This is a genomic window from Bradyrhizobium yuanmingense, assembly GCF_029167105.1.
GTDB classification, from domain to species: domain Bacteria; phylum Pseudomonadota; class Alphaproteobacteria; order Rhizobiales; family Xanthobacteraceae; genus Bradyrhizobium; species Bradyrhizobium yuanmingense_A.
In genome coordinates, this window is sequence record NZ_JARFML010000003.1 from 1 (window position 1) to 115,343 (window position 115,343).

Below are 115,343 nucleotides of genomic sequence, written 5' to 3' on the forward strand. Positions count from 1 at the left end.
CGAGACCCGGCTCGATGGTTCGGTTCTCGACCGCGAAAGAGCCGCCAGCGCTTCAATCTCATCGTCGGTCATCGCCAATTCGACCGCTTGCCGCCATCCTGCCATGAAACCGCTCCTCGTTGCGCCAACCGCAACCGAGGAATCCGCCAACACTCAATCAGTTCCAGCGCAGGCTTCTTGGAATCGATCGTCTAGTCTTACTGAGTCAGAGTGTCGCGGCCTTTGTCGACAGGAATCATATATTTGAGAAGACTCACTTTTCAGCGTGGGGAGGCTGAGATGGGTCTGACAAAATCGCGGGACGTAGCGTCGCGGTTTTCGGCATATTTTGAGGGCCTTGCGAGCGTGATCGGGCACGTGGGCCGAGCCAAACCGCTTCGCGATTATTGCATCGGTCTGTTGATGCCTTGCGATCACAAGAGCGTCGAGCCGATGGCGGCGATCACGGCTCCTGAGCGGACAGCGGCGCAGCATCAGTCGTTGTTGCATTTTGTCGGTCAAGGTGACTGGTCGGATCAGCAGGTGTTGGCCAAGGTCCGTGAGTTAGTGCTGCCGGGCATCGAACGCTGCGGGCCGATCGAAGCGTGGATCATTGATGATACGGGCTTTCCCAAGAAGGGGCGGCATTCGGTCGGCGTTGCGCGGCAATATTGCGGCCAGTTGGGCAAGCAAGACAATTGTCAGGTGGCCGTATCTCTTTCGTTTGCGAACCATCATGCGAGCTTGCCGGTGGCCTATCGGCTCTATCTCCCAAAGGAGTGGGTGACGGACCGTACACGTCGGCGCAAAGTCGGAGTTCCCCAGAAGATCACCTTCAAGACCAAGCCGGCAATTGCACTTGATCATTTGCGCTGGGCCTGTGCGGAGGGCTTGCCGCGCGGCGTGGTCCTGATGGACGCCGGCTACGGCACCGACACCGCTCTGCGTGAGAGTATTACCGAATTGGGCCTGAGCTATGTGGCCGGCATCTTGCCACAAACCTCGGTATGGGCGCCCGGAACTGGACCGCGGCCACCGAAGAAATGGTCGGGGAACGGACGACCTCCAAAACTGCTACGGCGTGATAGCAAACACCGACCGATTTCGGTCAAGAAGCTTGCGATCGGTCTGCCAGCGCATGCTTGGCACAAGATCACGTGGCGTGAGGGTACGGCAGAACCGTTGTGTTCGCGTTTTGCCCGTGTGCGCGTCCGTCCGGCGCATCGAGATTACTGGCTCGCCGAAAGCCGGCCCGAGGAATGGCTTCTGATCGAGTGGCCAGAGGGCGAAGCAGCACCAACCAAATATTGGTTTTCAACGCTTGCGGCCAACATTGGATTTCGTCAGCTCGTCGATATTGCCAAGCTGCGCTGGCGCATCGAGCGCGACTACCACGAACTCAAACAGGAGGTTGGCCTTGGTCACTTCGAGGGGCGAAGCTGGCGTGGCTTCCACCACCACGCAACATTGTGCATTGCCGCCTACGGGTTCCTGGTCTCCGAGCGAGAGACGATTTCCCCCTCAGAAACAGCCTCCACCAAGCTCTTCAAGGAAATTGCCATTCCCGAAAGCTATCGGCCGAGGGGATCCGCCATTGCGGCCTGAACGGCACGTTCCGAATTCGATTGCGACCGTCCGACGAAGATTGAGCGCGGCTCTCGTCGTCACACTATCTCGATGCCCTTGTTGCATCAGGGCAATCTCAAGTCAAAGTGGCTATCGAAATTTGTGACGCAGTAAGACTAGCAGGCTGTTGAATAACTCAGCCGCGTTCGCAGACGAAGGCTGAATCGTGGCCACCCCTGTGGATGTAGAGCTAGCCGGTGAGCCGACCGGCAGTGACGATCATAGCCCATCCGCGAATGCAGGCGGGGGCATTCTCGTCGTGCTTTTCCCATGAGAACTCCGCACAGGCCGAACCGTCTCTCGCGCCGTCGTGGATTTCGAGAAAGCCCTTCAGGGCCCAAGGCGATTTCGCCATCGGACTTGCCTTCGAAGGTGAGATGCGCCTCTTCGACAAGATCGAGGAAGTCGCTGTCCCTGTTGTCCATCACGAGGATGCGCCAGCGGCCGACAATGGCCCTGGCGAACCCGAGCACCCCTTGGCCATCAGCCGGTCTCTGCGATCAGTTTGGGCAATCACACCAGATTGTAGGCGGTAAAGGCCCATCCGACGCGCTCACGACCACGGCACCCGGTCCTCTCGTGCCCGGCGATCGTTTTGATCCAGCCAAATGCCTCCTCGATGTGCTTGCGGATGCGCTGGCTGACGGCATGGCCGGCCGTGCCGCGTCGTTCGCCCGTCAATCGCAGCGCTGCGGTGGCTCGCGTTCTGCGCAACATATGGCGTCACATTCATCGAGAGCAGCTCGTTGACAAATCTTCTGCGTCATAGCTTTGTCGGCGCCAAGTGTGATCGCTGTCGGCCGGCCGGCATAGGGCTCGACCATGTGCAGCGCGGCCAATCGCTCGGCAGGACCATCGGCCTGCGTCAGGCAGGCGTCGACCAACAGGCTGTGGCGGTTCTCCATCAGCCCATGACCGATGAAGCCCAGCCTCCTCTCGTTGCCTTTACCCTTGCGGTCGAGCCTGGCATCAGGATCGGTAGTCGAAGCAGGGGTGTCGTTCGAGCGGTTCTGCCGTGGAAGTCCGCCTCTCATTGCGCCCGCCGCCTTGCGCCGGCGGCTCGCCCCGAGCCGTCCTTGGGCTTAACGGCCTTCATCAAGGTCCAGGCGCTCGATCAGCGCGCCATCGTTTGAGAAGTGATCGCTCGACAGAAGTTCTTCACCTTGGCAGTGCCCGCACCGCCGCCCATAACTTCGCCGCGATGTCGCCATCCAGCAGCCGGTCGCGGTTCCTCGAGAACACCGAATGGTCGGACGCGGGTGTCGTCGATGCCAATTCCGCAAACCAGCGAAACAACGGGTCATATCTCAACCGCTCCATCAGAAGCCGCGCGGACCGGATCGAATGAAACGCCGGCAACAGCGATACCCGCAGCTTCTCAGGTGGGATCGACGGCCTCCCAATCGGCGAATAGAGCGCAGCAAACTGGCGCTCCAGCACCGCCGGCGCTTCGTTCACGATGGTCCGGATCGCTCGCAGCGGATGACCACGCCGCGCCCGCGCCTCCAGATCAACGTAGCTAAACAGCTCCCCTGTTCGATTGTCGCCGGCGCGCACGCACCATCTTCGAATCGCGTCTGAGGGGCAATGAATCATGGTCGCCGGTCGGCGGCGAGCGCCTTTTTCGAGCTAGAGCAGCCGCCCAGCTCAAGCGGCTGTCACCAACACTCTGAAACTTGCTTCGCAGCGTAGATCATCTACGAATCTGCGGCTGGGAAAATTCGCAGCACAGTTGCGCGAAAATTTGCGGGAGTGGCGCATGCGCAGTATGACGTTTCGATCTCGGTCTTACTCGCCCTCGCCAATGCGCCGATGCGATCGGCAGCGTCAAAGGCATCGATCAGCGGTTTGCCATCGAGGCGCGAGGTAGGCGAGCGCCACAACGAACGCAGTCGTCCGCTCATGCTGGCAAGAAGGCTTTCCGACGTCCGACAATCTGCAAAGATCTTCGGCCAGCGTTAAGGTCAGCAAAGCCGTTGTTTATCGCCTAGTCCGATGAGGCGGTCTGACCAGCGACTCCGAAGACGGGCGGTTGTTGCCGTGCACCCCTGCTGAGCGCAAGATCCGGCCGATAGCAATCGTCTCCACGACCGGGGTTTACAGGTTCCGATGAAGGAGGTTGCCGGGCTTCGCGCCTTGGTCCCCTCCACCCGGGATCAATGATGCCGATCCTCACGCTTGGCTTACTGGAGCTCTCGCCGGCTTAAAGACCACCCGCCAAGCGCCTCCCTCGCGTCTGATGTCTTTGTCCGCCGGCCTCTTCAATTGCTTTGATGGATTTTGATCAGCGCGGAACGCGATTGTAGGCCGCTGCTTCTGTATCACCAAGCTGGCGCTTTCGATCTTCGGCAGCGAGACGACTAAAAACAAGGAATGGGGAGGGCAGCGACAGACGCGGAATGCCGTGCGGGGCAGATCGATGTTCCAGCGAGGAGCCTTGCTCCCTATTCACCCAATTGACTGCTGCGAATAGCTGCGAGACGGCAGGTCTTGGAGCCGGGGAGGCGCTGTGCGCTCGCCGTGACCTGTCGCCCACAATGTCGCTTGATGGGCCTGCAAACCACCCATCACAAGATCTGGAGGAGGTCTAGCGATGAGTGTTGAGCTTACGATAAACACGAGATCATACACTGTCGACGTGCCCTCGGATACGCCGCTGCTATGGGTGCTTCGCGATCTGATCGGGCTCACCGGCACCAAATATGGCTGCGGAATTGCTCAGTGCGGCGCCTGCACGGTGCACGTGGGTGGCGTCGCAGTCCGGTCATGCATCACGGCCGTCGGTGACGTTACGAAACCGGTTACCACAATCGAAGGATTGGATGCCGAGGGCAATCACCCCGTTCAGAGGGCATGGCGAGAGGAGCGCGTCCCGCAATGCGGCTATTGCCAGGCAGGACAGATCATGCAGGCGGCCGCACTCCTCGCTGAGATCAAGAATCCTTCCGATCAGCAAATCAGCGATGCAATGGCGGGAAATATCTGCCGCTGTGGTTGCTACCAGCGCATCCTGTCTGGGGTGCGCGCAGCCTCGAGAGGGGTCTAGCGATGACCATGAATGCGCTGCGAACCTCATCCGCTCCTTGCGTCAAAATCGAGAACGTTAGCCGCCGTCAATTTCTTCGCTCGACGGCTGGATTGGCTGCCTTCGCTCTCGCCGTCGAGATCTCGAGCCTTGAGCCGAGTCTCGCTTACGAAACCGGCGCCGCCCAGATGCCGCACGGGGTTGTCACCGACCCGCATGTCTTCGTCTCGATTGATTCGTCGGGAATTGTTTCGATTACGGCCCATCGTTCCGAGATGGGTACGGGAATTCGAACGTCACTTCCGATGGTAGTGGCAGATGAATTAGAGGCTGACTGGTCGAGGGTTCGTATAGTCCAGGCGCTTGCCGACGAGCCGCGCTACGGCAATCAAGACACCGACGGGTCTCGTAGCATGCGTCACTTCTTCCAGCCGATGAGACAGGTCGGCGCGGCGATGCGTCAGATGCTCGAGCATGCAGCGGCAGAAAGATGGGGAGTTTACTTGTCGGAGGTTCAAGCCACAAATCACGAGGTGATACATCGACGGACCGGCCGCAAGCTTGGTTACGGCGAACTCGCAAGCGCAGCGATGGACTTGGCGACCCCGCCAATGGACTCCCTGAAGTTCAAATCCGACGACGCTTTCCGATATATCGGGTACGGCAACGTTCAAATCTATGACTTGTTCGACATCACCATCGGCAGGGCACAGTATGGATATGATGTTCGGTTGCCCGGCATGAAATACGCCGTGATTGCTCGCCCTCCCGTTGTTGGTGGGAGGATAAAATCCTTCGATGCAACCGACGCGCTCAAGATTCCAGGCGTCGAAAAGGTGCTTGAGCTTAAGGTTAGTTGGGAGCCGCCCGCCGCATTCTCACCTCTTGGTGGGATCGCTGTGGTGGCCACCAACACGTGGGCGGCCATAAAGGGTCGAGAGGCCCTGAAGCTCGATTGGGAGGCCGGCGAAAATAGCGGCTATGATTCCGCCGCATACAGACTGCAGATGGCGGAAGTTGCGAACAGGCCGGGGCGCGTCGAGCGCAATCAAGGAGATTTCGACCGGGCGTTCGCCGCAGCGTCAAAAATTCTATCGGCCGAATATTACGTGCCACACTTGGCTCAAGCATCGATGGAACCACTGGTTGCGACAGCGATCATTCGCAATGGTGAGTGCGAAGTCTGGGCACCGTTGCAATCCCCGTTTGGCGCGCGCGAAGCACTCGCCAAGCTGCTCGATTTTCCGATTGAAAGGGTCAAGGTGAATGTCACTCTTCTTGGTGGGGGCTTTGGCAGGAAGTGCCAATCAGACTTCGCGCAGGAAGCCGTACTGCTCGCGAAGGCACTCGATGGCGCGCCGGTTAAGGTGGCCTGGACGCGAGAGGACGACCTCCATCATAGCTTCTATCATACTGTCACCTATTCGCGTTTGGACGCAGGCGTTGACTCATCGGGAAACGTGATTGCGTGGCGGCACCGTTCTGTCGCGCCAACCTTGTTTGCAAATTTCAAGCCTGATCCAAAGCGCGAGCAGGCTGTTGAACTCGGGTTAGGGCTTGCAGATGTCGCGTTGGACATCCCGAATGTGCGTGTCGAGACCGGTGAAGCGGCAGCACTGACCCGGATCGGTTGGTTTCGGTCAGTCAACAACATACCTCATGCGTTTGCCGTGCAATCTTTCATTGCAGAGATCGCGCGAGCCCTGAGGAAAGATCCCAAAGACTTCCTCCTCGAGATCATCGGACCCCCACGAAGGCTTGAGCTAGAGAAACTCGGGGTGACGGATCCGCTTTGGAATTATGGCGATCCGTATTCGACCTACCCCATCGATACGGGACGTCTCGCGAACGTGGTGAACTTGGCGGCTTCGCGTGCGAACTGGGGAAGCCCGCTCCCTAAGGGCAGCGGGCTTGGAATTGCGGTGCACCGCAGCTTCCTCTCGTACGTGGCGACCGTTGTCGAAGTTAGCGTGGATGGCCGAGGAAAGCTTATCATCCCACGCGTGGAGACTGCGATCGACTGCGGTTTTGCCGTCAACCCCGAGCGGATCCGGTCCCAGATCGAGGGTGCAGCAGTCATGGGGCTCAGCAATTTCATCGGCGAGATCTCCTTCGCCAAGGGGCGTGCCGAGCAGAGTAATTTCGATAGCTATCCGGTCGCACGCATCGACAATGCACCGATAAATGTACGTGTTCATATCGTTCCGAATGGTTCTGACGTCCCCCCGGGCGGGGTCGGGGAGCCGGGAGTGCCGCCGTTTCTGCCGGCGCTCTGCAACGCGATCTTCGCCGCGACGGGCAAACGCATTCGTTCGCTTCCGGCAGGCGATCAGATCCGCGTCTAGCGACTATACGTCACTATCGTGCAGAGCGGCGATTGAGCTCGAGCACAGTCATCAAAAATAGTTGGCCACTAGAGGAGTGAAGGGATGTCCAAGGTTAGCAGGGCGCGCGCTGGAGTATGGGAGATCGTCAGCACGATCGTGGGGATTGGCCTGATGGGAGGAGGCCTCGGCAGTGCGGCGGCGGCTGCCGACAAGACGACCGAAAAGCGCCTTCTCAATGCGGCCCAGGAAACGAGCAACTGGCTGCATCACCACCGCGACTATACGGCACAGCGTTACTCACCGCTGAGCCAAATCAATCGCAATACCGTCAAGGGGCTGCGCGTTGCCTGGACAATGGCACTGGGTGGCATCGAAGGTGGCGGCATCTGGAGTCATGGCGGTCTCGAAGGAACTCCGATTGTCGAAAACGGATTCATGTATGTCACCGACGGATGGGGATCCGTCTACAAGATCGATCTGCACGGCGGAAACGGAAATCTGGTCTGGAAAATGGACCCGAAGACCGACCATGACTGGGCCGGGGCGATTGCTTGTTGCGGCGTCAACAATCGAGGCGCTGCGCTATGGGACAATTTTGTGATCTCCCATACCCTTGACGGGCGTTTGGTTGTAACGAACAAGGACGATGGCAAAGTCGCCTGGGAGCGTAGAGTGGCCGATCCCGACAAGGGCGAGGTGATCACTGGCGCCCCTTTAGTCGTCAAGAACATGGCCATCACCGGTGTAGCGGGTGCCGAGTACGGTATCCGAGGTTGGATTGCTGCCACCGACCTGAAGTCTCAAAAGGAGGTGTGGCGTACCTATACGATTCCAGCAAAGGGTGAACCGGGGAACGAAACTTGGAAGGATGGTCATGAGGCGTGGAAGACGGGTGGGGGATCGACTTGGGTAACCGGGTCGTATGATGCACAAGCTCACTTGATCTACTGGGGCGTCGGAAATCCCGGGCCGGATTTCGATTCCGAATACCGTCAAGGCGATAACCTTTATACCGATAGTACCCTTGCGTTGGATCCAGACACTGGCAAGGTCAGATGGCACTTTCAGCACACACCAAATGATCCATTTGACTATGATAGTGTTGCGGAGAGAGTTCTCGTCGACCTCCCGTTCAAGGGAAAGACGCGCCAGGTCGTACTTGAAGCGGACCGCAATGGCTTCGCTTATGCACTCGACCGCACCGACGGCTCATTCCTTTGGGCCACCCCGTTCGTGAAGAAGGTCACCTGGACCAAGGGCATCAACCCTGAAACGGGAAAGCCGATTGAGTATGATCCCGAAAAAGGCGTGCAGACCTACGATCCTCAGGCGACGCTGAACCGGAAAAACACGCACGTCACCATTTGTCCCGGACACAACGGCGGCAAGAACTGGCCGCCGACCGCATACCATCCGGACTTGAAGACCTGGTACATCCCGGTCATCGAGAGCTGTGACGAGTTAGATAACAAGGAGACCAAGCCTGGCGATTGGAAAGCTCGTGAATTTTTCACGGGAGGTGGTCCAGTCGTGAAGATGCCCATAACAGGAAGCGTGACCGCTATCGACGCGACAACAGGTAATGTCACGGGCAAATATGAGACCAAGTATCCAATGCTGGGCGGGCTTCTTGCAACACCAGAGCTGATATTCGCTGGCCATCCCTCCGGAGAGCTCTACGCTCTCGATGCCAAGACTCTCAACAAGCTGTGGGAGTTCAACACGGGCGGCGGCGTCAACGCGCCCCCCATGACGTTCTCGGTCGACGGCAAACAATACATCGCGATTCTCGTGGGGCTGGGCGGCGCCTGGGACAAGTGGAACCTCGATTCCACAAAGGGCTTGGAGAAGGTCCCCCCAGGCTCCACGCTGTACGTTTTCGCATTGTGATCCGCCCTGTGGCGAAGTGGGGCGCCCAGCGCGCCCTACTTCGTCGATAGTTCGAGGAACGAATGGAATTGACAGTTGTGCGCGTGAATCAAAGGGCTAATGGCGCGCTGCGCCTTGCCGTAATTGGCTTGATGGCAAGTGGCTGGGCGTTTCTCGCGCTACCAGAATTGGCGCTGGGCGAAGGTGGCACACCCGTACCGGGGCCCGTTATCAACGGAGTGCACCGTGCGCTCGATGAAGGGCAGCGCATCTACGAAAAGGCAAACTGCGTCGGCTGCCACAAATGGCACGGCGACGGAGGCGGCGGTTATGGTGGCGCAGCGCTCTCGTTGCGAGCAACACAGCTCACCCGCGATGAAATCGTCGAGGTCGTCCATTGTGGGCGGCCAGGAACGGGAATGCCGCATTTTGATCGTGAGGCCTACAAGGACTACCGGTGCTATTCGGGCATCTCGGCTCAAGATATCGGCAAGGATCTGCCTCCGGGTGCAGCTACGTTTCTCCGGCCGATGGAGATCGAAAAGGTCGTTGACTATGTTCTGAAGCATATCAAGGGCAAGGGGCCGACAAGCTATCAAGACTGCATTGACTTCTACGGGGACAGCTCGAGGGCCTGCGAAGTCTACAAGAACATCTCGATCAACTCGCAGGCGATCGAGGCGGAAAAGAAGCGATGACCCGAACATCATCGATCTGGCTGCTGCCACTGTTGCTTCTGTCATTCGCTAGCGGCGACGTTAAAGCGAACGAGGCGGCCGATTTGCGCGACCTCAGTCTTGGGATGTCGGTCGCCAGCATTCCCCCTGAAGAGTATATTAAGCTTAGGTGCGCCGACAAAGAAGGGGCCAAGCTGGCTGGCTGGAACGACTTCCAAGCGTGTCCCGCTGATCAAATGGGTCTGCACAATCTCTCGTTTCGCTTCAATGACGACCTCAATCCACTGGCGGCGCTGAGCGATAAGTATCAGGGTACGAAGCTCGGTGGTCATCCCGTGCTGCTGATGGGAATGGTGAACAATAGGGGCGCCTTGCAAGGTATTCGGATCGACACGGATCCGAACGCACGTCCCTTCTGGCGTAAGAAAGCATACCTGTTGGCACTCATAGTGAAAGCTCGATATGGGGAGGCCGGGTGGAGTTGCCGAGAGGCGGAGCCTCTCGAAGGAGAAGCTCCGGTGGGCGGTTTGCTTATCAAGGAGCACTGCGAGAAGCGCGCAGGCCGTCGTCGCCTGGTTTTAGATCGGGAAGTCTACCGCCGTGCCGGGCAGCCTCTGTCGGACTTTGTCAATGTCACCCGATTCATCATCGAACAGACGACAGACCCATGACCCAAGGATTCGAAGGGACGAGGTTAAACGTATCTGGCGATCTGCGGCACCTCCGTCAGACCAAGACTTTGCGGTGGAGTGATGAGGGGCATCGAGGTCGTGAGCCAGCATCGCTATGCGTGAGCTATTAACCGGTCGCTTATGAGGCGGCGACGCGGGAGCTATCGCGCGATCGCAACGATCCGCTGGCAGACCGGCCTCGTCTGCTTCCTCCCTGCACCTAGCCGCTGTTGGCCAGACCAGCAGCGGCCTCTTTATTGTCCTCCGGGCTGGGGTGTACGACGAGCGAGCCTTCGGGCCGCACGGCCGCCTTTCCTCTTGCGCGCGGAACGCGTCTTCGAAACGATCAGATGCTGATCGACAGATTCTGTGCGGTGATGGTGAGAAACTCAACAGGAGCATTGCTCACATCGACATCGATTAGCCCGAGACGGCGAAGCACCGTATCTAGCGAGCGGCGCGCCTGGGTCTCTGGCGCACCATCGATGCAGATATCCATCAAACCCGACCGGAGACATTTTGCGGTGCCCTGACTGAGAGCGTGGCCGATCCAAAATACCTTGGCAGGATGCGCATTCAAAGCCGCCGCAATTCCCTCTCTCCCGGCGCCAACAGTATATAGTCCGATAACGCGATTGTCCTCCCGCAACGCTTGCGTGAGCCTTTCTGCCGAGAGAAAATTGTCGTCGTGTCCAAAAATGACAAGGCGGAAATGGTGACCGTCATCCGTGTACTGGGTCAGATAGTCGGAGAAACCGCCTATTCGCTCCCTATGTGCCCGGTAGGCTCCGCTGTGGCACATGGCGAGGAAGGTGCCGCTACGCCCTTGTAGCATGTGAGACATATAGTAGGCGGCAGTCCTTCCCGCCGCATAATTGTCAATACCGATATAGGGCACATCCTCGCCGGCGCTTCCCGTCAGCAACTGCACAACTTCCACGCCCGACATGCGGACTTGGCGGATGCTCTCTGTAATTTTCGGATGGTCTGGAGCCAGAACGATGAGACCGGCTCGGCGAATTGGGGGCTTTGCAATATGTTGGGCAATGGCGGCGATATCATCCTCGCGAACAAACGTTCGGTGCACCAAAATTGTTGGGTCCAGCGAGGCAGAAATTCGCTGGAAAGTAGCGTTGAGATCCGCATAGAACATCTCGGCCTGCGGCTGAACCAGAAGCACCTCGATCCGAATGATGCCGCTGTGAGGCCTCAATCGCCGATCGCCATATTTTAGTTTCTTTGCGGCCTTGATGACTCTTTCAGCTAGCTCGGTCCTGACGCCGCCGCGGTCGTTGAGAACCCGCTCGACGGTTGCAGTCCCGACATTCGCTTCTCGCGCAATGTCTCTGATCGTCGGACTATTCAAATGCCTGCCTCCGGCCTGACTTTGGTCAACTCGGAAATGGGAACGTGCCGCTTAACTTGTTTACTCCTTCAGGTGTCCTTGTGAGTCTACGGACCGTTGCCCTCGAAAGTGTAGGCGGTCTTCACCGATGTATAGAATTCCTGCGCATAGCGGCCTTGCTCGCGGGATCCATAACTTGAGGCTTTGCGGCCGCCGAATGGCACGTGATAGTCCACGCCGGCCGTCGGTATATTGACCATCACCATGCCGGCCTCTGCGTTGCGCTTGAAGTGACTGGCGTATTTTAGGCTCGTGGTGCAGATCCCCGACGACAGACCGAACGGCGTGTCGTTAGCGAGTTCAAGCGCCTCGTCGTAGTCCTTGGCCCGGATCACGGTGGCAACAGGCCCGAAAATCTCCTCGCGCGCCACACGCATCTGGTTGCTCACTTCCGTGAGTAGCGCAGGCGCTAGATAGAATCCGGGCGCCTCGCGCTTCAGGAGCTTGCCCCCGGCAACAAGCTTGGCGCCTTCTGCCTGGCCAATGCTGATATACGTCAGGTCCTGGTCGAGCTGGCTTTGGTCCACGACCGGCCCGATATCCGTGCCGGCTTTCAAGGCATCGTCAATGACAAGCCCCCGCATTCGCTCCTGCATGGCGGCCACGAACTGGTCGTGAATGCCTTCTGTCACAATCAGCCGAGACGAAGCCGTGCAGCGCTGGCCAGTGGAGAAGAAGGCGCTGTTCACCGCACATCCAACCGCCAGCTTCAGATCGGCATCATCAAGGACCACCATAGGGTTTTTGCCGCCCATTTCCAGCTGAAGCTTCTTCATCGGCTCCGAAGTGATGCAGCTCTGGGCGATCTTGCGCCCCGTCGGCACTGAGCCCGTAAAGGAGATGGCAGAAACCTTCGAGCTGCTCAGCATCTTCTCGCCGACGATCGCGCCCCGGCCCATGACAAGGTTGAATACACCTGCCGGCACTCCGGCGCGCACGATGATCTCGGCGAGCGCATGAGCCGAACCCGGCACGAGCTCGGCAGGCTTGAGCACAATGGTGTTGCCGTAGGCAAGCGCTGGCGCGATCTTCCAGGCTGGAATTGCGATCGGAAAGTTCCACGGGGTGATGAGCCCGATGACTCCGACCGGCTCGCGGGTGATCTCCACATCCACAGACGGCCGTACCGATGACAGCTTCTCGCCCGCCACGCGGAGGCACTCGCCGGCGAAGAATTGGAAAATTTGTGCGGCGCGCGTGACCTCGCCGATGCCTTCCGGCAAGGTCTTTCCCTCCTCACGGGAGAGCAACCGGCCGAGCTCGTCCTTGCGAGCTTGGATCTCATCGCCAACTGCCTTTAGGATGTCGTGCCGAGCCTGAATGGTGGAGTGCGACCAAGCGGGAAAAGCATCAGAAGCGGCGGCAATTGCGTGCTCGGTCTCGGTGGCTGAGGCGAGGGCATACTCGCCTACAACGTCGTTGGTGTTCGACGGGTTGATGTTCGGACAGGCCTCGGCCGCAGCAAGCCACTCGCCGGCAATATAGTTCTTTGTCATCGATAAGCTTTAAACTCGGATTCAATAGTGTATGTGCATAAACGTCCGCCTTGCAGATCATGTCACAGAGTAAGTGACTTCAGCAGAGCGACTCAGCGTCCCCAGCAGAGGGCCAACGGGTTGACCCCGCGTGCATGCTCGATCAGCCCGGCTTTCGTTTTGGGATGAATTTGAGCCAAGGGATGCCGCACAGCGTCACATCTGATGACGTTCCCTTCCTTCATCACGCTCTTGGCCGCCCGAAGGCCACATTGACGGTTCTCGTAGTTAATCAACGGCAGCACTTTTGCATAAGCTGCAGCCGCGTCCGCGCTCCGACCCGCCTTATGATTATCGATAACTGGCCGCAACAAATCGGGACAGAGCGCGCTCGACATCGTCCCGGTGGCGCCAGCTTCGAGATCTGCCATCATGGTAATGGCTTCTTCTCCGTCAAATGGACCAGCTACGGCGGCGTCTCCAGCGTCAATTAAGTCTCGCAGCTTCGCTGCAGCAAAAGGAACTTCGATCTTGAAATAATTAACGAGCGGCACCTCTCGTGCTAGCCGCACGAGAAAAGGTACAGAAAGCGTTACCCCGCTGAGCGGCGCATCCTGAACCATGATCGGGATTCTAGCCGCATCAGCAACGCGAGCGAAATGCTCGGTCATGTGGGCTTCGTCAGCCCCGAGTCCTGAGCCGTGGTAAGGTGGCATCAGCATGAGAATGCTTGCGCCTCTTTCGGCTGCATAGCGCGCGCGCTCCACCGCGATACGAGTGCTGAAATGGCTACAGGTCACCATGACCGGCTTGCGGCCGGCCACATGTGATAGACAGAGGTCAACTAGCAATCTGCGTTCCTCGTCTGACAACAGGAACTGCTCGGAATAGTTGGCCAGGATACAGATTCCGTCGACCTTCTGATCGATCATGCATTCCAAAACGCGCCGTTGTCCCTCAACATCAAGATCGGCAGAGTCCGTGAATGGCGTTGGTGCGACGGGAAACAGCCCCTGATAGAGCTCCTTTTTTGGGGATTCCATGAGTCAAGATCTCTCTTTGCGAATGAGGAGCACTGGGACGAGCAGCTGGTGTAGGGCGCATCGATCCGGGATCGTGAATGTTCCTATGGCTCTCGAGCAGTATGTGAAAAATGGCGTTAAGCATTGGCCCCGAGCAATCCGCCACGCATTACTGTGGGCGATAGGGGGTTATGATATTTGGGCGAATACCGGTGTCAGCCCTGCTGTCCGGCCGCAATTGGCCGCGGGTGGTGCGAACACCGATAAGGAGCTTGCGAAGCGCCACGAACGACTGTCCTTCGAGCTGTGGGTTTAATGGCACGTAGTCTCCGTTTCTGCCGACCAGACGACATGCGCATGCGTCTTTTGTCATTGCCGACCTCGCGCGGGCGCAGTTGATTCTCGGACGATCAAGCGCGTTTCGAGCTCCACTCTGGAATGTATGTCGAGCGAATTTTGGTCTGCCAAAAAGTAATTAGCTGCCTGTTCGCCCATCACTCGAGCCGGAACGTCTACTGTCGTTAGACCGGGCGTGAGGTATTCGGCGATATCGAGATTATCAAAACCAATCATCGATATGTCTTGAGGTACGCGCAGTCCTGCATCCCTGCAGCCGCGCAAAGCTCCGACGGCAAGCACGTCGCTGCCGCAAAATATCGCCGATACATCTCTATTTTGATTGAGAATGATCTTAGCTGCGGCTCGGCCGCGGCTGAATTCGTACGGCGATTCCACTACGATAATGCTGGAGCGGTCTATCCCACGACGTTCAGCCATTGCGAGGAAGCCCTCAAGACGACCAGATGCACGATCGTTCTCGCGCGTTACACCAGCTATGACTGCAAGATTTTTGTGACCGAGGTCTGCAAGGTAGTTTGCTGCCAGAGCCCCGCCACTGCGATTGTCAAAACCCATGCTGGGAATCGAAGCATCTTCCGAGAGGGCATAGGTGACGGCAAATCTTACCTTATGTTCGCGCAGCAGCTTGAGGGTTTCCTTTCGATGACAAGTGCCCACGAGAACAATGCCATCCACGCCTTTTTCAATGAGATTGCGCACAACGCGAATTTCTCGGTCGAGATCGTAACCCGTTGCAGAGTAGACCAGCGACGCACCCGCGGGCGCTAGCCGGCTCTCCAGGCCTTCCAGCATTCGAGTGAAAATCGCACTGTCTAGTGTCGGAACTATCAAGCCGATCAGCCGGGAGCGCGAGGATCGCAGCGCGCGTGCTGATCCGTTGGGAACGTAGCCGAGCTCATCAACGATCCGCAGAATGCGCTCTCTTAAACCGATCGCGACGGTTTCGGGTCGATTCAACACTCGGGAAACTGTGGCGATAGAACAGCCGGCCCGCTTAGCTATCTCCACCACGGTCGGTGATTGCCTTTGCTCCACACGAGCGATTTTTTCCACAGCCATTGAGCCTATTTCTTCCTCGCGAGCCCTTGAACGCTGCGCGTGACACCATTTGTATGAAATCGTTACCATAATACGGCGAACGAGTGAACTGAAATAATGCGCGAGAATGCCGGTTAGTTGGGGCCAAACAGGCCAAGTTCGTCATTGTATCAATATTCCTCTTGCGCAACGAAAGTCGTTCATGTAAACCTTTTCATAAATTGAGCTCATCGGGGCGGGTGCGTTCGGCATCCGGCGTTGTGTGCGAGGCAAAGCTTGGGCGGTCAGACGTAATGAGTCTGCGTTCGGGCATTGGAGAAGGTATGCAAGCGAAGAACAGGCGGACGGGCGAGGTGCCAATTGTTACGGCTAGGCAAGCCGTATCACTGATCTCCGATGGCGATTGCGTCTATTTCGGCGGTTCAGCCGGGGTCGCTATCCCGGAGCTAATCATCGATGCGCTCCGTGACATTCATTCCGAGCAGGGTTCGCCTAAGAACTTGATGCTCGTTGGTACGGTGGCCATCGGTGATTGGGCCACGACCGGGTTCAACAAATTGGCGGCCCCCGGGCTGGTTCGCCGGGTTGTGGCGAGCGGTTTGAACAATTGCCCAGCGCTTGGACGCCGGGCGCTAGCCAACGAAATTGAAGCATACACTCTTCCCCAGGGAGTCCTGGCGCAGCTTGCTCGTGAAAACGCGGCTGGGCGCCCCGGTGTAATCACGAAAGTTGGGCTCCGGACATTCGCCGATCCTCGCATTGGCGGCTGCAGGCAGAGCGAGTGCAGCAAAGAGGACATGGTTGCTGTCGTCGATATCGAGGGAGAAGAGCACCTGCTCTATAAGACTTTCCCGATCCAAGTCGCGATCCTGAGGGGCAGCATTGCGGACGAGAAGGGAAATATCTCACTCGAGGACGAGGCATATGTCGGGGAAAGCATGTCGATCGCAGCTGCAACGCGGCGGTCGGGTGGAATAGTCATTGTGCAGGTCAAGCGGGTCGCCGCCTCCAATACGCTAAATCAACGAGAAGTAAGAATCCCTGGTGTCCTGGTCGACTACCTTGTCGTCGATCCCAAGCAGCGACAGACTTATGCGACGGAGTATAGTCCGGCCTATGCGGGAAAAATGCGCGTGCCGGACGGCAAAATCGCCGCTCTGCCGTTCGACGTGAGAAAGGTAATCGCGCGCCGGGCGGCGCTCGAGTTGACCCCCGGAGCGACCGTCAACATCGGCTATGGTATCTCGAACGGGATTGCGGTCATCGCCGCCGAAGAAGGCATTTACCGCTCAGTCACACTGACGGCAGAGCAGGGGGTGATCGGCGGCATCCCTGCCCCCGGACAGGATGCCGGAGCTGGCACGAACTACGACATGATAGCGCCGCAACCGGATCAGTTCGATTTTTATGACGGCGGCGGGCTCGACATCGCATTCCTGTCTTCTGCGGAGGTTGATCGGCACGGCAACGTCAATGTGAGCCGCTTCGGCGACAAGATCATAGGTCCTGGCGGGTTCATAAACATCAGTCAGGGCGCTCGAAAAGTCGTGTTCTCCGGTACCCTCACAGCGTCGGGATTGAAGGCGTTCCCGCAGAGCGGTTCTCTCGTTATTGGGAATGAGGGAAAGGTCAGAAAATGGGTGAAGGACGTCTACCAGATCACGTTCAGTGGCGCGTTTGCGAAAGAGCGACAGCAAGAGGTCGTATTCATTACCGAGCGAGCCGTGTTCAAGCTTACGGCCAGCGGCCTGATGCTAACCGAAGTCGCGCCTGGCATATCGGTGGAAAAGCATGTGCTGCCGAACATTGAATTCGAGATAGCCGTGTCGCCGCAACTAAAGCTGATGGATGCAAGGATTTTCAAGGATGAGCCAATGAATTTGGCCGCCGGATTCCACGGTCGCGCACCGGCGTAAAGGAGAGGCCGACGTGAAGTTCGTTACAAGAGATTACGTGGACAAGGTCGAGATTCTCGCAATGAATAGGCCAGAGCGGCGCAACGCTCTGGGTGAAGATATCCTCAAAGATCTGCATGAAACGGTAGATAGGGCGGCCAACGATAAAGACGTCAATGTGATAATGCTCGCCGGAAACGGCCCCGGTTTCTCAGCCGGTGCAGACCTAAAGGATTTTTCGGCCGGCGACATCAACGACACCTTTGACCTCAATCGCCGACTGGGCGCGTTTGTACGCTCTCTCGCTCTTGTCAGAAAGCCTGTCGTCTGTGCTGTTGATGGGTTTGCCTTGGGCGGCGGCTTCATGCTCGCAGCCTCGTGCGACGTTATCGTAACAGCTCCAGTAACGCGCTGGCATTTGCCGGAGGTTTCACTAGGCTGGTTGCCCGGCTTCGGGCTGGATACTTTAGCTGCGCGCGTTGGACCGTTTGCAGCTCGCTCCTTGAGCTGGAGCCCGACCGCGATCGACGGCGTGGAGGCTCACAGGTTGGGGCTGGCTGACATCCTGTCGCTTCCAACGGAAACTGCTCGCGAGGTGGCGCTTCGCTACGCCAAAAACCTGGCGGCAATGCCGGCTCACGCGGTGCTGACCACGAAACAATTCTTTTCAACATCGGTGACCGCGAGAGCAGAAGTGATGGATGACTTGGCCAATCGCTACTTCGCTCAGGACATCCTCCATGAGACCGCACGAACGAGTCTGCAACGCTTTCTCCCGAAGAAGACCGCCGGCGCCGAGGTTGTTCGCAAGGAATGATTTGAACCACGTTCCCGAGTTTCTCATCTTCGTCGAAGCGCCTGTTGCGAAACTTTGCTGTCAGGAGGCTTGGCGATCGAGCGGCTCGCAATCCGACCTGTGTTCACCACCGATGATCAAAAGGAGGGCATGGTTGCCTTCGTCGAATGGGCCGCCGCCATTCTCCAGAGGCTGACGCACGGGCAATACTCAGATCGCCCATGACTCAGCACTCGTCTTCGCGGCAGCACTTCACGGTGCTGCTTGTGCCGAAATGTAAACGTTTTCAACAAAAATGGAGGGAAGGAATGACCAGTATCGTTGAGCCCATCGCTTCAGCCGCGCAGCAAACCGTGCCGCCGGGTGCGTCACGTGAAAAACAGGTTGCTACTCGGAGCATGACCATTGCCCTGGGGGGTGGCGTAGCGCTGGAGTGGTACGACTGGACCGTCTACGGAATGATGGCGTCTTTTCTGTCGCCACTCTTCTTTCCTTCCAGCGATCCCACGACCTCGCTGCTCGCCGCACTTGCCGTATACGGCGCCGGCTTCTTCGCGCGACCTGTGGGAGCAGCGGTACTCGGTCCTATTGCCGACCGCGTCAGCCATAAGCGGGTGATGATGATCTCCATCACCGCAATGGCCTTGTGCTCGTTGCTAATTTCGGTCCTGCCTGGCTATAGCGAGCTTGGTGTGGCAGCGGCGGTGATATTGCTGCTCGTTCGGCTCATCCAAGGGCTCGCCACCGGCGCTGAAGCGGGCGTTGCGAACTCGATTGCGATCGAACTTGCCCCACCGGGCAAAGAGGGACAGTATCTTGGTCTGATCAGTGGCACATTTATCCAGCTCGGCGTCTTCGCATCCAGCTTGGTCGCCTTTCTCGTGAGTGCCTCTGTAGCTCCCGAAACAATGCACGGATGGGCTTGGCGGCTGCCCTTTGCCTTCGGCGGAGCACTCGGCTTGCTGATCATCTATTTGCGGAGCAAACTGCCGGAGACCTTGATCAAGCACGCCATGCATCGCGACGAACTGTCGCGAACTCAGGAGACCACAGGCGACGTGTGGAAGACGCTCTGGAGCGTACGGCTTTCGCTGCTCGCTGTCATCCTGGTCGTCGGAGCGGTGCAGATCGCGAATTATGCCTGGAATGCAGGTTTGCCAAACCTTGCCAACGGGGTGTTCAAGGAGAACAGCACCTGGGTGTACGGGATCACGACTCTCATGGGCCTGATCTGGATCGTCACAGCCCCCTTGGTGGGCGCCTTTGCAGACAAGATCAGACCCTCACGCGCATTCACGCTGCTGCGGCTGCTGCTCGTCGCGTGCTTCTTCCTCACGTTGGCCTATTCCGAGAAGAGCATTTCCACGTTCTTCTTCGTGATGGTGTTTGGCGGCGCAATCGTCGGCTTCAACATGGCGCTCTACAACTTCATCGCAACGACGCTGATGCCACGTGCGGTGCGTACGACCGGTATCGCCGTCGGGTATGCGCTCGGGGTGTCGCTGTTTGGCGGAACATCACCCTATTTGCTGGTGTGGTTGCAGCATGCGCAGATGGCCTGGATGTTTCCCGTCTACGGATCGGTGGTCGCGGTGCTGAGCGTTGCTATTTATCACGTCGCGAAAAAGCGAGGCCACGTCTACATCGGCGAGTGATGTGTTAGCTGCTCCGCGGAGCGCGAGAGCTTTCTTGGGAGAAACTATGTCGAGAAGCGACTTCTTATCCGCATGCGAGCGGATGTTGGTGCGCATAGCGCAAACGCGGGATGCTTCCACATCAGGCCTGCCGCATTGGGCCCGAAGCGGGGATGGAAAATGGACGTTCACGTCCGATGGTGATTGGACCGGCGGAGCGTTCGTCGGCCAACTTTGGCTCGCCCATTTGGCCGATCCGCTACGCTTCCCGATATCTGACGCGCATGCTGCGCTGGCCAGGATGCTGCCTCGCGCCGAGCGTCGGACGGCCTTCAAGGGCTTCGGCTTCTACCACGGTGCGGCGCTTGGAAGTATCCTTTTTGGTGATGAAACGGCCCGTGATGCCGCGCTCACGGTAGCTAGGTCTCTGGAGCAGATGTTCGACCCGAAACTGGGCTTGATCCCGCTAGGCGAGGATGCTGAGGAGGCCAGCGCGGTGGGTATCGCCGAAAGCAGCATCGACTCCCTTCAGGCCACCGGCCTGCTTTACTGGGCCGCGGACCAACTGAATGACTCGCGGATGGAAGAGGTGGCCAACGCACATATGCGGAAGGTATTGGAGCTCCATGTGCGCCCAGATAATTCGGTGATCCAATCCTCGACGCTAGACCCGCAAACAGGGAAGGTGCTGAGAACGCATACGCATAAGGGACATAGTGATGTTAGCACTTGGGGACGAGCGCAGGGATGGGCGATGCTCTATACCGCTCACGCTGCCATGGTTCGTCCAAAGCAGGCCTTGTGGCGCCAATATGCCGTGCGCGTACTGGACTGGTGGATCCACCACGTTCCCGCGGACCTCGTTGCGTACTGGGACTTCGATGACCCGGCGATTCCGGCTACCAGCAGGGATACTGCGGCGACCGCTATCGCAGCGGCAGCATCCTTGCGACTTGCGTCCGCACTCGGACCGGTTGATGGTGCCAAGTACCAGGACTTCGCGGAACGTACCGTGGCTGAGTTGGCGTCGCGATATCTGACGCCCATCGGCCCCGCCGACCAGCGGCCGCTTGGAATGCTCACTGGCGGATGCTTCACCCGAAATGCCTCCGCACGCGATATCGACACGGCGCCAGACGCAGAACTAATTTTCGGTAGCTACTTCCTGTTTGAGTCTCTTGGAACCCTTACCGGTCTCGTTCCTATGGGCCGGATCTAGTAGGACGGGCTGACTACGTAAAAAGCGGGTGAGGATGTGGCAGACCACGACCAGCCCAAGCGAAGAACTCAATTCTGACGCCGGTAAATGCCTTGTCGAGCACAAATTGCTTTGCGGCCTTGGTTCGCTGGCCTGGCGAGCCTCGAACCGATGCAAGGAAGCGGCATGCCCTTTCGCCTTTGGATAGAATTACAACGTTGCCGCAAGTCTTCTTTGTCAGTGTCTATGCGGTGGCTGGAGCGTCTCTGTCCACCGAGATCGCGAGTGCCGTGATCAAGCGAGGTGCGGTAAACCGACTTTTCAACTAATCAGGCTCACAAACAGCGGTCGTGGGAAAGGAGCTTCAGCGGCCGATTTAAACGATGACAGGCTACTCGACGCAAGCCGGCCGGGGCATGAACACGCGGTTCGAGCCGGCTCGCTAGATGTCGCCGGACCGTCAGTGCGCACATTGTGACCTGAGGACGTAGACCTCTAGAGGTGCTCGAGAGGAGGTTTGGAATTGCCAGAGTCGCACAACGAAACGGTCCTACGCGTGGACTAGACGGTTGCACTCCATGGTTCACAAAGCCGCAATGGAAATCGACAAAATCGATGCTCGTCTTCTCGATCTGGTTCAATGCAATAATCGTCTGAGCAGTGAAGAACTCGGCGCGAAGGTGGGCTTATCTGCATCCGGAGTTCAGCGCCGACTGAAGCGGCTACGGAAGGAAGGCGTCATAGAGTCTGACGTTTCGATCATTTCGCCGAAGGCGGTCGGCCGGAATGTGACTATGCTAGTAGCCATTTTCTTTGAGCACGATCGCGCAGACATCATCGACCGCTTTAAGCGGGGTGTCCGCAAGATGCCTGAGGTCATGAGCGGCTTCTACGTTACCGGCCAAGCCGATTTCATCCTTGTAGTAACTGCAAACAATATGGAGGAATACGAGCAGTTCACCCGGCGCTTGATAAGCGAAAATCCAGATATAAGGCGCCTTGAGACTGCCGTCGTCTTGGATCGCATCAAATCGGGCTTCACCTTACCAATGGGACGTCTGGCATGCTGGTAACCTATCTTATAGTGCCCGTGACGGACGTGACCTTGCATGAAGCAACATTTCTTTTGCGCGCTCTGGCAGCGGTTTAACAATGATTGCGGAAGCTTGGTCAGGTGTCCATGCGGACTGATTCGAATGAGGCCTTTTTTCCTGCATATGCTCGAGGCATGCTCCTCAATGCTAAAGCCGGGCTCTAACCCGCCAGGCCCTGGCGGACCTCAAAGGCCGCTCCACAATTGATCAGTGCCAAAAGAGTTGCTCTAATCAGCGACTGCTTTCAGTGCTTCCACCAAGAGCTTATTGTCTGCTTCAGTGCGACATGCGATGCGCAAGAACCGTCTGCCATTTTGGAGCGTCTTGCCGCCATTGTGCCTGATCAATATGCGTCTGTCGTTTAAAAGCCTTGAGGCGATCACGTCCCCATCCGGCCAGTAGGGCGGCAGTTCGCAGAACACAAAGTTCGCGTCAGGCTTTAGAACTCTCATTCCGTCGATGCTGCGCAGGTCTGCGTATAGTTTGTCTCTGTCGCTGCCTACCCTCATCCAACTCTGCTGTGCCGCGTGCGCGAGGTGAGGGAGCTTGCTCAGAAAAAACTCGCCAAACGTATTGACATTCCACGTGGGGAGCGCCGCTCTCATCTCCTTTATCATCTGTTCATTTGCGGATGCCGCATACCCGATCCTCAAACCGCATGTCCCGTAGATCTTTCCCAGGCTCTTGAGAACGATCACATTAGGAAATTCGAGCAAATGGTTTTCCAGGCTCGCACTTCGTCCGACCTCACTAAATTCAATGAATGACTCATCGATCAACAGGAGTTGCTGTTGAGCTCGAAGCGCGGAAGCGAGATATAGCAAATCGGGATAGGGAACCATCCGCGAAGTGGGGTTATTCGGCGATATCACGATGGCCGCGTCGACAGCATTTGTGCGCGCAAATGCTGCATAACGTTGCACATCGAGTTCAAAGTCTGGCGATGGCAGGAAAAAGCGTGATAACCGCCCAGGCAGAGCGGTCGTCTCATAGGGATTGAAGGTTGGGACCGGGACAGCAATCCTCATACCCAGTCGACCAAGGAGGATGGGAATCAGTTCAGCCACGCCGTTGCAAACGACAAGGTTATCCGCCGGAGTCTTCACCGCATCCGCAAGAAGTTGGACCATTTGCTCATTAGGAGAGGGATAGCAGGTAATAAGCCTCGGCAAAGCCTCCCGAAGTTCGTCAAGGAACCCTTGCGGCGGAAAATAAGGATTCACCAAAAGGACGAAGTCGGTGATGTCATATTTCCAATAGCCGCCCGGGAATCGGTTGACGAGATCAGGGACGCCATCAGGTTTGAGGGGTACGTCGACTTGTGCTGGGGTGTTCATGACTGTGCTGAACTGAAACGTCTCAGGGGCAAGGCAGATTCCGAAAAGGATCGCGAGCTCTCGGCGTCAAGCATCGAGCAGTGCCCATTCGTGCGGAAATGTGCCCGACAACAAGTCTGGTACACACTGCAGTCGGCAGATTCCACTCATCTATGACTTGCATGGTACTGAAGCTGGCAACACGGAGAAGGGCAGTCGCTGAATCATACTTCTATCCACACTCAAAAGGAGCGACTAGCTAAAGCCACCGATGATGCGACGGCGAAGATGCTTATTGCCGTATACATTGATGCGCTGAGTGGTGGCACACGAACAGGCGCGACATGCGCCAAAGCGAGCAGCAAGAAGCCGATGTTCACGACGTCGGAAAACGCTTCAGCAGGAATAAGAGGCTTAAGAAGAAATAGAAGCGCCAGGAGCGGCACGTCGTACGACAAGGGCAGGCCCAAGAACCGTCCATCGCGCGACCTGCCGAAGTTCGCAAAATAGCTAAGCCTCAATGCTCCAGCCAGCAATAGCGTGGTTGCGGTCGCAAGGGCGAGAAGTGAGCCTTGGCTGACTTGTACCACAATTACCGCAGGCAGAACGGCTCCATAGACGATATCCGCAAACCCGTCGAGGCTCGCTCCCATCTTTGCAACATTTGGATCGCGACCTGTCGTGCGACCTGCCACAAACCCGTCGAGATGGTCCGCTAGAACAGCCCAAAGCGCTACCGCCACAGATAGCTCGAGCCGCTCCGATAGCGCAAGAAACAGACTGGCGGAGGAAAAGAGTAGCCCCGTAACAGTTATGGCGTTCGCTGGATCCCATAGGTATTTTAGCATTGGACTCTCACCTCGTCTGCAAATCACGTCGCGGCGCGTACGCGTTCGTTCGGCCCCTGAAAATGCGTTCGGCAATTTGCAGATCCTCAGCATTGTCAATTTCGTACCAGCTGAGACCATCGCATCGCGCCGCTGAGAGACGCAGATCTCGTTTTTCTATCAGATACCCAAAAAGTTCTTCGGTATAGGTTTGCCTGGCTCCGGCGGAGATGATATCGTCCAGCGTGGGAACGATCGTAGCCTTGAGCGTCGGCGCTGAAAGACGCAGCAGGTTCATCGTCTTGAAAAGCCTTGGACCATTCGCAACCAGATCTGATGCGGTTTGCTTCAATCGAAAGCCTGTGATGAACCCGTTCTGCGACAGCAGAACGGCTGATCCTTCCATTGAATCATCGAAGGGAACGACTGCAGCCACGTCGGTCCCGCCGCAGCCTATCAAGTAGCGTAGCGCATCCTCTTCGAAAAAGACGTCGCCTTCGAGCAGGAAGCAGTCTCCGCAGAGAAGAGCGTCGCGCGCCAGCCACAAGGAATAGGCGCTACCGGTGCGCTCAAAGACGGTCGACTCGACATATTTGATGTTGATCTGGCCGAATCGGCTGCCGCAGGCATATTGAATGGCGTCTTTGCGGTAACCCACGACGATCGTGACCTCTTCCACGCCGACAGCTTCCAGATTGCGCAGAGCGTTGTGGAGAATCGAAGTGCCGTTGACCTCGACCAGCGGCTTCGGTCGCAGATCTGTCAGAGGACGCAGGCGAGAGCCGCAGCCAGCGGCGAGAATGACGGCGTTCTTGGGAGCAACGGTCACCATTTAGTTCCTTTTCATCGTGCCGCTAAGGTGAAAAACCGACCAGCTTTTCGCCGCGGCCTACGCTTGCTGAAGCGACTTCAGGTTCGCTACAGCCATTGGCCTGAAGCCCAAGCGTGAGAGCAGGCAAACGGTCCCGCGCCGGTCCTTCCAAGAAAGGGAGACCTCGGATCCGGCGCCTCAAGCTGCCCGAGATGCCAAATCCGCATTCCGGGTTGAGTGAGGCTTGCTACGTCATCTGAGAACATGTCAGGCAATGACCGACATTTGGGATCGCAGTAGGACCTTGCCAATTAAAAGGAAGTCAGGGACGTAAAGGCCTCGAAAATGAATCATGATCCTGTTTCGACGAGGCCCTGTTTGCGGTTCAACATTGGGCCGCAGTATTCCGCTTCCGCACGTGCGAGTTCGTCGTATTCGAACAATTCGAAGACTTCCTCGAGTGTGGCAATATTTGGTTCAATGCTCGCGGTGCTTTCCTCAGCCATAATGCGACGGCAGACTTCACGCATTGCCGCCATTGCCGCTCGCATGGTGTGGTTGGCCCAAATGACCGTGGAGACGCGAGCTTCACGGTATATAGAGATCGGTGTTCGGTAGTATTTCGTTGGAACGATCACGACCGGCAATCTGTTCTGCCAAGCGCGAGTGAACGAAAGGATTTCGTCCGCGGTGCTCCTTCGCGAATGAATGATGATCGCATCCGCTCCCGCGTCGGCATAGGCGTGAGCGCGCGAAAGTGCTTCGTCCATCCCATGCCCGGCGATCAACGCCTCGGTCCTTGCCACGAGCACCAAGTCGTCCGCGGCTGTATCCTTCACTGCCCGAAGGCGGCCAGAGAACTCGTCGATATCGGCGAGCGGATGCCGATCCCCAACAAACGAGTTCAGCTTTGGAAAACAACTGTCCTCGATCGCGACCCCGGCAGCTCCACGCTGACGGAGCTTGCGGGTCACCAGACGCGCATTGTTGAAGTTACCGAAGCCGCTATCTCCGTCAACGAGCACTGGCAATTCGCTAGAGTCCACGATCCGCTCGACCACGTCTACGATTTGGCTCCATGACGCTTCGTTGGCGTCGCGATAGCCCAGGGAGCAGGCAATGGACAGGCCCGATGCCCAGAGGCCTGTGAAGCGTGCGCGTTTAGCGATCGCGGCAGAGAGACCATCATGCGCTTCCATGAGAAACGATAGCTCTCTGCTGTCGCAGATTTCAGCACGCAAGATCTCAGCAAGAGAGGAGCGGGTAGATTGATGAATGGCGTCGGCGAGGACGCCTGAGGATTGATCTTGCATGCCGATTCCTTGGGATGACGGAGCGCCTTGTGTCGACGGACGATTTCATCAGTCGATACGTGACATGCTGCGTCGTCTAGATCAATTGCGAGGGTTGGTAGTTGACTTGCCTTGGACATATTTCGTCCCGGAGTGCCTCAGGAAAGTTGGCTGCGCTCGAGCATCGTTGGGAGGGCTCAACTCGATAAGCACCGACGGTGGATGCGGCGATAGAGCACATGCATAATCGATATGCATTCGGTTGCGCGCGCCGCGACGATGGCATGCCGACATGAGCGCTGTCTCGCTGTCGACTAGAAGCGAGCTATTCAGCAAACTATTGTTGTGGCGGCTGATATGCTCTCGGTCTCCATACAGACTCGCGACATATGACGGTCGCAACGGTCCGCATGAATGTCAGCACCCACCACAAGGCAACTACTGAGTCGAAAGATGGTACTTGATGTACCTCGACGCGTCGACGGATTGGGCCGATCAGACGGCAGCGTCATGCATCATGGTTTGCTCCTCTGGGTGGTAAGCTCGCGCGCACCCTTCAAAATCGCCAGCTCTGCGAGCCGGGCTGAGGCGATCTTGACCCATGAACTGAAATTGGCGGCACGCGACGCCCGCTAAGGGGCGACGTGAGGCGCTGGCGGTCACGCGCCGCCAATTTCACTGGCCAGCCTTACTGCCCTGATTGCAAAACTGACCAGCCCACTCCCGCTACAGTGAGAGAGCGAGCGTGGTGCTGAACTGTATCTTCGAAGCAGCCTGCGGAGTACCCACCAGAACTGGTTGTTAATCGACACTTGGATGCGAGGCCGGATGACAGCTCCGAGAAGCCACTGACGCAATTCGTCCAGAACGAATTGGACCGGTATCGCTCAAGGCATGCGTCTTGCCCGCAACGGCATAGATGTGCGCACTTGCTGGATTCGCGACTTTTACCCGTAAAATGATCATCGCTGAGGAGGCAATCTATGATCCACGCTCACCCAATGATCGGCTGTTGCTCAGTATGAAGCCACCATGAGAAAGTTGGAGTTGTCGATCTTCCGAGAACGGTCCGTCGAAGGCGGGCGGCCGAAAGCCGCGACGGGGCGAACTCCACTGATCGTCTCCGTCGGCTGCGTGAAGACGGATGACGACCATATCCAGAAGGGTTCTGGTCGACGCGTCCAGGACGGCTTCTTGTTCGTCTTGTGCAAATTAGCGGAGCTGCAGCATTCCAGCAAGGCGCTGCTTTGATGCCAGTGATCGTACAAGGTCGCGGTAAACGCCCGATCGGATGAACGTCACCCGCCTGTCACTGCGCGACAGGCTGACGTGCGGTGCGTGCGCTGGCTGTTACTCGCTTTTGGCTCAATATGCACGCGTTGATGGACGCCCTCCTTGTGACTGTTGCTGAACGTGCCGATCTCGGACGTGCAGCGACTTCATGGTGCGCTCGGCGATCCGACTTCCTGCTTGGGCCGAACGCATGGCAGCGCCGTCGTCGACTTGCGCCTTTCATGATTAGATCCGAAGGTGAACGCCGGAGTCTCCGCCCGCTGAAGCTAACGTGCGATCACCGTTCGCGGCGGCCAGCGCCACCTTCTTGAAAATCGGTGTGTGGTTCCGACGCGCTCTCCCGCTCATCTTCTCCCCAAAGTCGGATGTCAAGCATGCTCTCCGTCAGGTAGAACCCCGCTGATCGGGCTGTTCAGATTTGTGGCCGGCTCTGTTTAAACCATTTCCTCGGTAGTCCAATGTAGTAGCCGCGCCTGCGAAGCTCTGGCTCGGACCTGTTGAGCGTTTCGCAAATGGATTTCACAGACGCGCCTGCATCAACAAGCTCGCGCAGCAGGTCGTCCTCTCGTTTGGTCCAGCGAGAGGAGTGAGGAATCAAGTTCAAGCGAACTCCTTCTTTAGATTTGTAGTATTCTCGAGAACAGTTATCCTCCGGCCAGGCACTGGGGGGCCTCAGCCGTGCTAACCGCGTTGACAAGCGTTGTCTGCGATCTACGCTTTTGAGCTCTGGAAGTCACAGTGCAGTCTCAACTCGGATGGCGAGATTCGCGGCTCCCTCGTCCCTGATATGTGTGCCGGTTTGATTGACTCGCTGGGGCCGTGCGGCGATGGGAACGCACGTATCGTTGGGCCGCATCAGATTGGCGAGCAACGATTTGGGCCACAAGACAGCGCCGCGTTGGCCCTGATCGCGGCCACAATCGCATTTAGATCAGCCGACCGAGCCGGGAACGCCCATGGCTGAAAGCAGCTCGCCGACTCAACGATCTCGCCGTCAGCGCCTTCGATCCGCTTATGGGAAATAGCCAGTCTTCGTAGAGGCCAGCATGAGCCGCGCAATCCTCGCAATATCTTGTCCTGGCGGCGCTCAGGATCGCCAAGATGCTGTGGGAGTTGGGCTTCGGAAACGATGCTCGCGGGGAAGCAACAGCCGGTCCATGCCATTAACGGAAGTCCCAAAGCTGCTCCTCGCCTGTCCTGGTTATCGTCGACCAGAAAAAGAATACCAGGGGAGCGGTTCCGTGGATAGCTATACGTTGGCATAGCTGAAGCTCCGGCAGGTCTTCTGCCAAAGAGATTTTGAGCCGCTAGGAATCAGCCGCAGAAAGCCAGTTAGACGGACACTCGACTTGTTAACTGATACAATGAACTCCCGCGGTGAATGGCTCAAAGGCTTTCGCGGGCACGACAGTCGCTACTCCGCGCACCAGTGCTCGAAGCTCGCAGTTCTCCCCTCGAGGTCTTCAGAGTCTCGACCAGGTCCGTCGGAACGTCGCCTGAGGCCGCGCTGTCGGCGTCGGTCTTCTGGATCCAGTCGTGCTCGGACCTGACCTCCGGTGAAAACTTGTTTGTGGTTTTGCTTGTCATGGCTCCATTCTCGCAGGACCGAGCCTCTGACAGACCCAGGGCGGTTCGAAGCCGGATAAGTGATCGGACCGAGAAGCGAACCGTCCTGTATTGACGAAGAACCCCGACGTAGCTAGCACTTGCGCATTTTCGCCCGTACTAAGATCGCGCAATCACCTTGCGCAAGAACCGGACAGTCCGCCGACAGCGCAGGCGCACAACCGTATGTTGAGGCTTTATGTTCTGTTACGCCGCACGATCGACCAGGCAGCGCTCGCAGTCAGCCGAAGCAGACAGCCGAGACCTGAAGTTCGATTTTGCCAAGGGCATGCTCATCATCTTGGTGATTAGCGGACATCTAACACAGTACGTCATCTACGGAGATAACGGCTATTGGTATTCGCCGTATTTCAAGTCGATCTACATGTTTCATATGCCGCTCTTTATGGCGATAAGCGGATATCTATCGTCGAAAGCTCTCCTGCGAAAATCGCTCGCGCGCAGCGTCAGCGAGCGTGCGATGCAATTGTTGTTGCCAACGCTTTTTTGGTGCACGTTGATGGAGACTGCTAAGTTGGCCGCCCTCAAGTTGGCCGGAGCCTCGTCTTTGAACAGCGTAACTGGCGGGCTGTCGGACTTTGCCATGGATCTCACCGGCTCATATTGGTTCATATGGGCAACATTTGCTTCCTTCCTTGCTATCAGGCTTCTTCTGGCGGTTTGCGGTCGCTCATCGACGTGGGTCATATGCGTTTCAGCAATCGTGGTTGCACTGGTGCCCGTGACATTTTCGATAGTGCCTTTGCTAAGATACACTTATCCGTTCTTCTGCCTAGGATTCTTGTTCGCTCAATCGAGCGAATGGCGGACGCACATAATCTCACGTCACAAACTTCTCTTGAAGTTCTCACTCGCTGCAATTACTTGCGCGTGCTATCTTAGCTGGGGCAAAGAGACTTATGTCTACAACAATCTTGTTCTAATTCACGATACAGCGTCCGCTAAGCAAGTATTTCTCATGTTTCTCGGCTCTGCAGCGGCTTCTGCAATCGTGATGGAATTAGTGCTGCAGTTCTGGAGCTTTGGCTGTCCAAATCGAGTGGCTCGCTTTGTTGCCGTTGAGCTTGGCCAGGGCACGCTGCTTCTTTATCTGATCCAGGGAGCCGTTTTTCGTCTTATGGATTTGATCCCGTTAGGAGAGCCATGGGATTTGTCGATCAGAGTCGCCGTCGCCGGCATGCTCGGAATGGGGATTGTTGTGATCGCCACGACAATTCGGCGGATTGTGCAGGACCTTGGATGGGTGTCCTGGATTGTTCTCGGGGCGCCGCCTCGCTCGCGTTGCTCAAAGCTCAATCACTAACCAACTGAGCCCTCTAAGCCTCGTCATTGCAAATGAACAAGTCTCTATGCGAAGCCGCACGCGGAGTGGAGCAAACGCTATCATCGCCGATTAGACATTCCATTCCTGTCTCGCGAAAGAGCTTCCATCAAAACTTGCCCACCTGCACTTGGCCGGCACTTGCTGGTGCGAGGCTAGCGAACTGATCATTCACCGGCATCTGTCGATTCCTGACGGGAGGCGTCACATTTGGCGGTCATTTCATCGCATCCTCGTGCTGAGTCACCCACATGAGGGTCCGCTTCGGTAATCTTACGGCCGCTCATAGAGATGGCCCACGAGCCGGCCAGATCACGAAAGTGCTCGCCATCGCGCTTAAAGCGCTGCGTTTTATGTGGTCCTTCGGGCGCCAAGCCGGCACAGCCCAACACCGCTGAGCAGCAGCAACTCATTCGGTGATGCCAGTCCTCTCGTTGCAGGGTCCTAATTGATTGCGGTTCTCTGTCAGCTTCGGCGCTTTGGCATCGATCGCGCTATTAAAGTTTGAGTCGGAGAATGCGGACAGGGGGTGTCCGGATCGGCGTTGAACGTCGAGGCGGGGCACAGAGTTTTATGGGGCTGTCGGGATTTTGATCGAACACGTACGTGAGCGATGAAGCGTTTGATTCGGTCATGACCTTGAAGTATACGCCAGCCGACCGTGCCGAAGGAAGATTCATCGTTATTCCCGGGTACGAAGTGCTGTTGCCGTTCGCAACGCCAACGGCTTTGCGGTCTTATAAATGTCATCTTGCGCAAGCCAGTAGGCGACGGCCGATCTGGCCAAATTTCAGCTCGATACAAAGTAGCGTCAAAGATGCGCGCAGTAGGCACGAGATAGTCGATGATAGGGCGTTTTCGCGATTGGACACTGTTGTCCATAATTGGCTCCGTGGCGCTTTGTCCGTCCGCCCAAGCGCAAGACCGCCGCATTGTCGCCGAACCCGTTGCGCCTCGTACTGTCTGCGATCGTCCGGTGGCGTCGGGGAAAAACGATACGGCCAACTTACAAGACGCCATCGACCATTGCCCCGTCGGCGAAGCGGTCTATTTGACACGTGGCGACTTCCTGTCGGGGCCACTCGAGATGAAATCAGGCGTGACTTTATGGGTCGGACGCGGTGCCACGCTAATCGCGATCGCTGAACCAACGGCTTATGACAAGGGTTGGGGGCATTGTGGTCGTATCGCTGGCAAAGGCGACGGTTGCCGGCCGTTCATTAGCTTTTCCAAAACGCGGGGCGGCGGCATCTATGGCGCGGGCACTATCGATGGCCAGGGCGGCGCGCCTATGGCGGGCAGCGACCAATCTTGGTGGCAGCTGGCACGTCGCGCACAGGCTGAGGGAGGCAATCAGAACGCGCCGCGTTTGATCCAGATCGACCATGCGCAGGACGTTACCCTGTACGGTGTGACCTTGCGCAATGCGCCAAATTTCCATGTGGCGATGAACCAAGTCCAGGGAGCCACCTTTTGGGGCCTCACCATCGATGCACCAGCCGACGCCCGCAACACAGATGGAATTGATCCGGGGGCTAGCCAGGACGTCACCATCGCCCACTGCGTGATCCGGACTGGAGACGACAATGTCGCGATGAAGGCGGGCGACAATGGTTCTACCCGCAATATCTCCATTATCGATAACTATTTTGGCTGGGGACATGGGCTATCGATTGGCAGCGAGGTGAACTCCGGTGTCAGCGACATCCTGGTCCGCGGCCTTACCCTGGACGGCACCACTTCAGGCCTGCGCATCAAGAGCGATGTCAGCCGAGGCGGTCTGGTGGAGCGGGTGACCTATGAGGATGTTTGTCTGCGCAATAACCGATGGCCGATCATCTTTGACACAAAATACGATTCCCGCGCGCGGGGTGATCGCATTCCACTCTATCGCCAAATCGTTCTGCGTCATGTCCGCGGCAACACGGGGATGCTGCTGATGCGCGGGCTCGACCGGTCGCATGCTCTCGAGATTACTCTGGACGATGTGCGATTTGCCGATTCCGCGACCTGGTACATTGAGAATGCAAATGTGACGGTAGGACCGTCCGGGGTGTCGCCGCCGCTACCCCATGGTCGAGCCGAGGCTCCTTTGCCCGGCGGACGGGAGAGGTGTGCAAAAGCATTCCCCACCCGGTAGAGAGCAATTAGAACACAGTGGTACCGAGCACTATCTCGAAACTTCCGGAACCATGCGCATAGAAGCCCGAACTCGGCAGCACTGAAACTGAAACTGCTGCGCAGCAGGTCGACGGGGTTGCACGCTTGGTCGCTGCAGATCACGACGAGTCCGCGTAATCAGCTGCGCGTTCCATCACGTCGAAACTGCTTTGATGAAAATATGACCACGATGAAAGCTTACGTGTTTTCAGCTGCCGTAATGGCTGCGTGTTTCGGTCTTCCGAAAACACTCGCTCAGCCCTTATTGGTCTCACAATCGAACGATATGGCCTATCACTCCGTACAGGCAGCCATAGATGCACTACCCGCGCAAGGCGGCGGTATTCTGATTGCGCCGGGCATCTATCGGGAGAAAGTCAAGATCGTCAAACCTGGTGTTCATATCAAGGGCACCGGCAAGAGGCCCGATGATACGGTCGTCGTCTATGGCGACGGCGCGCTCTATGTGGGGGGAACATCTCGTTCCGCGACGTTGGAAGCGTCCGGAGACGATTTCCGGCTCGACAATCTAACGATTCAAAACGATTACTCGCTAGATCCGGCTCATCCGCCTTCGCAGGCTGTGGCACTGTCCATTACTGGAGACAGGGACGTTGTCACTCGAGTCCGCCTCCTTGGCGCACAGGACACACTGTTCGCCAATAAGGGGCCGAACGGCCGCTTGTCGCGACAATACTTCGCGGACTGCTACATTGAGGGACATGTCGATTTCATATTTGGCAATGCCAAAGCCTATTTCCGGCAATGTGAGTTGCATGGCATCGTTCATCAAACGGTTGTGTATACAGCACAAGGAAAAGCAGCGCCGGACGAGGACAGCGCCTTTGTGTTCGATCATTGCACTTTGACTGCCGATCCTGGAATAGGCGAAATTGCTCTTGGCCGTGCTTGGCGTTCCTTCGCTACAGTAGTTTTCTTGTCATCCAAGATGGATGCGCCGGTGATCGCGGAAGGGTGGCGCGAATGGAGCCCGGGCAAGACCGACACGCTGAGGACAGCCTACTATGCTGAGCACAAATCCACTGGGCGGGGAGCCGATTCCGCGCGGCGCGAGCCTTACTCCCATCAACTGTCCGACAGTGAGACCAGGCAGTGGTCACTGAAAATGTTCTTCGGAGACACGAGCTGGCTGCCGCATAGACATCAAAACTAATGAGAGCATTCGTGAAACGAAGATTGTGCCATCAAATGCGCTGTTCTTGATGATAATGGCTGCAAGGTAGATGATCGCGCCGGCTTTGATCGGACCCAATCTGTTACATCTCGGCGCAAATGTGAACTGCTGGAATCGAGCTCTGCTTGGCAACGATGAAAAAAGATCCAGCACTTGGTCCGCGAGCGGGAAGTTTGCAGATCACACGCATGTCTGTCCACGTTCGACCGCAGTGCTGGACGTGGTGTGCGCGACCCGCAAACGCGACAACCCGCTGTCGCCTAGGCTAATACGAAGAGGCGGCAGCGTTCTGACCGCGGGGCACTTTATTCGTGGACGAGAATACGGCCTTGGACGTGGGGTCTGCAAAGGCGCTCGTCGCTCGTACCCTCCACGCTGTGCACTGCCATTTAGATGCGGTAACTCCTGGGTTGCGCGCGGTATCTCACCCAGCAGGTTCTACACAGCACCCTCATTCCCTTGTCCCGCATGCGGAAGATCCATCTAGCCGCCGGATATCCCATGCTAGCCGGTTTGTATCGGCCACGGTCGCCGCATGCATGGCGAGCGGCTATGTTCCCGCACATCACGACATGAAGTTCGCCGATAGATACCGCGAATTGATTTAGGTCCTCGCCCTCTCTGCACTGGCGGGCGAACCTGCGCTCAATCATCCGCAGCGACGATCTATATCAAATCAGGTCGGCCCGTAGGGCTTAGAAAAATATGGACGTAGACACCAGTAAATTCAAAGCATGGTCTGTCTCCCGCGTGTGTGTGACGCTTGTTGGCTTGTTGATGTATGTTAGTCCCAGGCTTGCATAAACCCCAGGTGCCAGATGCGCGGTGTAGGTTCCCGAGATCGCTGTAGTATCGTGGTGCGCGAGATGTCCCTTCACCAGGGCAGCGTCTACCGCAAAGTTACTCCAGACTGCGTTAGTGGCAACGATAGCAATTTGGTCACTGGGCCGGCTATCGAACAAGCCTTTCGCATAAAGACGAAGCTCGTAATACTGACTGATTCTGTTCAAGTCAGGCGGCGCGTACATCACAGAGAAGCCGGCATAGACTCCACGAGATGCCGAGCCCTTAACGTCAGACTGCCAGAGTTGCCTGTCGGCAGCAACGTAGTAGACGCTGTTCTCATTAGCTCGCGGATAATTCGGATAAGCCAAGTTCGTAAAGCTGCTCGTGTTGAAACCGATGCCGGCTCGCAACCAAGTCTCGGGTGTGCCCGGAGCAGCTTTGTTCTTGTAGCCGGCCTCATCGAGCCAAAGGATGCGTGCGTTAGTCGTATCCCAATTTAGGCCGGTCGGGTTCTCGGTGATCTGCGCATACTGACCGTCTGGACTGAGCGAGCGCTGGATCGAGACCCGATTATACAGGTGATCATCAAAATTGTACTTTAGGTTAAGCGCTGGCGTGGGCGCAGCATTGTTGCTCATGCCTGCCTGATATAAGATGTTTGATGAGGGGCCCAAAACGCTTGCTGCTGCACTGCCGCCGACCACAGTCCCCGCGAACTCATTTTGATTTCTAAGGTAACCCATTTTGAGTTCGAGCTTACCGCCGAAAAGCGTCTGGTAGTAGGCAAGGATGTTGATTCCTAGCCTGTCCGGCCCGCCGGCTTCCCATGACCAGTATTGCTGCTCGGCTCCGACGATGATCTGACCATCGGGCACTCCAAAGCGGCTCAAATCGTATGTCACGATCATGAAATTCACAGTCCCAAATGTCGGATTCTGTCCCATATAGAGTTGATTAGCGACTCTGGTTCTGCTCGCATTTGGCAATTGATTGTTTATGAGGCTATTTACTGTTCCTCCCACATAACCAATCCCAACCTCTGCCAAGGCCGATCTAACGCCGCCTTTGTCTTGATCTATCGTATCGACAGGACCTGGTATAATGAGCCACATGCCTTTTTCACGAAGAGTTTCGAACTTTGCGAAGGGGGCCGCCTTTTTTTGAGTTCTCTTCCTAGCAACCTCATTCGGCTTGTCGCGCGTTGCTAGAGGCAAAGTGCTAGAAATCGTTGAGCTATCGTTGAAGCGCGGTGCTCGCGAAGCGACTTCTTGATGTATCCTCCTTCTGGTAAGCTCATTTAGGATGTCGTTTCCCTTAGGCACGTCGAGAGTTTGTGCCGACGCCGAATCCGGGATGAGGATCTTCGCGAGGAAGAGTGCGATTGGAAGCTCTCGTCTCATCGAACGTTGACGAAAGCTCGAAGCGAGGGCCGCAGTCGGCTGTGATCGAACCGACATCGCCACAGCAGTGCACGCCGGCATAGTGAACTCCGCATCTGTACCGCTGACCTCTGGATTGCGCTCCAGCCTGATAGGTCTAGAGTCAATCTGTCGTTTCGGCGTGTGTGAGGGGGCGGCGCGCCGCTGAGCGAAATGACTGATCCCCGCGAGGCACTTAGCTTGCTGGGCATCGGCCGAGCCGACCTAAAACGCGTCGGCGACCTGCGTGCCGTTCTCTTCTTTGCGGTCCTCGTTTCCTCAAGATGATGGCGGCGGGCGCTCCTTGCTATCTTCGCTACCAATACGCCGCGATGGACCCCATTCCCTTCCGCCATTCGAGCGAGGATTTCGGCTATGCCGAGCATCCTGGCCAGAGAAGGGCACTGGTTCGAGAAGGTGGTAACCTTCCCAAAAGAAGGGCACCTGTTCGAGAGGCTGGCAACCTTCAAAAAAATGCCATCGCCACGTATCTTGATCTGCTTTAGGCGTCTGCGGCGATTTCGTGGTTGGAGACCAAGCCCGAAACCAGCGACATTTAAGGCCCGCAACATCTGACAATTGGATGTCTGGCGATCGTGCCAGAACAAAAGCCATGGCCTTCCATGAGCAAGTCGAGATCGCACTTCGAGCGGATTTGATAGCGCTAAGTGCGGAGTTGGCAAATCCATGAGATCCGCTGGTGCGGCAAGATCTATATTGCATGTTGACTCCTCGACGTACGGTCCGCGCAACGTTTGTTTGGCATCCTGCCATTTGTCAGTCGCCGCCACCAATCGCCAAGGTAGGTAGTTGACTGGTTCGCGACGGCTATCTGCGGAGATCAAGCTATTGGGAGGCTCCACTAGGTCAGAGGAATGTTAGTGATATTACGATCACTCGATACAATCGCGGTGCGTGCTGCTGCTGCCCAGCTCCTCGGCGGTTGCATCTCCGCCCGGGCAACCCAATGATCTCAGGACGACAAATTTAATAGCGTTCGCGGCGCCTCAAAGTGCTAGAGGCAGACAGCTGCGGCTTAAGCTGTGCATCGGTTTCGCAAACCGAACCCTCTATCATTACTCTGAAAACTGTAGAGGTGGCGCTCGGCCCGCAACGTGACGCTCGGTCGGTATAAGGGGCACCACTGCCGCAGCCGCGTCCGCGGAAACTCTCGCCAATTTGCTGCCATAGAGCCTCAGCCTCAAGGAAACCAGGCACGCTGACGAGCGCAGGGGGGCGGCTCATGTCGGGCTGCCGCGTTTGACGGTCTTAAGCCAAAGCCCAGCGGAAAGAGTTGATCGAGGTCGCTGCAACTGTGAGCGGCTTTCTGAATTCGCCGTTCACGATCGGCTGTGCTAATACGGTGAGCGGTCAAGATAAGCGTCGAACGCGGCGGCAACAGCGCGCAATACATAACGATGCTCTCGCTTTACGCGGATTGTTCCGTGGTGGATGTCCACTATTCCGTCTTCGGCGAGCATCGGCAAGCGTCCAGCGGAACTAAGAAAAGGAACTGGATCAAATCCGTGGGCAGTGCAAATTGCCGAAACATCTACCTCCAAATAGCACATCAGGCGCTCAATTACTGCCGCTCGCAGGCGGTCTTCGTCGCTGAGACAATAACCCTTCGAGGTCGGCAGACGGCCGGCGCTGATATGGTCGCTGTAGACGCTCGTTGCGAGTTCGTTCTGGACGTAACCGTCACTGAGACGTCCGATGGCCGATGTGCCAAGACCAATCACGGTTCTACAGGTGTCAGCCGAGTAGCCCAAGGAATTGCGCCGCAAGCGACCAGCTTTCTGCGCCAGCGCGAGCTCGTCGTCCGGCAAGGCGAAGTGGTCGAGCCCGATTTGCAGGTAGCCTGCGGCGACCAGAGTATCGGCCATAGCCGAAGCCTGTTCAGCGCGAGCAGCATCGTCCGGCAGCGCCATCTCATCAAGCATGCGCTGACGCTTCATATACGAAGGAACGTGTGAGTAGCCGAAAACCGCAAGCCTGTTGGGGCGCATGGCCACCGCGGTCATAGCGCTCTGAACGCAGGACTGCACCGTCTGGTTCGGAAGGCCGAAGATGAGGTCGAAGTTGATGCGGCTTATTCCATGCTGGCGAAGGGTTTCAACAGCCCTGGTCGTCTGCGCCTCAGTCTGGGTTCGATTGATCGACCTTTGAACAACTGGATCGAAGCTTTGCACTCCGATGCTCGCGCGGTTGAATCCGGCTGCTCCTAAGGCTTCGGCCATTCGGATCGTGAACGTGCGTGGGTCGATTTCGATAGCGAGCGTCGCCGCTTTCTTGAACGCGAAGCAGCCGCGCAAGTGTGTCATCAGGGCCAGGAACTGCGCTGGCTCGATAAGGGTCGGCGTGCCGCCGCCGAAGTGTACGTCGCTCACAGGCATTGCTTGCGGCGTCTTTTTTGCAACTAAGTCGATCTCCTTGCGCAGCACCTCCAAGTAACCGAGAATAGGGGCGTCCCGCCGGGTGAGCGCTGTAGTGAAGCCGCAATACCAGCAGATCGATCGGCAGAACGGAATGTGAAGATAGAGCGAAACGGACTCGTCCGGCAGCCGGCTCAGCCATTTTTCACAAGTGTTCGCGCCGACTGTCTCCGAGAATTCAGGTACAGTTGGATATATGGTGTACCAAGGCAGCCGGCCATCGCAATACTTTTTCAGGAGTGAAGTCTGCAACGTTGCAGTCCCATGGTGCTGTAAGACTCATCTTAGTCGCGGCGCTCGCCAGCATCTTTGCGCTATGTCAATCGAACCGGCTTCAGCCCTGAGTTCCTTCGGCAGCGTGAGCGCAATCGGGCGGGAGAGAGCGAATGACTATTGAAACTAGTGGCGGGCGCACGAGCCGAGTCTTCGATGTCCGACTGGCAATCACGAGGGCTGTCTCACGGATTTGGTCGCCGGTCGCTGATGGCAGAAGCTCGACAGCGCGATCCGCAAAACTGACGGAGAAGGATGCAGGCATTTCTTTCTGAAGCCTGAAGCGCTGCGCGAGGAACGAGAGCACGTTGCCAACGTATGAGAGCTAGAGGACAACGTGGCCCATAGGTTGGCGGCCAGTAAATCAAGCTCAATCGATGAAAGCGAAGAACGCTCAGGAAGTTGCGGGAGTGATTGATATTCCAGACGGGGGTCAACGCTGTTCTGCATCGCGAACGCAAATCCCTCGCAGCCTCCGCCGCATCTGGCTGCCCCATGAAGGGCCAAGCGCATCATACAACCTGACGCAACGTTCGATTCAAGCCTCCTTGGTGCTGCGCGTGAAATACGTCAATGATAGTCCGATGAAGTGATGAGCCTCAATTCCGCCACGCTACTTGTTTCATTCTCGAGAGCGTCATCACGGATGTACTGATGATGTTGGGGTGGACCCGGCGCACTTTTTAACCCCCCGGTCGAGTGCGTCGGGGCGCCTTGGTCGGATGTCAGATCATGGACATTCAAACAATGATTGTCACTTGGGACACTCTCATGTGACGCCAGCCGGTGATCAAGCTGCACATCTTGCACAGAGCTCGGGTGTGCTTGCGTCTTGACGGCTTCTTCTTGCAACGAAACGGTCGCGCCTTGATTGGCTCGTTCTTCCAAGCAAATAGACGAACGTACCTTGGACAATCCATGAAAGGCGATCGCCGGGCGGCAATCTAGGACTGGTTATCGTTGGCAGCCTAGGCATGAAGGCGTGCCGGTACGAGGGATGCTGACAAAGACACCTATGCGATCGATCGCTGAGACCAGCCAAGGAAAATGGCTCCAGACAAGCGATGCCCGCGGTTAAGAGTCGGTTGGGCGGTTACGATATTGATATCGAAGTCGATAAAGTTGGCTTGGAAGTCAGCTTGTTGCCGCGAAAGCTACCGGCCAATAGTCGCGCCATCGTGACGCCGGACGCGATCTCTGGGACGTGAGGAGCGGCTTTTCCGCTAGTCCAGCTTCTTTGCCGTCGCGGCAGCGCGCTGACCCACTCCCTCCGTTGGCCCCTGAGTGAGCTTGTAGCCCAGAACGTCGGTCAACTTGTTCAAAGTATCCTGGCGTTCGAGTGCCGCCCACGCAAAAGGTCTTGGGGTCGCTTCGCAGCTCAGTCCAGTCTCGTCGGAGAAGTCCGAAGCTCTCAGAGACTGGGTCATATCTCCGACCGCGGCAGCAACGAAGGATCTTCGCTTGCAAGTGCCGCTTCTAGATAGGCCGCCCGCTGATCCCGCGCCTTCAGGTCGTTCTGGACGTAGAACTTGGTTGCCTTACGAGGCATATGAAGCCTCCTCGGTCATACGGTTGGCGGTTCTGATGTCCTTGCTTCCGCTTGTCTCGACCGCCAAGCGAGATAATCACAGTGTTGCCATGCAATCGAGCAATGGCATTTGCATTCCTCCGCTTCCGGAGCCAACTGTCGAAAGTCTCTGCCCGACCGACTTCGAGTACTCGTATTTAAAGCACAGCGCAGCCTCGACACCGGCCATCTTTGTGAGGCGAGGTGCAGAGCAGAAAGAGAAGGGACGCCGCACTCTACCCGACACTCGCGCTGCAAAAAACCTTTGACGACGCCACGAAGAGCCTCTGTTGATGAACGCGAGTTCAAGTGGCTTCCTGAAATTGCCACCAGAACAGGGGGGCGACAGCATACTTGGTGTTGAGCAAGAATGCTTTGCGAGCGTCCATCTGGCACGCCGCTCAAAGGAGGGTAGTCAGGTGATTGCGCCGATTCGACGGAACTGGAATCCAAGAGACTTCTTCGATGAGTTGAAACCTGCGATGTTCACGGCCGGACCAGCGACTGTGCGCGCACGCCGGAACAAGCTCTGGCCAGAGTTGTATACCGAATACGACGCGAGGCATTTAAGACAAGAATTGTCGAACCGACATCTAATCGCCAGCAGCGAAGCTGAGGCGTTCTTCAGAGCCTGGGCCGCGGATGAAGAGCGTCATACCGAGAGTTTCATCCAGATCATGGAGCTTGTCGCTGGTGAATCCGAAAGGGATCTTCGAGACAGATTGGAAGCTCGAGCGCATGATTTCTCTGCCATCGATGAATACTTAAAGGACGAATTCTCTCTGCTCGTTATGATCGCATTTGACGAGATGTGCACTTGTCGCGCCTATGCTGCGGATAGAGACTTCTATGCCGGACTTGGGAGCAATTTCCTTCGATGGCTGAGAGAGGTGGTTGCCGACGAGGCCGTTCACTCGATGAACGCCGTCAATGTTATTCGTGCCCGTTACTGCGAGCGCATCCCCGACGTCGGCGCAATTCTCGATAGCGTAATCAGCAGCGTGGGCGATGATCCGGATTATGCCGGCACTTTCGTAATGGATTACTTCGGCGGCAGTTATACGAAGAAGATGTTCGACAACTGCCGCGCCACTGTCCTGAGAAACGTCGCTAAGCCGCTGACAGCCGCAGCGACGAATTGACACGCCGGAGCAAGTGGACTGTTGAGCTTTCGTGCATCGTAGATCCGTGCCTTATTTGATGTGCTGAGCGGTCAGATTGGAGTCGGCTCACAGACGGGTCGGCGTTTCACGCGACACGCCGCAATGGCCGGTTCAGTGATAACTTGCAAACAAAGTACACGGATCATCAAATAGAAGGAGCCAATCAAGCAGTTAGGGCGAACAGCCCACCCCAATGGCACTGTCGGCTTTCCTCCTGATGTCGCGAGTCTTCAACACACGCACCCGCAGGATCTATCTCAAATCTCTCAACTCATTGTCGTTTAACCCGATTTTGAGAACGAATGGAACTGGTACGACAATTGCTGTGCTGATCCGCAGGTTTTCCCTTCCGGAGCTGCGCATGCAAAGTACCCGCCGCACCAAGAAAATCCCCCAACTGCGAGCATATCGGGGGGGCCCCCTGACGACCATCCTCCTCCGCCACGAGGGTCGATCAGCCTCAACGCTCAAGAGGTGTTCGCGCTGGAGATACCCGACTGAAGCACGTAGACGCCGCGCATCGTTCATGCATGGCGCGAGACTTGCGCGAAGGCCATCTCGGGCTGCTCATCGACCGCGCTCTCGCCGCTGCCGACGCGGTGAAGACCAGTTGCAGACTGAGGATACAGATTCGTAGGACCGCGCAGATCGTGACCCGGCTCTTTTCATGCTCGCCGGCAAACCGAACATCGACGGTGACACCGCGCTGTTGAGCTCGGCATCACGGAGCGGCTCGCCGATGGAGTGGAACTTGCCTCCGCCTGATGCAAACTCAATCGAAAGGGGCAATACCGACCTTTTGGGCCAGCCCGCTGAGGCGCCTCAAATGGATCTTTTCAGTTTCACCGAATGCGCGACGCGAACGCAATCCCTCAGATCGGTTTTCGAGCTTCTTGTGAGCTGTGCAAGCGACGAAGGCTTCAGCGAAGTCTCTTATGGAGCACTCAATTTCGCGGAGCCACTTCGCCTACCGGAGTATCCACCGCCGGCGGTGGTCGTAAAGTGGCCGCCTGCCTGGTGCGAACGCTATTTTGCGCGCGAGTACCACAAGATTGATCCGGTAGTCCGACGGACACCAATGGTTGCGCGACCATTTCTGTGGGATCAACTCGGAGAGCAATATCAACTACAGCCTGACGAAAGGCGCGTCCTGAATGAGGCCAGAGAGGCCGGTCTCAAGCACGGCATGAGTGTGCCATTGTTTGGGCCATTGGGTCGAATATCTGTCTTATCGTTTGCCTCTCGGTTCGACGATGCCGATCCTCAACAATCTAAAGGCCATCTCAACGCACTAGCCTGGCATTTTCACACCGCTTGTGTGGAGATCATACGTCCAGCGGAAGATAACTGCATTAAAAGAGTTGCCCTATCGGAGCGCGAGCAAGATTGTCTCCGGTGGGTGGCAGGGGGAAAATCCTCATGGGAGATCGGAAAGATATTGCAAATTAGCGAAAATACGGTGAACTTTCACCTCAAGAACGCGATGCGCAAGCTGGACGCGACCAGCCGGGTCCAAGCCGCCATTGTGGCGATCCGCCTCAATCTTATCTTTGACTTCCATGTAGCGTGAGGCATCTTGCTGGCATCTGATGATCGTGTCGAAGTCAATTGGCGGCTGGAAGCTGTTGAACTCAAGAGTTGATCCTAGGGGCAATCGTTCTCCCAGGTCATCGAGGAACCTCAATCGACCATGTGACTGCAGCCAATTGCGCTAGCTGCAACACGGGTCTCACTTTGCTCACCAGGCCACTCCGAAAGGGGAAGAGAAAGATGCGCTCGCCAATGGCTGTCGACGGCGCGCGTCGGGCCTCAATTGCTCGGTCCTTCCGTAGTTGCCTCAAGTATGAGTCCTGTTGACCACGATGCTGTGACTGAGGAAGACTGGCTCGATCATCAGTCTTACGCCACGCGTGGCGGCGTCGGATTGGCGGCGCGGATGAATCCTGCAGCGAGCAAGCCTGAGAGAGCATAGCCGAGGCCTGGTAGGATCAGCGTGACTCTGTAGCCAAATCTAGCCGTGATAAACCCGCTCGCCGCGAAGCCCATCAGTGCGAACGCCGACATCACCGAAGTGAGGAACGTGACATCTGTTCCGGCCTTGCCTGGCCGGGCGAGTGCAAGAAACCAGTTCGTGAATGTAACGTGCTGGACTGCGAGGGCCGCGAACACGATCCCAACGCTCGCGACAGCGCTCACGCGAACGTCGGCATAGCGATCAATAATCGCAAATGCTCCGAAACCGATGGCCATGACTGCACAGCTCCAGATCACGCCGTGATTCGGCGCCGTTCGTGCGAGGATCGCGGTGGTCAGCGGCGCAATGATAGTATACGTTAAGACGTTCGAGATCGCTCCGATCCATCCAATGTCTGCCGCGGCGAAGCCGAGATCAACGAGCCGCAACTGCACCATTGCGAACGCCAGCGCGATCCCGGCAACGCCGGGCGCTATCAATGCGGCCGTTGTCAATAGACCATTGTTGCGCAGGAAGATGGACTGGCGCTGCGGTGAGCGCGATTGGTTCTTGAAAAGGAGCGGTTCGGGGATCGCGAACACCCATCCGACGAAGACGGCCAGCAGCAGCGCTAATCCCAGCAAAGTCGGACGCCAACCGACAATCTCGATCAGCTGGAGGCAGACCGCGCCGCCGATCACGTGGCCGATGACCCGACCCCAGCCCAGCAGCGTGGCCCCGAGCGGACGCTCGCCGGGATCGAGGGCTTCGGCAATGTAGCCCAGTGTTGCGATCCGCTGTGTTGCGGCCACGCTCGCAAGAGCGAGAGAAACAAGAAAAAGCTGCACCAAATCGGTTTTCGGAGTCAAGAATGCCATCACTGCCAGCACAGTGGTCGTGACGACTTGAGTCAACAGGATCCATGATCGCCTTAGCCCCAGACGATTGAGGCTCCATCGATCCACGATGGGGGCCCAAAGAAAGCTAACAGTGAAGGCAAAGAATGCCGTGCTATACAACCCAACCAGTTGCAAGCTGGCGCCGTTCGCTCGAAGGATTACCGGAACAGCCGAGTAGATCAACGCGATCGCCAGATACTGCTGACTGGCCAACGCAACCATCCCGATATGTGGCATGTAGCGAATTGCCATCAGCCTCTTCCTTTTAAGGAGCATTTTCGCGTGTTCTCAAGGAGCATGGAGTGAATAAATAGCGGATCGGTCCAACGCAGCAACCGCGGGCGAATTACCCACAAACAATGAAGCGCCCAGGCCGACGGCGCTGATCGCATCAAACACTCCACTGCGCTCATCGGGTTTAGCCAGGCGCCGTGATGCTGCCATCTATGGGCGACGGTGCGAATGAAGCAAGCAGCGTGCCGCTTGAAAAACCATCGTCCTTGTCGCCTCTTTTGCGCGGGCGCGTCAGTTTGGGGACATCGTTATCTTTAATCCGACATTCGGGTCGTCAGCCTTGACGGGTGCGGACGGGGCGTCGGCGCTTGGGCAGCGGCTCATGTCTGTTGCGCGACTTGGAAGGCGGCGCTTAGGCAAAACGACCTGTGATGCGGGGAGAGAACTCCAAAGGAAAAGCCCCGAGCAAGGTCGGGGCTCCTTCAGCCCACCGGCAGTCTCGCAGCGCTAGAAACCCGACAGATGCGTCCCGCTCCGCAGACCAACTGCAATCAGCGCGGCTATGATCGCGCGATTGTTCGATTGACAGCTTGTAGTGGCATCTCTTTGCGCGCACATTCAATGCATTCAGTCCTCCGCTTCATGTTCCTTGACTCGGATCGGCGACGGGATGCAAAAGTGACCTTCTTTTGAAGCGAGCCTTGATATGGAGTCACCTACTCTGTTGCGGCGCTGACGCGCGCGACCACTCTTAGGCCTCGATGCGCGAGCTGTTGCTGACAATCAAAGTGTACAACTTTACGCAGCGTCAGATTCAAGCCAATTCTTTCGAAGTAAATGTTGCGCAGCAGTTACAGCAATTCGCGTTCGCGCTGCTATGACGGCGCACGATCGGGGGCCACTCAAGGAAATGAAGCTCGAAATGAAAAACTTGTTGCTTATGACTGCGAGCATCGTCGCACTCACCGCTGCGGCGCCTGCATTCGCGGTGGATCTCGCTGCACAGCCCGTCTACACCAAGGCGCCTCCTCAGCCGATCGCGGTCGCGCTCTACGACTGGGGCGGCTTCTATGCTGGCGTCAACGGGGGCTGGGGTTCGGCTCATTCCTCGTGGGATTTCGCGGGCACGACCCCTGAGGGCTCTCACGACGCAAGCGGCGGCACGCTGGGCGGGCAGATCGGCTACCGTTGGCAGATCGGCCAGACGGTGCTTGGCGTCGAAGGCCAGGGCAATTGGGCCGATTTCAACGGCTCCAATGTCAGCAGCGCTTTTCCAACCAACGTGAACCAGACAAAGATCGACGCGTTCGGCCTAATCACTGGCCAGATCGGGTATGCGATCAGCAACGTACTGCTTTACGCCAAAGGTGGCACCGCGATCGTGGGCAGCAGCTATCAGGTCAACTCTGTTTCCGCAGGCACGCAGCTTGGGAGCGCGGACACGACGCGTTGGGGCGGTGTTGTTGGTGCCGGATTCGAGGTCAATTTGACGCCGAACTGGTCAGCTGGGCTTGAGTACGACCATGTATTCATGCCGACCAGCAATGTGAACTTCACCTCCGCCGGAGGTGGAGCTTTCGGGAACGATCGCGTCCGTCAGGATTTTGACCTCCTGACCGCGCGGCTCAATTACAAGTTCGGCTGGCCCCTAGTTCTCAAATAACGATCTTCCCTTCAAAGGGAAGGAGCCCCGGCCCTGGCCGGGGCTCCTTCCCGCGCAAATCAGTCGGGCGCAACGTCACACAACGTGCCATTTGCAAAGACCAGTTCTCCATACGGCCGCGGTCGACCACTGTGCATACAAATGCGGTTAAGGCCATTCAAAGTACGTCTTATACCAATTGATCTTCGGGCGCACTGCGTGTCTACCGGAAGTTGGTCAGCTGGTACGAGCGATGGGCTAGCGGGGCGCCGCCACGTGAGAGTAGTCAGTCGACTGTGAAGAAGCCGGATTGAGCTAGGCTGGAGTTGCGAGCGCTCGCCATAACAATCCCAGGAAAAGGCCCAAGAGTTCTCTGAGCCAGGCGAGGACGCGGCGGAAGTTGTGGCCCACGGCTGAGAGAATGAAGTTGGCTCCGTTCGCCTGAGCGGCCTTTGAGGTAGTAGCGGCCGAGGTGACCGTCGGACTTCAGGTGTCCAATGATGGGCGGATGGCGGAGCGACGGCGCAAGTTCGCGCTTGATGACACCGAAGACGCCGCGCGTCAGCGTTTTGTTGCGTCAATTCCAGGGCCAACTCGCGTCTGGTTCTGGCCGTGGCGCCATCCCTGGCGGCGGAGCAGAACGTGGACACGGCGATAGCCGTAGCGAACGCGGGCACGACAGATCTCCTTGATCCGATGTTCGACGGGCAGCTTGGCCTGAGCGACGCAATTTGTAAGGGTAGTCGATCAGTCAAACTTGAGTGCTGCGCAGGTCCTGCGGATCGAGACCTGCCACTCGCTATGGACTTCGTCGACCAGCTTGCGCCTGCGGCCAGGCTTCACAGTCTTCGGTGGATCACGTTCTGCAGCATCTCGTTGTCGAGCGACAGATCCGCCAGCTTCTTCAGCTTGACGTTCTCGTCCTCGAGCTGCTTCAGTGGCCGCATATCGGTCGGCAACAGCCCGTCATACTTCTTCTTCCAATTGAAGTAGGTCGCCTGGATGATCCCGGCTTTGCAGCAATGTCCGCCACGGCGACCCCAATCATGGTCCTGCTTGAGAATAAGCCATTCTGGGCGTTTTGAGGCCTTCATCGCCCTTCGCCCATCCACAGCCGGGACTCGGTGCGAAAAGCTCTAGCCAAAAATGGTCTAGTTTGCCGGCCTTAGATCATTGGAGCGTTCTGTGGAACTTGCCGGCTAGTACCTATTATACGCCGCAGCATGGATTAGCGCCCTGCCTGATCAATTCGCACAGGTATAGCGCATCGCTGACTGCATGGAAGGCCTCTGGTCGGCCATTAGCGGCCACCGCACGCGTCAGAATAAGCTTCGCGATTGTAGTCCGGTTGTCAGGTGTCTGCATAGCTGATGGCAGGGCCGCAACTGCTTGATCAAAAAGTCGGCCCAAAAACTGAAGGTCCTCAGGATAGAAAACACCAGCTTCCATGTCTGGAGGTCGGGTGGTCTGCCGTTGTCCGGCTGCAGTCCCGGCTCTCGCGCCGCTTAGGTCACTCTTCGATTGCTCTGATATCAAGGTGCTCGTGATTTTGCTCGGCAATTGAATCGGGTCGAGCGGTTTTTCCTGTTCGCAGATCAGGCCTGCAACAGCCTCGACCTGTTGCTTGATTCCATGTTTAGGGTACGGCACACCCGGATTCCAATGTTCAAAGTCCACAGCGCGTTCTCTCTCGATAATATAACATTATGTAGGGACGACGTGTTGTCACCCCGTTCACGGGTACTTGCCCCAGCCAGATTGCAGCTGCTTGAAGACACGAGGCTGTAACAGGAAACGCTGACCATCCACGCCACACGGCGGTGCCGCCGCTATCGCGGCTTGCAACCAAGTCGCGCGGCCAGAGCCGCTCTCTGGCGTGCTGATTTGTCAACCCAAATGCCATAGTGTCCACCGGCGACGCGTAGCGAGGGGCAGTACTCCTTGCTTACGTATCAGGCGTCGATTGTCATTGACGGGCTTGAAGCGTGCCAGCCGACTAGCATGGGGCACGACGCTGCATCCGAACGATGAGTTCGTCTATCTTCGTGCAACAAGCGGTGCAAAGAGAGAAATCCATTGCCATACGACCCTTCTGATCGCTGCTTCCAATCCGGCAATTGAATATGAGCATTGAGGCAGATCCGGTAAAATCGATTGTTTTTATGGTAACCATCCAGGCTGCCGATAGGCCGTGTTGGGCGCTACCACTTGGCAATATAAGAATCTGTTCGACCATCGTGCTGCCGCCGCGACCTGAACCGCACGAGGAGCTTGGTGAATCAGCGCCTTGCCGAAGCCGCTTTGTTAACGATGGAGGTCGAGGTCCCGCTGCCGCTGAATGACGTGGAGCCGCTCAGCAGTGATGCCAAAGGCTGACGTGCTGTCGAGGCGTACCTGCGATTTTCAGGCTAGGGGTACTGTCCTGGGCCACGCTGAGAGGCGCTGCCGAACGCCTGATCGCACGGGCGCGACATCCAAGGGTCAGCACTGTCGCATCATTGTGAATTTGAATGAAAGTTGCCGTAGACGGAAGTCTCTAGCAAGCTGCCAAAGCAGGTAGTTGGCACCATCCTCCTCAATCTAGTTAGGTAGAAGCGGTCGCACCGAAGTTGACGACGCACAGTTCACTCTCGAGTGCAGCATCGAAGGACAGTGGCAGGTAAAGCTTGTCAGAATGGCATTGAGTGCGTGAAGGTACCAGAATGTTGTTGAGTCCTCGCTCACGACAAGCGATTGCCGCTAGCAAAGGCCTGCTGGTGAGGCCGCTCGATCACCAACACCAGGGACGATCCGTAGATCTTCAACGTGAGTGCAGCCGACTAGATGAGTGCAGAAGACATCCGTATTTCTTGTACTGCAGATGAGGGCCGACGCACGGGAGGTTTGCGCCGTCGACAGCCGCCCAACCTACCGACTCAGGTCGATTGCTAGCGATAAATATCGGCGGATATGACGTTGAGTTGACGGGCGCTATTGATCATTTGTCGAGAGCCGAAGATCGACGTGGTCACTGCGGGTAGCAGCGTCATGAGTGACCAGGCGATTCGAGTTGAAAGAAAACCGCCGATGGTCAGCGACGCCAAGAAGTGCATTCGGAACAGACCGCCGAGGTGCGGAGCGGCCCTGCGGGTCTGTGCTAATGCGGCTGATCCCCCAGGGCAACAAGAGCGCTGTCGAGATACTGCATGAGGTGCGGATCCCACCCGGCCAGACTGCGAGGATCGCTCAACCGTGCCAGGACCTTCAAGATGGTTGAGCCGGTCAAATCATTTCCGGCGATCTCGCTGATCAGCGTGCGTGCCTCAAGCGCCACGGCCTTTGTGCCGTCGCTGCACGGATGCTCGTTCCGGTCCATACAATCGCGCAAGTCGTTGCGGATTCGCCGCCACCGCTCCTCCCGGTCGGCCGCTAGAGCGCATGTGCATGGACGAGGCTGAGGGCGTGTCTCAACCTTCGACATCGCATCAAGCGCGGCGGGTAGCTGGTCAACGCTCACTCGTACGTCACCGTCAGTCGTCATATTGCGCAAACGATCTCGCAACTGAGTGGCACGGGCGACTTGAACCTCAATCCGCTGCAGGTGCTTGCGCAATAGGTCGGTGAGAGAGGTGCGACCGTCCATCGCCCTCCGGATCTCCTGAAGTGAAAAGCCGAGCTCACGGAGGGCCCGGATTTGATGCACTCGTTGAATGCTTTCACGGTCGTACATCCGGTGACCGCCGTCGGTGCGCTCCGACGCGGCAAGTAGACCCGTGTGCTCATAGTGATGCAGAGTGCGTACCGTTACTCCGGTAGCCCCTGCAAGTTCGCCTATGCGCCATCGACGCCTTCGTGGTGTAGCTTTGGTCATGATTTTCTATTTCAAAGCCTACAACCTAACGCCACGTGAGATTCAAGCCATTTCAATGGTCTAGCTGAACCATATTGCAACTTCGGCGCACGCGAGGGGCTTATCCTGAGTGGCACTTTATCAAACGGCGGAAGAGATGGCGTCCATCAGAATTAATAGGGAAGCCAGCTCGGCTTCGCCTGCAACTCCGAGCTGCAGCACAAGCTGCGCGATTGCCGTTCGGTTTTCTGGAGTACGCATTGTTACAGGCAAGGCCGTGATTGCTCGGTCAAAAATCCTTCCCAAGGTCGAAAGCTCCTCTGATTCGAAGATGCGATGCTTTCGTTGCAACGTTCAGCTCCCTCGAGTCTCATTGTGCTAGCGCGCGCACGTGGCCAAGGTGTTTGGCTGCGCTGGGTCCAAAAGAAGGCGGACTGGCGGCGCACACCGACAATGAAGTGCATGCGCATCTAGTGATGCCGTTGTGCAACACCGTCGCGGGCGAGTCTGGCTCGAAGTTACGCGTAACCGTTCTCCGCGCTTAGTCAGCGGTGCGCGCGCACTGCAGAGTTCGAGCGTTTGAAAGTCGCAGTTTGTCTTCTATACCTTCCGCAGCTCTAATGGCGACTTGATGCCATTCCCGCGCGGCTGGGCTCGATAGCAATTTGCGATCGCCGGCACAATAGTGTCACGAGCGATCCAAAAAGGCTGCAAACCGTCGCGAGTCCGGTACCGGATTGCTTGAGGCAGTGAATCCAAGCTGGGACTGACGTGAGTTGCTTTACTTACGCGCAGAGACGGGTGTGGCAACGTCGCCGTTATGACGAACGCGGCTCGGCTAATTGCGATGCTTTGATGGAGAGCGGATCACTGCGAAGATTGGATGACAAAAGGGATTTGACTATCTGCCGTTCTTCACCCCAAGAGCCCATGCGGGAGGACTCCTGCAATAGTATCTCTCGCATCCATATGCTTGCCGGATCGGCGTTGTGAAAGGCGGGCCATTGGACGGCTTCGGTAAAGGCCGGAAGTGACAATGGCAGGTCAACAATACGCAGCGGGGTCGCTTTCTCGAAATGCTTAACCAACCTTAACGGCATTACTCCGATGCGGTCAGTGCCTGATAGCATGGGCGGGATCATGCAAAAGCTCTGCACGACAATATCGATGCGCCGCTTGAGCCCATGTTGGAGCAAGAACTGTTCTTCAATCGAGGGATTGTGTGCAAGATTCCACCTGACTGCAACCTGTCCAAGCGACATATATTCCTCGAATGTCAGCCGATGCGGCAGGCGCTTGTTCGTGCGGCAGCCTGCACATACAAGCCTTTCACCAAAAAGTGCCGCCCTCGGATGAGCACTCGACATGAATGGTTCCGGCATGATCAGAAAATCGATTTCACCTCGCCGGAGAAGCTCATCGTGGTCTTCCCTAAGCGGTAGCAATTCGAAGCTGACTGCTGGAGCGTCTCGCGCTACACGATCTACGATCTGTCGGAAAAAGATCAGGGTGACGCAATCGGAAAGGCTGATTCGGAAGCGACGACACGATTCGGCTGGATTAAACTTGTCGCGCGCAATAATGGAGAGTTGTATGTCGAGCAACGCCTTGCGAACAGGAGAGGCGAGGCTTTCAGCACGCGGTGTCGGGACAAGTGTTCGACCTCTCATCGTAAACAGCTCATCGCCGAAATAGGCGCGCAGCCGGGCGACGGCGGCGCTCATGGCCGGCTGACTGAGGTTGATGCTGCGAGCTGCGGCGGTCAGGTTGCGCGCGGTCATCAATGAATCGAGTACGACCAGAAGATTCAGATCAAGGCCCTTGAAGCGCATGCTTATCCCACTGAAGGCGCTTGGGTGGTTCTAAACACCCGCGGCATCTATGATGGTATCTATCCTCCACCTCGGCTGGCTCCCTCCGAGTGCTGACGCTGTAGAGGCGCCCGGATGCTTGATCGCTGCAAGCGGACGATCGCAGCGTGGAACTCGCCGGCGGTGCGGAACGGACCATTATGCTGATCCCGCAATCGCTCGCAGCATCACATCGATCTTTTAGACTCGCAGCAGCGCAGCTCCGGGAGTTGCGCCATCAAGGCGAAAATCCGCGAGGCGTTGTCCATGACCGCGTACGTTACTCGTGGCCCACTGAATGCGAGCCTACAACCTGACGCAGTGTGAGGTTCAAGCGAATTGTTCCGCGGGGGCTCTTGGCGACTGTCTCAACTGCGTGAGGCCACACTTGGTGAGTCCTCCGCGCCGAATGCCGTGCCAAATCGGTCGAGGCCGCCAGCGCTGCGGCCCGCCCGTGGCATTATCCGCAACGAAGCGCCATCGATGCTTGAAATGCCTTGCAGCCCTTAGAGCATGTGTGCGCTAGAAGAGCTGCCTGCGAATGTAAGGCATTGAGGGTGTCATGTTGTTGTGTTCGTGAGTTAGCTAGCAATGCCTACGATGTCGGACCGCCTCATGCGCAGAAGCCATGTTGGCGGCCTCCTGCAATATGATCCGTCGCATCCAAATACTTGCCGGATCGGTATTCTTGGCAGCAGGCCATTGGACGGCTTCGGTGAAAGACGGAAGCGGGAGCGGTGGTTCGACGATCTTCAGGAGCATTTGCTTCTCGAAATGCTTAGCCAATCTTAACGGCATAGTCCCGATGCGAACAGTGTCAACTAGGACAGGCGGAATCATGCTAAAGCCCTGAACAACGACCTCGATACGTCTCTTCAGGCCGTGTTCAAGCAAGAACCATTCTTCAATGTTAGGCCTCAGTGCTCGTCCAAACTTGGCTGCGACATGTCCCATTGACATGTATTTCTCGACAGTAAGCTGGCGTGATAGCTGCTTGTTTGTCCGGCAGCCTACGCATACAAGCGTCTCCTCGAACAGCGTCGCCTTGGGGTGCGCGCTCGACATGAACAACTCCGGAAAGACAAGAAAGTCGACTTCGCCGCGCCTGAGAAGCTCATCGTGCTCATCAGAGAAGGGCAGCAACTCGAAGCGCACGGCGGGAGCCTCCCGCGCGACACGGTCTATGATTCGTCGAAAGAACACGATCGTCATGAAATCGGAGAGGATGATCCGGAAGCGGCGGCTCGATTGAGCCGGGTCGAAAGCGTCCCGCGATATAATAGAGAGTTGAATGTGCAGCAGAGCCTCACGAATCGGGGCCGCTAGCCCTTCGGCTCGAGGAGTGGGGACAAGTTCGCGGCCCCTCATCGTAAATAGTTCATCGCCGAAATAGGTGCGTAGCCGGGCAACGGCGGCACTCATGGCCGGCTGGCTCAAGTGTATTTTGCGTGCCGCCGCCGTGAGATTGCGTTCGGTCATCAGAGCATCGAGCGCAACAAGAAGATTTAGATCAAGGCCCTTGAACCGCATAGCTTGGGTCAATCCATCATGTGGATGTGTTCTATCGAAACAATCGATTTTACCTGACCATGCAATATTGGATAGCAAACTTCAGTTTGGAAAACTGAAACAGGCATATCACCATGGCTCTCATTCGTTGCGTTGGCTCCGGAATGCAGCGGACGTGCGGTGGCCGTGTTCGGCCGGAGCGTCAGTCGAGTCGCGACACGGTGTCGTTCTGCTCTAAACGAGCTGCAGCGCGCCGGCCTGGAGTTGCGAGTGCTCAATCGGATTTGTTGCGCCTTGCGAGCGATATACCTTTGTATGGGTCTTCGATTCCTTTCAATATCGGGAATTTACCCGCGTACAATTGAGGCATTGCTCGATCTTCCCTTAACTTCACGACGAAACGGCAGATGCGGATTGCTGGTGCCAGATCTTGCGGCGGCTTGTTAGAGGCGTCGCGCGGGCCCATCGCGTTAAAAGGCAAGTCGGGAATGCAAGAGACGCTAGTAGACCCGGTGCAGGTGTTTCGCGCCTTTGATGTGATCGCCACCGTCAATCGCTGCGCGTTGGGCGAGAGTGATGGACTCCCGCCATACGCGTCTGGTCGCGTTGAGAATCCCATCCCGGCCAGTGAGCAGCCATTGAGCAAGCGGGTGTCTCGCGAGGCCAAGCCCCTCAATCATCTAACGGTTGGTGGCTTGCCATGAACATTGCCGTATCCACAACTGCAGAAGGTCTCTCGATGCGTCCGCAGGTTCAGTGGAGGGTTCGCTGGGAAAGTGAGCTGTGCCTCGCCGACCATGTCGAGCTCTCCGAGTTCTTCCGGAAGAGCTACGGGCCAACCGGTGCCTTCAATGCGCAGCCCTTCGAGAATAATCGCAGTTGGGCCGGTGCGAGGCCCGAGGTCCGGGTGATAGGGTATGATGCTCGCGGTATAGCCGCTCATATCGGCCTACTACGCCGGTTCATCAAGGTCGGCGAAGTCGATCTGCTCGTAGGCGAATTGGGATTGTACGCAGTACGCCCCGATCTTGAGGGGCTCGGGATAACCCATTCAATGCGCGTTATGTACCCGGTTCTGCATGAGCTTGGTGTTCCGTTCGGCTTTGGTACAGTGCGGCCCGCACTGGAGAAACATATCACAAGAATGCTTGGCCGGCAGGGGCTCGCGAGACTCCTTTCTGGCATACGCGTCCGATCAACCCATCCAGATGTGTATCTGAATTTGCCGACTACCCGCATCGACGATGCTCTCGTGTTGGTGCTGCCGATTGTGCGATCAATAGGCGAGTGGCCGACCGGTACGATTATCGATCGGAACGGGCCAGAGCTGTGAAGCATTCCGATAACCTGCGCTCGGTGCGTAGCGAGTACGCTGACGCCGACGGAAGTCGCTGCGTCTATTTGACGTTTGACGACGGCCCAAATCCACTTTGTACACCAGATATCCTGGACCTGCTGGCAGAACGTAGGATCCAGGCCACCTTTTTCGTCATTGGCGCCTACGCAGCGCAACAGCCGGAACTCATACGGCGAATGATCGCAGACGGGCATGAGGTCGCTAATCACACGATGACGCATCCGGACCTGTCCAGTTGCAAACTGGCCGAGGTGCAAAGTGAAATACTGGGAGCCAGCGACGTCATCCGTGCGGCTTGCCCGCAAGCCTCGCTGCGGCACGTGCGAGCACCTTACGGAAGGTGGACTGAAGAAGTGCTTGCGACAGCAGCGATGGCCGGACTTGGCATGGTGCACTGGTCGGTGGATCCACGAGATTGGTCGCGCCCTGGCGTTGATGCGATTGTGAACGCGGTGCTGGCCTCCATCCGACCGGGTGCGATCGTGCTCTTGCACGACGGATGTCCTCCCAGCGAGCAGAGACAGTGCACTCACGCTGGTCTGCGCGACCAGACGCTCACGGCGCTTTCACACCTGATTCCCGCACTGCAAGAGCGTGGTTTCGCAATCTCCTCCCTTCCTCAACTTCACTGAACACTGGACAAAATGGATTTGCTCGCCACCACCAGCACTGTCGCTGTCTCATGTTATGCGCTGCTCTCGACTGTCTACAAGAGCTTGCAGGCGCTCTATGCTACGCCGCCAAATGCGCCGGCGCCCCCAGGTGACCTGACACACACTTCTGCCGCTCTGCCGAGCGTCGATGTTATCGTCCCGTGTTTCAATGAGGATCCGCACACGCTCGCGGCCTGTCTACAATCCATTTCTGCCCAGGACTACGCTGGAGAATTGCGCGTTTATGTGATCGATGATGGTTCGGCAAATCGCGCTCTTTTAGAACCCGTTCACAGCATCTTCGCAACCGACGCCAGGTTCAGCTTCATTCTACTCGAAAGCAACGTTGGGAAGCGCAAGGCGCAGATAACCGCGATACGACGTTCAACCGGAGATTTGGTGCTCAACGTCGACTCCGACACGATGCTCGCGACAGACGTGGTCACAAAGCTCGTGCTGAAGATGCAAAGTCCGGAAGTCGGAGCGGCAATGGGGCAGCTGACTGCCAGCAACCGGAGCGACACTTGGCTGACCAGATTGATCGACATGGAATACTGGTTGGCATGCAACGAAGAGCGCGCGGCACAGGCTCGCTTTGGCGCCGTCATGTGCTGCTGCGGCCCTTGTGCTATGTATCGCAGGTCCGCGCTCGTGTTGTTGCTAGATCAATACGAATCGCAGTTCTTTCGCGGCAAGCCGAGTGACTTCGGCGAGGATCGTCATCTTACGATCCTCATGCTGAAGGCAGGGTTTCGAACCGAGTACGTCCCGGATGCCATTGCGGCGACAGTGGTCCCAGACAAGCTAGGACCTTACCTGCGTCAACAACTGCGTTGGGCGCGCAGCACCTTCCGCGACACGTTCCTCGGCCTGCGCCTGCTGCGAGACCTTGATAGCTATCTCACCCTCGACGTAGTCGGACAGAATATCGGTCCGTTGCTTCTCGCCTTGTCGTCCATAATGGCTGTTGCACAGCTCGCCGTGACGGCCACCGTGCCGTGGTGGACAATCATAACGATCGCATCAATGACCATGGTTCGTTGCGGTGTGGCCGCGTTTCGTGCTCGCCAATTGCGATTCTTCGGCTTTTCGTTGCACACACCGATCAACATAGCTCTTTTACTTCCCGTGAAGGCGTATGCTCTGTGTACGTTGAGCAATAGCGATTGGTTGTCGCGCAAGGTCGCCAACGTACCGGCCGGGGATGAGAAACAGGCGGCTGTCCAGAACCCGAGCGGTCGGCGAAGCGCCGCAGAAGGTGCGCAATTTGCTCGGGCAGTTCGCGGGACGGATCTTTCGTGCAGTTCTGGGAGGCTGGCTGCGACCGACAACGTATGCGGCGGCGAGTAGCGAACACATTACATACAGGTGGCGGAAGCGAGATGGCGGACAAGAAGTACGAGTTATTAGAGCGCGAATTGGCTGCCGACGACCCGTGGCGGCTCGACAGTAACCCGTTCGAACAAGAGCGTTACACCAAGATGCTCCAGATGTCGTTGTCCAAAGAGAGCATCAGGAATGCGCTCGAAGTGGGATGCGCGGCCGGTACGTTCACAGAAAGGCTTGCGCCCCATTGTCAGCGCCTCTTGGTGATCGACGTCATGCGGCAGGCGATTAATCGAGCCCGCGAGCGGACGAAGAGGGAGCCGCACATCACCTGGATCGTCGCGGACATTCAACGGTTTTGGACCGCGGAGCCGTTCGATCTAATCGTGGTGGCGGAGGTTCTTTACTACCTCGGCGACATAGCTGAACTGCGTGCTGCGATCCGGAACCTCATTGATATGCTAGCGCCAGACGGGTGCCTGGTTTTCGGATCGGCGCGTGATGAGACATGCAGGCGTTGGGGACACCCTGCTGGTGCTGAGACAGCAATCGACATCTTCAAGGAAGAGTTGATTGAGGTCGAGCGCGTACCATTCCGGGCGGACTCGGGTGACGAGGAGTGCCTCCTCGTCCTCTTCCGGAATCCCATTAAATCGTCAGGCAATTGAATTGCTGCTCATAGGCAAGGAGAGAGTATGCGCATCTGCGGCATCAAGCTAACCCATGACGGATCGATCGCTGTTGTCGATGACGGGCAGCTTGTCTTCTGCACCGAGCAGGAGAAGCGCGGCAATAATCCGCGGTACCAGGCCATTGACAATCTCGATGCCATCGTTGCCGCCTTGGCGGAGCACGGTCTGGGGCCACAGGATATTGATCAGTTTGTTATTGATGGTTGGGACGGGGAGGTTGAATCATCCTTCCAGGTTCTCAGCGGAATGGTACCTATCGCCCTCAAAGGCGCACCGTATGTCGAACGCCGTGCCGAGGGTCTTCTCGATGCGATCGAAGGCTTTGGCCTGATTCTCGGGGGTAAGGCGTACTCGTATCGCAGCTATCCGCACGTCACAGGACATGTCGCGTCAGCATATTGCACGAGCCCCTTTGCCCATGCCGGGCAACCCGCGTTCTGCCTCGTATGGGACGGCTCGATCTTTCCAAGACTTTACTATGTTGAACGCCATGGCGCGCGGTTCGTCGAATGCCTGTTTCCAATGGTCGGGCACGCTTATGCAGCCGCCGGGCACCATTTTGGGCCTTACAGGCAGGCTAAGCGAACCAATTGGGACCTGGGCGTGGCCGGCAAGCTGATGGCCTACATCGCGCTCGGATCTGTTGATGAAAACATCGTGGCAGTGTTTCAGGAGCTCTATGAAAGGCGCTTTGCAGCAGATACGGAGCAGGCTCGTCGTTACCGTGCGGAAATCTACAATGCGGAATCCTCGCTCCGAGCTATGCACGACTTCTTCGATGCGTGCGCGATGCGACTGGGCTCCAAGCGGCCCGAAGATGTACTTGCATCTTTTCATGTGTTTCTAGAGCGACTCCTTGTCAAGGAAATCGCATTGGTGCTGCTGCAGCACTCCTCACTTCCGGGAGCGCGCAACCTATGTATAGCCGGTGGTTGCGGCCTCAATATCAAATGGAACAGCGCACTACGCGGAACTGGTTTGTTCGATCACGTATGGGTGCCCCCATTTCCGAATGACAGCGGATCTGCGATTGGTGCCGCTTGCTCTGGGATGGCGGCGCAGAGAGGGTTCGTACCGCTTGAGTGGTCCGTCTACAGTGGACCCGCCCTGCAAGATAGCGAGATCCCAAAAGAATGGTGGTCCGAGCCATGCAGTATGCGCGAGCTTGCTGCGATTCTCGCCAGCAACAAGCCCGTCATCTTTCTGGCCGGGAGGGCTGAGCTCGGTCCGCGGGCCTTGGGTGGCAGGAGTATTCTTGCAGCCGCGACTTCGCCAGCAATGAAGGATCATCTCAACGATATCAAACGCCGCGAACACTTTCGACCCGTGGCACCGATATGCTTGGAAGATCGGGCGCCGGCCATTTTCAGCCCTGGAACGCCCGATCCTTACATGCTGTTCGATCACCAGACACGGGAGGAATGGCGGGACAAGATACCAGCTATTGTCCATCTGGATGGATCTGCGCGATTGCAGACAATCCCCAGAACGTCTCAACACAAGGTCGCCGAGCTCCTGGTGGAGTATGAGCGGATCACGGGAATTCCACTACTTTGCAACACAAGTGCCAACCACCACGGACGCGGGTTCTTCCCGGATGCCGCAGCAGCGTGCCATTGGGGGCGTGTTGACCACGTATGGTGCGATGGCCTGCTCTGGACCAAAACGGCCGTAAGTGAGCCATCGTCGGCCGAACAACTTCTTCCGGCCTAACAGAAACATGTCCACCGCAGCAATCGATCTTGCCGGCATAAAAAAGTCATTTGGCGACAAGCTCGTGGTGAACGAGCTGTCGTTCACCGTCGCTCGCGGAGAGTGCTTCGGATTGCTGGGGCCGAACGGCGCTGGTAAGAGCACAACCGCGCGTATGATCCTTGGCATGATGTCGCCTGATGCAGGAGATATAAGGGTACTCGGTGAGCCTGTGCCGAGTCGAGCTCGCTGGGCACGTAAGCGCCTCGGTGTGGTCCCGCAGTTCGACAATCTTGAACTCGAGTTTACCGTCCGAGAAAACCTCCTGGTATTCGGCCGCTACTTCGGAATGGGTGCGCGCAAGATCGAGAGCCTGATCCCGTCATTGCTTGATTTCGCTCGCCTCGAGAGCAAGGCGGGCACCCGCGTCTCCGAACTGTCGGGTGGCATGAAGCGGCGGCTGACTCTGGCGCGTGCTCTGATCAACGACCCCGATCTCCTGGTTATGGACGAGCCGACCACCGGTCTCGATCCACACGCGCGCCACTTGATTTGGGAGCGCCTGCGATCGCTGCTGGCGCGCGGAAAAACGATTCTTTTGACTACACACTTCATGGAAGAGGCGGAGCGGTTATGCGACCGGCTGTGCGTGCTTGAGAATGGGATCAAGATCGCCGAAGGCAAGCCTCACGTGCTGATCGAAGAGCAGATCGGCTGTAGCGTGATCGAGATTTACGGGGGCAATCCACAGGAGCTGTGCGCATTGATCAGACCCTTTGCGCGGCACCTGGAAATAAGCGGCGAGACGGTATTTTGTTATGCGCCCGAACCGGAGCAAGTCCTCGCGCAATTGCGCGGGCGCGTCGGCCTTCGCCTTATGCAGCGCCCTCCAAATCTCGAAGACGTCTTTTTGCGACTGACCGGGCGCGAAATGGAGAAATGAGCGATGGGTGAGGGTTATGCAGCGGCCATGCCCGCCAACGCGTACAACTGGGTCGCGGTGTGGCTTCGCAATTGTCTGGCATGGCGCAAAGTCGCGCTTGCATCGATTCTCGGCAATCTCGCTGATCCGATAACCAATATGTTTGGCCTCGGGTTCGGTCTCGGGATGATCGTCGGGCGCGTTGACGGTACTTCATACATCTCGTTTCTGGCGGCCGGCATGGTCGCGACAGGCGCCATGACGGCTGCGACCTTTGAAACCATGTACGCGGCTTTTGCCCGGATGGAGACAAAGCGCACCTGGGAAGCCATCCTGTCCACACAGCTCACGCTTGGAGACATCATCCTAGGTGAATTGGCCTGGGCAGCCAGCAAAGCCGTTTTGGCCGGGACGGCGATTGGCGTTGTCGCCGCCGTACTGGGGTATGCGCCGTGGACGTCCATTCTCTGTGCGATGCCAACCATTGCCCTGACTGGGCTCGCTTTCGCAAGTCTGGCAATGGTCGTCATATCTCTTGCGCCCACGTATGACTATTTCGTCTTTTACCAAATGCTTGTCATTACGCCTATGGTGTTTCTGTGCGGCGCAGTCTTTCCGGTGAGCCAAATGCCGAGCTCATTTCAGCATTTGGCGGCCTTGTTGCCGCTGGCTCATGCGGTCGAGCTCATCCGTCCAATGATGCTCGGTCGCGCGACGCCCGACATCGGCGTACATATCGGTGCGCTCTGCATTTACACGGTATTGCCGTTTTTCGTATCGACGGCACTGTTTCGTCGACGTCTGATGCGCTGACGCAGCATTGCGCAGAACGAAGCGGAGACAAATCATGCAATCCCCGATGGTGACGGCTCGACACGACAGGGCATCCGATGATCGCTTCGCACGGTGTTCAGGCGGACGACGTCAGTCACGGAGCCGCGGCCCAATCTGCACTACGGCGTTCAAATGCCAACACCGCTTTGGCTGATCGGATGTCATTGATCCAGACGGACCTCGAATAATCTGAGTTGAATGTGCAAGAGCGAAAGTACGGCCTTTGAAGGCGCTTGGGGTCGTCCTGTCATGACCAAATGGAGAACGAAATGCTGTGTCTAGGATTGAGCGGCGGGCTGGATAAAATCCATGAAAATCCACTCGATCTGCCTAAGACGTTTCTGCACGATGGCGCTGCGGTGCTTGTCCGAGACGGGCGGGTCATAGCAGCCGTCGAAGAGGAGCGCCTCAATCGGATCAAGCACTCCAACAAGTTTCCAAGCAGCGCGATCCGGTACTGCCTTGCAACTGCGGGAGTGCAGCTCCACGATATCGATCGTATCGCGTTCTACGCTACCGAGGCCTATTGCAATGCCATGCTGGAGCGGCTGCTTGTGTCTCAGCCAGATATCGCCATTCCAATGGATGCCAAACTGTTGCTGAGGAAGTTGTTGGCGCAAGAGTTCGGCACTGAGGTTGAAGAGTCGCGGCTCTCGTTCGTGCACCACCATCACGCACACGCAGCGAGCGCATTTGCGATGTCGGGATTTGAGCAAAGTCTGATTTTTGCGGTGGATGGCGGTGGCGATTTTCTCTCCGGGGTATTGGCGGTAGGGTCGGGCACCAGAATCACGGAACTCGCGAGTTTTCCGGAGAATAACTCTCTAGGACTATTTTATCTCGAGGCTATCCGATATCTCGGGTACGGTTTGTTCGACGAATATAAGGTTATGGGACTTGCTCCCTACGGAGATCCGGCGCCCTATCGCGAGCTCTTCGGACAGTTCTACGAACTCTTGGACAATGGTGGCTATCGTGTTCACCTAGATCGAATCGGACCGACGTTGCTCCGCAACATCCAGGTTCGAAGAAAGGGAATGCCGTTCACGCAGCAGCATCGAGACGTGAGCGCTTCTTTGCAGGAAGCGCTAGAGCGGATCATGTTTCACATCCTGCAGCACTATCGGAAGAGCACCGGCATGAAGCGATTGTGCCTGGCTGGGGGGGTAGCCCACAACTGCACCGTGAATGGTAAGCTGCTCTACTCAGGACTGTTCGAAGACATATTCGTCCAACCCGCTGCGCATGATGCTGGTTGCGCATTAGGCGCGGCCCTGATGGTGTCCAGCGATTTGGGCATGCCGGCCCCCCGTGAGCGACTTCAGGATGTCTATTGGGGTCCCGATATCGGAAGCGAGCGAGCCGTAGAACGCGAGCTGAGTGCATGGGCGGGGCACCTCGACGTTGAGCGTCGTGATGACATAGCAGCAAGTGCAGCCGGTTGGATGGCTGATGGCGCCGTGATCGGCTGGGTCCAGGGTCGTTCTGAGTTCGGGCCACGTGCGCTAGGCAATCGCAGCATTCTTGCTGATCCTCGACTGGCTTCAAACAAGGACCGGATCAACGCAATGGTCAAAAAGCGCGAGGGCTATCGGCCGTTCGCGCCATCAGTGCTGGAGGAGGATGCGAACGAATTTTTCGAGCTCCCGGAAGGCAAGCGCGAATTCCCATTCATGAATTTCGTGGTCCGCGTGCGCGATCCGAAACGTGGCGTGCTCGGCGCCATCACGCACGTCGATGGTACTGCTCGGCTGCAGACCGTATCGCGCAAAACAAACCCGCTCTACTGGGACGTTATTAGTGCGTTCAAAGAGCGGACGGGCCTTCCGGTGCTGCTTAATACATCATTTAACAACAATGCCGAGCCGATCGTGGATTCCGTGTCTGACGCGGTCACCACATTCTTGACGACCGATTTGGATGGACTTGTGGTTGGGCCGTTCCTCGTCAAAAAGCGGACTGCAGGGCTGGAAGACTGGACCGCGCTCGCCGTTTCATTGCCTGCTTATGCGTCCCTTCATCGAGTCCGCGCTTTTACTGCAGAAGATCGCCAGGAGACTGCATGCGAGATCCGCAGGGGACACTCGAACCGTAACAGTGTGCGTATCTCACATGGTTTGTTCGATCTCCTGATGCGGATCGAGGGGGAGGCGGTCCTTGGATCGCTTCTCGATACCATTACTCCAGAGCGGTCCAAACGCGAAGCTCTTGTGAAGGAATTGTTGGGATTGTGGGAGCAGCGTTGCGTTCGGCTGCATCCGCCTCGCGCTACTCTTGCCATTGGTAGCGGTGCAGGGCACGCCGAATCAGAACCGGAGCACGTCACTGTAGGCGTCGTCTAGCTTTACGCATGCGGACGCAGCAGAGGATGAGACGGCGCGATGAGCGGAATGCCAGCCGTACCGAAACCAAGTGCGTGGCTGGCAACCTCTCATCCGACCTGAATGTCCAGCCTTCATGAGTCCAGGCGAGCGGTGCTAGGAGCACTATCACCGCGAGCCTCCGAGTTATCAGTTTGCCGTCGGGCGGCACCTTACATCGGCCGCCTGTCAGTAAGTTCTCCTGCCCAACCAATATGTGGAAACGAGGCAAAGCGAAATGCTCGTCAGTGACTCGATGAATGATCGGTTCGTGGTTGCGCGACGGCGGACCGGATTCGGGGATTGCCTATGGTCGTTGGCATCAGCTTGGCGTTACGCAAAGCGGACCGGGCGGACGTTGGCAATCGATTGGCGTGGCTCATGTTATCTCGATCAGCCATTCACCAACGCCTTTCCAGTGTTCTTCGAGCCAGTTCAAGCCATCGACGGGGTGCGGGTCATTTGCGATGACCGGATCAATCAAATGTCATTTCCAGGGCCGTTCTTCCCATCTTGGTGGAATAGGGCACCGATAGATTGCGTTTATCGCCCAGATGAACAGATCTTCCAGGAGCGTGACGAGCTGGATCAACTTTTCCAAAGCCCGGAAGATGTCGATGCCAACACTGTGGTGTGTGACGCCTGCTTAATGTGGCGCTGCGATGAGGATGCCGAACGGCAGATATTTCGGACGATCAAACCCCAACCGGAAATTCGGGCTCGAATTGATGCCATTTACCAAGAGCACTTTGAGGGACACAGCATAATCGGAGTTCATGTTCGTCACGGCAACGGCGAAGATATCATGGGACATATGCCCTATTGGGCGGATCCGGAACTCGCCTTTCGGCAGGTATGTACTGCCATCCATAAGGCGAAAGCGTTACCGCATCCAAGCCCGGTGAAGCTGTTCTTGTGCACGGACAGCACGCTGATGGTCGAAAAGCTATCTGGAGTATTCCCCGATCTCTTCATTATCCCAAAGCATTTCCAGGCACCTCATGCTGGACCTTTACATAGTGCAGAACTTGGCGCCGAAGGCGGGTTTTCTGCCCTGATTGAGATGTATCTCCTCGCGCGGTGCGATACGGTCATTCGGTTTCCACCGACGAGTGCTTTCACGCGCTATGCTCGCCTCTTCGCGCCACGCGTTATGGAGTTCGATTTGAAGGATCCGACTCGGTTGATCCTAATTGAAGGATCTTCGGAACGACTTGCGTCCTCATGAAAGTCAGCAGAACATCATCTGCCAGAAGTTATAGCGATCGGTATTCCAGCAGTTATTCAGAGGCCAATCTGCTGTTAGCCAGCTGTCGATGATGTGAATCGGTCCTTGAGGCATACAAGAGTGAACACGGCGACTGACAGCATTCGCAATTGAGGTGGTTTCGGAAAACGTCGTGCGGTGCGGCGATCACGTGATGATGAGTTTTGCGCCCGAATTCATCATCTCATTCGAGAGGTCCTACACGGCTTCGGGCAAGCCGCTCCACGAACGTGCCGACTTGATCAAGATTCGGAAGTCGAAGACCAGACGCCTCCGCCTGCGCGCTCGCTGGTTCCGACCACGACCGCACTTTGGATCATGCTCTGGCGGTCGCCTCGGGGAGTCGGTCGCATATCGTATTGGAGACAGCCGAGTGAAGATCCAGCGCGTGCACAAACGGTCGACTGAATATCTACGATCCACCCGTGCGCAGGTCACGAAAGGCCCGGCCATGCGGCATGCCTCGGATTGGGATGCCTCTCATTGGCGTGTGCCCATCGGGGAGGGTGAGGCGGTGATAATTCAACGGTTGACGGAACGGTTGTTTTGCAGGTAGTTGAGTTTCGTTCGAGGTTCTCTGGGTCCCGCTTGATCCGGAGCTAAGAGGGAAGCCGGTGTGATGCCGGCGCTGCCCCCGCAACTGTAAGCGGCGAGCCGCGGTCCAATAGTGTCACTGAAGCCGGTTGGCTTCGGGAAGGCCGGACAGCAGCCAGGACCCGCGAGCCAGGAGACCTGCCCCGATAACGTTTTCGTCCACGGGCGGGGTGTCCCGGTGGTGCCTCAAGAAGTCGCCGCTGCGGCGGCCTTTACCTGTGCGCATCCACCATCGCCTTGCCCCAAACCAAGGGGTTGAAGCGATGTCCAACAGTTCACTTCCCGTTGCCACGCTAGGTATGCCACGCATCGGTCCGCGCCGCGAACTCAAGTTTGCGCTCGAGAGCTACTGGGCCGGTAAGTCAAGCCAAGCACAGCTTTTCGACGCTGCGGCTGGACTTCGCCTCGCCAACTGGGCGCGGCAGAAATCGCTTGGCGCGACCATCATTCCTTCAAACGACTTCTCGCTCTATGACCATGTGCTCGATACCAGTGTGATGGTCGGCGCGATTCCTGACGTTTACGGCTGGGTCGCAGGTCCAGTGTCACTCAAGACCTACTTCGCCATGGCGCGCGGCGCAGGAGACTGTGAAGATGAAAATCGCGGGCACGCCGATCATCGGCACGGCGCGGCAGCGCAGGAAATGACAAAGTGGTTCGACACCAACTACCATTACATGGTGCCGGAATTTCGCAAGGACCAAACATTCACGCTTTCCTCTCGTAAGGCGATTGAAGAATATGAGGAGGCAAAGAGCCTTGGATACCAGACGCGCTGTGTGCTGGTTGGCCCGGTCACCTTCCTGAAGCTCGGCAAGAGTGCAGATCCGGGATTCAATCCACTGTTGCTGCTCGATCAGCTTCTACCGGTCTACGTCGATGTCCTTCGCGAACTAGCCGCGCGAGGTGCGGAATGGGTTCAGCTCGACGAACCCTGCCTGGTCCTTGACCTCGACGAGGTATCCCGCGGCGCGTTGGGGCGGGCCTATGCCCATTTCGCGAATGCGGTGCCCGGCCTCAAAATCATGCTGGCTACCTACTTTGGGAGCCTCGGCGACAACCTCGATACTGCCTTGGCCTTGCCGGTTGCCGGGCTTCACGTCGACCTGGTTCGGGCGTCAGATCAGTTGAGCGCAATCGCCGCCATAGCTCGCAGCGATCTCGTTCTCTCACTTGGGGTCATTGACGGACGCAATGTCTGGCGATCCAATCTGCCGGACTTGTTCAACAAGTTGGCGCCAACTATAGCAAAGCTCGGTCATAACCGCGTCCAGATCGCCCCTTCGTGCTCGCTGCTTCATGTCCCGGTCGACGTCGAGCTCGAAAGCGATCTCGATTTTGATGTAAAGAGCTGGCTGGCGTTCTCGGTCCAGAAGATCAAGGAGCTGACGACCTTGGGAAGTGCGCTCGCCGGCAAGCATGCCCGCGTATCGCGCCTCCTTGCGGCCTCCAAGCGGGCGGCCGTAGCTCGCGAGAAGTCGTCCAAGATTCACAACGCCAACGTCACCCGGCGCATGACTATGATTGACCAAACCATGCGTCACCGTCACAGTCCGTACGCCAGCCGTGCCGAGCTTCAGCGCGCCCGGTTCGCCTTGCCAGCATTCCCAACGACGACGATTGGATCATTCCCGCAGACCGCAGACATTCGCCGTGCCCGTGCGTCCCACGCGCAGGGGACGTTGAGTGCCGCGCAGTACGAGAAATTTCTCAAAGCGGAAACGGCGCGTGCAGTCAGATGGCAGGACGACATAGGGCTCGACGTGCTCGTGCATGGCGAGTTCGAGCGCAATGACATGGTGCAGTATTTCGGAGAGAAGCTGTCGGGCTTCGCCTTCACAAAACACGGTTGGGTGCAGTCCTATGGCTCGCGTTACGTCCGTCCGCCGATTCTGTTTGGGGACGTTTCCCGTCCGAAGCCGATGACGGTCGACTGGTGGCGCTATGCGCAGTCGCTGACCGAGAAGCCGGTGAAGGCAATGTTGACTGGGCCGGTGACCATTCTGAACTGGTCGTTTGTTCGTGATGATATCTCGCGAAGCGAGACTTGCCTACAGATCGCGCTCGCGATCCGGGACGAGGTGGTCGACCTTCAGAACGCCGGAGCAAAAATGATCCAGATAGACGAGGCGGCGTTGCGTGAGGGATTGCCGCTACGCAAATCACAGTGGAAAAGCTATCTCGATTGGGCCGTAGACAGCTTTCGCATTTGCTCCTCAGTCGTTGCCGACGAAACGCAGATCCATACTCATATGTGCTATTCCGAGTTTAACGACATCATCGATGCTATCGCAGCGATGGATGCCGACGTCATTTCGATTGAGACGTCGCGGTCGAAGATGGAACTGCTAGACGCCTTCCGAAGTTATAAGTACCCAAATCAGATCGGGCCAGGCGTCTATGACATCCATTCGCCGCGCGTTCCTGAAACGGCCGAGATGAAAAACCTCGTGACGCTGGCGCGCCAACACCTCTCCGACTCCCAACTTTGGATCAATCCCGATTGCGGCCTGAAAACCCGAAAGTGGGAGGAGGTGCGTCCGGCGTTGGTAAATATGGTCGCAGCTGCCCGGGAGCTACGAGCGGCAACTTGATCGCTGAGATCGTCAACGTTAACCTCCGTTCACGAGAAACGCCGCTGCGTCTCGCAATCATATACCGCTTGAAAGTTAGTGAGCCTTTTCGTGAACGGGATATTGCCGCGGGCCGGATATTGAGCTGCTAGCGCGGCGTGCCGGCGGGCGGCGCGTCGAGGCTGGTCTCGCGCCGGGAAGGCGTGGCACACCAGACGCGCGAGCTCGGCGATGGGAATGTCCAGGCCGGTGCTGCTGTTGAGGAACACGCGCCGCAAATCCTTGATGGTGATTGTGCATTACTGACAATGATGCCGCCGACCTTGTGCGAGCGAGGAACGCCGCTTACGCCGCCGCCGGAAAACGGGGCGAGCCGTGGCCGCGGCATGGGGTCGCCGCAGTGTGGACGTGCTTGACTGCGTCACTATGCACAATGCGCCAAGTGCCTTTGCTCGACCGGCCAGGCAGAGTGCACATCATGTCAAACGCAAGTCGCAGACGAACCTGACGTACGAGGCAGGTACGTCTGATTTGCGATCGTAAGAGCGCGCGGCTAAGATCTTCCCGGCGGCTCCTGAGTAGGTATTCTTGCTGTGCCAACGAGGCGCTTCGCTGTGGATCGGCTAATTCATGCAATTGAGCCAGGGGCCGATTCGACCGGGATCATGGTGTGGCTGGTACATCGTCTTCGCGCACGTCCGGTGTCTGCAACACTCTAGTCGCCGTCGCGGAAAGTATGATCCCTGAACAGGAAGCCCGACCACATGCGCTGGATGACATTGCGTTCACTCGCACTGAAAGGCGATGTTGGCCTTGTCGTGAATATGCGTTGTTGTCAGAAAGCGCACACGCAATGTTTGGAAACGGTCAAGCTGTCCCCGAACCCGCCGCTGGATCGCTATCCCCTAGAGCTGTTCCGCTGCATCGGTGTGGCCCAAATCCTGCAGCGGGGTCTCCGGCGAGGCGATAAAATAGGAGGCGCGGTTGAGTCTTGATCTACTAAATGGCCACCCCGTAACGGACGTGGACTGCAGGCTTTTGGGCTTTGACGCCGGTTTCCAGCCGAAAGAGCGGAAGACACTGTTGCTGACTGGGGCGACGCGTGGAATCGGTCACGCCACCGCAAAGTTGTTTTCGGAAGCTGGCTGGCGCATCATATCTTGCGCGCGCCAACCGTTTAATGAGAAGCGATGCCCATGGAACTCAGGGCCCGACGACCATATCCAAGTCGATCTTAGTAACCACCGAATGCTGCCGCGCGCAATCGCCGAGGTGAAGAAGCGCCTCGCAGGTGCTCCCTTGCACGCATTGATCAACAATGCCGGCGTCTCGCCAAAAGGGCAGAATGGCGCTCGGTTGACCTCGTTGACGACGTCACTCGAGACCTGGATGAAGGTGTTCCACCTCAACATGGTGGCTCCCATCCTGCTAGCGCAGGGATTTTTTGACGAGCTAAGAGCCGCGTCAGGATCGATTGTCAACGTGACCTCAATCGCAGGCTCGAGGGTGCACCCGTTTGCTGGCAGCGCCTATGCGACTTCGAAGGCAGCGCTCGCATCTCTTACACGTGAAATGGCACATGATTACGCGCCGCATGGAATCCGGGTGAACGCAATCGCGCCGGGAGAAATCAAGACGGATATGTTGTCACCAGAAACGGAAGCGCGTGTCCTGCCGAGTATTCCGTTGCGCCGGTTTGGCACGGCCGAAGAGGTCGCGAAGGTCCTCTTCTTCCTGTGCTCGGACGCCGCAAGTTATGTCACGGGCACTGAGGTTCCGATCAACGGGGGGCAACATTTGTAGTTGGCGTATCTGGCATCCGCGTCTGAGGTAATCAGTCGAGCGCGTGTTCTCATTCAGGTTAGGCGCGGTAACGCCGCAAGAGCAAAAAAGTACCGTAAGCGCCGTTGTGCCATGAAGACCTGTTATCCTTCTATGTCATCTCCTCAATATAGCGCCTAGAGCGAGAAGACATGCAACACCAATCTCGTGAAGCCGAACAAGCCGCCAGGGAGGGCGATCATGACAAGGGAGACCTCCTCATGCTGCATATTGTGCCCGCAGGCGAAAGACCTGACTCGCAATCTGAGGCGGACCGTGAGGTGAGCATAGAGCCGTCGCTCGAGAGCACGCTGACCGGCATCTTTGAGATTACGAAGGCACTCACGTCTCAGTGCCGGCTAGAGGTCACGTTGGCCAACGTCGTCGATCTTCTGCAATCGTTTGTGCAGATGCGGCAGGGCATCGTCTCGCTCTTCGACGATGATGGAATGCCGAACATGACCGTAGGCTCTGGCTGGAGCGAGGGAAGTGACGAGCGTTACCGAATGCGTCTGCCGCTAAAAGCAATCAACCACATCGTGGCGACGGACGAGCCGCTCGTTGCCGAAAACGTGACGAATGAGCCAGCCTTTACTGCCGCGGACATAGATATGCTCGGTGCGTCGAATGAGGTCGTGGTATCGTTCATCGGCGTTCCCATTCGCATTGATGCGAAGGTTGCAGGCGCGCTAACTATTGACCGCATCGTGGACCACACCTCACGTGTTCGACTCGATCATGACGTGCGGCTTCTTACCATAATCGCCAATCTGGTAGGACAGACAGTTAAGCTGCACCGCCTGTTCACCTGTGACCGCGATCGGCTGATGGCTGAGAAGGACGGGCAGGAAAGACATTTAGTAGAGCGTAAGCAGCATGCGAGGGAGCGCAAGAAAGTCCGTATTCCAGGCATCATTGGCGATAGCCCGCCACTGCGGGCCTTGTTAGAGAAGATCGCGGTGGTCTCCAGATCGAACAGCGCAGTGTTGCTGCGCGGCGAATCCGGCACGGGCAAGGAGCTGGTTGCAAAAGCCATTCATGAGCTGTCGCCACGCGCAAAGCGGCCATTCGTAAAACTAAATTGCGCTGCGCTTTCCGAGACGGTGTTGGAATCGGAATTGTTCGGTCATGAGAAGGGTGCCTTCACCGGTGCGTTCAGCTCGCGTAAGGGGCGCTTCGAACTGGCTGACCAAGGAACTCTCTTTCTCGATGAAATCGGGGAAATATCGCCCTCGTTTCAGGCCAAGTTGCTGCGCGTCTTGCAAGAGCAGGAGTTCGAGCGTGTGGGTAGCAACCAGACAATCAAGGTCGACGTTCGTGTAGTTGCCGCGACGAACAAGAACCTTGAAGAGGCTGTGGCACGAAATGAGTTCCGCGCCGACCTGTACTACCGCATTAGCGTGGTTCCGTTGCTGCTTCCGCCCTTGCGCGAAAGGCGTGATGATATTGCGCTTCTCGCTGCTGAGTTTCTTCGAAAGTTCAACAGCGTGAATAGCCGTACGTTGACCTTCGATCCGAGTGCGATGGAGGTGCTTATGAATTGCGGCTTCCCCGGCAACGTGCGCGAGCTTGAAAATTGTGTCGAACGGACTGCGACTCTGACGCCCGGATCGTCAATCACCAAAGGTGATTTTGCGTGCTACCAAGGTCAATGCCTTTCCGCGAAGCTGTGGAAGAGCATGCCGCGCGAGACAACACTTGTGCGGGGGCTGGATGTACCGGTGCCTGTTAAGCCTTTCAGGGAGGCGACCGAAGCTGCTGCTCTGGCCCCGCCCGTCGGCAGCGAGGTCGCTCCGCTCGCACCTGCCAGCGCAGCTCTCGTAGGGAGTCGCAGGATTGCCGACCGCGAGCGCGTCATTGCGGCAATGGAAAGGTCCGGCTGGGTACAGGCAAAGGCAGCGCGTCTGCTTGGATTGACGCCGCGTCAGGTAGGGTACGCGCTGAGGAGATACGGGATCGAAATCAAGCGCTTCTAAAGCACGATGGCAGGTCATCGTTTAGCACGACGCCAACGCGATGTTACCGGCAACGGCATGTCATCCGTTCCCGATCGCGGCTGCGCCTCGAGCTATGTCTATGTCCGGCCAAGCCGAGCACGTCGGCGAGTATCGGAACGACAAAATCTTGCAACACGCGAACAGATGTCAAACATTGGCGCTTCGCCGCCCCTGAAGCTAGTTTACATCAATGGTAGCACGACGGCTCCACTGTCATTAGGAACGACAAGGGCACATCCCTTAACCCACAGCCCTCAATCACAGAACTGATGCCGCAGGAGAAGTAGGCCAATGCGAACTGGCCGTAGCAAGGCCGTGGGCGTTGCTATCGCCGCTGCAGAGAAAGGGATCCGCAGCCGGTCGATTCAAGCAACGCGCATCTAGTCCATACCCTCCCACCCTCAGGTCCAGATCTACGACAAATCAGGCGGGCTGCTGTTGCATCCACGACGAATATCGGAGTTCTACCGCCGGCCAAACGTCAGGATAGCACCACCAACGTCGTACAAGCTCTTGTACCAGTCGGCCGTCTTTCAACGTTGTCGTTATGGTACGACACTTGCTGATCGCTTTGCCAACTATCGCCAAAAATGGAGAAGTACATGCACATCGTCGTCTGCATCAAGCAGGTTCCTGACTCAGCACAGATTCGCGTGCACCCCGTGACCAACACCATCATGCGTCAGGGCGTACCGACGATCATCAATCCATACGATCTCTTCGCGCTCGAGGCAGCGCTGGGGCTGCGCGACAAGTTTGACGGCGAAGTAACCGTGCTTACAATGGGGCCAATGTCGGCCGAAGATTCATTACGTAAAGCGCTGACCTTTGGAGCCGACCGAGCCGTTCTGCTCACCGACCGCTGCTTCGCGGGCTCCGATACTCTGGCAACAACTTACGCGTTGGCAGCCGCGATCCGAAAAATCGCCAAGGAGTATGGGCCGCCAGACCTCATCTTTACCGGTAAGCAAACCATTGACGGTGACACAGCGCAGGTGGGGCCGGGTATTGCGAAGCGGCTCGGCATGCTGCAGCTGACCTACGTCGCAAAGGTCAGAACGCTGGATCTGGTCGCGCGCACGCTTGAAGCGGAACGGCGAGCGGAAGGCGGTGTCCAGGTTCTGCTTACCAAGCTGCCGTGTCTCATTACCATGCTCGAGGCCACCAACCAGATTCGCCGCGGCGGGATGGCGGATGCGCTGCGAGCCGCCCGCGCGCCGATCTTGAAATGGAGCGCGCAGGACGCCGGCGTCGAGGACCTCTCCAAATGCGGTCTCAAGGGCTCGCCGACAGTCGTCAAGCGGGTGTTCGCTCCCTCGGCGCGGGCTGGGAAAGCGGCGCTGGTGGAGGCTCCCGAGCAGCCGGCGCAGGCCCTGATCGACGCCATTTTTGAGCATCAGCCCAAGCTCGAAGCGGACCTCGCCGCACTGGCCCGCGAGTAATGTGGAGCGTTTTGCGATGAACCAGGCGGCCAGAGCACCCGCATTCCACGTTGAAGTCGGGCCGCAGCCCAAGAAGGCGATACAGAGCAGTCAAGAGGTAAAAGCAGCCACGCCTTTATGGGCCGGTGGACAGCGAAATGGAAGTAGAGCTGTACGACGTACATCAACCATCGCCTGGAAGAAGGCGCCAAGTTGTCAGACAAAGCGCGGAAGTCGCAATGTCCGGACCCGTGGTACGCAAAAGCCCCCGTCGACGGATCTACGTCGGCCTCAACTCCCGATGTATTCCCGTGGCGCCCGCTGGAGGAGAGTCCACGCCGGTTCAAGGTGATCGACACAGTGCGGGAGAAGTTCAGCTGTCGGGATTGCGAGACGATCACGCAGCCGCCCGCGCCGTTCCATGCCACGCTGCGGGGCTATATCGGGCCCCAGCTTCTGGCGACTATCCTGTTCGACAAATTTGGTCAGCATCAACCGCTGATCGACAGAGCGAGCGCTTCAAATGCGAGGGGATCGCGCTGTCGGTCTCGACGTTGGCGGACCAAGTTGGCGCGGGAGCCTTTGCGGTCAGGCCGATCTTTGAACTGATCGAAGCCTATGTGCTCTCCGCCGACAGGCTCCACGGTGACGACACCAAGATCCCGATCCTGGCGAAGGGCAAGGCGGATACCGGCCGGACTTGGACCTATGTTCGCGACGATCGGCCATTCGGCGGGCGAGATCCACCGGCGGCGCTGTTCTACGCCTCACGTGACCGGCGCGGCGAGCATCCCGCACGGCATCTTCAGACTTCGCCGGCATCCTGCAGGCCGATGCGTATAGCGGGTTCAATGCTCTCTTCGATCCCGGACGCAAGGCGTTGCCGGCCACACCCACCTTCTGCTGGGCGCATGGCCGGAGGGCGTTCTTCGAACTTGCCGACATCGCTCAGAACGCTCGCCGCGAAAGATCGGCGACGGCGATCTCGCCCGTTGCGCTGGCAGCGGTTCGTCGGATTGACCAATTGTTTGAGATCGAGCGCGATATCTATGAGCTGAGCGCCGAGGAACGGCTGCAGATCCGCCGGGAAAGAAGCGCGCCACTGCTGACCGACCTTGAGACTTGGCTCCGGGCGGAATCTGCCCGGCTCTCGCGTTCGTCCAACGTGATTAAGCCGATCAACTATCTGCTCAACCGTTGGGAAGGCTTTGCCCGCCTTGTCCACGACGGAAGGATCTGCATGACGAACAATGCAGCAGAGCGAGCGTCGCGCGGTTTTGCACTGGGAAGAAAAGCATGTTGTTCGCCGGTTCTGATCGCGGCGCCGAGCGGGCTGCCGTGATGGCCACGCTCATCATGACGGCGCGTCTCAACGCCATCGACCCGAAAGCCTGGCTTGCCGATGTCTTCGCGCGCATCGCCGAGATGCCGCAGAACCGCCTGCACGAGTTGTTGCCCTGGAACTGGACGCCGCCTGCGTCGAGGTCCTCTGCCCAGGCGGCGTAGCCATGCACGTCAACAAGGTTTACGCCGTCTTCACCGTCGCTCGCCTCGCAAAAGACCCCGGCGAAGACGAGGACTGGCTCTGGGACGTGGCCAACGGAATGGACACAGAGGATGGCGTCATCTGGGTTTACGGCATAGACGACCAGGTCATGGCCTTCACCGACTTCGGCATCGAAACCTGATGGAGCTCATCAGGATGCACAAGGAAGACCCCGAACTCATCAAGCGCTGGAATCGGTAAGCCCTTGTCCGCGGCCTAGCTCGGATGGATACTGCGCCTCCCTTCAGCGCTGCGTTTCGAGTGACATCGGCCAAGATCAGGCTGGGGCGGCCATGTCGATGCGATGGGCGACCTCGACTAGATCGCGTCCGTTTCTTCGCGAGGGAAATGTTTAGTCAATGCGGGCCTCGTTACCTTCCAACGGGGTGAGGGCCGAGACCGGCGATCTCGGCACGACCATAGACAAGCCGATTGATGCGAGGCGCGCGGGATGCATGTCGCAAGGACTATCAGCTCTCGTTAGGCACAGACAGGCCGCGATCGTTGGCATCGAAGTAGCGGCCGATGCCGAGCAGCTGCGGCGCAGTCACGGTATCTGCGTCACCTGCCCGGAATTCCAGCTATGCAGGCGCGAGCCAGTCCTACCTTCTCCTCGAAGGAGTTGCCGAGCCAAGGCCGTGCTTGCCAGCATGAAGGTCCCGACGTTCGAAATGACCGGCGATGGAGCGGGCCACCGGGCTCTGGTCCGTCTCCGGCTGAACCCGGGACGCAAAGATCGGCAGAACGTGCACAGTCTTGCGGCACCGTCCGCTGTGGTTGCGCGCTCAGGTGCTGATCGAAAGGCCCATGGTCCGCCAATCCATGCGCCGACTCAGCTCATGCGGCGCATTTGCGCTCCTGCCACTCTCGATATAGCAGCGGCTCTGCGCGCTGTATCCGAAAGCATAATCGAGCGTATCTTCAGAAGCCCGTATGCAGCAGCTGGAATGAGAGAGTGACCTGACAACTTCGAAGGGCAATCATGCTATACTCTCCATTCATGCCCTGAATAATTATCGTCGGCGCGATCAAGTAACGCCCGTCGCTTCGCATACAATGGCGTGAACTGAATCATCACGCCTTCGCCTCAGCCAGCCAAGACGCAACACGAAACGGCTGTACAGAAATTGTGTCGGCCAAAGTCGTGCTGCGCACTTCAATCTAACGCTAGGTTCGATTCGAACCGAAATGTCGAGAGGGTTGTTGCAGCTCTGTGACAGCATTTCTCGCAACAAATGGTAAGGAAGGTTGCGCTAGGGGAGCGAGTACACGGATGTAGCACCGACATGAAAATGAGCCGAATACTGAGCGCGAGCGTTATCGTTGTTTGCATTCTGCCACCCGCATTTGGCGCGGACTCCGCTCCGCAACAAATCTACAGGGCGCTGCCGCCGACCGAGATTGCTGCCGCCTACTACGATTGGAGCGGGTTCTACGCCGGCCTAAATCATGGTTGGGGATCCAGTCAAAACTCCTGGTATCTAAACGGCACCACGCCCGAAGGCTCGCACGACGCAAGCGGGGGCACTTTGGGAGCGCAGATCGGCCACCGGTGGCAAGTTGGCAGAACTGTTTTCGGGGTGGAAGGCCGAGCCAATTGGTCCGACTTTAAAGGCTCCAATAACAGCGAATGGTCAAACGCCAAGAATCAAACGGCGCTGAGCAAGTTGGGATTGCTCACTGGTCACCTTGGATATGCCTTTGACGAAGCGCTGCTATATGTCACCGCCGGCGCTGCGGTGACGAGTACCTCTTATAAGATCTACTCGGATGTGACAGGGCAGCAGCTTGCGACGGCAGATATCGTCCGCTGGGGTCTCGCCGTTGGAGGGGGAATTGATGTCAAGCTCGCAACGAACTGGTTCTTAGGACTGGAGTACAATCATCTCTTCATGCCTGACAACGACGTGAACTTCTCCAACGCTTTTGGGACAGATCGAATGCACCAGGGCGTTGATCTGGTCACGGCGCGGCTCAATTATAAGTTTGGCGATCCAATGGCTGCCTACAAATAGGCCGGCTCGCCTCCCTGGCGATCCAGAGAGCGGCGTGGGGAGAACAGAAGAAGCTCACCACGCAGTTAGGTCAGCGGCCAGAAACGGTCACTACTACTTGCGAAAGATTGCAGAGGGCGCAAAGAATGAGCTTTGATCGTGTTCAGTCTGCCCCGGCGTCGCCTCTGAACAGCCGCGTCCATGAGACTTCTGTCCAGTTCCGGACAGGCGCTTCGAATCTGTAAGGATCGACACCGAATCACTGGGACCGCGTTGAGTTTCAAACCATGATAAGGCTTAGCGCGGTCTGCTGGCACGCCACTTGCCAACAGAGCAAGTACACCGATGTCTACCCTTTCGTTCCTAGGCCGACAATATGCACCCAAGCTCCCTGCCACGTTCGATTACGTCCTTCACTTGATCGATATTGGCGGAGAAATGCCCGCCGGGTTCTTCTTCAAGTTCGGCTGTGTGGTGAGATAATCCAAAGGAGGTCTACTGACCAAAGACAGCAAAATGACCACTGAGCGACAATAACGTCATCCCACAGACCACCTACATGATGTACCAGTCTCCTCGAAATGAGCGCGTTCGGGACGTTCGTGCCGTTTGTGAGCGAGGCCACTAAGAGGGAGCTGACCGTCCCCCATGGGCCGCTGGCAAAAAGGGCCGCTGCCGATCTTTCCAAGTCCCTCAATCGCAAGCTGATCGCGCGCAGGGTGCCGGACCCGAATTGGCGCAGCCGCGAGCAGGCGCGCTTGGACAACGGCGAATACCACAAACCTCTCTTTGTGTGGAGGGAGCCTCGGCGACGCTTGAGCGAAAACCTACTTAGGCCGCGACGTTCTTAGCTTGGTGTGGGTCTGGGTCGAACCCGCCCTAAAACTCGTCCGCGACGTGCGTGCCGTTCTTTTTCTGGGTGCTCGTTCTCGTCGAAGTTAATGCGGCGGGTGCTCCTTGCTGTCTTCTCTCCAATAACTGCGAGCGATCCCATTCCTTCGCACCATTTGAGCGAGGATTTCGGGCTTCCGCGCATCTTGGTCGGAGAGTGCCACCTGTTCGAGAAGGTGATATCCTTCACAAAAGTAGGCACTTGTTCGACAGGGGGCAACTTTCGGAAGAATACGGACTATGGGCTGGTCAAGTGGCAGGTCAATTTTGAGTTCGCACTCACGGAGACCGTCCCGGCGCGCTGAGTGATCGCTTGGTCGCTACTCTATCTCCGACATCGCGGCGGCAACCTGCGTGGTGGCAGAGCCCGATGGAGTTGTCATGTGCAATCCCCGGCCCGAGCGCCGAGTGCGGTAGATCCAGACAAAGAAGGGGATGGCTCCGCCATCCCCACTTCGCAGGCCGCTGGAAGGCAAGGACGGCACAGTTATCTCTTAGGACCCTTTCGGATTGCGCTATGATCCGTGTCCTTCGGAAAGCGCGAGATAAGGCAAGGTCAATTCACCTTTGCCTTCGGCAACGGAAGCGTGGAACTTTTGCGCGGCGGCAGTCAGAACCGGTACCTTCAACCTGGTCTCGTTTGCCAATCGCACGCCGCACTCGATATCTTTCCTGGCATTTGTAATCGATATTGCCAAAGCATCCGGGTTTTCGCCTAACAAGAAGGCTGCGAAATTCTGAAATATCCCGCTGTTGGTTGCGCCGCGACTGACCAAAGAGCGTAAGGTTGCAAGGTCAACATCGATGGCCTCGGCAAATTGGCAAGCTTCGGCAGCCACCGCCGCTATGCCCATCGTCATGCTATTGTAGACAAGCTTGAGCTTATGGCCTTGTCCAATATCACCCACGTGGACAATGTTCTCGCAAAATGCGGTAAGAACACGAGCGGCGGCAGGAAAGGTGTTCTCATCAGATCCAACGATGGCGTTGAGATGCCCTTGTTCTGCTTGTTCAGGGCTTCGTGTTACGGGGGCGTCTATGAAGTGTAGGTCATGCCTTTTGGCCTGTTCGGCCAAAGCGAGCGTTGAAGCAGGATAGGACGTTGTGCAGTCAAGTATCAAACTCTGTCGGGCCAAATGTGCAAATAGCCCATGTTGCCCAAGGCAGACTGCCTCGACCTCGCAGCTTGAGGGCAGAGATAAAACGACGGCACTTACATGCCGAGCTAACTCAGAAATTGCTGTGTGCTCATAGGCACCCATGCCAGTCAAGCGTTCCGCGCCAACACGGTTTCTGTTGGCTTTGATATGCAGCTCGGCGCCATGACGCAAAAGGCTGATTCCTATGCCGGTACCCATGCGTCCTGCGCCGATCAGGCCAATTCTTTGTCCTGCGGTCCCTGGTGTTGCAGTTGATAGGGGATTCATGGCGTGCCTCATTATGAGGTTTCAAAAAGACCGCGGTCCCGCAGAATGGTCAGTAGCGTATGGTGGTTCTCAATGAGATAATCTGGTTGCGCCGCTTGCAAACGCGACTCGGATACGCATCCGCCCGTAATGGCTATGCTGATCAAGCCAAGATCGCGTGCAATATCCGTTTCGACAGGCATGTCCCCGATGATGAAAGTTGAGCTGGGGTTCAGATTGTATGCCTGCATATATCGACGAAGCCGCTCCCCTTTGCTCATGCTCTTAAATTGAGTAGCCCGGCTTTCAAACGCCAGAACCTCCGCGACACAATCGTCGATGCCATGTCTTCGTAATTGGGTGCGAAGGGGATCGACTATGTGATTACTGACGATAATGCTAGAAATCTCCTGTTGACGTGCTGTTTCCAAAATGCATCGCGCGCCGGCGCGTAAAGGGGCCTTGTCCGCCAGCGGTTCATAGGTGTCGTGAAAGATGGCACTGCTATCGCTATCAACCGTCTCGATCTCACTATCAGACATTCCTAGATTGCGGTAGAAAACGGAAAGTGGAACGTCGAATCTGTCGCGAAAAGTCTGCATATCGATAGCAGCGCGGCCGAGGCGGCCGAGTATGATGTTCGTGGTTTGCAGCAAGGCGTCGGCATCGTCGAGGATGGTACCATTCCAATCGAACACAAGAGCAGGTTTCATCGTGGTCTCATTCACTAGACGTTTTCGTAGAGGGGATCGGCAATCAATCTGTTCAAGTTTTCATTTGCGCGTTTTTGCCCAGCAGGAGTCGGCATCTCGAACGTAAACGCAGAAAGATCGATTCCATCATGGCCCTGTGGCAGTAATGAAAGGAGAGCTTGAAAGGGCAGATACGTGACAGTAGCAGCGTTGATCGATAGAGCGATTTTGTGTTGGATTACCTCGAGCGTTTGCGGCGCGATCTTATGGAAGCGCAGGCTTTCCTGCCTCGCTTCGGATGGTAGAGTTTTCCATACGTTCCAGAACGCTAGCTCATCTATGGTCTCTATACCCATCCCGTAGTAATTCGGCGCAACGACAGGCGGCGAACCGATTGCCCAATGCACAGCCTTGGCCCCTGCGCCAAGTAGCATTTCCGTGACCGCCCGGCTTGTGTCGCCACGAATGAGGGCTTCATCGGCTACGATGATGATTCTATCTGTAACGTCTTTGCCGTTGAGCCGGTACTTTTGCGAGATGAGCGATTTGCGCTGGCTACGCGCGCCAATAAGCGTCCGATGAGAACGGCTTATCGCGATGACTTCGTCTCGTTCGACCATGGCAGCTTGCTGTTTGAGCAGGCATGAAAATAGACCGTCGGCATATGGTGCACCGGTGCGCGGCATGGAAGCGACGATTATGGGAGCGGAGCTTGCTTCGACTGTTAATCGGGGCCAGAGAACGCGACCCAAGGTCATGCCTATATTGCGACGAGTTGTCAGATTAGATTGTCCGCGCACCAACGTTCCCGCGTTTGCCAAGTAGAGCGTTTCGTAGGCGCAAAGCTTGGGATTATGTAGAGCACGGCCCACAAAGCTATCAAGGCAAACACCCGTTCTGCCGTTGACAAGCTTGATGTGACTTGGCTGGATTTCGTCGACTTGGCCTTTTAGTCCGGAAAACGCGCTGTTTTCCGAGGCAAAAAGTAGAAAGCCGTCCTCGGTTTGCATGAATTCCAAAGGCCGCAAACCACTGCGATTGCGGAAGGCGGTCAGATTCCCCAGGCCATCCAGCAAGAGTGCGCTGACAGCTCCGTCAATGAGGCCGTCGATTTCTTGAAAGACCGTCTCGTAGTCAACCGGCAGAGCGTGCTGCCAGTAATCCCTCTGACAAATGCGTTCGATGAGCCTGAGCAAGATCTCCGCATCCGACTTGCTGCTAAACAGATGACCTTCGGCGCGCAGTGCTTCGCTTAATTCATCAGCGTTGACTAAAGCCCCGTTCAAACAAACCGCCAAATGACGGAAGCCGGCCTTGTGATTGTCAAGTGGCTCCAAGTCAGCGTAACTCTTGCCTCTGAAAGATGGGGTGCGAACGTGTGCAATTGCTGCATTAGATCTGAAGCGCGCATCCTGCTCATTATGATAAATCCCTGCCAGTTTGCGTGGTGGCCGACATGATTTCGTATATTGAAAGCCTCCTTCATGCATAAACGCGGCAACGCCGAACCCGGCCTGTCCTCGGTTTTCAAGCTTCGGCACCATGTGCTTGAGCTGATCATAAACGGTCTTCTTTGAGCGGCTTGAAGGCAACACAAATGCGCCTGCAACACCGGACATGCTATGTCTCCTTGACTATGAGTATGGATGCGGCCATTGGGGCTTGTTGTTTTTCAATCCTGCTCGGTTGCAGACATTCATGTCTGGAACCGAACACCGCGCGGAAGTAACCCGCTCGGCTGGCGCGAAGCACATGGTCTTGCACCTTTGGCAAGCAAGGCGCGTACCAAGGTCCCTTTATGGCGCGTGAGGCTTCGCCAGTCGGCTAAGGATCCGCTCCTATCTGGACTACCGAACAAGCGAGACGGTGTGTGGGTCGCAGTATTTGCGCTCCGACAGGCAGGGGTGACGGTTAAGCTCTGTCATCCAAGCTCGAACCAATATCACTGCTGTGCCGTGTGTGGCCGGTGCGAGCAAAAATGCGAAGAACAGCCTCGAGGGCCATCTTCATGCGAGAATCCAGAGGCGACTGCTGGGCGCAACGGCAAATCCCCACATTCTGTTGTCGGAACGCAAGTGGAATGGAAAAGCTGAAAACGAAATTGACTACACAAGACTGACACTGCCTCTGAGGCTCTCTACAAAGCTTGTACCAAAAAGTGCAGCTGCTCGAAATCGCTTGAACTCACCGCTTTACATCGGCCGCTTTAGAACCATCCGTTCCGCGAGCGCCAGCTTCGGCGCCGACGATCCCTGGCGGTGACTGATGTGCACCAACTCCATATCGGAGCCGACCGGCACGGTCAGGGCTTCTGGCGGTAAATAAAGAATGCCGTCGAGATAGGACTCCAGCCGACTCTCCACGGTTGTCGTCTCACAAGTGCAAGTAGCCGCGAACATTGTTCTGAAGCCCGAGCTGCCGAACCATTCCATCCGACTAAGCTCGAGCTCCTGCCCGGCCTCATGCGGCTCTCCGGCACTCGATAGTTCGATGATTGACGCTGGTGGGAAGTTTATGACGCCAGATATGCCGGCATCTTTCAGGGCGTCGACAAAATCTTGCCAGCACGCGAATGGATCGATCATCACCATCGCTGCGTAGACCTGTGCAGATGTGGTCTTATGAATAGTGCGCAAGCTTTGCAAAAGGCAGTCGTTCCAATCGACGACAGGCAAGGTTGCCATCACGAGCATGGAGCCCGCCGGAAGGCAGCGCAAAGACGGCGCGTAGATTTCCAGGAACGCGCCTTCGGGTTTAGCCGATAGCTGAGTGGCCAGCTTACCGAAAAATGTGGCCTTCACCGCTTCTACCCGATTTTGCCCACCCGCACGATCCGGGCATTGTCGTTCCCAGTCTGCAGCATGCTTGACTTTGGCTAGGACAACGCATAGCCTGAAATCGATTTCATTTGCAAGTAAGACAATGCCATGAACTTCCGAAAGGGCATTCGGGTCCTGAGCTTCATGAGTTGCAGTTTTTCACCGGTCTGGGCACGGAGGTGCTTGTGGTGAGCGTTCGGAAGGGGGCGTTCAAGCGGAAACGCAGCGGGAGGATGACTCAATCGTCGATCGATGTTGCTTCTGGCGGGCACCTCATCAAGCGCAGCATCGTGGTCGCCCGAAAAAAGGGCCAGAAATTGCAATCGCGTGACACCTGATCGCAACGAGACGGGGCGGCGGGAGCGCCTATCAGTCTGTCAGTCACCTCTTGGCACAAGGTGGCGAGCTAGCCGAAGTGCGTTTGCCGCCACAGAAGCTTCGCGCAAACAGAGAGGGGATTCTGGAAGAGCTCAATTAACACGGGAAGCAATTGAACATCTCTGCGATAGAGGGCGCCGTGTCCTCTCTCAGCCGAACAAGAGCAGGCCTCGCTCAGAAGCGTGCTTTGGCAACTGGCAGTCTCTGATTCTCGATAATTGCCGAAGCAGCGCTCAGCATCTGTTCTTGGATCATTACCGTTTAGCTCGCGAACGTCTCGGTATTCAAGAAGTGGGTCGCCGAATCTGACATGAAGCTGTGCAAGATGGGTACGGTCTTACAACGTCCATTTTCCGAAGATTACCCAGATGCTGAACTCAGGAGCCGGCAACCAATGACACCGATCTGGAATATTGAAGATTGAAAGCGGGGCCTCGCCGAAAGTGGAAGCAGGACAGCTCGATTCGTTCCACTAACTCTGCGCAGGAAAAGAATGTGAAAGTGGGGCTAAGGTAATGGGCTGAACCAACACAGTCCTCAGCTTCTGGTGGATGCTCACAACAACAACCACGATGTCTTTGCACCGGCCTGCAAACGAGACCAGAGTAAGCTCCTCGGCAGGGTGGCTCGAAGCCGACCGGTTCGCCAAGTCAGTTGCTGCCGGAGCAATGCAGAGGCGGGTCTTGGGTCCTACTATCTGCCTGGTCGCCCCCAAGCACTCGACGTCGGGTGGTGGTCTGTTCAAATCTGAGGCGGTGCGACATCCCACGAAGCAAGTTCACACGTGAGCGGGATTGATCGAGGTGACCGGCGAGGTCAATCCTCGTGAGTCCGTCGGGTCCCTGAGCCGACCACATATCCGTATTGAGACTTCCAACTCGAAAGGGCGCTCGTCAGCTGAAGACGTAGATCCGTTAGAGGTGCTAGGGAGGAGGTTTAAAGATGACGGGATCGCTTGACGGAACCATGTCGCACGCTTGCACCAGGCAGCCGCACTCCACGGGCCGCAATGCTGCCATGGAAATTGATAAAATTGATGCTCGTATACTTGATCTCCTGCAGCGCAACAATCGCCTGAGCAGTGAAGAACTCGGCGCGAAGGTAGGCTTATCTGCATCCGGAGTTCAGCGCCGACTTAAGCGCCTACGAAGGCAAGGCGTGATAGAGTCAGATGTCTCAATCATCTCGCCAAAAGCAATCGGCCGAAACGTGACTATGCTTGTCTTCATCTTCTTTGAACGCGATCGCGCCGACATCATTGATCGTTTTAAGCGGGGTATCCGCAAGATGAACGAGGTGATGAGCGGATTTTACGTCACCGGCCAAGCCGATTTCATCCTGCTAGTGACTGCGAACAATATGGAAGAATACGAGCACTTCACCCGTCGCTTGATAAGCGAAAACCCAGATATTAAGAGGCTTGAGACTATAGTCGTCCTAGATCGAGTCAAAGCCGGGTTCACTTTACCGATGGGATTTCTGGCCTGCTGGTGACAAATCGTGCTCAGACTGTTGATAGTCTGTCGATGCGGCCTGATTGGAATGAGCAGGACTGGAAAAACTTGATGTGGTGGAACGGCGCGCTCCAACCGCATCAAAGTGCTAAATGTGCTTCAACTCGGCTCGCCACTTCATCGCCTGGTTGGAAGTGACACCGCGGTCTCATTCAAGCGGAAGCAAAGAGCGGCTCGGACGAATATCGACGGGAAATCCGGAAGTCCGCTCTGGTCGTTGTCGGGGTGACAGCCGTCTTGCGGATTGTCCGAAACGACGCTCGGGGCGGCGCGGCTGAAGGGACTTCTCGCCAGACACCCCGCTAAGATTGCCGCCGTCGCGCAGACCAATAAGACGGCGTGTATCATCTGGGCGCTTGTGAACAAGGGCGGAAAGTCGTCCCGACCCATTGGCGATTACAACGGTGACGCAGTGATCGGCTCAGCGATCTGACCGGCGCAAGCCCGCAGAGGGCAAGGTGCAACAACAGGCGATGAACCCACTGACGGAAATCGCGTAACGAACGAAGATACTGCTCCCATTGCGCTCAACCGCGCAAACTTGCGTTAGCTTCTCGTTCCGCGGATCTCATCGAGGCCAGCGGCCATATGTGCCGCGCGCAACGGCCGGACATATGACCGCATCGTTCCACGTGTGAAAAATCGACTGAAAAGCTCTTGCGTCGGCCGCCGTTCCACATACGTGATGACATCGGAAATCGCCACGCCTCGGTGCGCGCGTATCCACGCTTGGCGCTGCGTGAGTGAAGTTGCGCCTTCGGCTTCATCGACAATTTTCCTTCGCCGATCGCGCTCGCGACAGTCGACAAGTTGCCTGCAGAAGCAGCAGTGAGTGAGGTGGAACGATCATGACCCGCACTAGCCTCTATCTTGGACGCTTAGCCTGTGGCCGTAGTCCTGATCTTATCGCACTCGCTGGTGAGCGACACCGATACGCACGACCGGCGGGATGGCCTCAATTTGCAGCGCTATCAAGTTTGCGCGAGCGAGACGTGAGTCAATTGAGCAACTGGTCTCCTCAGCCGCGGTCGAGCACCAGAAACAGCGTTAGTCGCCTCGCTGCGGTTTCCTTTGAGTTGATCGGTATCCGACGTTCTCAAAGACGAAGTCGGCCCTGCCATGTCGTCGGGGCGGTAGATGTTGCGCGGCTCGTCGACGACAGAAAGCGCCATAACTCTCGTCAGCCGGTAGAGATCGAGGCCTCGTAACCGCATCTATTCGGGGCCGACAGCGAGCGCGTGGGCACCTTGCGAACACGCATGGGCATGCTCGTCAACGGTGCAAGGCTCTTAAGGGCTTTCGACCGAAGTCACTTATACGAAGATGAATGCGCAATGCGTCACGCTCTTCGCCAAGATCTCGAAGTCGTTCAGCGTTATCGGATTGTATCTCCTGCCACTCGATGCGATCCGCGGCGGTCCACACGTAAGACTCGCGATCGAACCGATCTTTCTCTGCCTCATCAAACTCCATGTACAGCTTGATGTCGCGCTCAACTTGGTCAAGTTGCTCCTGGAGAGTTCTTGGCATCAGCCGTTCCTCGGCTCCGCCTCTATCCGGCTTTTGATCTTTGACGCTATCGGTGCGGCGATCAGTAGACCTTCTCTTCTCACGGAGACAATACCCTCATCCTGATTTAAGGTTGTTCGGCCGTTAGCCGTCTCGGCGTCAGGGCGCGACTCTCTGCATCACACAGTTCAGATGATCCAGTCCAGCGTTGTGTGGAAAAGCTGAACTGCCCGAGGGAGCGGCGGAAAGCGCCCTGGCGCCTGCAAGATCACAGTCCTTCTTTGGCTTTGATTTGTGACTTCTTGGGAGAGTAGCGGCCGCCATCATTCCTTGGGATCCCCACTGTTCAATCTCACAAGCCAGAAAACTTGATGTGGTGGAGCGGCCCACTCCAACCGCATCAAAGTGCTGGAACGTGGACGTGTTCGAACGCCACAAAGGAGGGGCCGCTCCGTGAGGTAAGTTATCACCATCGGGCTGGAACTGGCCAAGCACTTTTTCCAGGTTCACGGAGCGAATGCCGAGGGCGTACCCAGTTCGGAAGCGGCGGCGCAGCGAAGTTCTGCGTCTTTTCGAGAAGCTGCCACCATACCTGGGGGGATAGAGGCATGCGGTAGCGCGCACTATTGGGCACGCAGTCGCAGCTCTCAGTCGTGAGTTGCGGCTCATACCGCCGGCTTATGCCGAACGGTCAAGCGAGGCAAGACCGATGCGGCGAACGCGCAGGGCATCAGCGAAGCGGTAACCCGAAGGACCATGCGCTTCGTGCCGATCGAGACGGCCGAGCAACAGGCTGCACGCGATGTGGTGAACACCCGCGCTCTTCTAGTGCGGAAGCGAACGCAGGCGGTCAACGCGTTGCGCGAACCGGGCTGAATTGGAACGGCGGCTCGAGTGCGCCCCAGCGGCGAATTCCATCGAAGGGCTGCGTCAAGTTGGTTGTTTGACATCTAATCTTCGACGCCGCACGCACAAGATCGCAGTTCAAACGGGATCGCGCTTAGCAGACACACTCGATCCGTAAGTTGGCGAAACTGATGCTCTTCGCGCTAGAACAGGTTTGCCATTCGTTCTTCGCGGCCACGAATGCATGCTCGGCCGCTGAGCGGGTTCGCAAATCGCCTCAACGTGGATCGCATCGTTCTTCTGTCGCTTCAGAACGGATTTACGTAGGCCGGCGCGATCAGCCCAAGCTCGTGGTCAAGGCCGATGAATTAGTGAGTTGGCGAGCCTATGAGCCTCGCCTCATGCCTCCAACGCGACGGTGCAACTCGACTGAGCTGCGAATAAGTCCAAGGCCTAACCTCGGCTGATCCGCTTCGTGAACAACGTTAGACCGCCTCGATCCACCCGCGAGCGTGAAGAAACTGCTTTGGCTGGGATAACATTTGAGATGGCCGCTTTCCTTCAAGTGGTGCTCTACGCCTCCACTGACGCATCGGCGCCGTCGGCAGGCGTCCACCCCATCATAAATGGCTCAGAGCCCGCCTTTTTGCAGCGAGAAGATGCTTATCAAGCGTTGCGTGCAGCGCTTCCCTCAAATCTGGAGGGATTGAGCTGTCTATATCGATCATCTCCCGAAATTTCCGAATAATGTGTTCTATCTTTGCCACAGAGGCGAGTGCTTCTTCCATTCGTGACGTTGTCATGGCTTATTCCTTGACGCGCTCGCATTATGCTGAGAACCCAAGCTTCGGCCATCGCCTCCGATCGTCTCGGCGGCGCTGGTCCTGAGGCAACCGCGCGGGTACCTTGGTTTGGCCACGGTCACGCCAGCCCCAGCTACGATAAAGGAGGCGCGTGTTGACACGTTGAGCGAGCCCGACAGGTCTCCGCCTGTGTCAACGATGTCAACGCGATCGGGTGGCGCACTCACTCGCACCATTTGTGCTCCTCATCGCGTAACCAGCGCCGACCACTTCTTCGACGGTTTCGCCACGCACGCGCATCGCCATCAATAATCCCCCCATCTGCGAGGAGGGCGCTTGGACCGACACCATGGTGTCGAGGGCTGTCGCGGGTTCCTCGTGGGTCAGCGGGGCGCGGGTGGCAACTTTGCTAATGATCGATTGGAGGGCGTTCATTGTTCTGCGCCGCTTTGTCGTAGTCCAATTGTCCGGTTGCGCTTGCGAGTGCGGCCTCAACCCGCCGGTCCACCTCATCTTCCTGCCGACTCCACGCTTGTTCTCTGCTGATAGCCTACCTAAAGGCTGTGCTCCCGTCGGCTCGATCCGAACTCGACGGTTGCGGGATGGCGTCGGCTAAATGCGGTGCTCTCAGTCGAGCACCATAAGATCGGCATCACTTTGGAGTCTCCTTTCTGCGTTCAAAAACCCGGGCACTTGGAAAGGACCGCGATTTCCATAGTAGGCCCATGCAGCGCCGCTATCCGCTCCGGTCGGACCTCCTGTTCGTCGTCGAGGTCTGCGCGGCTCAGCTTCGCTTGGCGATCCTACAACCTGACGCTACGCAAGATTCAAGATCTTTATGAGATTAATTCAGGCGATTTGGACTGCAACGCATGCGCGCAGTGTCCCCTAATTGACCGCGTCTTCTTCTGCTGCACGCCGCACGGCGCTGAATCCTTCACTGTGAGGGGCGTGACGGGTTGCATGGCCTCTGGTAGAAGTTATCGATGGTCGATGTGACCCAGCCTTCATTTGAAGGGGCCGCTCCTCGATTGGCGTTCAGGCGCAGGTAGGTAGATAACTTAGTAACCGGTGCTTGCATCAACAGCCCCCTACAGGTGGAGTCTCCAGTGATTGCGATGATAGTCGGAATCGACATGCGGACGATGATCGTCCGCACGTCCGCAGGCCACTGGACGCCTGAATCTTGTCATCGACAGTCGATGAGTTTTGTGGGACGCCGCAGTATGGGAGCCGAGTGAACGTGCCTCATGCTTGGCCATACCTCACTTCAAATCTGGCTTTGCTCTGGCGCTGTCGCGAGCGGAGATGACGTAGCGACATTGATGACTCAAGCTTGCCTGCTTGGCTCTGAGGCACGCGGTGATCGCAGTGGCATCCGGGATGTGGTTGCTACACAGGCGAAACACGTCCTGTATGCAAGCGTCTTTCTCCGCGTCGGTCGGGGGCTGATCTCCCGCGGCAGCCAGTTCGGAGCGTAAAGATACAATTCCAACGCTAACAACAAAGAGGATTGCATACCAGATAGTTTTTGGCGGCAAATACCAGTGCATTGTTTGTGTGAGAGCCACGATGTCCTCCTCAAGAGTACGTGTTCGGTATTGGTGATCGTGCGCCAGGCGCGATCCAGCCTGTTATCCAGAGAGACAGGCTGGAACATTCAAGGCGTTAATGGCGGAGGGAAGCGCTTGTCTCGTACGTGCGAACCGACGGTTTCATTAGACCACGATTACAGCCAGCATGACGAGATCGTCATCCCGCGAGTTTGCGCCGAAGCAGTCTGCTGGGACTGCTGTGGGAAGAAAAGCGCAATTAAGTTTTGAGAGTAAGATGCCAAACTGCTTTTTGAACGCACCGAAGAGATGCGGAGGTCATTGGACGAGATCTCGCGTGTTCGCCGGGCCCCGACCAGATATGTCAGACGAGCGTCATTTCGGTACAGTGCGTTGCCCACTGATCCTTGCGGGGTGAGTGTAGAGGGCGAGGCATGCGCAGTTCTCATTATCTCTCAGGGCGGTCTAGAGTGTGGGTGAGGCACCAATTGCGAGGATCTTACAATCTAACGCTACGTGCGATTCAAGGCCTTTCGAAATCCGATGTGTGAATTTGTCTGAACTTGTACATTTGAGCGCGTTCTGGCGCGAACCGTAAGCGGAGTGTGCCGGACGAATCGCCTCACTTTTGACAGAACGGCGATCGACTACGGGCTATGTAGGACTGCGGGACGGGCGCGGTGTTTGCGAGTTTGTGTCTGAAAAGAACCATGATCTAATCCGGAGCGTCGTGAAGTGCACGTAGCGTCTGTGTTTGATCAGGACGCTGGAATAGAATGTTGGTGACTCGGGACGGGGGAGATTGTTTGCAGAAGGACATGTTGGACAGAGCCGGGCAAATCGGATTAAGTAAATGTGCGGAGCACCAACATCGCATTTTTGCAGCTTGCATGTTCAGCGCGATGAATCCGAAAGAAATCTCTGCGATCCCGATCACTGGCGAGGCCATGCGGAAGCAACGCGAATGGGCATTTTTGGCTGACGGAAAAGCTGGCGCGGCGGCTGTTCAACATCGCCACGAGTATGACAACCTGGCGCGGCGCGCCCAAGAGTGGCGGGCGTGCATGAACGATTGCGAGTCAGACCCCAGCCGGCAGTTCTAGTGCTCCGCAGCTTCTCGACAGAACCTCGAACGGGTCGCCAAGGGCAGGCAGGTCTATTCCCTGGCTGAAGACCGCATCGACCGAGTATCTGACTTCCGCCGCTAGCTGCGTAGCGCCCTCGGGCTCTCCGGCCGGACGCTGGATGGTGAGCCATGCCGCGCTCAATTCGACTGTCTGCAAGCTACGTACGCGCGGTCTACTAAGAGGCCTAAAGCCAGTCCTGAAGCCGCAGCATGCGCCAAAGGCGGGATCGTCGACTACCTGTCGGGCCTTGAGGCGGCGGGGCGCTTTGGCAGTTCGCGGCTGCCGGGATGCATGCCTTGACGAGTGCATTTCAGTAAAAGAGCGTGCCGACCGCCCACCATATCCCAGCCCAGAGCAGCGCATTGAAAAGAAGCGCAGCAATCAGCCCGTAGTTCCAGACCCTCCGCGGTTGCGAAGCATTAATATGCGAGCTGCGATAGGCAGTGTTGCGTTCGAGCATCGGCTGTCTGATGGGCACGCGTTCTTCCTACACTGATCTAGAGCTACCGGGAGATTTGCCTCAGAGCGGCTTTCAGCGAAAGCCACGTCGCATCGCGGGCGACTGTCATCCTCAGCAATCTGCATGCCAAGCCAAAAAAGGGTCGCAGCGCTGAATCATATGAGCTGAGGCGATTTCCGAGCCACATCAGGGAGTGGTTTAGCGAGGGCATTGTCGGTTTCGCAACATTGACGTCTTCGACCTCACCGACACGACAACGCGTACCTCTCATCAGAAGCATGCCTGCACGAGCTGGCGTGTCCTCATTCGCTGGCGCTATTCTCGGAGTTGCTCGATCAACGCGACGATGTTTTTGCAGCTGAGAGTCTCTGTTTGCGTGTGCGTACGCGCGCATAGTGAATGAACTTGAACCTTTTTTTTGGGCGGCTGGGCGAGAAGTCGGCTGGTGAGACAACTAAGGAAGGTGTTCTCCATGGCCAGGGCTGGCAGGACTGTCTTGGCCAAGGCTGCCGTAGCACGGTGCACCCGCGGTCTGCGGCGCAGTGGACGTTCAGCCTCACATCAGTTCTTCTCCGTCAGATATTCGAGCATTCTGTTGCAAGCCCCCTCAGCCGTGGCGAACGTTCGGAAGGGCGAACCACCAACTTTTATGGCGCCACGGCAATCGCCAAGTGGTCGCCAAGACGCCACATAGCCGGAACGTCCGTGAAAGCCGGGACCGGTCGGGGTCTCATAGGTGATCACAAATGAGAAACCATCCTCCGTTGCGCTCCATACTTCCAGATGCTCGATGGCTCGGTGAAATTGAAGGGTCATCGCCAGTCGTTCACCTGTAGTTGGAAGCGTGATGCGAGAAATCGAAATAGACTGGATGTGTTGTGGGGCCGCAGAGGCGTCATTGTCGCCCCGAAGATCGGTCTAAGTGACGTTTGGGCGCGGCATCGACGATCGCTGCAAGATAAGCCGACACGAACTCTACAAAGCGGTCCACCCGACCAGTTGGTCACTCTCTTGCGATAATCGGGCCAGTTGCGATGTTGCCCTTCAAAAATGTAGCCGCGCTCGGCTTGAGCATGTCATGCAAGTTAAATGTCTGAGGCCGTACGCGCGCATCAACGGCCAGTTAGACCCGACCGGGCAGCGGGCAGAGCGATCAGTCGCGCCGAAACACTTGTCCCTGTGAATGCGCCACCTGCGCTTCTGTCACATTGCAAGCGCGGTGCCGAGATCCCACCGCTTCGCTATTGGCGTAAATCCTGCACCGTGTCTTGCGGTACATTAGTCCTTTTAAAGTTATCGATGATACAGCTGGAGCGGTTGCATTTCCAGAGCGACTCATGAGTCACATCGGGTCGCAAGTCGTCGGTGAGGCGAGAAGTGTCAAGATGAGTCTGACCCCGGATCGCATGGAGAGCCTCGGCGTCAAGGCAGTCCAAATTATCAATGAACCGCTAATTGGCTACCCAGACGATGGCAGCCCTAGTCGGCTGCTAGGCGTAGAATTGGTCCGTGGCGCCACACAGATGACTTATTGCCACTGTTTCAGGCTCGGCGGGCAGCGAGGATACGAATGCCTAAGTAGTACATCGGGAGGCACGATCGATCGGGATATCATCGCGTTTGCGACCAAACCCGGGTGAGGGGGCTAGATAGGCTGTTCGCCACTCCGGATTACTTGCCAGGTCTCAATGCACCGGAGATGGGATATGAGCAGCGACATAGTCCAGCGTCTCTCTGTGTCAGCCTGAACGGTGGGCGAGATGGGCGGGCCGCCTACGCTCATTGAATAGCAAGAAGTCCGATCAAGCTCACCTTGTCGTGCAGCCACTGGCGCCTGAAGGCAGGCGGTGTAGAGGAGCAGGGCAAGCACTGAGTTGTTATGACAATGAGACGGCTTGGTCGAGATGTGGAGAGGAGGCATCAGAGTTCAACAGAACTCAGTGGAGTGCAGTAGATGCTCGACGTCTACCGCTTGCTTAACCGATGGGTGAAGATGCATCAGTATGCCGAGCCATGGTGCTTGAGCTTGGGGCTCAGGAGCGAGCTGGCGCCAATTGATGAGATGCAGAACAACGTCATCTATGTGGATTTCAACGATATGCGCGGAGCAAAGGAGACAGCGTGCGATCGCAGATCATAGAAAAGCTTGAGGCGGGCCGCATACGATCGGGCCGACTTGCCAGCGCTCCTGGATCAGGTCCTTGCGGCCAATTTCTTGTGCAAGGGCCCTGTGGCTGTCAGCTCAACATCACCGCACTCGTCCGCCCAGGCTGGGAGCATGTCTCCGTCTCGACACCACGGCGTTGTCCAAACTGGGAAGAGATGTGCTTCGTCAAGGACCTGTTTTGGGACGAAGAGGAATGTGTGATGCAGCTGCATCCGCCCCATTCGCAATACGTGAATAACAGCCGGTACTGCCTGCATCTCTGGAAGCCCATCAAGCGGGATATTCCGATGCCGCCACCGGGCTTCGTGGGCATCGTTGGGCTGGGACCTTCCGAGGCAGCTACCTTGCTTGCACAGATGCAAGCGATATCGTGATGGGCTGCATGAATATTGAGGAGGGTGTTCTGCTCCGCTTACACCTTCGATAGTTCTATAGGCGAAGCAAGCGCGCTTGATGGAAGGCAAAGACGGACGTCGATTGCGATGTCGCCGATCAATCGGCACGTCTCGCCTTACGCCAAGAGCCAAACCGGCAATATTGGCATTCGGGGTGGCCACGGCTGGGCTGGCCTCACCTTCGCGCGCTGCCCCGACGGAGCCGGCGCTGCAGGTTTTGAGTGGCCGCTCCGTGGGGGCAAGTTGCTTCTTCCGTAGGATTGGATCACATCGAATCTTGCGCCAGCATTTGCGCCGGCAGGCAGTCATGATGGGCTGTTTCGCCCAGAGCAAGGGTGCACTGGCTCACCTCTCGGTATCGAGGCAGCCGGAAGGTACTTGGCGACGTCGATATCATCTTTGGTGGCGAGCGGCATTTCGTGATGCCCGCCTTCACTAATCGCGAGCGGCTACGGCCGATGTCGTTCACGCGGTCCGCTTGGTAAGGCTCCGCGGTCGGCCCAATAGCGGCGCCGGCCTCAGGTGACCAGTTCGGGAGCGTGTTACATATCGCTCGTCGACGTGGGGGATCGCGCGTCGGCCCGCGTCCTTCAAAATGGAGGTGATCCCAGACATCACCTCGATCCAGTCCTCGGGCGCGGCACAGACGCTGGCGCTGAACGATGTCGGCCAACCTTTCCTGCGGCCGTCGGGCGTGAGGATCCGGTGCTGGCAATGACTTGTTAGCACGATACATAAATCGCCTACGCGCATCCGACGCGACCCTAGTGTCTCGAAGACTGATGGCGTAGATCCCAGGGGTCGTCGATCTGAGTTTAAAATCGGCCCCGTCGCTCAAATTATGAGAGTGGGCCAGTCAGGGATTCAGGGGCATCATTGAACTTGGACGATACGTGTCGCCGGTAAGCATCAGCTCCTTCTTCGAGTTGCTTACGACTTGTCCATCCGGTCGTCCTGGGCTGTCACGGCGGCTTGCATCATATCCAGTGATGTAAACTATATACGTTGATATGCGTTGCGGCGGTACGTATGTCGTGTGATTTCGCTCTAGAAGAGGGAAGCTTTAGTGGATCTGCGCGCCAATGGAAAAAGTCGACGAACATCTGCACATACTTTCGCTGCTTCAGAAGCAAAATCCGGTTATCCTGGACATCGGTTGCAACGATGGAACGGATACGAAACAGTTTCTCAAACTGTGTCCACACGCCCAACTATACTGCTTTGAGCCGGATCCCCGAGCGAGCGCTCGCTTCAAGAAGAACATGGGTCCGGATCTTGACAAGGTGAGTCTGTTCGAGATCGCGATCAGCGATCGAAACGGGAGGGTCGATTTCCATCCAAGCAATGGAGAAGGAGATGCAAAAGAATGGGACCTCTCTGGCTCAATCCGCCGTCCGAAAAATCATCTTACCGAATATGATTGGGTCCGCTTCGACCGTCCCATCTCAGTTGAAACCCGACGCCTGGACGACTGGTGCAGCGAAGCGGGTCTGAGCAACATTGATTTGATCTGGATGGATGTGCAGGGAGCCGAATCTGATGTCATTGCTGGAGGGATAGAGACCTTGAGCAACACGCGCTTCATCTACACGGAATATAGCGACCAGGAGCTCTACGAAGGGCAGTTGTCCTTGCGAGCCATCCTCGATCTATTACCATTCTTCGAAGTGTCGACTCACTACCCGCGCGCAGTGGAAGGCGATGTCTTGCTCAAGAATACGCGTTTTTGAGGCAGATCCCTTCATCTGCACTGGTGCGGAAGTGGCCGCTATGTCTCGAGGTGTGACAGAAGGGCTGAAATTTGCTTGAGGCTGCCGTCCCTGATGGCGGCTGCATCGTGCTAGCTCACGTTGCGCGGAATGATGACCCGCTCCAGTCAAGGTGATGGTGCCGGTCGCCGCGTGGGTAAACCGCTCCGCCAGAGGTTCGATTGCGCGCCCTGGCGGTTCACTGCTGAGTGCGAAAGGCTGCGTGGTACAAGCCAGTTCGCAATAGCGGATCAGCTCAGCTGCGTCCATTTAACCGTCCGCAAGTCCTCGTCGGCGCGCGTAAGCCAACGAAAGGACCTTCCGTGACGGGCCGCTGTAAGCCCGACCAGGGCCATGGTTGTTGTTCATCTGCCGCCGGATGGGACATCGCATCGGCTTGGTCCGGGGCGAGATGGTCGCGGCAGTTGCCGCGTCAACAAGGAAGTATCTTCCCGCCAGGGAAAAAAAGGCCCGGCCTCATTCTCTGAAGCCGGGCTAAGTCAGACTGGAACGGAGCGATGCTGTTACGCATCGCACCAATCGTCGGCAAAGGGAGAGTTGCCAACGGCTTATTTGCGGCTAGGAGTTGCCGCAAATTCTAATACGAAATCGACATCCGATCTAAATCTGGTATCGCCTCCGTCTCTGCTGAGGATGAGATCAGCCTACGCTGTCGAGCAGCCCGCGACACGCGGATGACTCGGTCAGCATTCGCTCGCCGCTGGTAGAGTGGGCCATGCGGAAGCGGGATGGCGGTACGCGGACGCCACTCGAAGGCCATGACGCCAAAGACATGAGAATGCCACAGACAAGTATGCCGTCACCCCAGATGCTAAGGGGTAGCCTGCGTTGGTTTGCCAGAGATCTCGGCCTCATTCCAAGATCGTACAATATGACGCTACGTGCGATTCAATGCCCTTCGCGAGCGGTCGCACAAATTCTCTAAACTCCTGGCGCTCAGCCAGCCGAGACCGTTCGTAACTTACAATTCAATCTGTCTACTGATGAGGCTTGCCCCCTGTAAGCGATTCAGGCAATTGCGCATCATCTTCTATGCGATCTCACGATGGGCCGGTCGTCTCTAAAGCTCGCGTGGTCAGCTTAGCCGACACGAACCTTCAGGTCACTCTATAGGACCTCCTCGTTAGCTGAGCCAAAGGTATAGCGAACTTCGACGATCTCAAGCCAGACATGGCCATTTGCCCAAGAGCGGCAGCCACTGGTCCGAGCGAACCAGGCGACTTGCCGCCAAGATCGCTGATTGAAGAATAGTCATGATGAGCCTGTCGAGCGCTGCTCATCTGGATGCCACATCACCAGAACGACCGCGCCGTGCTCGATACATGCAGCGCCCTGCTGATCTGATCCAGCGCCCGTCCGGCACCGATGCAGATGTTCGGGAGCTTGCCATGCTGTGTCGGTCTTCAGCACTGCGGGAGTTGGCACTTCACGCGCGGCTCGCTGGCCTGCATGCTCCGGGAAGCGGCCAGTCCGCTTGCAACCTGGCCTGAAGCGAGTTTGTCAGGTTGAGGCCAATGGGCGCTATGGATGGATCTCAGTGGGTTTACTATCTTGCTCACCTGCGGCCGCTCGAAGAAGCGCTCGGATGACCGTCAGCTCAGCAGATCGACCCTGCCGGTGTCGAGCCAATAAAGACCCCCGACGACCTTCAGTCTGTTCTGCTCGACTGCCGACTTCAGAAGCGGGGTCGCCGAAATGAGCTTATAGACGTTCTCAGCCACATTTTGCCGGATCGCATTGGCGAGTGCATCCCCGCTCTCCTGAGAAGAAGCCTTCACCGCGGGCGCAAGTGCGGCAACAAGGGATGGAATGTGCCCTGGCAGTGTAGTGTCGTCCTTCAAGGATTTGATCGTGGCACCGACAGCACCGCAGCGATCATGGCCGAGTACCAGGATTAGGGGGGTATTTAGCACGGCCACCGCATATTCCATGCTGGCGATAATCTCATCGTTGGCGAAATTACCAGCGACACGGCAAACGAACAGATCGCCAAGTCCGCTATTGAAAACATACTCAGGGACGATTCGTGAATCGGCGCATGTTAAGACTGCCGCATACGGATTTTGCCCGCCGACCAGAGCGCTGCGTTCGTGCCTGAAGTCGCTGCCTCGCGATATGCCCTGAACATAGCGCGCATTGCCTTCCATTAGTCGCTCAAGCGAAGCCTTTGGCGAGAGCAGGTTATCTGGTTTGGGCGGCGCTGTTGGCTCGATCGCGCTCGCGATCCTGCCGCCAAGCAGCATGCCGGCCGCCGAAGCAGCGAATAGCATTAGAGAACGGCGGGATGGCACCGTCGGACGAGGCAGGATCGGGATGCACTCTTCACACATGTATTTCCTCTGAGCGCGCTTCTCCAGTGCGTTGCGTGATTTCGGCCTCGCTTCGCTGCAGAACCCGCGCCTGACCAAATTTAGCTGCAACCAACCGAGTTGCACAGGCAAGTGACCGATGCGCTCGCCCTCACATCTATAGCTGCTCTTCGTTGCACACTTGTGAGCCTGTCCGAGATGGCCGCGAGCAGAATTTAGAGAGTCGTCGCGACCTTCATAACGATTTTCAGACTACGTCCTGACGCAGCGTGAGGTTCAAGCAATTTCTTCCCGTGCGACTCTTGCCCGCATGTCAGGACATCGGCAGCCTCTCTCCAATGCAGTATTGTGCGGCCTATTGTGCAGCGCCGTTCCTGCTGAGTGCGGAACAAAGTTGGATAGCACAGCATGTATTCCGCCGAATTCGGTTGGCGAAAACGAGATCACGACTGCCGTTGCGGTAATCGGTGCTCTGCGGCCAAGACCAATCTGGTCTAGGCACCCCGTCGCGGAGGTCAGTGAATAGCGAACGCACCAATAGGGCCACTCCTGATGAACAGCTAAAGCACGTTGGCCTGATTCGGGAGCGAGAAAACATCCGTGAGATTGCAAAGAGTGATCATCGAGCCGCGGAGTGTGGGCTTTCTCACAAAATGCTGCAAACTGTATGGATGACTGCCGTTTCTGAATACGAGCCGTTTGCCACTAAAGCAAGCCGCCAGTCCATTTAGCGCAATCACTAGCGTTATTGTCAAACAGAGCGAGGCGAACTTTGCAAAGTGCGACAGAAGCGTAGAACTCATGACAATGCTGCCGAAGCTAACGCCGCAATGTCAGGTGCCGACGGGCGAGCACTGAGCCACCGGGGGACCTCGGAATTTCCGGCGGCACGCCGCTTGCTTCGTTGGTCCGGTCACACTCCGGCGCATATCCGTTGTCGCGACCCAATGCGCATCGTCCGTTCGCTCTGGCCAGCTCCAAACTGCGCGAGCCGGACGGCCCAAGCAGTTCAGGATAACTTCTATGAAACACTCACTCCTCGCCACCGCGTTGCTTTCAATGGCGCTTTTGTCCTCTGCGGCATTACCCCAGAAACCGGCCCATGCGGCGGCGGTAGAGGATCCCTTCCTTTGGCTCGAGGAGATCGATGGACCGCGCGCACTCGCTTGGGCACGCGCCGAGAACGATAAGACGCTCGGAGTGCTCCAATCAGATCCCCGTTATCATCGCTTCTATGAGGAGGCGCTGAGCATCCTCCAAGCCGAGGACCGGATCCCGTATGTTTCGTCGGAGCGGCAGGGTCTCGGCAAGTTATGGCAAGACGAGAGCCGCGTGCGCGGCATCTGGCGTCGTACCACTGACGGCTATGGCAGCTCGGAGCCGGTCTGGGAGAGTATTCTTAGTATTGACGAGCTGGCGGCCACGGAGAAGAAGAACTGGGTCTTGAAGGGCGGTAGCTGCCTGCCGCCCGAAGAGCGCCTGTGCCTCGTCGAGCTCTCTGACGGCGGGAAGGACGCTGTGTTCATTCGCGAGTACGATCGGCATGCCAAGGCCTTCGTACCAACCGGATTCGATCTTCCGGAGGGAAAGCAGGACGTCAGCTGGGTCGACCGCGACACGATACTCATCGCGCGAGATTGGGGCGAAGGGACCATGACGCCGGCGGGCTATCCCTTCGTCGTGAAGGAGCTCAAGCGCGCTCAGCCGCTGGTTCAAGCGCGGGAGGTCTTCCGCGGGGAGCCGAACGATGCGATGACGGCGACCTTCGTGCTGCGGGACAGCGAAGGCAGGATTCATGCGATCGGCGCCATACGCGCCATCAGCGCCTTCGAGCGGGAGTATGTGCTTCTCGCGCCCAAAGGACCGATCAAGGTTAACCTGCCAAAAATGGCGGACATCGTTGGCATCGCCAGTAACCGCTTGCTAGTGACGCTCGACGAAGACTGGGCGCTGTCCGAAAGCACCCACTTTGTTGCGGGTTCGATCCTCTCATATGACTTGGCCGAATGGAAGCAGGATCCGCTTCGCGCGACGCCCTCGGTGGTCTTCCAGCCCGAGGCTCGGCATGCGCTCAGCGGGCTCGTGGTCACCAAGAACGCTTTAATCCTGACGATCCTTGACAATGGTCAGAGCAAGGCTTTCATCTACAGCCACGACCAGGGTGACTGGCGGGCTACGCCGATCCCGTTCCCTGTCAACATGAACGTCAGCCTGTCAGCCGTTCGCCCTGAAACGGACGAGGTGCTGTTCACGGTCTCCAGCTATCTCGTGCCGACTTCCCGCTGGCACTTCGACGCGGCGACCAAACGTCTCAAAATGGTGACGACGACATCTCCTCAGTTCAACGCGTCCAACCACGTTGTGGAGCAGTTCGAGGCAACTTCGCTCGATGGGACAAAGATTCCCTACTCTCTGGTGCGTCCGAAGAACGCAAGGCTCGGGGAGCCGATCCCAACCCTTCTTACTGGCTATGGCGGGTTTCAAGAGCCGCTCCTGCCATTGTATGACGGAGCGATAGGGCGGCTCTGGCTTGAGCAGGGCAATGCATATGTTCTGGCAAACCTGCGCGGCGGCGGCGAGTTTGGGCCGCGATGGCACGAGGCTGCCCAGGGGGCCACAAAGCAGCGGACGTGGGACGATTTCATCGCCGTCGCGGAGGACCTGATTCGCCGGAAGATCACCTCTCCGGGTCGATTGGGCGTGGTCGGCGGCAGCCAGGGAGGTCTGCTGGTAGGCACCGCAATTACGCAGCGACCCGACCTTTTCAATGCGGCAATCATGCAGGTGCCGCTGCTCGACATGCTTCGCTTCGCAAAGTTGGCCGCGGGCGCCGCCTACATCGGTGAATATGGTGATCCCGCCGTTACGGAGCAGCGCGGATGGCTCGAGGCCTACTCGCCCTATCAGAAGCTGGTCCCCGGCAAGACCTACCCGATGCCTTTCATTCTCACCTCCACAAAGGATGATCGCGTGCACCCGGCGCACGGCCGCAAGGCAGCCGCTAGGCTTGCTGCCCTCGGCCAGCCTTATTTTTACTTTGAGAACTTCGAGGGTGGACACAGCGCGGCTGCCAATCTCAAGGAACACGCGCGCCGGCTGGCACTCGAATACACCTATGCATCCAGGCGGCTTGTGGATTGAGTAATGTCAGCGAGGGAGTTCGTTGAGGCCGCCAGCGCAGTTGGTGGCCTGTCGGCATCAGCGCGTTTGAATGGAGAGCTCACGGAGCGGGCCTGTTTGTACCCTCAAAGAAGGCGGGCGGTTGAAGCGAGCGAGGTTCACGAAAGGGCAGATTATCGTGATTTGATTGTCCCGCTTATAATAGCGATCCCATCGAGCTACTTGCGCTCTATGACTCTATCCAGTTACTCCCAAGCTCCGCGAGACCTCTCAGCAAAGAGCTCTCCTCCGTGCGAAGGATCATTCGGATGATTTTTGGACAACGGAGCGCAGTCCACAAACCTTCAGTGATGAAGACGCAGCCTGCAGCATGAAGCTTGTGCTTTCCGAGCAGCAAGATGCTCAGGGTAAACGCGATCTGCCGCGAGTCCATCGACGCTGTGTTCGGCATCATCAGCCACAGGCAATTGCGTGAGCGGCTTGCGCTCTCATTCAGGGGTTAAAAAATGGCAGAACAGATTCATTCGCACGCGGTGGTGTGGATCGACCGAGTCATTGCCAAGATATTCTTCATAGGGCTAACGGGCGTCAGCGCCACGACCGTGCGCGCGCATAAATCGTGTACGATTGGAGCTTCCGGTGGGAATAATGATTCAACGTTTCTCGTCAGGATAGGTGGGGTCCTGAGTAGGTGCACCGATCTGCTGATCATCGGGCCGGAGACCGAGCACACTCAGCTAATGCACTTTTTGAGAGCGAACAGGCTGGACCTCACCATCCAAGTCGAGACAAGCAATCCTTCGACCGACCGGGAACTCGTAGCGCTCGGGCGAAAGCGCTTCCGACTGGATTAAGCTCTTTGCTTCTGATTGTCGACCGTGCTCCAGTTTTCCCGGAAACCACTACCTCGTGCGGCGTCATCCGTTTAGGTCGGTCAGTAAGCGCCGGTGCAGAGGACGCTCCTTGAGTTGGCGGACGATGGCCGGTTCACTTCGCTCTTAGCGCCCAACCTGTAGCTAGCTCGTTTAAGTGCGGTTAGCCGGCTCCGTACTCCGGTGCCGATTGCTCAGAGGGGATAGATGGACGAGCGGCATTTCCGCTTCGCCAGTTCTCATCGTGCCTGAGGACATGCTGTGTTCGTAATCATTCCAGAGAGACTCGCGTCACCTGCGGTGCGGCTTGTTGCACGACTGCAAGCCCGGCATATTCCAGGACGGTTGAACTGATCCGAGGTCGCCAACGCCACAGAGGAGGACCGGCCTTGATGGGATAGTCGCATCAAGATGCCGTGCCTTCGGCTTCCAGGTCTGCCGTTCTATGCAATTGATTATCCGTTCCTCCCGCCTGCCCTGACTTGACGGATGTCATTTTCGCGCAGACGGCGAAATCCTAAGCGAAGGGTCTGTATGGCTTTGGCAACTGCTGATCGCCAGATCCGGCGAGCACTAGACTAGCGCACCAGAATCGCAATGTGGAAAGAGTTCTGCGCCAAAAGACGACCCCGGCATTTCGCTGCCGGGGTCGCATTTTCAGCGAGAGTGGTCAGAAGTCCATGCCGCCCATGCCGCCTCCCGGCGGCATAGCGGGCACGGCCCCATTCTTCTTCGGCAGCTCGGCAACCATGGCTTCCGTGGTGATCAAGAGCGCGGCAACAGAGGCTGCGTTCTGGATCGCGGTGCGCACCACCTTGGTCGGATCGATGATGCCCTTTGAAACCAAGTTGCCATACTCGCCGGTTTGCGAGTCGAAACCGTACGCGTATTGCTCCTTCTCCAGGATCTTGCCAACGATCACCGAGCCGTCTTCACCCGCGTTGATCGCGATCTGGCGAGCGGGCGCCGACAGCGCCTTGCGCACGATCTCGACGCCGGTCTTCTGGTCCTCGTTCTTGGTGCGCAGGCCCTTGAGCTGCTCGGAGGCACGGAGCAGGGCAACGCCGCCGCCAGGAACGATGCCTTCTTCCACCGCCGCGCGGGTCGCATGCATCGCGTCATCAACACGATCCTTGCGTTCCTTCACCTCGACCTCGGTCGCGCCGCCGACGCGGATCACCGCGACGCCGCCGGCGAGCTTGGCGAGACGCTCCTGCAGCTTCTCACGGTCGTAGTCCGAGGCGGTCTCCTCGATCTGCGCCTTGATCTGGGCCACGCGCGCCTCGATGTCGGCCTTCTTGCCTGCGCCGTTGACGATCGTGGTGTTCTCCTTGTCGATCATCACCTTCTTGGCGCGACCGAGCATGTTGAGCGTCACGTTCTCGAGCTTGATGCCGAGATCTTCCGAGATCGCCTGGCCGCCGGTCAGGATCGCGATGTCCTGCAGCATGGCCTTGCGGCGATCGCCGAAGCCCGGAGCCTTGACGGCCGCGACCTTCAGACCGCCGCGCAGGCGGTTCACAACCAGCGTGGCCAAAGCCTCGCCTTCGACGTCCTCGGCCACGATGACCAGCGGCTTGCCGCTTTGCACCACGGCCTCGAGCAGCGGCAGCAGCTCGTTCAGCGAGGAGAGCTTCTTCTCGTTGATGAGGATGTAGGCATCGTCCATCTCAACGCGCATCTTGTCGGCGTTGGTGACGAAGTAGGGCGAGATGTAGCCGCGGTCGAACTGCATGCCCTCGACCACGTCGAGCTCCGTCTCGAGCGACTTGGCTTCCTCGACCGTGATGACGCCCTCGTTGCCGACCCTCTTCATGGCGTCGGAAAGGAACTTGCCGATCTCGGCATCGCCGTTGGCCGAGATGGTGGCGACCTGGGCGATCTCGTCGTTCGAGGTGACCTTCTTCGAGTTCTTCTCGAGGTCGGCCACGACGGCTTCGATCGCAAGGTCGATACCGCGCTTGAGGTCCATCGGGTTCATGCCGGCGGCGACCGACTTGGCACCCTCGCGAACAATCGCGGCGGCGAGCACGGTGGCGGTGGTGGTGCCGTCGCCGGCCGCGTCAGCGGACTTGGAGGCGACTTCGCGCACCATCTGCGCACCCATGTTCTCGAACTTGTCGTCGAGCTCGATCTCCTTGGCGACGGTGACGCCGTCCTTGGTGATGCGGGGAGCGCCGAACGACTTGTCGAGCACGACGTTGCGGCCCTTCGGACCGAGCGTGACCTTCACCGCATTGGCGAGGATGTCGACCCCGCGCAGCATGCGGTCGCGGGCGTCTACGCCGAACTTAACTTCTTTGGCTGACATGTGGGTTTTCCTGAGTGTTTCACTTGGTCTCATCCTTCGGCGCGCGGCATGCGCTCCTCAGGATGAGTGCTGCGAGCGGTAATTTAGGCGGCCTTCTTCTTGGCGAACGGATCCGTGAGAACGCCCAAGATGTCGCTTTCCTTCATAATCAACAGCTCCTGGCCGTCGATCTTGACCTCAGTGCCTGACCACTTCCCGAACAGGATGCGGTCGCCGACCTGGACATCGATCGGAACCAACTTGCCGGACTCGTCGCGGCCCCCGGGGCCGACGGCGATGACTTCGCCCTGGGAGGGCTTTTCCTTCGCCGTGTCCGGAATGATAATGCCGCCAGCGGTCTTTTCTTCTGCGTCGATGCGCTTGACTACGACGCGGTCGTGAAGCGGACGGAATTCCATGCAGATCTCTCCTAAGCAGTTACGCAAGTTGAGGATTTCTCGATTGCTAGCAATCGAGGCCCGTGAGTGCCAACGCAGGCGCACCTGAAATAGGACTGATTTGTTGGGGAACAAGTGTTTGTAGGAGGAAAATCCTCACTCACCGCCGAGCTCTGAATCCGCTTCAGGCAATTAACCTCGCGAGCTTGCCGCCGAGCACCCGACGCTATTCTGAGTGAGCTTTGTCTCTCTACCCAATATCGCTTTACAGTTCGATTCCCTTCAACCCGGTCTTGCAAGCCATGATCTTAGGACAAAAAGGGTAAAGGGCTGCCGATCTGGAGTAGCTTCAAATGAAACCGTCAGCTGAATTCGAAAGATCGCGCGGTCTTGGAATCCTGCGCCGAGATCGGGACTGCCTGCTCGGATCGATGGTTCGCTAGCCCTCGCGCCCGATCTGCCCGGTTTACGCCAGAGTGCCTCTGCCGGCATTGCGGCGGAATTGACTTTGGAGCAAATCGACGGCCTGGCGCACGCGAAGCTGTCTCAGGCCGCCACGAACGGGCATATGTTCCTCTCACCAGAGCCTGTCCTTATGCAATCGCGCCGGATGGCGTATACACGCGGACAGCGGCTCCGCCTCGAGTTGTCGAGCCGCCAGTGCGGGTTCGGCGTTAGAATAATCAGTTGAAAAAAACCTTCTTTGGACTTTGATCTCGATCAGGCGCCCCTAGATCGCAGCTTGAAGGTCGTGCTTGATGGAGAGATGTTCGGGCTTTGGCATCACGGGCGGTGTTCTGCTAGGCCGCGGCCAGACGGTGCCACAAAAATGCGACAGGGGTGTTCGACCTTGCTAAGTTGAGCGAGCGCACGTCTGAGCACTGTAGGTGAGGGCTACGAGAAAGCCAGATGTTAGGCCAAGATCGCCCTCCGCCTTTCGAGCTGCATCAGTGCATCAAAGCGCGGCAATGTTCTTTCGGCGCTCCTGCTTGGCATTGCAGACGACTTCCTCCTTCTCGTGCCAGCTTCGGCGCAGCGCTTGAAGTAAACTGCGCTTCGCCGTAGTAGCTACAGAGTGGTGCGAACGAGCTCCGCGCATTGCCATGCGACCTTTCGCCGGCCGGGTATGCGCAGACCTAAGTGAGCGCGTCCGGTTCATGGCACGAAGACAAGACCTGCCGTCGGACTAGAATGGGTATTTGGCATCAGGCACGAGTATGAAGCTCTTGGCTCTGCACTGTGCGAGGGACCAAAGGACACAAAGAGCTGCGGCCTAGACGCGATAAGCGTCTCATCTGGCAATAAACCTCAGTATAGTCTTTTCAACCCTTCCCAAATCAGCTGTTTATCTTCGTACGATTGAGATCACCCTTTGTCTCACGTCTGCTAGGAGCCGGGGGGTGCCAATTGGAGCTGCCAAAGCGCCGGATCCTGCCGTATGGATCGAATTCGATAGGTTTCAGACGATGAGTTGCAGGCGACTTCCTTCTCACATGACCATGCCGCGCCCGGGTTCAATCCTTATAGAACCGCAGGGCTGCCGTTACTTTGTTCGAGCGATGACCACGGCGATGGCCGCTCAGCTTGTGCACGCTTAGGGAGGACTCATGGTCAACGATACTCATCATTCGCCGGCAGTATGCTTTCTCCTTGGCCTTCCACGCTCCGGGACGACACTCCTTGCCCACTTGCTGCAGCAACATCCGGATATCACAGCTCCCCCCGAGCCCTGGATAATGCTGGCACTAAACGAATTTGGCAGGGTAGACCACCGTCACCCGGCAATCGCATCAATGATCAAGACCGCGACCTCTGAATTCTTGGCTCGTATAGATCGTACGATCGTCAGCCGCGCTTTTGCCGACGCGGCGTATGGCCAGTACTTGGCAGCGGCGGGCAAGCGTATCCTCATAGACAAGACGCCGCGCTATTGGATGGTACTTGAGTTTCTGGAAACTCTCTATCCAAAGACGCCACACATCCTTCTGATGCGCAATCCCTATGCTATTGCCGCTTCCTTGAAGTCGACGTGGGGCATCCCCCTCCACGCAGAACCCTCCTCTTCCATCAGCATATCGTCGCTCGCCGATCTTCTGATCCGTGTACCCGACAGCATTGCATCTGCACTCGCTGATCTGGTCCTAGGGCTTCCTAAGCTTGCAGCGCACCGGGCTCGACCGCAGACGCAGCTAGTGCAGTACGAGCGCCTTGTCGCGCGGCCGGAAGCGGAAGTCCGCCGCGTGATCGCGGGCCTTGGCCTTGATCCAGCAATCTCCGCGCCAACCACGACTGAGCAAACCGACTATCTTCAGTCAAGTAGCTTCGGAGATCGAAAGATCCTGGATAGACAGGCGGTCGATGACCGCTCTGTCCACGCCTGGCAAAACCAACTGAGCATCGAAGAGATGCAAACAGTAACCGATCTAATCGGCGCAGATCTGTTGGTGGAGCTCGGATATGAGCAAGAACTACGACAGGCACAGCAAGCTGGAGTTGTGGATAAAGGGAAAGAGGTAACCGAACTTTATCGTCGGATCTTTGAAATTTGGTGGAATTTGCGCTGCTCCGACGGCAGTGCAACGCACCTGGATTCCTCCAGCGCTGGGGCACCAACCCATAGTGTCCGCGAGCCTATTGAGAGTTCTTACCGCAGCTCCGAGCTCCCGAAGAATGCCACACAACATATGTCCGGGTCCGAAACTGAGGACGGTGTGCAACTGGAAAATTCGACGGCAGCTCTGTTGAGCCAAGCGCTGTTGGCCTCGGAGGCTGATCGTGCCGTGCAGCTAGACGCTAGGCGTGATCGCGATGCCGTTATCGAGACGCTCCGAGGCGAGATCGCTCGGCTTGAGGTGGCTCTCAACAATGGCGTGCCATGACTTGCACGCCAGAGCAAAAGCCCTGCTCTGACTGTACTTCTTAGCCTGCTATTGAACAGAAATTAGGGCAGCAGAAGCTTTCGAGCGCGCTGGTCTCATGCTAATTGCCGACCAGTAGATCGAGTGGCACATGAGTGCTGGACTGTCATTGCTGTTCGCGCCGCGACGTTTGAGCCGATGGAAGCGCTATTCAGCCGCCTGGGAATCGGTCGAATCAAAGCGGCACCTTAATCAATAGAGAGCCTTTCATCGGAAAGAACTTATGCTGCCAATACATCTTCGCCGCCTCGAAGCTGAATCCATCGAAATCATGCGAGAAGTAGTCGCCGAGTTCAGTAAGCCGGTCATGCTCTATTCGATCGGAAAAGACTCGAGCGTCATGCTGCACATTGCAATCAAGGCCTTCTATCCCGCGAAGTTGCCCTTCCCATTGCTGCACGTGGACACAACCTGGAAGTTCCGCGAGATGATCACTTTCCGGGATCAGACAGCCAAGCGGCTTGGCGTCGAGGTGATCGTGCACGTGAATAACGAAGGCGTCGAACGCGGCATCAACCCGATCGACTCGGGGTCAGCACTTCACACTCAAGTGATGAAAACAGACGCCCTGAAGCAGGCGCTCGATTTCCATCAGTTCGATGCGGCCTTCGGTGGAGCACGACGTGACGAGGAAAAGAGTCGCGCGAAAGAGCGGATATTCTCCTTTCGTTCGGCCGGGCATGTCTGGGATCCCCGCAACCAGCGGCCGGAGCTTTGGAATCTTTTCAACACCCGAATTCGTCAGGGCGAAACCATGCGTGTGTTCGCAATGTCGAACTGGACCGAGCTCGACATCTGGGAATACGTCATGCTCGAGCAGATCCCGGTTGTGCCTCTCTACTTTGCAAAACAGAGGCCAGTCGTACGGCGAAGCGGCGCAACGATCATGGTGGACGACGGACGATTTCCGCTTAAGCCCAATGAAACACCAGAGATGAGGATGGTCCGATTCCGCACTCTGGGATGTTATCCCCTGAGCGGAGCCATCGATTCCAACGCGACCACGATCCAGGAAGTCGTAGAAGAAATGCGGAATGCGAGAGTATCTGAGCGCCAAGGACGCTTAATTGATACCGATGAAGCCGCTTCGATGGAGAAAAAAAAGCGGGAAGGTTACTTTTAATGACTTTCATAGAGACGACCAAGTGTCTGGTTGGGGCCGGAACAAAGGACCAGATGCGATTCATCACCTGCGGTTCGGTGGATGACGGCAAGTCGACACTGATCGGCCGGCTGCTGCATGACAGCAAGATGATCTGCGAAGATCAGCTCACGGCGCTGGAACGGGACAGCGCTAGGCACGGCACTACCGGCAGCGACATTGATTTCGCGCTGCTCGTCGATGGCCTTGAAGCCGAACGGGAACAGGGCATCACAATCGATGTGGCCTACCGATTCTTTAGCACCCAGCGTCGCTCGTTCATTGTGGCCGACACTCCCGGCCACGAGCAGTACACCCGCAACATGGCAACCGGCGCCTCGAATGCCGAGCTCGCCATCATCTTGATCGATGCTCGAAAGGGCGTACTGGTCCAGACCAAGCGCCACTCTTTCATCTGTTTCCTGCTCGGAATTCGTCATGTCGTGCTAGCAGTGAACAAGATCGATCTTGTCAACTACGAGCAGAAGAGTTTTGATCGGATCGTTGACGACTATTCGACTTTTGCTGCCGGTCTTGGCTTCACCTCTATCGTTCCGATCCCGATCTCCGCCCGCTACGGCGACAATCTTGTCAGCCGTTCAGATCATACCAATTGGTATATTGGTCCCTGCCTGCTCGACCATTTGGACAGCGTCGATATCCAGCCCAACGCGGCTACTGCCTTCCGTTTTCCGGTCCAGTGGGTGAACCGGCCCAATCAAGATTTCCGCGGTTATGCCGGCTCGGTGGTTTCCGGGAGCATCTCGGCAGGCGACGAGATCGTTGCCGCAGCGTCCGGTCAAACTACCCGAATTAAGCGGATCGTGACCCAGAAGGGCGATCTTCCCCGCGCTGAGGCCGGCGATGCCGTTACCATCACCCTGGAAGACGAAATCGACATCAGCCGCGGCGATCTTCTGGCGCGCCCGAGCGAGCCTCCCAAGGTCGCTAACCAGTTCGCCGCCTATCTCATCTGGATGGACAAGGACCCGCTCGTCCCTGGACGCAATTACATCCTGCGCGTTGGGTCACAGACCAAAACCGGCAGCATCACCGCAATCGAGCACCGGATCGACGTCAACACACGTGAGCACCTGGCAGCACGGACGCTTCGTCTAAACGAGATCGGGTTTTGCAAAGTGGCGACGGCAGTGACCGTGGCGTTCGATCCTTTCGATAGCAATCGGAAGACGGGATCATTTATCGTCATCGATCCCCATACGAATCGCACGGTTGGAGCCGGCATGATCGCCTTTGCGGTGCAGCGGGCGACCAACATCGCTTTGCAACCGCTGTCGGTAGATAAAGCAGCGCGTGCCGCACTCAAGAACCAGAAGCCTTGCGTCATTTGGTTCACCGGGCTGTCCGGCGCGGGCAAATCAACCATTGCAAACATCGTCGATCAAAAGCTCTTTGCAATGTCTTGCCACACCATGATTCTGGATGGAGACAACCTCCGGCACGGATTGAATCGGGATCTTGGCTTCACCCAGGCCGACCGCGCTGAGAATATTCGGCGTGTCGGGGAAGTCGCCAAGTTGATGGCAGACAGCGGGTTGATCGTAATTTGCTCGTTCATCGCGCCCTACAGGGCTGAACGCGACATGATACGCAATCTGTTTGATGAGGAGGAGTTCATCGAAGTGTTTGTCGACACGCCGCTCGAAGAATGCGCGCGGCGGGATCCCAAGGGTCTATATTCCAAGGTGAAGTCTGGCGAGATCAAGAGCTTCACCGGCATCGATGCGCCATACGAAAGGCCGTTAAGGCCGGAAATGCATCTCACGACTTTGGGACAAACGGCCGAGCAGCTAGCCGATGCGGTGGTCAATCTCTTGGTGGCCCGCGCTGTCATTGGCGATCGCTAGGGAGCCCTCTCCTATGCCTTATGTGCTGCGCTCCAGTGAAAGGCGATCAGCAGACGCTTAGCGGAGAAGACCGCACTAAAACCTTGAGGATCGATACAAGGCGCCAACATGATGGCTGGGGGTGCGACGCGCCGCCAACAGTGCCGATGCGGGCTTGGTCGGCGAAACCGTCTCGCACTGAATTGTCACGCCTCTGTTCGATTGCGCGAGGTGAGCCCGATCCAAAGCCGCTTCCGGAAGGAAAGGCAACGCCGGGTTGATGTGCCACGCGCAATAGGCCACATCGAACGGGCGCCGGATGCGACCATCAAGGGCCGCAAGCGAGCCAACCGAGAGCGGAACGGCTCAGAGGTGCGGTCCGTTGCCGCATGCGCGCAGACTCATGAGTCCTGTTGTTATTGTATGCTCTGAGCTCGAGCTCTGAAACGCCACGTGAATCGCGTTCGCCACATAGGCCCGCTTGGGGCCTTGTTGCAGGACCGTTTCACGCAAGCCAGGTCTGGGCTGCGGACTGGTGGGCGTGAAGTGGACACGATGATGTGGCAACTCGGCGCAGCCGCATCAGTGGTCGACTGGATCGTCGCCAACCTCACGAGAGCATACGCGACAACGCGGATACCGGGAGTCTCCGCAGCCCGACGGTGTCACCCAGCGCGGATATTCTGGAAGATCTTCACACCTCGGCCGGGGCAAGGACTGCGCCGGCCACCAATTCGAGAGGCGCGCCCATGAAAATCATCGCTGAGTTGACGCAGAAATACGCCGACTTCCCAGCCCCACACGTCCGTGCGTCGCGTCTCCCGAACGGTGCCGTTAGGTTGACCGTTTGCGGGCGGGGTGGCAAGCACGCGTGTATCGACCTTGAGGACGATGAGTGGCGTTCGTTTGTGTCACAAGCGCTGATCTCCGAAGAGAGCGACCGTTCGGCAATCAGCTAGATCGCATTCGAACGCGCGGGGCATTGTGGGAGCCTTGACTCACGGTGGCACCATGGGGATATCACTGCCTTAACATGCCGGGCAGAGAGACAGCCCCGCGCGTTCGGAGGAATGCCTAGGCTGCGCAAAAAAGTGAGACGTGATCATGTCGAATTGACTGAACGTATCGACGCCCCGCCGGATTAGGGCGACGGTGGAGATATCGAATTGCGCGCTAAGGACGTTTCTATCGTTCGGGCTCGCCTCGAAATCGACGAATGTTTTAACCCCAGTCATTTTGACGATTAGCGGAGGCAACGTCCCGATGGACCCGGTCGGCGCGAATGACGTGGACTTCGGCGCGACGATGTTTGCCGCCGATCTTCGGCAGTGGCTGGCGGATTGCGGCGGCTCCGCTGGGTCAAGCGTAAGCATCAATATGTCGGCGCACGGGACATTGCGCGAAGCCGATCCGCTAACTCCGCCAATCAATGCGTTTTGGGATTGGACTATTTCGGCGACCTGAAGCCACCGGGTCCACGGCGCATGGCTTCTTCGGCGTCTGTACTATCATGCCGTTTCCGAAATCGCGATGTTGGCGTTAGCGCCCAATGGGGACGCAGTTTTGGGACTTGATGATCTCGTAGTACTCATCGCACCATACGTTTGCTTGCGACGCCTCGACAAAGCAGAAGACAAGCGCGCCCGACCCGTGACGCGCTGCGTGCAAAATGTTCTCGCGTCGCGAACACGCCATCCAAATCGGGGGATGCGGCTTCTGGACTGACTTGGGCACGACATTACAGGCCGGCATTTTGAAAAAAAACGCCCGTTATATTCTGGATACGGCTGCATCAACATCATATTGGCCGTCTGCTCGGCCAAAGCCGTGCATCTCGATCAGAGCGACGGATTCACCGGTTCCCCAATCAAGACGGCCTCCTGAGATCACATCGCAGTTTGTGACATCTCTGCTCGATTGGCGTCTCACACAGAACAGATGCTCACGCGCTTATGAGTCGTGCAATGCAATCTCCGTGTCCGTCAATGCGAGCTTGGGTGGCGCATCTGGGGCGACGCGATCGAGCATGGTCAGCCAGAGTACGCGCCAATTATGCACAATGGCGCCCGCCTAAGACGTACGATCTGAGGCATGATCGTGCGGCGTTTCACGTCCTAGCCGAATCCCGCGCCAGGGCTGCCTACGTCGAGCGCCTGCGGTCAGCACTTGCGCCTGGCGGTCACATACTCGCGACATTCGCGCCCGAGGGCCCGAAAAATGCAACGGTCTTTCCGGTGCAGCGCCATGAGTAGGCGATCCGCGCTTAGATCCTGGGTGTTTTCGCGGGTGGCGTAGTTATCCATGATGATATGGACATTCGGACGTTCAGATCCCTGAGAGTCGGTCCTTTTCAAGAACTTCAGTAACTCGACTACCGGTAGCGCCTGTAGCCTTTGCCGATCACGAAGCACGAGGCGAGATTAAGCACGGCACGTGCCGCACATCGCTCTGCATGTTCGATGGGATCGACCAGTGTTTCGCGTTGATGGCGTCGTCGCGCAACGTTCGTTGGCTCGCCGCGGCAGCTTGATGGTCGTCGATGGTGCGAGGGCGGCCAGGGCCGACCTCGCCAAGCAGGCCATCACAACAATCGTTAATCGGTAGCGCCATTTGTCGAGGGTGTGTTCATCGAGGGCAGGTCCGCTAGCAACGGAGTTGCTTGCAATGCCTTTCTCTCACCGCGGGACCGCGCCGCACCGCTCAGGTAGCAACCGAAGCAATGATGATGAGGATGAGACGAACTTGCCTCTCGAAGTACATCCGCTCATGCTGGCTCAGCACAAGTGGCCCGTTCGGCTGGCCTGTCACCATTGCATACGCCACAAGCTCTCTCCTTCAGAGGTCCCAACGGTCACTTGCCCGCCTTACGCTTTGGGCGCGTCTTACCTTCGGAGCGTCATGGGAGTCATTGTTAGATCGTGCACATTCGGTGGCTCCTCGGATTCCATGCGACATGGCTTTGTCCGAAAAATTTCACACGGTCAGCTATCTGAGAGGGTTGAATCGAACCCTACGTCAAGTTGTAGGGTAGTGAAACAGGCGGTGACGGGCGCGGGCACGGCCTTTAACGAGGGACAAAGAATGCGAATGTCCAAAATTCTAGGCTCATGCACGATGACTTCGGTCATCAGCGACGATCGTGAAGCTCGCTATGTTTGGGTCAATATCAATGCGCGTCCGACAGATGCACCGGGCTCACCGTCGGATTGTAAGGCGCCCGTCACACGTACGCAGATTGGATAACTGTCTTATCAGCGACGCGAGTGGCGGCCCTCGATCGCAATGCCAAAAGGAGGCTGCTGCGTTACCGTGACTTGCACTCGGCAACGCGGTGCGGCCCAATCCCCAGGGGATCTACAATGATATCGGTGCCGGCTTTACGCAGACAGGTTTGAATTGTCGTGGAGGGCCAGCGCGCCGTTCACTGGCGATTGGCCTTCGTCCGGCGAATGACATGGTTTGACTCTGCAGAATTGTAATGGACACAACATAGAAGGGGATGGTGTGACGAGAGAACGTTCTTTGCTGACGCCTGGACCAATGTCGTTATCGTCGGCAGTGAAAGCCGAGATGCAGCTCGACCTTGCATCGCGCGATAGCGAGTTCAAGGAAGTGACCGCGCGCATGAGGCGAATGATGCTGAATGTGTCGGGCAACGCGGAAGGCTATTCGGTCGTTCCTATCCAGGGAGGCGGCTCTTTTGGAATGGAAGCCGCTCTCTCTACATTTCTCACCCAGGCCGATCGGCCGCTCGTTTGCATAAACGGTATTTATGGCGAGCGCATTCTCAAGATTCTGCGGCTGTGGGGCGTCGAGGCGGTTAAGCTTATCAAGCGAGCCACCGAGCCTTTGGACCCTGAGGAAATCGCCGAGCGTTTGAGCCGAGAGTCAGGCATCACGCACTTATGCGTTGTCCATTGCGAGACAACCACGGGAATTGTGAATCCGCTCGAGCCGATCATAGAGGTGGCGAGGCGACGTGGCGTGAGGACCATCGTTGACGCGATGAGTTCTTTCGGCGGCGTCAACATCGACTTAAGTCGTGGCGGACCAGACGTCTTGGTTACGTCGAGCAACAAGTGTATCGAAGGTCCACCGGGATTGGCTTTCGTCATTGCCTCTCGCGAGCTCCTTGAGAATGCAATCCAAGAGCCAAGATCGTTTGTTCTCGACGTGAGAGATCAATGGCGCTCGCTTGAGCGCACGGGTGAATGGCGATCAACCCCTCCAACACACATTGTTCAGGCAGTTACAAAGGCATTGGAGATCCTGAGCATCGAAGGCATTGATGCCAGGCGCCGCAGGTATGAGAAGATAAGGGACGGCATCATAAAGGAGCTGGAAGGAGTGGTGCCCCCGCTGCTTGCGGCGCACCTGCAGTCGCCTATTTGCGTGGCGTTCACCGCTCCAGCTGGCATCTCCGACCAGGTCGGGTTTGATGGATTATATCGCCACCTGGCGGCCCATAACCTTTACGTCTACTCGAAGCTGCATCTTCCCACGCGCAGTTTCCGGGTCGGCTGTATTGGCGAGATTCGATACGATTGGATCGAGCAGTTGGGTTGTGCGTTTCGCACATACTTCCGGTCCGGTCGGACTCCGTCTGCGGGACAAGTCTCGGCCCAGGAGACACGTGACAGCAGTGCACAGATTTCGCAACCAATGGCGAGCATCGCGCAGCATTCATATTCGACCGCAACTGCTGCTTTGCACGCAGGATACCGTCGTGATCCGGTGACGAAAGCTGTAGCAGTTCCGATCTATCAAAATACGGCCTATGAGCTCGACGGTGATCTGAGCCATATTGCTGACGTCTACAACGTAAAGGCTGATGGTTTCACCTATACTCGAATCATCAATCCGACGACCCGCGCACTGGAAAAGAGGTATGCCGCGGTCGACATGGGACGCGACTCGCTGGCCGTTGCATCAGGTCAAGCGGCGACGTTTCTCGCAATCGTCAACTTATCAAGCGGCGAGGTGGGAGATAACGTCGTCGCTTCTCCGTATCTATATGGCAATACGTGGAATCTGCTTCACAACACCTTGAAGCGTCTCGGTATCAGCGTCAGGACGGCAGATCCTCGAAACCCCGAGACGTTCGAACAGGCCATCGATGACCGAACGATATGTCTGTTTGGGGAGGTGATCTCGAATCCCTGCCTGGTTCCGCTTCCTGTTCAGCAGCTGGCGGAGATCGGCAGAAGGCATGGCGTCCCGTTGGTCGTAGACAACACGACAACTCCCCTGGTGTGCCAGCCGTCAGCTCTCGACGCCGCGATTACGACGTACTCTGCCACAAAATACATTTGCGGTCATGGGACGACGCTCGGCGGACTGATCGTCGACAATTGTGAGTTCGATTATCGGGGAAAGTCGCGCTTCCCACTGTTCAACGGCCCAGACGATGCGCACGGTGGAATCATCTGGCGCAACGCGTTGGCGGAGGTCGATGATCTCGGAAAGAGCGAGTTTCTTCTCAAGGCGCGGATGACTTGGTTGCGCGATACTGGCGCGGCCATTTCGCCTTTTGCAAGCTTCCAGCTCATTCAAGGACTGGAAACGCTATATCTCCGTAT

General features: G+C 57.2%; 72 protein-coding genes, 7 pseudogenes and 1 riboswitch (1 of these 80 running past the window's edge). Of the genes and pseudogenes, 45 read left to right on the top strand and 34 right to left on the bottom strand.

The features are described 5' to 3' along the window. The first annotated feature begins 279 nt into the window (after positions 1 to 279). Positions 280 to 1,584, top strand: coding sequence for an IS701 family transposase (locus P0R31_RS04935; protein ID WP_275513091.1), 1,305 nt, complete (start codon positions 280 to 282; stop codon positions 1,582 to 1,584). 211 nt (positions 1,585 to 1,795) lie between these two features. Here the strand turns inward: P0R31_RS04935 and P0R31_RS04940 are convergent. Together P0R31_RS04940 and P0R31_RS04945 are read right to left on the bottom strand one after the other, a co-directional pair. After that, a pseudogene (locus P0R31_RS04940) lies at positions 1,796 to 2,030 on the bottom strand (hypothetical protein). Between the two features lie 88 nt (positions 2,031 to 2,118). Beyond that, positions 2,119 to 3,162 (bottom strand): annotated as a pseudogene (locus P0R31_RS04945) (IS5 family transposase). A gap of 1,036 nt (positions 3,163 to 4,198) precedes the next feature. Here P0R31_RS04945 and P0R31_RS04950 point away from each other — a divergent pair. The 5 genes from P0R31_RS04950 (at position 4,199) to P0R31_RS04970 (ending at position 10,174) form a co-directional block, all read left to right on the top strand. Next, entirely contained in the window at positions 4,199 to 4,651 is a 453-nt protein-coding gene (locus P0R31_RS04950; protein ID WP_275513092.1) for a (2Fe-2S)-binding protein, read from the top strand. Positions 4,652 to 4,653: 2 nt separating this feature from the next. After that, positions 4,654 to 6,975, top strand: coding sequence for a xanthine dehydrogenase family protein molybdopterin-binding subunit (locus P0R31_RS04955; protein WP_275513093.1), 2,322 nt, complete (start codon positions 4,654 to 4,656; stop codon positions 6,973 to 6,975). A gap of 84 nt (positions 6,976 to 7,059) precedes the next feature. Continuing rightward, positions 7,060 to 8,847 carry a PQQ-dependent dehydrogenase, methanol/ethanol family gene (locus P0R31_RS04960; protein WP_343299297.1) on the top strand — a complete coding sequence of 596 codons (1,788 nt, stop codon included), beginning with the start codon at positions 7,060 to 7,062 and terminating at the stop codon, positions 8,845 to 8,847. 62 nt (positions 8,848 to 8,909) lie between these two features. Continuing rightward, complete coding sequence (locus P0R31_RS04965; protein ID WP_275513094.1) at positions 8,910 to 9,524, top strand: c-type cytochrome; 615 nt, start codon at positions 8,910 to 8,912, stop codon at positions 9,522 to 9,524. Continuing rightward, a complete protein-coding gene (locus tag P0R31_RS04970; protein WP_275513095.1) occupies positions 9,521 to 10,174 on the top strand; it encodes a hypothetical protein in 654 nt (217 codons plus the stop codon). Before P0R31_RS04965 ends, P0R31_RS04970 begins: the two co-directional genes overlap by 4 nt. 346 nt (positions 10,175 to 10,520) lie before the next feature. On the opposite strand, the gene P0R31_RS04975 is transcribed toward P0R31_RS04970, so the two are convergent. The 4 genes from P0R31_RS04975 to P0R31_RS04990 form a co-directional block, all read right to left on the bottom strand. Beyond that, positions 10,521 to 11,540 (bottom strand): LacI family DNA-binding transcriptional regulator, encoded by a 1,020-nt coding sequence (locus tag P0R31_RS04975; protein ID WP_157287410.1) that lies wholly within the window; start codon positions 11,538 to 11,540, stop codon positions 10,521 to 10,523. A gap of 86 nt (positions 11,541 to 11,626) precedes the next feature. Further along, positions 11,627 to 13,075, bottom strand: a complete 1,449-nt coding sequence (locus P0R31_RS04980; protein WP_157287411.1) for an aldehyde dehydrogenase family protein — start codon at positions 13,073 to 13,075, stop codon at positions 11,627 to 11,629. Positions 13,076 to 13,167: 92 nt separating this feature from the next. Continuing rightward, complete coding sequence (locus tag P0R31_RS04985) at positions 13,168 to 14,097, bottom strand: dihydrodipicolinate synthase family protein (RefSeq protein ID WP_275513096.1); 930 nt, start codon at positions 14,095 to 14,097, stop codon at positions 13,168 to 13,170. 348 nt (positions 14,098 to 14,445) lie between these two features. After that, positions 14,446 to 15,495, bottom strand: coding sequence for a LacI family DNA-binding transcriptional regulator (locus tag P0R31_RS04990; protein WP_157287413.1), 1,050 nt, complete (start codon positions 15,493 to 15,495; stop codon positions 14,446 to 14,448). A 302-nt stretch (positions 15,496 to 15,797) separates the two neighbouring features. On the opposite strand from P0R31_RS04990, the gene P0R31_RS04995 reads away from it, so the two are divergent. From P0R31_RS04995 to P0R31_RS05015, 5 genes are all read left to right on the top strand, one after another. Continuing rightward, positions 15,798 to 17,390: an acyl CoA:acetate/3-ketoacid CoA transferase gene (locus P0R31_RS04995; protein ID WP_275502872.1), complete on the top strand. Its 1,593-nt coding sequence runs from the start codon at positions 15,798 to 15,800 to the stop codon at positions 17,388 to 17,390. A 13-nt stretch (positions 17,391 to 17,403) separates the two neighbouring features. Next, positions 17,404 to 18,186 (top strand): enoyl-CoA hydratase/isomerase family protein, encoded by a 783-nt coding sequence (locus P0R31_RS05000; protein ID WP_275513097.1) that lies wholly within the window; start codon positions 17,404 to 17,406, stop codon positions 18,184 to 18,186. 287 nt (positions 18,187 to 18,473) lie between these two features. Continuing rightward, positions 18,474 to 19,820, top strand: coding sequence for an MFS transporter (locus P0R31_RS05005; protein WP_157287416.1), 1,347 nt, complete (start codon positions 18,474 to 18,476; stop codon positions 19,818 to 19,820). 46 nt (positions 19,821 to 19,866) lie between these two features. Further along, positions 19,867 to 21,018: a glycoside hydrolase family 88 protein gene (locus tag P0R31_RS05010; RefSeq protein WP_275513098.1), complete on the top strand. Its 1,152-nt coding sequence runs from the start codon at positions 19,867 to 19,869 to the stop codon at positions 21,016 to 21,018. A gap of 575 nt (positions 21,019 to 21,593) precedes the next feature. Continuing rightward, complete coding sequence (locus tag P0R31_RS05015; protein WP_275513329.1) at positions 21,594 to 22,070, top strand: Lrp/AsnC family transcriptional regulator; 477 nt, start codon at positions 21,594 to 21,596, stop codon at positions 22,068 to 22,070. 248 nt (positions 22,071 to 22,318) lie between these two features. On the opposite strand, the gene P0R31_RS05020 is transcribed toward P0R31_RS05015, so the two are convergent. From P0R31_RS05020 to aepX, 4 genes are all read right to left on the bottom strand, one after another. Further along, the gene (locus P0R31_RS05020; RefSeq protein ID WP_157287418.1) at positions 22,319 to 23,428 is read right to left on the bottom strand and encodes a pyridoxal phosphate-dependent aminotransferase; all 1,110 of its coding nucleotides are present in this window, start codon (positions 23,426 to 23,428) and stop codon (positions 22,319 to 22,321) included. 221 nt (positions 23,429 to 23,649) lie between these two features. Then, a complete protein-coding gene (locus tag P0R31_RS05025) occupies positions 23,650 to 24,255 on the bottom strand; it encodes a CDP-alcohol phosphatidyltransferase family protein (RefSeq protein ID WP_157287419.1) in 606 nt (201 codons plus the stop codon). Between the two features lie 7 nt (positions 24,256 to 24,262). Further along, entirely contained in the window at positions 24,263 to 25,066 is an 804-nt protein-coding gene (locus tag P0R31_RS05030; RefSeq protein ID WP_275513099.1) for a phosphocholine cytidylyltransferase family protein, read from the bottom strand. A 329-nt stretch (positions 25,067 to 25,395) separates the two neighbouring features. After that, entirely contained in the window at positions 25,396 to 26,289 is an 894-nt protein-coding gene (gene aepX / locus P0R31_RS05035) for a phosphoenolpyruvate mutase (protein WP_275513330.1), read from the bottom strand. Between the two features lie 3,145 nt (positions 26,290 to 29,434). Here aepX and nolL point away from each other — a divergent pair. From nolL to P0R31_RS05050, 3 genes are all read left to right on the top strand, one after another. Next, on the top strand, positions 29,435 to 30,559 hold the full coding sequence (nolL, locus tag P0R31_RS05040) for a nodulation factor fucose acetyltransferase NolL (RefSeq protein ID WP_275513100.1): 1,125 nt from the start codon (positions 29,435 to 29,437) through the stop codon (positions 30,557 to 30,559). Between the two features lie 862 nt (positions 30,560 to 31,421). Further along, on the top strand, positions 31,422 to 32,717 hold the full coding sequence (locus tag P0R31_RS05045) for a glycoside hydrolase family 28 protein (protein WP_275513101.1): 1,296 nt from the start codon (positions 31,422 to 31,424) through the stop codon (positions 32,715 to 32,717). A 201-nt stretch (positions 32,718 to 32,918) separates the two neighbouring features. Continuing rightward, entirely contained in the window at positions 32,919 to 33,911 is a 993-nt protein-coding gene (locus tag P0R31_RS05050) for a pectinesterase family protein (protein WP_275513102.1), read from the top strand. Between the two features lie 716 nt (positions 33,912 to 34,627). Here the strand turns inward: P0R31_RS05050 and P0R31_RS05055 are convergent. Together P0R31_RS05055 and hemN are read right to left on the bottom strand one after the other, a co-directional pair. Beyond that, entirely contained in the window at positions 34,628 to 36,118 is a 1,491-nt protein-coding gene (locus tag P0R31_RS05055) for a carbohydrate porin (RefSeq protein WP_275513103.1), read from the bottom strand. Positions 36,119 to 37,491: 1,373 nt separating this feature from the next. Further along, positions 37,492 to 38,823 carry an oxygen-independent coproporphyrinogen III oxidase gene (gene hemN / locus P0R31_RS05060; RefSeq protein ID WP_275513104.1) on the bottom strand — a complete coding sequence of 444 codons (1,332 nt, stop codon included), beginning with the start codon at positions 38,821 to 38,823 and terminating at the stop codon, positions 37,492 to 37,494. 1,881 nt (positions 38,824 to 40,704) lie between these two features. Here hemN and P0R31_RS05065 point away from each other — a divergent pair. Beyond that, positions 40,705 to 41,553 carry a hypothetical protein gene (locus P0R31_RS05065; protein WP_275513105.1) on the top strand — a complete coding sequence of 283 codons (849 nt, stop codon included), beginning with the start codon at positions 40,705 to 40,707 and terminating at the stop codon, positions 41,551 to 41,553. Between the two features lie 847 nt (positions 41,554 to 42,400). Further along, complete coding sequence (locus P0R31_RS05070) at positions 42,401 to 43,144, top strand: LuxR family transcriptional regulator (protein ID WP_275513331.1); 744 nt, start codon at positions 42,401 to 42,403, stop codon at positions 43,142 to 43,144. Between the two features lie 329 nt (positions 43,145 to 43,473). Here P0R31_RS05070 and P0R31_RS05075 read toward each other — a convergent pair whose 3' ends face one another. Next, complete coding sequence (locus P0R31_RS05075) at positions 43,474 to 44,679, bottom strand: MFS transporter (RefSeq protein WP_275513106.1); 1,206 nt, start codon at positions 44,677 to 44,679, stop codon at positions 43,474 to 43,476. 904 nt (positions 44,680 to 45,583) lie between these two features. Between P0R31_RS05075 and P0R31_RS05080 the strand changes: the two genes are divergently transcribed. Continuing rightward, complete coding sequence (locus tag P0R31_RS05080; RefSeq protein ID WP_275513332.1) at positions 45,584 to 46,324, top strand: outer membrane protein; 741 nt, start codon at positions 45,584 to 45,586, stop codon at positions 46,322 to 46,324. A 294-nt stretch (positions 46,325 to 46,618) separates the two neighbouring features. Here P0R31_RS05080 and P0R31_RS05085 read toward each other — a convergent pair. From P0R31_RS05085 to nodD1, 8 genes and pseudogenes are all read right to left on the bottom strand, one after another. Beyond that, a pseudogene (locus tag P0R31_RS05085) lies at positions 46,619 to 46,862 on the bottom strand (IS5/IS1182 family transposase); the annotation flags it as partial. Positions 46,863 to 46,897: 35 nt separating this feature from the next. Then, positions 46,898 to 47,397: pseudogene (locus P0R31_RS05090) on the bottom strand (transposase); the annotation flags it as partial. 115 nt (positions 47,398 to 47,512) lie between these two features. Then, positions 47,513 to 47,980: a NolY gene (locus P0R31_RS05095; RefSeq protein WP_275513107.1), complete on the bottom strand. Its 468-nt coding sequence runs from the start codon at positions 47,978 to 47,980 to the stop codon at positions 47,513 to 47,515. Between the two features lie 1,250 nt (positions 47,981 to 49,230). Further along, a complete protein-coding gene (locus P0R31_RS05100; protein ID WP_275513108.1) occupies positions 49,231 to 49,386 on the bottom strand; it encodes a hypothetical protein in 156 nt (51 codons plus the stop codon). A gap of 53 nt (positions 49,387 to 49,439) precedes the next feature. After that, positions 49,440 to 50,153 (bottom strand): MerR family transcriptional regulator, encoded by a 714-nt coding sequence (locus tag P0R31_RS05105; protein WP_275513109.1) that lies wholly within the window; start codon positions 50,151 to 50,153, stop codon positions 49,440 to 49,442. A 120-nt stretch (positions 50,154 to 50,273) separates the two neighbouring features. Beyond that, complete coding sequence (locus tag P0R31_RS05110) at positions 50,274 to 50,483, bottom strand: hypothetical protein (protein ID WP_157286270.1); 210 nt, start codon at positions 50,481 to 50,483, stop codon at positions 50,274 to 50,276. Between the two features lie 467 nt (positions 50,484 to 50,950). Further along, a complete protein-coding gene (locus P0R31_RS05115; protein WP_275513110.1) occupies positions 50,951 to 51,964 on the bottom strand; it encodes a LysR family transcriptional regulator in 1,014 nt (337 codons plus the stop codon). Positions 51,965 to 52,567: 603 nt separating this feature from the next. Then, on the bottom strand, positions 52,568 to 53,512 hold the full coding sequence (nodD1, locus tag P0R31_RS05120) for a transcriptional regulator NodD1 (RefSeq protein WP_275513111.1): 945 nt from the start codon (positions 53,510 to 53,512) through the stop codon (positions 52,568 to 52,570). Between the two features lie 679 nt (positions 53,513 to 54,191). Between nodD1 and P0R31_RS05125 the strand changes: the two genes are divergently transcribed. From P0R31_RS05125 to metE, 10 genes are all read left to right on the top strand, one after another. Beyond that, the gene (locus P0R31_RS05125; RefSeq protein ID WP_275513112.1) at positions 54,192 to 54,824 is read left to right on the top strand and encodes a NodA family N-acyltransferase; all 633 of its coding nucleotides are present in this window, start codon (positions 54,192 to 54,194) and stop codon (positions 54,822 to 54,824) included. Continuing rightward, complete coding sequence (gene nodB, locus P0R31_RS05130) at positions 54,821 to 55,480, top strand: chitooligosaccharide deacetylase NodB (protein WP_275513113.1); 660 nt, start codon at positions 54,821 to 54,823, stop codon at positions 55,478 to 55,480. Before P0R31_RS05125 ends, nodB begins: the two co-directional genes overlap by 4 nt. Positions 55,481 to 55,492: 12 nt before the next feature. Beyond that, a complete protein-coding gene (gene nodC / locus P0R31_RS05135) occupies positions 55,493 to 56,851 on the top strand; it encodes a chitooligosaccharide synthase NodC (protein WP_275513114.1) in 1,359 nt (452 codons plus the stop codon). A gap of 32 nt (positions 56,852 to 56,883) precedes the next feature. Continuing rightward, positions 56,884 to 57,495, top strand: coding sequence for a nodulation methyltransferase NodS (gene nodS / locus P0R31_RS05140; RefSeq protein ID WP_275513115.1), 612 nt, complete (start codon positions 56,884 to 56,886; stop codon positions 57,493 to 57,495). A 27-nt stretch (positions 57,496 to 57,522) separates the two neighbouring features. Then, positions 57,523 to 59,232, top strand: coding sequence for a nodulation protein NodU (nodU, locus tag P0R31_RS05145; RefSeq protein ID WP_275513116.1), 1,710 nt, complete (start codon positions 57,523 to 57,525; stop codon positions 59,230 to 59,232). Between the two features lie 7 nt (positions 59,233 to 59,239). Continuing rightward, positions 59,240 to 60,154, top strand: a complete 915-nt coding sequence (nodI, locus tag P0R31_RS05150; RefSeq protein WP_157286263.1) for a nodulation factor ABC transporter ATP-binding protein NodI — start codon at positions 59,240 to 59,242, stop codon at positions 60,152 to 60,154. 3 nt (positions 60,155 to 60,157) lie between these two features. Then, positions 60,158 to 60,946 (top strand): ABC transporter permease, encoded by a 789-nt coding sequence (locus tag P0R31_RS05155; RefSeq protein ID WP_157286262.1) that lies wholly within the window; start codon positions 60,158 to 60,160, stop codon positions 60,944 to 60,946. Between the two features lie 290 nt (positions 60,947 to 61,236). Further along, on the top strand, positions 61,237 to 63,309 hold the full coding sequence (locus tag P0R31_RS05160; protein WP_275513333.1) for a carbamoyltransferase family protein: 2,073 nt from the start codon (positions 61,237 to 61,239) through the stop codon (positions 63,307 to 63,309). A gap of 256 nt (positions 63,310 to 63,565) precedes the next feature. Next, positions 63,566 to 64,555, top strand: coding sequence for a nodulation protein NodZ (locus P0R31_RS05165; RefSeq protein ID WP_275513117.1), 990 nt, complete (start codon positions 63,566 to 63,568; stop codon positions 64,553 to 64,555). A gap of 592 nt (positions 64,556 to 65,147) precedes the next feature. Then, a riboswitch (cobalamin riboswitch) is annotated at positions 65,148 to 65,348 on the top strand. A gap of 103 nt (positions 65,349 to 65,451) precedes the next feature. Next, the gene (gene metE / locus P0R31_RS05170) at positions 65,452 to 67,782 is read left to right on the top strand and encodes a 5-methyltetrahydropteroyltriglutamate--homocysteine S-methyltransferase (protein ID WP_275513118.1); all 2,331 of its coding nucleotides are present in this window, start codon (positions 65,452 to 65,454) and stop codon (positions 67,780 to 67,782) included. A gap of 29 nt (positions 67,783 to 67,811) precedes the next feature. Here the strand turns inward: metE and P0R31_RS05175 are convergent, their stop codons facing one another. Continuing rightward, entirely contained in the window at positions 67,812 to 68,030 is a 219-nt protein-coding gene (locus tag P0R31_RS05175; RefSeq protein WP_275513119.1) for a hypothetical protein, read from the bottom strand. A 754-nt stretch (positions 68,031 to 68,784) separates the two neighbouring features. On the opposite strand from P0R31_RS05175, the gene P0R31_RS05180 reads away from it, so the two are divergent. The 6 genes and pseudogenes from P0R31_RS05180 to P0R31_RS05205 all read left to right on the top strand — a co-directional run bounded on the left by P0R31_RS05180 (position 68,785) and on the right by P0R31_RS05205 (position 76,561). Continuing rightward, positions 68,785 to 69,564: an SDR family NAD(P)-dependent oxidoreductase gene (locus tag P0R31_RS05180; protein ID WP_275513334.1), complete on the top strand. Its 780-nt coding sequence runs from the start codon at positions 68,785 to 68,787 to the stop codon at positions 69,562 to 69,564. Between the two features lie 170 nt (positions 69,565 to 69,734). Further along, complete coding sequence (gene nifA / locus P0R31_RS05185; RefSeq protein ID WP_275513120.1) at positions 69,735 to 71,558, top strand: nif-specific transcriptional activator NifA; 1,824 nt, start codon at positions 69,735 to 69,737, stop codon at positions 71,556 to 71,558. A gap of 623 nt (positions 71,559 to 72,181) precedes the next feature. After that, the gene (locus P0R31_RS05190) at positions 72,182 to 73,021 is read left to right on the top strand and encodes an electron transfer flavoprotein subunit beta/FixA family protein (RefSeq protein ID WP_157286257.1); all 840 of its coding nucleotides are present in this window, start codon (positions 72,182 to 72,184) and stop codon (positions 73,019 to 73,021) included. Between the two features lie 300 nt (positions 73,022 to 73,321). Beyond that, positions 73,322 to 74,506: pseudogene (tnpC, locus tag P0R31_RS05195) on the top strand (IS66 family transposase); the annotation flags it as partial. 2 nt (positions 74,507 to 74,508) lie between these two features. Continuing rightward, on the top strand, positions 74,509 to 74,688 hold the full coding sequence (locus tag P0R31_RS05200) for a hypothetical protein (RefSeq protein WP_338025262.1): 180 nt from the start codon (positions 74,509 to 74,511) through the stop codon (positions 74,686 to 74,688). A 1,144-nt stretch (positions 74,689 to 75,832) separates the two neighbouring features. Continuing rightward, on the top strand, positions 75,833 to 76,561 hold the full coding sequence (locus P0R31_RS05205) for an outer membrane protein (protein ID WP_157286256.1): 729 nt from the start codon (positions 75,833 to 75,835) through the stop codon (positions 76,559 to 76,561). Positions 76,562 to 77,946: 1,385 nt separating this feature from the next. Here the strand turns inward: P0R31_RS05205 and P0R31_RS05210 are convergent. From P0R31_RS05210 to P0R31_RS05230, 5 genes are all read right to left on the bottom strand, one after another. Beyond that, on the bottom strand, positions 77,947 to 78,858 hold the full coding sequence (locus tag P0R31_RS05210) for an NAD(P)-dependent oxidoreductase (protein WP_275513121.1): 912 nt from the start codon (positions 78,856 to 78,858) through the stop codon (positions 77,947 to 77,949). An 11-nt stretch (positions 78,859 to 78,869) separates the two neighbouring features. Next, positions 78,870 to 79,550 carry an HAD family hydrolase gene (locus tag P0R31_RS05215; protein ID WP_275513122.1) on the bottom strand — a complete coding sequence of 227 codons (681 nt, stop codon included), beginning with the start codon at positions 79,548 to 79,550 and terminating at the stop codon, positions 78,870 to 78,872. A 14-nt stretch (positions 79,551 to 79,564) separates the two neighbouring features. Further along, the gene (locus tag P0R31_RS05220) at positions 79,565 to 81,148 is read right to left on the bottom strand and encodes a hypothetical protein (RefSeq protein ID WP_275513123.1); all 1,584 of its coding nucleotides are present in this window, start codon (positions 81,146 to 81,148) and stop codon (positions 79,565 to 79,567) included. 573 nt (positions 81,149 to 81,721) lie between these two features. Continuing rightward, on the bottom strand, positions 81,722 to 82,330 hold the full coding sequence (locus P0R31_RS05225; protein ID WP_275513124.1) for a hypothetical protein: 609 nt from the start codon (positions 82,328 to 82,330) through the stop codon (positions 81,722 to 81,724). Between the two features lie 74 nt (positions 82,331 to 82,404). After that, the gene (locus P0R31_RS05230) at positions 82,405 to 82,671 is read right to left on the bottom strand and encodes a hypothetical protein (protein WP_157286253.1); all 267 of its coding nucleotides are present in this window, start codon (positions 82,669 to 82,671) and stop codon (positions 82,405 to 82,407) included. Between the two features lie 1,072 nt (positions 82,672 to 83,743). On the opposite strand from P0R31_RS05230, the gene P0R31_RS05235 reads away from it, so the two are divergent. Together P0R31_RS05235 and P0R31_RS05240 are read left to right on the top strand one after the other, a co-directional pair. Then, complete coding sequence (locus tag P0R31_RS05235; protein WP_157286279.1) at positions 83,744 to 84,220, top strand: Lrp/AsnC family transcriptional regulator; 477 nt, start codon at positions 83,744 to 83,746, stop codon at positions 84,218 to 84,220. Positions 84,221 to 84,332: 112 nt separating this feature from the next. Then, a complete protein-coding gene (locus P0R31_RS05240) occupies positions 84,333 to 84,518 on the top strand; it encodes a transposase (RefSeq protein WP_275513125.1) in 186 nt (61 codons plus the stop codon). 994 nt (positions 84,519 to 85,512) lie between these two features. Here the strand turns inward: P0R31_RS05240 and P0R31_RS05245 are convergent. The 3 genes and pseudogenes from P0R31_RS05245 to P0R31_RS05255 all read right to left on the bottom strand — a co-directional run. Beyond that, positions 85,513 to 85,770, bottom strand: a complete 258-nt coding sequence (locus P0R31_RS05245) for a hypothetical protein (RefSeq protein ID WP_157286251.1) — start codon at positions 85,768 to 85,770, stop codon at positions 85,513 to 85,515. A gap of 1,056 nt (positions 85,771 to 86,826) precedes the next feature. After that, a pseudogene (locus tag P0R31_RS05250) lies at positions 86,827 to 86,954 on the bottom strand (IS110 family transposase); the annotation flags it as partial. Between the two features lie 491 nt (positions 86,955 to 87,445). Continuing rightward, positions 87,446 to 87,833, bottom strand: a pseudogene (locus tag P0R31_RS05255) (anthranilate phosphoribosyltransferase); the annotation flags it as partial. Between the two features lie 1,924 nt (positions 87,834 to 89,757). Between P0R31_RS05255 and P0R31_RS05260 the strand changes: the two are divergent. Then, positions 89,758 to 90,054 carry a hypothetical protein gene (locus P0R31_RS05260; protein ID WP_275513126.1) on the top strand — a complete coding sequence of 99 codons (297 nt, stop codon included), beginning with the start codon at positions 89,758 to 89,760 and terminating at the stop codon, positions 90,052 to 90,054. A gap of 1,045 nt (positions 90,055 to 91,099) precedes the next feature. Here the strand turns inward: P0R31_RS05260 and P0R31_RS05265 are convergent. Further along, on the bottom strand, positions 91,100 to 91,354 hold the full coding sequence (locus P0R31_RS05265) for a hypothetical protein (RefSeq protein ID WP_260380589.1): 255 nt from the start codon (positions 91,352 to 91,354) through the stop codon (positions 91,100 to 91,102). 1,138 nt (positions 91,355 to 92,492) lie between these two features. Here P0R31_RS05265 and P0R31_RS05270 point away from each other — a divergent pair. The 3 genes from P0R31_RS05270 (at position 92,493) to P0R31_RS05280 (ending at position 94,830) form a co-directional block, all read left to right on the top strand. Next, entirely contained in the window at positions 92,493 to 92,678 is a 186-nt protein-coding gene (locus tag P0R31_RS05270) for a hypothetical protein (RefSeq protein ID WP_157286246.1), read from the top strand. Between the two features lie 77 nt (positions 92,679 to 92,755). Next, on the top strand, positions 92,756 to 93,079 hold the full coding sequence (locus tag P0R31_RS05275; RefSeq protein WP_430516802.1) for a DUF7694 domain-containing protein: 324 nt from the start codon (positions 92,756 to 92,758) through the stop codon (positions 93,077 to 93,079). A gap of 1,103 nt (positions 93,080 to 94,182) precedes the next feature. Then, on the top strand, positions 94,183 to 94,830 hold the full coding sequence (locus P0R31_RS05280) for an FkbM family methyltransferase (RefSeq protein WP_157286244.1): 648 nt from the start codon (positions 94,183 to 94,185) through the stop codon (positions 94,828 to 94,830). Positions 94,831 to 96,461: 1,631 nt separating this feature from the next. Here P0R31_RS05280 and P0R31_RS05285 read toward each other — a convergent pair. Continuing rightward, on the bottom strand, positions 96,462 to 97,199 hold the full coding sequence (locus tag P0R31_RS05285) for a carbonic anhydrase (protein ID WP_275513128.1): 738 nt from the start codon (positions 97,197 to 97,199) through the stop codon (positions 96,462 to 96,464). A 1,002-nt stretch (positions 97,200 to 98,201) separates the two neighbouring features. Between P0R31_RS05285 and P0R31_RS05290 the strand changes: the two genes are divergently transcribed. After that, positions 98,202 to 100,319 carry a prolyl oligopeptidase family serine peptidase gene (locus tag P0R31_RS05290; RefSeq protein ID WP_275513129.1) on the top strand — a complete coding sequence of 706 codons (2,118 nt, stop codon included), beginning with the start codon at positions 98,202 to 98,204 and terminating at the stop codon, positions 100,317 to 100,319. A gap of 1,521 nt (positions 100,320 to 101,840) precedes the next feature. Here the strand turns inward: P0R31_RS05290 and groL are convergent. After that, positions 101,841 to 103,481 carry a chaperonin GroEL gene (gene groL, locus P0R31_RS05295; protein WP_275513130.1) on the bottom strand — a complete coding sequence of 547 codons (1,641 nt, stop codon included), beginning with the start codon at positions 103,479 to 103,481 and terminating at the stop codon, positions 101,841 to 101,843. An 83-nt stretch (positions 103,482 to 103,564) separates the two neighbouring features. Beyond that, positions 103,565 to 103,879: a co-chaperone GroES gene (groES, locus tag P0R31_RS05300; RefSeq protein ID WP_260380585.1), complete on the bottom strand. Its 315-nt coding sequence runs from the start codon at positions 103,877 to 103,879 to the stop codon at positions 103,565 to 103,567. A gap of 1,586 nt (positions 103,880 to 105,465) precedes the next feature. Here groES and P0R31_RS05305 point away from each other — a divergent pair. The 5 genes from P0R31_RS05305 to P0R31_RS05330 form a co-directional block, all read left to right on the top strand. Next, complete coding sequence (locus P0R31_RS05305) at positions 105,466 to 106,737, top strand: sulfotransferase family protein (RefSeq protein ID WP_275513131.1); 1,272 nt, start codon at positions 105,466 to 105,468, stop codon at positions 106,735 to 106,737. Between the two features lie 262 nt (positions 106,738 to 106,999). Further along, complete coding sequence (gene cysD / locus P0R31_RS05310; RefSeq protein ID WP_260380583.1) at positions 107,000 to 107,899, top strand: sulfate adenylyltransferase subunit CysD; 900 nt, start codon at positions 107,000 to 107,002, stop codon at positions 107,897 to 107,899. Continuing rightward, positions 107,899 to 109,785, top strand: a complete 1,887-nt coding sequence (cysN, locus tag P0R31_RS05315; protein WP_275513132.1) for a sulfate adenylyltransferase subunit CysN — start codon at positions 107,899 to 107,901, stop codon at positions 109,783 to 109,785. Before cysD ends, cysN begins: the two co-directional genes overlap by 1 nt. A gap of 1,242 nt (positions 109,786 to 111,027) precedes the next feature. Next, positions 111,028 to 111,228: a hypothetical protein gene (locus P0R31_RS05320; RefSeq protein ID WP_157286237.1), complete on the top strand. Its 201-nt coding sequence runs from the start codon at positions 111,028 to 111,030 to the stop codon at positions 111,226 to 111,228. Between the two features lie 2,106 nt (positions 111,229 to 113,334). Next, positions 113,335 to 115,343, top strand: the 5' portion of a protein-coding gene (locus P0R31_RS05330; RefSeq protein WP_430516799.1) for a 2-aminoethylphosphonate--pyruvate transaminase. 403 nt of this gene lie beyond the right edge of the window; the window shows 2,009 of its 2,412 coding nt (coding positions 1-2,009); its start codon is at positions 113,335 to 113,337; the stop codon falls past the right edge of the window.

Bases quoted from the DNA above. Each gene is read 5' to 3' on its own strand.
- P0R31_RS05080 (WP_275513332.1), top strand. From the start codon at position 45,584: ATGAAAAACTTGTTGCTTATGACTGCGAGCATCGTCGCACTCACCGCT.
- P0R31_RS05165 (WP_275513117.1), top strand. From the start codon at position 63,566: ATGCTCGTCAGTGACTCGATGAATGATCGGTTCGTGGTTGCGCGACGG.
- P0R31_RS04950 (WP_275513092.1), top strand. From the start codon at position 4,199: ATGAGTGTTGAGCTTACGATAAACACGAGATCATACACTGTCGACGTG.
- P0R31_RS05020 (WP_157287418.1), bottom strand. From the start codon at position 23,428: ATGAACACCCCAGCACAAGTCGACGTACCCCTCAAACCTGATGGCGTC.
- P0R31_RS05210 (WP_275513121.1), bottom strand. From the start codon at position 78,858: ATGAATCCCCTATCAACTGCAACACCAGGGACCGCAGGACAAAGAATT.
- P0R31_RS05055 (WP_275513103.1), bottom strand. From the start codon at position 36,118: ATGAGACGAGAGCTTCCAATCGCACTCTTCCTCGCGAAGATCCTCATC.
- P0R31_RS04955 (WP_275513093.1), top strand. From the start codon at position 4,654: ATGACCATGAATGCGCTGCGAACCTCATCCGCTCCTTGCGTCAAAATC.
- nodU (WP_275513116.1), top strand. From the start codon at position 57,523: ATGCGCATCTGCGGCATCAAGCTAACCCATGACGGATCGATCGCTGTT.
- P0R31_RS04935 (WP_275513091.1), top strand. From the start codon at position 280: ATGGGTCTGACAAAATCGCGGGACGTAGCGTCGCGGTTTTCGGCATAT.
- P0R31_RS05045 (WP_275513101.1), top strand. From the start codon at position 31,422: ATGATAGGGCGTTTTCGCGATTGGACACTGTTGTCCATAATTGGCTCC.
- P0R31_RS05065 (WP_275513105.1), top strand. From the start codon at position 40,705: ATGAACGCGAGTTCAAGTGGCTTCCTGAAATTGCCACCAGAACAGGGG.
- groES (WP_260380585.1), bottom strand. From the start codon at position 103,879: ATGGAATTCCGTCCGCTTCACGACCGCGTCGTAGTCAAGCGCATCGAC.
- P0R31_RS05075 (WP_275513106.1), bottom strand. From the start codon at position 44,679: ATGGCAATTCGCTACATGCCACATATCGGGATGGTTGCGTTGGCCAGT.
- P0R31_RS05025 (WP_157287419.1), bottom strand. From the start codon at position 24,255: ATGCTAAAATACCTATGGGATCCAGCGAACGCCATAACTGTTACGGGG.
- cysD (WP_260380583.1), top strand. From the start codon at position 107,000: ATGCTGCCAATACATCTTCGCCGCCTCGAAGCTGAATCCATCGAAATC.
- P0R31_RS05235 (WP_157286279.1), top strand. From the start codon at position 83,744: ATGGAAATTGATAAAATTGATGCTCGTATACTTGATCTCCTGCAGCGC.
- nodS (WP_275513115.1), top strand. From the start codon at position 56,884: ATGGCGGACAAGAAGTACGAGTTATTAGAGCGCGAATTGGCTGCCGAC.
- groL (WP_275513130.1), bottom strand. From the start codon at position 103,481: ATGTCAGCCAAAGAAGTTAAGTTCGGCGTAGACGCCCGCGACCGCATG.
- P0R31_RS05050 (WP_275513102.1), top strand. From the start codon at position 32,919: ATGACCACGATGAAAGCTTACGTGTTTTCAGCTGCCGTAATGGCTGCG.
- P0R31_RS05240 (WP_275513125.1), top strand. From the start codon at position 84,333: ATGTGCTTCAACTCGGCTCGCCACTTCATCGCCTGGTTGGAAGTGACA.
- P0R31_RS04985 (WP_275513096.1), bottom strand. From the start codon at position 14,097: ATGGAATCCCCAAAAAAGGAGCTCTATCAGGGGCTGTTTCCCGTCGCA.
- metE (WP_275513118.1), top strand. From the start codon at position 65,452: ATGTCCAACAGTTCACTTCCCGTTGCCACGCTAGGTATGCCACGCATC.
- P0R31_RS04980 (WP_157287411.1), bottom strand. From the start codon at position 13,075: ATGACAAAGAACTATATTGCCGGCGAGTGGCTTGCTGCGGCCGAGGCC.
- nodC (WP_275513114.1), top strand. From the start codon at position 55,493: ATGGATTTGCTCGCCACCACCAGCACTGTCGCTGTCTCATGTTATGCG.
- P0R31_RS04960 (WP_343299297.1), top strand. From the start codon at position 7,060: ATGTCCAAGGTTAGCAGGGCGCGCGCTGGAGTATGGGAGATCGTCAGC.
- nodD1 (WP_275513111.1), bottom strand. From the start codon at position 53,512: ATGCGGTTCAAGGGCCTTGATCTAAATCTTCTTGTTGCGCTCGATGCT.
- P0R31_RS04990 (WP_157287413.1), bottom strand. From the start codon at position 15,495: ATGGCTGTGGAAAAAATCGCTCGTGTGGAGCAAAGGCAATCACCGACC.
- P0R31_RS05290 (WP_275513129.1), top strand. From the start codon at position 98,202: ATGAAACACTCACTCCTCGCCACCGCGTTGCTTTCAATGGCGCTTTTG.
- P0R31_RS05190 (WP_157286257.1), top strand. From the start codon at position 72,182: ATGCACATCGTCGTCTGCATCAAGCAGGTTCCTGACTCAGCACAGATT.
- P0R31_RS05215 (WP_275513122.1), bottom strand. From the start codon at position 79,550: ATGAAACCTGCTCTTGTGTTCGATTGGAATGGTACCATCCTCGACGAT.
- P0R31_RS05200 (WP_338025262.1), top strand. From the start codon at position 74,509: ATGCACGTCAACAAGGTTTACGCCGTCTTCACCGTCGCTCGCCTCGCA.
- P0R31_RS05305 (WP_275513131.1), top strand. From the start codon at position 105,466: ATGGTCAACGATACTCATCATTCGCCGGCAGTATGCTTTCTCCTTGGC.
- P0R31_RS05125 (WP_275513112.1), top strand. From the start codon at position 54,192: ATGAACATTGCCGTATCCACAACTGCAGAAGGTCTCTCGATGCGTCCG.
- P0R31_RS04965 (WP_275513094.1), top strand. From the start codon at position 8,910: ATGGAATTGACAGTTGTGCGCGTGAATCAAAGGGCTAATGGCGCGCTG.
- P0R31_RS04995 (WP_275502872.1), top strand. From the start codon at position 15,798: ATGCAAGCGAAGAACAGGCGGACGGGCGAGGTGCCAATTGTTACGGCT.
- P0R31_RS05270 (WP_157286246.1), top strand. From the start codon at position 92,493: ATGCTCGACGTCTACCGCTTGCTTAACCGATGGGTGAAGATGCATCAG.
- nodI (WP_157286263.1), top strand. From the start codon at position 59,240: ATGTCCACCGCAGCAATCGATCTTGCCGGCATAAAAAAGTCATTTGGC.
- P0R31_RS05320 (WP_157286237.1), top strand. From the start codon at position 111,028: ATGGACCCGGTCGGCGCGAATGACGTGGACTTCGGCGCGACGATGTTT.
- P0R31_RS05245 (WP_157286251.1), bottom strand. From the start codon at position 85,770: ATGCCAAGAACTCTCCAGGAGCAACTTGACCAAGTTGAGCGCGACATC.
- P0R31_RS05070 (WP_275513331.1), top strand. From the start codon at position 42,401: ATGGATCTTTTCAGTTTCACCGAATGCGCGACGCGAACGCAATCCCTC.
- P0R31_RS05285 (WP_275513128.1), bottom strand. From the start codon at position 97,199: ATGTGTGAAGAGTGCATCCCGATCCTGCCTCGTCCGACGGTGCCATCC.
- P0R31_RS04970 (WP_275513095.1), top strand. From the start codon at position 9,521: ATGACCCGAACATCATCGATCTGGCTGCTGCCACTGTTGCTTCTGTCA.
- P0R31_RS05010 (WP_275513098.1), top strand. From the start codon at position 19,867: ATGTCGAGAAGCGACTTCTTATCCGCATGCGAGCGGATGTTGGTGCGC.
- P0R31_RS05105 (WP_275513109.1), bottom strand. From the start codon at position 50,153: ATGACCAAAGCTACACCACGAAGGCGTCGATGGCGCATAGGCGAACTT.
- P0R31_RS05015 (WP_275513329.1), top strand. From the start codon at position 21,594: ATGGAAATCGACAAAATCGATGCTCGTCTTCTCGATCTGGTTCAATGC.
- P0R31_RS05265 (WP_260380589.1), bottom strand. From the start codon at position 91,354: ATGACCCTTCAATTTCACCGAGCCATCGAGCATCTGGAAGTATGGAGC.
- nifA (WP_275513120.1), top strand. From the start codon at position 69,735: ATGCAACACCAATCTCGTGAAGCCGAACAAGCCGCCAGGGAGGGCGAT.
- P0R31_RS05155 (WP_157286262.1), top strand. From the start codon at position 60,158: ATGGGTGAGGGTTATGCAGCGGCCATGCCCGCCAACGCGTACAACTGG.
- P0R31_RS05160 (WP_275513333.1), top strand. From the start codon at position 61,237: ATGCTGTGTCTAGGATTGAGCGGCGGGCTGGATAAAATCCATGAAAAT.
- P0R31_RS05205 (WP_157286256.1), top strand. From the start codon at position 75,833: ATGAAAATGAGCCGAATACTGAGCGCGAGCGTTATCGTTGTTTGCATT.
- nolL (WP_275513100.1), top strand. From the start codon at position 29,435: ATGTTCTGTTACGCCGCACGATCGACCAGGCAGCGCTCGCAGTCAGCC.
- cysN (WP_275513132.1), top strand. From the start codon at position 107,899: ATGACTTTCATAGAGACGACCAAGTGTCTGGTTGGGGCCGGAACAAAG.
- P0R31_RS05115 (WP_275513110.1), bottom strand. From the start codon at position 51,964: ATGCGCTTCAAGGGCCTTGATCTGAATCTTCTGGTCGTACTCGATTCA.
- P0R31_RS05280 (WP_157286244.1), top strand. From the start codon at position 94,183: ATGGAAAAAGTCGACGAACATCTGCACATACTTTCGCTGCTTCAGAAG.
- P0R31_RS05220 (WP_275513123.1), bottom strand. From the start codon at position 81,148: ATGTCCGGTGTTGCAGGCGCATTTGTGTTGCCTTCAAGCCGCTCAAAG.
- P0R31_RS05005 (WP_157287416.1), top strand. From the start codon at position 18,474: ATGACCAGTATCGTTGAGCCCATCGCTTCAGCCGCGCAGCAAACCGTG.
- P0R31_RS05030 (WP_275513099.1), bottom strand. From the start codon at position 25,066: ATGGTGACCGTTGCTCCCAAGAACGCCGTCATTCTCGCCGCTGGCTGC.